The sequence below is a fragment of the Amycolatopsis sp. NPDC114478 genome, from assembly GCF_055633805.1.
This window is the reverse complement of record NZ_JBVKDO010000034.1, coordinates 1-85,419: the sequence shown is the minus strand read 5'-3', so window position 1 is coordinate 85,419 and position 85,419 is coordinate 1. Positions and strand designations below refer to the sequence as shown.

Annotated in this window: 73 protein-coding genes and 1 pseudogene; 43 read left to right on the top strand and 31 right to left on the bottom strand. The window is 71.5% G+C overall.

What is annotated here, in order from left to right:
- Positions 1–364 precede the first annotated feature (364 nt).
- From ACZ7OH_RS47970 to ACZ7OH_RS47960, 3 genes are all read left to right on the top strand, one after another.
- A complete protein-coding gene (locus ACZ7OH_RS47970; protein ID WP_470287050.1) occupies positions 365–1,162 on the top strand; it encodes an alpha/beta fold hydrolase in 798 nt (265 codons plus the stop codon).
- Positions 1,159–1,920, top strand: coding sequence for an SDR family oxidoreductase (locus ACZ7OH_RS47965; RefSeq protein WP_470287049.1), 762 nt, complete (start codon positions 1,159–1,161; stop codon positions 1,918–1,920). Before ACZ7OH_RS47970 ends, ACZ7OH_RS47965 begins: the two co-directional genes overlap by 4 nt.
- Positions 1,921–1,993: 73 nt before the next feature.
- Positions 1,994–2,770 carry a heparin lyase I family protein gene (locus tag ACZ7OH_RS47960; RefSeq protein WP_470287048.1) on the top strand — a complete coding sequence of 259 codons (777 nt, stop codon included), beginning with the start codon at positions 1,994–1,996 and terminating at the stop codon, positions 2,768–2,770.
- Here ACZ7OH_RS47960 and ACZ7OH_RS47955 read toward each other — a convergent pair.
- Entirely contained in the window at positions 2,749–4,320 is a 1,572-nt protein-coding gene (locus ACZ7OH_RS47955; protein WP_470287047.1) for an IS1634 family transposase, read from the bottom strand. The genes ACZ7OH_RS47960 and ACZ7OH_RS47955 overlap by 22 nt on opposite strands.
- Before the next feature lie 144 nt (positions 4,321–4,464).
- Between ACZ7OH_RS47955 and ACZ7OH_RS47950 the strand changes: the two genes are divergently transcribed.
- From ACZ7OH_RS47950 to ACZ7OH_RS47935, 4 genes are all read left to right on the top strand, one after another.
- Positions 4,465–7,062, top strand: a complete 2,598-nt coding sequence (locus ACZ7OH_RS47950; protein ID WP_470287046.1) for a bifunctional FO biosynthesis protein CofGH — start codon at positions 4,465–4,467, stop codon at positions 7,060–7,062.
- Positions 7,063–7,209: 147 nt separating this feature from the next.
- Entirely contained in the window at positions 7,210–8,067 is an 858-nt protein-coding gene (locus ACZ7OH_RS47945; RefSeq protein WP_470287045.1) for a HalD/BesD family halogenase, read from the top strand.
- A gap of 16 nt (positions 8,068–8,083) precedes the next feature.
- Positions 8,084–8,908: a class I SAM-dependent methyltransferase gene (locus ACZ7OH_RS47940; protein ID WP_470287044.1), complete on the top strand. Its 825-nt coding sequence runs from the start codon at positions 8,084–8,086 to the stop codon at positions 8,906–8,908.
- The gene (locus ACZ7OH_RS47935) at positions 8,905–10,647 is read left to right on the top strand and encodes a choline/carnitine O-acyltransferase (protein WP_470287043.1); all 1,743 of its coding nucleotides are present in this window, start codon (positions 8,905–8,907) and stop codon (positions 10,645–10,647) included. The genes ACZ7OH_RS47940 and ACZ7OH_RS47935 overlap by 4 nt, the downstream gene beginning before the upstream one ends.
- On the opposite strand, the gene ACZ7OH_RS47930 is transcribed toward ACZ7OH_RS47935, so the two are convergent.
- Positions 10,633–11,547, bottom strand: a complete 915-nt coding sequence (locus ACZ7OH_RS47930) for an alpha/beta hydrolase fold domain-containing protein (protein WP_470287042.1) — start codon at positions 11,545–11,547, stop codon at positions 10,633–10,635. The two genes, ACZ7OH_RS47935 and ACZ7OH_RS47930, sit on opposite strands and share 15 nt — an antisense overlap.
- On the bottom strand, positions 11,544–12,326 hold the full coding sequence (locus ACZ7OH_RS47925) for a class I SAM-dependent methyltransferase (protein ID WP_436388448.1): 783 nt from the start codon (positions 12,324–12,326) through the stop codon (positions 11,544–11,546). Before ACZ7OH_RS47925 ends, ACZ7OH_RS47930 begins: the two co-directional genes overlap by 4 nt.
- Positions 12,327–12,524: 198 nt before the next feature.
- On the opposite strand from ACZ7OH_RS47925, the gene ACZ7OH_RS47920 reads away from it, so the two are divergent.
- From ACZ7OH_RS47920 to ACZ7OH_RS47885, 8 genes are all read left to right on the top strand, one after another.
- Positions 12,525–14,777: a galactose-binding domain-containing protein gene (locus tag ACZ7OH_RS47920; RefSeq protein ID WP_470287041.1), complete on the top strand. Its 2,253-nt coding sequence runs from the start codon at positions 12,525–12,527 to the stop codon at positions 14,775–14,777.
- Between the two features lie 6 nt (positions 14,778–14,783).
- The gene (locus ACZ7OH_RS47915; protein WP_470287040.1) at positions 14,784–16,964 is read left to right on the top strand and encodes a discoidin domain-containing protein; all 2,181 of its coding nucleotides are present in this window, start codon (positions 14,784–14,786) and stop codon (positions 16,962–16,964) included.
- Positions 16,965–17,050: 86 nt separating this feature from the next.
- Positions 17,051–18,058: a LacI family DNA-binding transcriptional regulator gene (locus ACZ7OH_RS47910; protein ID WP_086856081.1), complete on the top strand. Its 1,008-nt coding sequence runs from the start codon at positions 17,051–17,053 to the stop codon at positions 18,056–18,058.
- A gap of 238 nt (positions 18,059–18,296) precedes the next feature.
- A complete protein-coding gene (locus ACZ7OH_RS47905) occupies positions 18,297–19,673 on the top strand; it encodes an ABC transporter substrate-binding protein (RefSeq protein ID WP_470287039.1) in 1,377 nt (458 codons plus the stop codon).
- Positions 19,651–20,625 carry a carbohydrate ABC transporter permease gene (locus ACZ7OH_RS47900; protein ID WP_470287038.1) on the top strand — a complete coding sequence of 325 codons (975 nt, stop codon included), beginning with the start codon at positions 19,651–19,653 and terminating at the stop codon, positions 20,623–20,625. The genes ACZ7OH_RS47905 and ACZ7OH_RS47900 overlap by 23 nt, the downstream gene beginning before the upstream one ends.
- Entirely contained in the window at positions 20,622–21,491 is an 870-nt protein-coding gene (locus tag ACZ7OH_RS47895; RefSeq protein WP_400907868.1) for a carbohydrate ABC transporter permease, read from the top strand. The genes ACZ7OH_RS47900 and ACZ7OH_RS47895 overlap by 4 nt, the downstream gene beginning before the upstream one ends.
- Positions 21,492–21,522: 31 nt before the next feature.
- Positions 21,523–23,100: a glycoside hydrolase family 13 protein gene (locus ACZ7OH_RS47890; protein WP_470287037.1), complete on the top strand. Its 1,578-nt coding sequence runs from the start codon at positions 21,523–21,525 to the stop codon at positions 23,098–23,100.
- Positions 23,101–23,203: 103 nt separating this feature from the next.
- Positions 23,204–23,689 carry a GNAT family N-acetyltransferase gene (locus tag ACZ7OH_RS47885; protein ID WP_470287036.1) on the top strand — a complete coding sequence of 162 codons (486 nt, stop codon included), beginning with the start codon at positions 23,204–23,206 and terminating at the stop codon, positions 23,687–23,689.
- Here ACZ7OH_RS47885 and ACZ7OH_RS47880 read toward each other — a convergent pair.
- Positions 23,679–25,013, bottom strand: a complete 1,335-nt coding sequence (locus ACZ7OH_RS47880) for an LVIVD repeat-containing protein (RefSeq protein ID WP_470287035.1) — start codon at positions 25,011–25,013, stop codon at positions 23,679–23,681. The two genes, ACZ7OH_RS47885 and ACZ7OH_RS47880, sit on opposite strands and share 11 nt — an antisense overlap.
- 94 nt (positions 25,014–25,107) lie before the next feature.
- Between ACZ7OH_RS47880 and ACZ7OH_RS47875 the strand changes: the two genes are divergently transcribed.
- Both ACZ7OH_RS47875 and ACZ7OH_RS47870 read left to right on the top strand, forming a co-directional pair.
- The gene (locus ACZ7OH_RS47875; RefSeq protein WP_470287034.1) at positions 25,108–26,550 is read left to right on the top strand and encodes a peptide ABC transporter substrate-binding protein; all 1,443 of its coding nucleotides are present in this window, start codon (positions 25,108–25,110) and stop codon (positions 26,548–26,550) included.
- A gap of 61 nt (positions 26,551–26,611) precedes the next feature.
- Positions 26,612–26,794, top strand: coding sequence for a hypothetical protein (locus ACZ7OH_RS47870; RefSeq protein WP_470287033.1), 183 nt, complete (start codon positions 26,612–26,614; stop codon positions 26,792–26,794).
- Here ACZ7OH_RS47870 and ACZ7OH_RS47865 read toward each other — a convergent pair.
- A complete protein-coding gene (locus tag ACZ7OH_RS47865) occupies positions 26,791–29,994 on the bottom strand; it encodes an arabinosyltransferase domain-containing protein (protein WP_470287032.1) in 3,204 nt (1,067 codons plus the stop codon). The genes ACZ7OH_RS47870 and ACZ7OH_RS47865 overlap by 4 nt on opposite strands.
- Before the next feature lie 222 nt (positions 29,995–30,216).
- The gene (locus ACZ7OH_RS47860) at positions 30,217–30,951 is read right to left on the bottom strand and encodes an SDR family oxidoreductase (RefSeq protein ID WP_470287031.1); all 735 of its coding nucleotides are present in this window, start codon (positions 30,949–30,951) and stop codon (positions 30,217–30,219) included.
- Between the two features lie 21 nt (positions 30,952–30,972).
- On the opposite strand from ACZ7OH_RS47860, the gene ACZ7OH_RS47855 reads away from it, so the two are divergent.
- On the top strand, positions 30,973–31,605 hold the full coding sequence (locus ACZ7OH_RS47855; protein WP_470287030.1) for a class I SAM-dependent methyltransferase: 633 nt from the start codon (positions 30,973–30,975) through the stop codon (positions 31,603–31,605).
- A 43-nt stretch (positions 31,606–31,648) separates the two neighbouring features.
- Here ACZ7OH_RS47855 and ACZ7OH_RS47850 read toward each other — a convergent pair whose 3' ends face one another.
- The 5 genes and pseudogenes from ACZ7OH_RS47850 to ACZ7OH_RS47830 all read right to left on the bottom strand — a co-directional run bounded on the left by ACZ7OH_RS47850 (position 31,649) and on the right by ACZ7OH_RS47830 (position 36,992).
- Positions 31,649–33,541, bottom strand: a complete 1,893-nt coding sequence (locus ACZ7OH_RS47850; protein ID WP_470287029.1) for a S8 family serine peptidase — start codon at positions 33,539–33,541, stop codon at positions 31,649–31,651.
- A gap of 162 nt (positions 33,542–33,703) precedes the next feature.
- Positions 33,704–34,124, bottom strand: a pseudogene (locus ACZ7OH_RS47845) (nucleotidyltransferase family protein).
- 198 nt (positions 34,125–34,322) lie between these two features.
- Entirely contained in the window at positions 34,323–35,714 is a 1,392-nt protein-coding gene (lpdA, locus tag ACZ7OH_RS47840) for a dihydrolipoyl dehydrogenase (RefSeq protein ID WP_470287028.1), read from the bottom strand.
- Positions 35,715–35,762: 48 nt separating this feature from the next.
- Positions 35,763–36,524, bottom strand: a complete 762-nt coding sequence (locus ACZ7OH_RS47835) for a lysophospholipid acyltransferase family protein (protein WP_470287027.1) — start codon at positions 36,522–36,524, stop codon at positions 35,763–35,765.
- Positions 36,525–36,587: 63 nt separating this feature from the next.
- Positions 36,588–36,992 carry a nitroreductase family deazaflavin-dependent oxidoreductase gene (locus ACZ7OH_RS47830; protein ID WP_470287026.1) on the bottom strand — a complete coding sequence of 135 codons (405 nt, stop codon included), beginning with the start codon at positions 36,990–36,992 and terminating at the stop codon, positions 36,588–36,590.
- A gap of 217 nt (positions 36,993–37,209) precedes the next feature.
- Here ACZ7OH_RS47830 and ACZ7OH_RS47825 point away from each other — a divergent pair, with 217 nt between their 5' ends.
- The 10 genes from ACZ7OH_RS47825 (at position 37,210) to ACZ7OH_RS47780 (ending at position 47,895) form a co-directional block, all read left to right on the top strand.
- Entirely contained in the window at positions 37,210–38,250 is a 1,041-nt protein-coding gene (locus ACZ7OH_RS47825) for a LacI family DNA-binding transcriptional regulator (protein ID WP_470287025.1), read from the top strand.
- An 83-nt stretch (positions 38,251–38,333) separates the two neighbouring features.
- A complete protein-coding gene (locus ACZ7OH_RS47820) occupies positions 38,334–39,467 on the top strand; it encodes a DUF993 family protein (protein ID WP_470287024.1) in 1,134 nt (377 codons plus the stop codon).
- Positions 39,467–40,279 (top strand): sugar phosphate isomerase/epimerase family protein, encoded by an 813-nt coding sequence (locus tag ACZ7OH_RS47815; RefSeq protein WP_470287023.1) that lies wholly within the window; start codon positions 39,467–39,469, stop codon positions 40,277–40,279. The genes ACZ7OH_RS47820 and ACZ7OH_RS47815 overlap by 1 nt, the downstream gene beginning before the upstream one ends.
- Positions 40,280–40,522: 243 nt before the next feature.
- Positions 40,523–41,185, top strand: a complete 663-nt coding sequence (locus tag ACZ7OH_RS47810; protein ID WP_470287022.1) for an IclR family transcriptional regulator — start codon at positions 40,523–40,525, stop codon at positions 41,183–41,185.
- A 46-nt stretch (positions 41,186–41,231) separates the two neighbouring features.
- Positions 41,232–41,942 (top strand): response regulator transcription factor, encoded by a 711-nt coding sequence (locus tag ACZ7OH_RS47805; protein ID WP_400907916.1) that lies wholly within the window; start codon positions 41,232–41,234, stop codon positions 41,940–41,942.
- A 2-nt stretch (positions 41,943–41,944) separates the two neighbouring features.
- Positions 41,945–43,243 (top strand): sensor histidine kinase, encoded by a 1,299-nt coding sequence (locus tag ACZ7OH_RS47800; protein WP_470287021.1) that lies wholly within the window; start codon positions 41,945–41,947, stop codon positions 43,241–43,243.
- A gap of 95 nt (positions 43,244–43,338) precedes the next feature.
- Positions 43,339–44,730 (top strand): amino acid permease, encoded by a 1,392-nt coding sequence (locus ACZ7OH_RS47795; RefSeq protein WP_470287020.1) that lies wholly within the window; start codon positions 43,339–43,341, stop codon positions 44,728–44,730.
- Positions 44,727–45,482: a carbon-nitrogen hydrolase family protein gene (locus tag ACZ7OH_RS47790; protein WP_470287019.1), complete on the top strand. Its 756-nt coding sequence runs from the start codon at positions 44,727–44,729 to the stop codon at positions 45,480–45,482. The genes ACZ7OH_RS47795 and ACZ7OH_RS47790 overlap by 4 nt, the downstream gene beginning before the upstream one ends.
- Positions 45,479–47,170, top strand: a complete 1,692-nt coding sequence (locus ACZ7OH_RS47785; protein ID WP_470287018.1) for a flavin monoamine oxidase family protein — start codon at positions 45,479–45,481, stop codon at positions 47,168–47,170. The genes ACZ7OH_RS47790 and ACZ7OH_RS47785 overlap by 4 nt, the downstream gene beginning before the upstream one ends.
- Positions 47,171–47,250: 80 nt before the next feature.
- Positions 47,251–47,895, top strand: a complete 645-nt coding sequence (locus ACZ7OH_RS47780) for a TetR/AcrR family transcriptional regulator (protein WP_470287017.1) — start codon at positions 47,251–47,253, stop codon at positions 47,893–47,895.
- A gap of 97 nt (positions 47,896–47,992) precedes the next feature.
- Here ACZ7OH_RS47780 and ACZ7OH_RS47775 read toward each other — a convergent pair whose 3' ends face one another.
- Positions 47,993–48,727: a TetR/AcrR family transcriptional regulator gene (locus ACZ7OH_RS47775; RefSeq protein ID WP_470287016.1), complete on the bottom strand. Its 735-nt coding sequence runs from the start codon at positions 48,725–48,727 to the stop codon at positions 47,993–47,995.
- 67 nt (positions 48,728–48,794) lie between these two features.
- On the opposite strand from ACZ7OH_RS47775, the gene ACZ7OH_RS47770 reads away from it, so the two are divergent.
- Entirely contained in the window at positions 48,795–49,661 is an 867-nt protein-coding gene (locus ACZ7OH_RS47770) for an alpha/beta fold hydrolase (RefSeq protein WP_470287015.1), read from the top strand.
- A 34-nt stretch (positions 49,662–49,695) separates the two neighbouring features.
- Positions 49,696–50,130 (top strand): hypothetical protein, encoded by a 435-nt coding sequence (locus tag ACZ7OH_RS47765; protein WP_470287014.1) that lies wholly within the window; start codon positions 49,696–49,698, stop codon positions 50,128–50,130.
- A gap of 269 nt (positions 50,131–50,399) precedes the next feature.
- On the opposite strand, the gene ACZ7OH_RS47760 is transcribed toward ACZ7OH_RS47765, so the two are convergent.
- Positions 50,400–51,641 carry a PucR family transcriptional regulator gene (locus tag ACZ7OH_RS47760; protein ID WP_470287013.1) on the bottom strand — a complete coding sequence of 414 codons (1,242 nt, stop codon included), beginning with the start codon at positions 51,639–51,641 and terminating at the stop codon, positions 50,400–50,402.
- A gap of 111 nt (positions 51,642–51,752) precedes the next feature.
- Here ACZ7OH_RS47760 and ACZ7OH_RS47755 point away from each other — a divergent pair, with 111 nt between their 5' ends.
- Complete coding sequence (locus ACZ7OH_RS47755) at positions 51,753–52,592, top strand: SGNH/GDSL hydrolase family protein (RefSeq protein WP_470287051.1); 840 nt, start codon at positions 51,753–51,755, stop codon at positions 52,590–52,592.
- Here the strand turns inward: ACZ7OH_RS47755 and ACZ7OH_RS47750 are convergent.
- The 5 genes from ACZ7OH_RS47750 to ACZ7OH_RS47730 are packed head-to-tail and all read right to left on the bottom strand — an operon-like array spanning position 52,582 to position 58,435.
- Complete coding sequence (locus ACZ7OH_RS47750) at positions 52,582–53,100, bottom strand: pyridoxamine 5'-phosphate oxidase family protein (RefSeq protein WP_400907941.1); 519 nt, start codon at positions 53,098–53,100, stop codon at positions 52,582–52,584. The genes ACZ7OH_RS47755 and ACZ7OH_RS47750 overlap by 11 nt on opposite strands.
- A gap of 2 nt (positions 53,101–53,102) precedes the next feature.
- A complete protein-coding gene (locus tag ACZ7OH_RS47745) occupies positions 53,103–54,086 on the bottom strand; it encodes an LLM class F420-dependent oxidoreductase (protein WP_470287012.1) in 984 nt (327 codons plus the stop codon).
- Positions 54,083–55,270 carry an acetyl-CoA acetyltransferase gene (locus ACZ7OH_RS47740; protein WP_470287011.1) on the bottom strand — a complete coding sequence of 396 codons (1,188 nt, stop codon included), beginning with the start codon at positions 55,268–55,270 and terminating at the stop codon, positions 54,083–54,085. Before ACZ7OH_RS47740 ends, ACZ7OH_RS47745 begins: the two co-directional genes overlap by 4 nt.
- A gap of 4 nt (positions 55,271–55,274) precedes the next feature.
- A complete protein-coding gene (locus ACZ7OH_RS47735) occupies positions 55,275–56,966 on the bottom strand; it encodes a class I adenylate-forming enzyme family protein (RefSeq protein WP_470287010.1) in 1,692 nt (563 codons plus the stop codon).
- The gene (locus ACZ7OH_RS47730) at positions 56,963–58,435 is read right to left on the bottom strand and encodes a carotenoid oxygenase family protein (protein WP_470287009.1); all 1,473 of its coding nucleotides are present in this window, start codon (positions 58,433–58,435) and stop codon (positions 56,963–56,965) included. Before ACZ7OH_RS47730 ends, ACZ7OH_RS47735 begins: the two co-directional genes overlap by 4 nt.
- Positions 58,436–58,572: 137 nt before the next feature.
- On the opposite strand from ACZ7OH_RS47730, the gene ACZ7OH_RS47725 reads away from it, so the two are divergent.
- Together ACZ7OH_RS47725 and ACZ7OH_RS47720 are read left to right on the top strand one after the other, a co-directional pair.
- Positions 58,573–59,529 (top strand): winged helix-turn-helix transcriptional regulator, encoded by a 957-nt coding sequence (locus tag ACZ7OH_RS47725; protein WP_400907951.1) that lies wholly within the window; start codon positions 58,573–58,575, stop codon positions 59,527–59,529.
- 71 nt (positions 59,530–59,600) lie between these two features.
- The gene (locus tag ACZ7OH_RS47720; RefSeq protein ID WP_086858770.1) at positions 59,601–59,786 is read left to right on the top strand and encodes a DUF5302 domain-containing protein; all 186 of its coding nucleotides are present in this window, start codon (positions 59,601–59,603) and stop codon (positions 59,784–59,786) included.
- A 48-nt stretch (positions 59,787–59,834) separates the two neighbouring features.
- On the opposite strand, the gene ACZ7OH_RS47715 is transcribed toward ACZ7OH_RS47720, so the two are convergent.
- A complete protein-coding gene (locus tag ACZ7OH_RS47715) occupies positions 59,835–60,761 on the bottom strand; it encodes an MBL fold metallo-hydrolase (RefSeq protein ID WP_470287008.1) in 927 nt (308 codons plus the stop codon).
- A gap of 84 nt (positions 60,762–60,845) precedes the next feature.
- On the opposite strand from ACZ7OH_RS47715, the gene ACZ7OH_RS47710 reads away from it, so the two are divergent.
- The gene (locus tag ACZ7OH_RS47710) at positions 60,846–61,790 is read left to right on the top strand and encodes a LysR substrate-binding domain-containing protein (RefSeq protein ID WP_470287007.1); all 945 of its coding nucleotides are present in this window, start codon (positions 60,846–60,848) and stop codon (positions 61,788–61,790) included.
- Here ACZ7OH_RS47710 and ACZ7OH_RS47705 read toward each other — a convergent pair.
- The 5 genes from ACZ7OH_RS47705 to ACZ7OH_RS47685 form a co-directional block, all read right to left on the bottom strand.
- Positions 61,775–62,578, bottom strand: coding sequence for a serine hydrolase (locus tag ACZ7OH_RS47705; RefSeq protein ID WP_470287006.1), 804 nt, complete (start codon positions 62,576–62,578; stop codon positions 61,775–61,777). The genes ACZ7OH_RS47710 and ACZ7OH_RS47705 overlap by 16 nt on opposite strands.
- On the bottom strand, positions 62,575–63,648 hold the full coding sequence (locus tag ACZ7OH_RS47700) for a Glu/Leu/Phe/Val dehydrogenase dimerization domain-containing protein (RefSeq protein WP_470287005.1): 1,074 nt from the start codon (positions 63,646–63,648) through the stop codon (positions 62,575–62,577). The genes ACZ7OH_RS47705 and ACZ7OH_RS47700 overlap by 4 nt, the downstream gene beginning before the upstream one ends.
- 158 nt (positions 63,649–63,806) lie before the next feature.
- A complete protein-coding gene (locus tag ACZ7OH_RS47695) occupies positions 63,807–65,000 on the bottom strand; it encodes a kynureninase (protein WP_470287004.1) in 1,194 nt (397 codons plus the stop codon).
- Positions 64,997–65,791 carry a tryptophan 2,3-dioxygenase gene (locus ACZ7OH_RS47690; RefSeq protein WP_470287003.1) on the bottom strand — a complete coding sequence of 265 codons (795 nt, stop codon included), beginning with the start codon at positions 65,789–65,791 and terminating at the stop codon, positions 64,997–64,999. The genes ACZ7OH_RS47695 and ACZ7OH_RS47690 overlap by 4 nt, the downstream gene beginning before the upstream one ends.
- Positions 65,788–66,603 (bottom strand): PaaX family transcriptional regulator, encoded by an 816-nt coding sequence (locus ACZ7OH_RS47685; protein WP_470287002.1) that lies wholly within the window; start codon positions 66,601–66,603, stop codon positions 65,788–65,790. Before ACZ7OH_RS47685 ends, ACZ7OH_RS47690 begins: the two co-directional genes overlap by 4 nt.
- A gap of 47 nt (positions 66,604–66,650) precedes the next feature.
- Between ACZ7OH_RS47685 and ACZ7OH_RS47680 the strand changes: the two genes are divergently transcribed.
- The 4 genes from ACZ7OH_RS47680 to ACZ7OH_RS47665 are packed head-to-tail and all read left to right on the top strand — an operon-like array spanning position 66,651 to position 70,420.
- The gene (locus ACZ7OH_RS47680) at positions 66,651–67,403 is read left to right on the top strand and encodes a creatininase family protein (RefSeq protein WP_470287001.1); all 753 of its coding nucleotides are present in this window, start codon (positions 66,651–66,653) and stop codon (positions 67,401–67,403) included.
- Complete coding sequence (locus ACZ7OH_RS47675) at positions 67,396–68,907, top strand: benzoate-CoA ligase family protein (RefSeq protein ID WP_470287000.1); 1,512 nt, start codon at positions 67,396–67,398, stop codon at positions 68,905–68,907. Before ACZ7OH_RS47680 ends, ACZ7OH_RS47675 begins: the two co-directional genes overlap by 8 nt.
- Positions 68,904–69,596 (top strand): SDR family NAD(P)-dependent oxidoreductase, encoded by a 693-nt coding sequence (locus ACZ7OH_RS47670; protein ID WP_470286999.1) that lies wholly within the window; start codon positions 68,904–68,906, stop codon positions 69,594–69,596. Before ACZ7OH_RS47675 ends, ACZ7OH_RS47670 begins: the two co-directional genes overlap by 4 nt.
- Entirely contained in the window at positions 69,593–70,420 is an 828-nt protein-coding gene (locus ACZ7OH_RS47665) for an enoyl-CoA hydratase family protein (protein ID WP_400907982.1), read from the top strand. Before ACZ7OH_RS47670 ends, ACZ7OH_RS47665 begins: the two co-directional genes overlap by 4 nt.
- Here the strand turns inward: ACZ7OH_RS47665 and ACZ7OH_RS47660 are convergent.
- From ACZ7OH_RS47660 to ACZ7OH_RS47645, 4 genes are read right to left on the bottom strand one after another with little or no spacing between them, the layout of a single operon-like run.
- Positions 70,417–71,328: an SMP-30/gluconolactonase/LRE family protein gene (locus ACZ7OH_RS47660; RefSeq protein WP_470286998.1), complete on the bottom strand. Its 912-nt coding sequence runs from the start codon at positions 71,326–71,328 to the stop codon at positions 70,417–70,419. The two genes, ACZ7OH_RS47665 and ACZ7OH_RS47660, sit on opposite strands and share 4 nt — an antisense overlap.
- A gap of 10 nt (positions 71,329–71,338) precedes the next feature.
- Positions 71,339–71,995: a histidine phosphatase family protein gene (locus tag ACZ7OH_RS47655; RefSeq protein ID WP_470286997.1), complete on the bottom strand. Its 657-nt coding sequence runs from the start codon at positions 71,993–71,995 to the stop codon at positions 71,339–71,341.
- The gene (locus ACZ7OH_RS47650; protein ID WP_470286996.1) at positions 71,996–73,051 is read right to left on the bottom strand and encodes a phosphotransferase family protein; all 1,056 of its coding nucleotides are present in this window, start codon (positions 73,049–73,051) and stop codon (positions 71,996–71,998) included. It lies immediately after the preceding gene.
- Positions 73,048–73,800, bottom strand: coding sequence for an SDR family oxidoreductase (locus ACZ7OH_RS47645; protein ID WP_470286995.1), 753 nt, complete (start codon positions 73,798–73,800; stop codon positions 73,048–73,050). Before ACZ7OH_RS47645 ends, ACZ7OH_RS47650 begins: the two co-directional genes overlap by 4 nt.
- A 367-nt stretch (positions 73,801–74,167) precedes the next feature.
- On the opposite strand from ACZ7OH_RS47645, the gene ACZ7OH_RS47640 reads away from it, so the two are divergent.
- Complete coding sequence (locus tag ACZ7OH_RS47640) at positions 74,168–75,088, top strand: hypothetical protein (RefSeq protein WP_470286994.1); 921 nt, start codon at positions 74,168–74,170, stop codon at positions 75,086–75,088.
- A gap of 162 nt (positions 75,089–75,250) precedes the next feature.
- Complete coding sequence (locus ACZ7OH_RS47635) at positions 75,251–75,505, top strand: hypothetical protein (RefSeq protein WP_470286993.1); 255 nt, start codon at positions 75,251–75,253, stop codon at positions 75,503–75,505.
- Between the two features lie 119 nt (positions 75,506–75,624).
- On the opposite strand, the gene ACZ7OH_RS47630 is transcribed toward ACZ7OH_RS47635, so the two are convergent.
- A complete protein-coding gene (locus ACZ7OH_RS47630) occupies positions 75,625–78,585 on the bottom strand; it encodes a helix-turn-helix transcriptional regulator (RefSeq protein ID WP_470286992.1) in 2,961 nt (986 codons plus the stop codon).
- 75 nt (positions 78,586–78,660) lie between these two features.
- On the opposite strand from ACZ7OH_RS47630, the gene ACZ7OH_RS47625 reads away from it, so the two are divergent.
- Positions 78,661–78,951 carry a nuclear transport factor 2 family protein gene (locus ACZ7OH_RS47625; protein WP_470286991.1) on the top strand — a complete coding sequence of 97 codons (291 nt, stop codon included), beginning with the start codon at positions 78,661–78,663 and terminating at the stop codon, positions 78,949–78,951.
- Here the strand turns inward: ACZ7OH_RS47625 and ACZ7OH_RS47620 are convergent.
- The gene (locus ACZ7OH_RS47620) at positions 78,946–80,580 is read right to left on the bottom strand and encodes an acyl-CoA synthetase (protein ID WP_470286990.1); all 1,635 of its coding nucleotides are present in this window, start codon (positions 80,578–80,580) and stop codon (positions 78,946–78,948) included. The two genes, ACZ7OH_RS47625 and ACZ7OH_RS47620, sit on opposite strands and share 6 nt — an antisense overlap.
- A 153-nt stretch (positions 80,581–80,733) precedes the next feature.
- On the opposite strand from ACZ7OH_RS47620, the gene ACZ7OH_RS47615 reads away from it, so the two are divergent.
- On the top strand, positions 80,734–82,422 hold the full coding sequence (locus tag ACZ7OH_RS47615; RefSeq protein ID WP_470286989.1) for a bifunctional 3'-5' exonuclease/DNA polymerase: 1,689 nt from the start codon (positions 80,734–80,736) through the stop codon (positions 82,420–82,422).
- 284 nt (positions 82,423–82,706) lie between these two features.
- Here the strand turns inward: ACZ7OH_RS47615 and ACZ7OH_RS47610 are convergent, their stop codons facing one another.
- Positions 82,707–84,467: a sialidase family protein gene (locus tag ACZ7OH_RS47610; protein WP_470286988.1), complete on the bottom strand. Its 1,761-nt coding sequence runs from the start codon at positions 84,465–84,467 to the stop codon at positions 82,707–82,709.
- A gap of 115 nt (positions 84,468–84,582) precedes the next feature.
- Between ACZ7OH_RS47610 and ACZ7OH_RS47605 the strand changes: the two genes are divergently transcribed.
- On the top strand, positions 84,583–85,332 hold the full coding sequence (locus tag ACZ7OH_RS47605; protein WP_470286987.1) for a maleylpyruvate isomerase family mycothiol-dependent enzyme: 750 nt from the start codon (positions 84,583–84,585) through the stop codon (positions 85,330–85,332).
- Positions 85,333–85,419: the final 87 nt, after the last annotated feature.

The following is an 85,419-nucleotide window of genomic DNA, read 5'->3' as shown; positions in this document are numbered from 1 at the left end:
GTTCACTAGCACACTGTTGAGTTCTCAAGCAACACACCCCGAGTCGCGCCGCCGTCAAGCGGCCTTACTCGAAGCGAGTTATTTCTAGCAGTTTTGGTGGGCCACCCACTCAATCGCTTCTGCGAGAGCTTGGTTCGTGTCCCTGCCGCTCGGTTTCCCTGGCGACTTGGAGAACTTTACATGCCCCGAAAGGGCCCGAAACAGGGGGGTCCCCAAACAAGATCAGCGCAGGTCAGACCCCACGACGAAGCCCGTCTGCGGCCCAGTCTGCACCCCCCGGCCCGGGAGCGCCAGCGAAAGAACATTGCTCCGACTACATTGCGCCGTATTGCTCCGCGCCAGTGCCCCGCTTAACGTCGGCCGCATGCACCTCGCCCACGACGACCTCGGCCCGCGGAACGGGCAGCCGGTCCTGCTGGTCCACGGCCATCCCTTCGACCGCTCCATGTGGCGTCCCCAGGCCGACTACCTGGCCGAGCGCGGCTACCGGGCGGTGACACCCGACCTCCGCGGCTACGGCGACTCGAACACCGAGGACACCGAGGACGCCAAGACCGGCCTCGACGTCTTCGCGAAGGACCTCATAGAGCTGGCCGACCACCTGGGGCTGGCGAGCTTCGTCCTCGGCGGCCTCTCCATGGGCGGCCAGATCGTCATGCAGCTGGCGAAAGACCACCCGGAACGGGTGCAGGCCCTCCTCCTGGCCGACACCTTCCCCGGCCTCGACACGCCGGAGGCGAAGCAAGCCCGCTACGACACCGCCGCGAGGATCACCGAGGAGGGCATGGAGACGTACGCCGACGAGCTCCTCCCCAAGATGATCTCGAAGCAGACCCGCGCGAGCAGGCCCGACGTCGAAGCCCACGTCCGGCGCATGATGCGCAACGCGCCGAAAGACGGAGCGGCGGCCGCGTTGCGGGGACGCGCCGAGCGCCCCGACTACACGCCCACCCTCAAGCACATCGACGTCCCGACCCTGGTCGTCGTCGGCAGCGAGGACGAGTTCACGCCGGTCGCCGACGCCGAGCTCATCCACCGGGAAGTGGCGACTTCGACCCTGGTGGTGATCGAGGGCGCGGGCCACCTGCCTAACCTGGAGCGCGAGACCGAGTTCGACGACGCCCTCAGTGCGTTCCTGACCGGAATAAGGTTCACCCCATGACTCAGCAGACCGTGTTCGTGACCGGCGCCAGCGCCGGCTTCGGCGACGCCATCGCGCGCCGGTTCGTCGCCGAGGGCGCCCGCGTGATCGCCGTCGCCCGCAGTGAGGACAAGCTCGAGAAGCTGGCCGGCGAGCTCGGCGACGCCGTCCTCCCGGTCACGCTCGACGTCAGCGACCCCGAAGCGGTCAAGACCACCGTCGAAAACCTCCCCGAGGACTGGCGGGAGGTCGACGTCCTGGTCAACAACGCCGGCCTGGCCAAGGGTCTCGAGCCCGCGCACAAGGCCGAGCTCGACGACTGGGACCAGATGATCGCGACCAACGTCCGCGGCCTCGTCCACGTCACGCGCGCCCTGCTGCCCGGCATGGTCGAGCGCGGCCGCGGCCACGTGATCAACATCGGCTCGATCGCCGGCACCTACCCCTACCCCGGCGGCAACGTCTACGGCGCGACCAAGGCGTTCGTCCACCAGTTCAGCCTCAACCTGCGCAGCGACCTGCACGGCACCGGCGTCCGGGTGACGAACGTCGAGCCCGGCATGGTCGGCGGCACGGACTTCTCGAAGGTCCGCTTCGACGGCGACGCCGCCAAGGCCGACAAGGTCTACGAGGGCACGACCCCGCTGACCGCGGACGACGTCGCCGAGTCCGTCCACTGGGCGGCGAGCCGGCCGAAGCACGTGAACATCAACGTCATCGAGCTGATGCCGGTCGTGCAAAGTTTTTCCCCGTTGCAGATCTTCCGCGACAACTCTTGACCACCCGCGCCGGGACCGGCAGCATCGGGTCACCGCCGTCGTTCGAAAGCACGTCCGAACTTCGGAGGTACCCATGGATTCCCTGTCCCGGCGCACGGTTCTCGCCGGCCTCGGCGCCCTCGCCGCCGTCCCGCTCATCGGCACCACCGCCACCGCGGCCCCGGAAAGCGTCCTCTGGGACGGCGACCCGGCGCGCGGCACCGCGGTGTTCGACGGGATCGAGCAGGAGCCCGGCAGCATCACGGTCGTCAACGACGCGACGTACGGCAAGTGCTTCCGGTACGAGACCTGGGACAACGCCGACGGCACCAAGGAACGCTGCGAGAGCCGCGGCCTCCGGCTGCCGGACGGCAGCGTCTACCGGCCCGGCGCCGGCACGCTCGGCCAGGTCCAGTACCTCGGCTGGCGGGCGAACTGGAACGTGAACCCCAAAGCCGGCAAGTGGATCGCGGTCTACCAGTTCCACATCTCCGGGGAAAGCAGCTCGCAAGCCCAGTCCGGGCCGTTCGTGCTGCGCACGCTCGGCGACGGCAAGCTGTACTTCCAGCTGACCGGGCCGAGCGGCGCGAACCAGCACATCTGGTCGGCCACGTTCCCGGTGAACACCTGGAGCAGGTTCGCCATCGGCTACAAGATGTCGAGGGGCACCGACGGCTGGTGCGAGTTCTACTACAACGGCAAGCAGCAGACGTTCTCGAACGGCCAGACCCGCTACCCGGGCCCGACGCTGTGGGGCGACCACGTCAACCACAAGTGGGGCGTCTACCGCTCCGGCGGCAACAGCGGCCACGCGACGGCCCTGCTCAACCACGCGAAACTCGGCAGCACCTACGCCGACGTCGCCGTCTGACCCAGTCCGAAGAGTTCGAGGAGCGCCTGCTGCTCCGGGTCCAGCTCGGTCAGCAGGCGCTTCGTCCGCGGGCGCCCGCCGGTGGACGGGTAGCGCAGCACCAGCTCGCCGATGCCCGCCAGCTGGTCGAGCAGTTCCCGGACGGACAGGTTCATCCCCGCCCGGTCGGCCTCGCGCCGCATCAGGTGGGTGACGGTCGCGGCGAGCACCGAGACCAGGCCGTGCGCGCCGATCCGCTGCCGCGTCCACTCCCAGCGCGGGGTCGGCCCGGTGACGGCGGGGCCGGTGAGCCAGCGGAACGTCGATTCCAGGTGGGTGCGCGCGCGGTAGGCCGTGACGACGTCGCCGATCGGCCAGTCCCGGTCCGTGACCAGCACCTGCTTGCCGAAGAACTCCTCGTCCAGCCGGGCCAGGGCGGCAGAATCGATCCGCCGTTCCAGCCGGATCTCCCCCGGCCGGCTGCCGCTCAGCACCGCGGTGAGCACGCGCTCGATGCGCCGGCCGCGCGTCACCCGGCCCAGCTCGGCGTGCACCTGGGCGCGGTCGCCGCGGTGGGTGCCCGCGGCGAGGGCCTCGGCCAGGCCGTCCAGCTCGCGGGTCGCGGTGGCGAGCTCGTCGGCGAACGCGCGGGACTGCGCCGCGTGCAGCGTCGCCGAGTGCGTCAGGATCACCCGCCGCCGGACGCCGTCGACCACCGCGTGCGTGTCCAGCGCCGTCAGGCCGGCGAACCGCTCAGGGTCGACGCGCTTGCGGGCCGACGCGGGCTGGGTCAGCAGCTCGGGGTGGTCGGTCAGCGGCAGCGACCCGACGAACCCGCTGCGTGAGCCGAGGTCCAGCTGGGCCGCCTGGCCGGAGTGGAAGACGAGTGTCGCCGGCCCCAGCCCCGCCATGAGCGAAGCGAACGTCGGTGCCGTGCCGTCATCGCGCCGGTACAGCCGCGACGCCAGCGGGATGGCGCCGTCGCGCGTCACCCGCAGGCCGGCTCCGGCGAGGACGCCCTGGCACGCCGAGGGCAGCGTGCAGTCCGCCGGGGCGAACGCGGCGAACTGGGGGACGTCGACGGCGAGCGCCGCGTGGTCGTCGAGCGTCTCGAGCACCGCGGCGGCGACGGTGTCCTCGATGCCCGTGATGCGTTCCGGCGTAAGGCGTTCCAGCGCTTTCCAGATACCGTCCACTGTGGACAGGCGCGGCCGGACGAGGTCGGCGGCCGGCCCGGAAGCCCACCACTCGGCCAGCGACGTGCCGGGCGCCGTCGCCCGGTGCAGCACCGCGACCGCGAGGGTCAGCCCCAGCGACGGCTTGGCGCGCACGACGTCGTCGACGCGGCGGACGAAGTCCAAGCGCGAGAGCGTCGACCACACCGCGGCGACGTCGCCGAAGGCCCGGTACGACGTCGACGCGGGCTCGCCGCCCGGGACGGCGCGGGCGATCTCCTCGGCCGTCCCGAGGTAACGCTGGGTGACCACCCGGGGCTTGCCGTCGACCCGGCCGGACTCCGCCAGGTAGTAGTACGTCCGTCCGCCGATCTTCTTCCCGACCACCGATGCCACCCTTTAGGTAATACACGTCGAGCAGCTGATCGACAACCACGGCACCGCGGTGACCTGCGACGACGATCACGTCCGGGTGGAACCGCAGCCGGGTGCGCAACACGCACTGGCTGGTCGCGTGAGGACGGTCCTAGCGTGGTTGGAATGGGACCCGAACCCGACGCCACCGCCCCGACCGCCTCCGCGATGCGCCGCGCGCTCGCCCGGGCGCGTGACGGGAAGACACTGGACGTCACCGAAGCGGCCGTCCTGCTGCACGCCCGCGGCGACGACCTCACCACGCTCTCCGAGTACGCCTCCCGCATCCGCGACGCCGGCCTGGCCGAGGCCGGACGCGCCGGGATCATCACCTACAGCCGCAAGGTGTTCATCCCGTTGACCCGGCTGTGCCGCGACCGCTGCGGCTACTGCACGTTCGTCACCGTGCCGGGCCGGCTCGAATCGCCGTTCCTGTCCCCGGACGAGGTCCTCGACATCGCCCGCAAGGGTGCCGAGATGGGCTGCAAGGAGGCCCTCTTCACCCTCGGCGACCGGCCCGAGGACCGCTGGAAGGCCGCCCGCGACTGGTTGGACGCCCACGGCTACGACGACACGCTCTCCTACGTCCGCGCGATGGCCATTCGCGTGCTCGAGGAGACCGGCCTGCTGCCGCACCTCAACCCGGGCGTGCTGACCTGGCAGGACTTCCAGCGGCTCAAGCCGGTCGCGCCGTCGATGGGCATGATGCTGGAGACCACCGCGACCCGCCTGTGGAGCGAGAAGGGCGGCCCGCACTACGGGTCACCCGACAAGGACCCGGCCGTGCGGCTCCGCGTGCTCGAAGACGCCGGACGCAGCTCGGTCCCGTTCACCACCGGTGTCCTCATCGGCATCGGTGAGACGTTCGAGGAGCGCGCGGACGCGCTGTTCGAGATCCGCAAGATCGCCAAGACCTACGGCGGCATCCAGGAAGTCATCGTGCAGAACTTCCGGGCCAAGCCGGACACGAAGATGCGCGCGACCCCGGACGCCGACCTCGAAGAGCTGGCCGCGAACATCGCCGTCGCGCGGCTGGTGCTCGGCCCGAAGATGCGCATCCAGGCGCCGCCGAACCTCATCGGCAGCCAGTACGACCTGATGATCCGCGCGGGCATCGACGACTGGGGCGGCGTCTCGCCGCTGACTCCGGACCACGTCAACCCGGAACGCGCGTGGCCGCAGATCGACGAGCTCGCCCGCCGCACCGAGAAGGCCGGCTTCGAGCTCAAGGAACGGCTCACCATCTACCCGGAGTACGTCAAGGCCGGCGAGCCGTGGCTGGACCCGCGGATCACGCGGCACGTCGCGGCGCTCGTCGACTACGACACCGGGATGGCCCGCGAAGACGCGATGCCGGTCGGCATCCCGTGGCAGGAGCCGGACGGCGGTTGGCAGGAGTCCGGCCGCACCGACCTGCACACCGAGATCGACACCAGCGGCCGCACCGAGGACCGGCGAAGCGACTTCGACTCCGTGTACGGCGACTGGAAGGAGATCGGCGACCGGATCAAGACCGGGCCGCAGAAGTTCGACACGGACATCCTGGAAGCGTTGCGCAGCGCGGAAAAGGACCCGGCCGGGCTGTCCGACGACGCCGCGCTGGCGTTGCTCCACGCCGACGGTAAGGAGCTGGACGCGTTCACGCGGCTCGCCGATGATCTGCGCCGCGAGACCGTCGGTGACGACATCACGTTCGTCGTCACGCGGAACATCAACTTCACCAACGTCTGCTACACGGGTTGCCGCTTCTGCGCCTTCGCCCAGCGTCGCACCGACGCCGACGCGTACACGCTCTCGCTGGAGCAGGTCGGCGACCGCGTCGACGAGGCGTGGGCCGCGGGCGCGACCGAGATCTGCATGCAGGGCGGCATCCACCCGGACCTGCCGGGCACTGCGTACTTCGACCTCGCGGCCGAGGTCAAGCGCCGGCAGCCGGAGATCCACCTGCACTCCTACAGCCCGATGGAGGTCGTGAACGGCGCTTCGCGGACCAACCTGTCCCTTCGCGACTGGCTCATCAAAGCCAAGGAAGCCGGCGTCGACTCGCTGCCCGGCACGGCGGCGGAGATCCTCGACGACGACGTCCGCTGGGTGCTCACCAAGGGCAAGCTGCCGACGTCGGAGTGGATCAAGGTCGTGACGACCGCGCACGAGGTCGGGCTGCCGACGACGTCGACGATGATGTACGGCCACGTCGACACGCCGGCGCACTGGGTCGCGCACCTGAAGCTGCTCGCGCGGCTGCAGCGCGAGGGCCTGGAGAAGCACGGGCGACGCGGGTTCAGCGAGTTCGTGCTGCTGCCGTTCATCCACCAGAGCTCCCCGATCTACCTCGCCGGGCTGGCCCGCGCGGGAGCGACCGTGCGCGAGAACCGGGCGGTGCACGCGCTGTCCCGGCTGCTGCTGCACGGCATGATCGACAACATCCAGAGCTCCTGGGTGAAGCTCGGCGTGGAAGGCAGCCGCGCGGTGCTGCAGGGCGGCGTCAACGACATCGGCGGGACGCTGATGGAGGAGACGATCAGCCGGATGGCGGGCGCGTCCAACGGGTCGTACAAGACGATCAGCGACATGCGCGAGATGGTCGAACCGCTGGGCCGCCCGCTGGTTCAGCGCACCACGGGGTACGGCCGGCCGTCGGCCGAGCGCGTCGCCGCCGCGGAGGCGTCGGACGGCGTCGCGACGGCGGTGCGCAAGCCGCTGCTTCCTTTGTTGACGCCGTGAGGTGGGGCGGGCGCCTTCCGGGGCGCCCGCTCAATCCGGGACGCGGCGATCGGCCGCTGACGACCCTGTGTCACCGCTCACAAACCGACGGTTGGCCAGCGGGGGTCTGTGCTACCTCTGTTTCTTCCGATGCCGGAAGGGACCTCGATGAGCACCTCCGTAGCGCCGCTGGAAATGGTCGATACCGACCGCTACCCGCTCACCGATCCGGACAGTCCCGCGTGGCGCGAGACCGTCGGGCGCACCCGGGCCGACCTGGCCGACGTCGGGTGCAGCGTGCTCGCCGACTTCATCCGGCCCGGGCTGCAGGAAGCGCTCCGCGCGGAATGCGCCGCGCTCGAGCCGCACGCCTACACGAAGATCGAGAAGGTCAACGCCTACAACACGGCGATCGGCGAGCCGCTGCCCGAGGACCACCCGGGCCGCACGATCATGGAGCGCGGCAACGCCTTCGTCGCGCGGGACCGCATCCCCGCGTCGTCGATCATCGCGCGGCTCTACACCAGCCCGTTGTTCCAGCGGTTCGTCGCCGACTGCTTCGGCCTGCCGGAGCTGCACGAGCTGGCCGACCCGCTGTCCGGGCTGACGCTCAACGTGATCGCGCCCGGCCGCGCGCACCCGTGGCACTTCGACACGAACTCCTACACCGTGAGCATGCTGACGCAGGCCGCCGAGGCCGGCGGGGCCTTCGAGTACTGCCCGGGCATCCGGTCCGCGGTGGACGAGAACTTCGCCGCCGTGCGGTCGGTGCTGACGGGCGACGGCACCCATCCGGTCCAGCGGCTCGGCCTCCGTCCGGGGGATCTACAGCTCTTTCAAGGGCGCTTCGCCTTGCACCGGGTCAGTACGGTGGAGGGTGCGATCGCGCGGCATTCCGCGATCTTCGCCTACAGCGAGCGCCCGGGGGTCGTCGGCAGCGCGGAGCGGACCAGGCAGCTTTTCGGCCGGGTCCTGCCGGTACACCTGGCCGAGCGCACCGACCGCGGCGACGAACTGCTCGACTAGATCAGGAGCCTGGCCCGTGCCTTTCGACTCGACCGGCAAGATCTCGTTCGACCACATCTACACCGCGCCCGACCCGCGGCCGTTCTTCGGCACGCTGCGCCGCGTCGGCTACGAAATCCCGCAGCTGGCGAAGCCGTACTTCGCCCGGCTGATCGGCGAACACCCCGCCGAGCGCCCGACTGTGCTCGACGTCGGCTGCTCGTACGGCGTCAACGCCGCGCTCCGGCGCTGCGACGCCACCATGGACGACCTCTACGCCCACTACACCGCCCCAGACGTGCGGGCGTTGAGCCACGCGGGGCTGATCGAGGCCGACCGGGCGCGCGTCGTCGACCCGGGCGGGGCGAAGTTCTACGGCTTGGACGCGTCGGCGCCGGCCCTCGAGTACGCGCTTTCCGCCGGGTTCCTCGACGAGGCGATCCACGCCGACTTCGAGCGCGACGACCCGGACAGCACCCAGCGCAAGCTCCTGGACGACGTCGACCTGGTGGTCTCGACCGGCTGCGTCGGCTACGTCACCGAGAAGACGATCTCCCGGATCGCGCGCGGCTCGCGGCCGTGGATGGCGCACTTCGTGCTGCGGATGTTCTCCTACGAGCCGGTCGCCGACAGCCTGGCCGGGCTGGGCTACGACACCGCGCCCGTGGAAGGTGTCTTCCGGCAGCGGCGGTTCGCCTCCGCCGAGGAGCAGACCCAGATCCTGGACACGCTCGAGGCCGCCGGGGTCGACCCGACGGGGCTCGAATCCGATGGCTGGCTCTACGCGCAGCTGTATGTTTCCCGTCCTGAGAGCGCGGCCGATCTGGCGGCCGTGCTGGGCAACTTCGACGAAGAAGGATGACCGTGAGCAGTCCGGAATGGTCCACCCGCACCTTCGGCAACGAGGACCGGCTCCCCCGCGTCCCCGTCCCCACGCTGGAGGACAGCGGCCGCCGCTTCCTCGAGTGGTGCGCCCCGCTGCTGACGCCGAAGGAGCTGGAGGAGACCGAAGCCGCCGTCGCGGAGTTCCTGGCGCCGGAAAGTCCCGCGCACGAGCTGCAGGCCGCGCTCGAGGAGTACGACCGCTCGCCCGGCGTGCGCAGCTGGCTCGACACGTTCTGGCCGTACCGCTACCTCGGCCGCCGCGACCGGATCGCGCTCAACGCCAACTTCTTCTTCCTGTTCCAGGACTCCCCGCTCGGCCAGGTCGAGCGCGCGGCCGAGCTGACCGCGTCCGCGGTGGACTACAAGCTGAAGCTCGACGACGAACTCGTGCCGCCGGTGCTCCTGCGCGGCACACCGCAGTCGATGGTGCAGCACAAGTACCTCTTCTCGGCCACGCGGATCCCGGGCGAGCTGCTGGACACCGCGCGCACGCGGTTTCCGTCGCCCGAGCGGCACATCGTCGTGTTCTCGAAGGGCACGCCGTTCCGGCTGGACGTCCTCGCCGAGGACGGGCGCCCGTATTCGCCGGCGCAGCTGGCCGACGGGCTGCGCGCGATCCTGAAGGACGACCACGTCACCGACGTTCCGGCCGGTCCTTTCACGACGAAAGCCCGCGCGGAGTGGGCGGCTTCGAGGGCCGCGCTCCTCGAAGCCGGCAACGCCGCCGCGCTGGAGACCATCGAGACCGCGCTGTTCTGCCTGTGCCTGGACGACTTCACGCCGGCGGACGCCCTGGAAGCGGGCGATCGGCTGCTGCACGGCGACAACCGCTGGTACGACAAGGCGGTGTCGCTGATCGTGTTCGAGGACGGCACCGCGGGGATCAACGTCGAGCACTGCGAACTCGACGGCACCACGATCCTCGGCTTCACGGACGCGTTGTTGAGCGGTTCGCGCGAGGAACGCGAGCCGGCTGACGGCGTCCCCGGCTACGAAGTCGTCGAGTTCACGCTGACCGACGCCCTCCGCGAAGACGCGCGCGCCGCCCGAGAAGCCTTCAAGGCCTACGCGGACGCGACGGCGACGCAGACCGTGTCGTTCGACGTCGGCGCCAACCGCGCGAAGGAGCTCGGGATGTCCCCGGACGCCTTCGCGCAGATGTCCTACCAGCTCGCGCATCGCCGCGCGAAGGGCCTGACCGGCGCCACGTACGAGTCGATCGCGACGCGGCAGTTCCAGAACGGCCGGACCGAAGCCATGCGGGTCGTGACGCCCGAGGTCGTGCGCTTCGCCGACGTCATGACCTCCGACGCCTCTCGCGAAGAAAAGCGTGCCGCGTTCCGTGCCGCGGCGGCGAAGCACGTTTCGCGGGCGAAGGAGTGTCAGGCCGGGGACGCGCCGGAGCAGCACCTGTGGGAGCTGCAGCTGATCGGGAAACGCCGCGGGAACGCCGCGGACCTGGCGCTGTACTCCTCGCCGGGCTGGCTGAAGTCGCGCGACGACTACCTGAGCACCAGCTCGGCGCCGTCGGTCAACATCCAGTACTTCGGGTTCGGCTCGACGAGCCCGCAGTGCATCGGCATCGCGTACGTCCTGCTGCCGGACCGCTGGAACATCTACCTCAGCACGCCGAAGCACGTGTCGGCCGAGATGTACCGCTTCGCCGACGAACTCGCCGTCGCGGTGCGGGAGCTGCAGGAGCTACTGGCCGAGTAGGCGGCGCAACCAGGTCAGCCGGGCGGCGCGCGCCGCCCGGCTGAGCCGCGCTTCCGGCGCCAGCGAGTCGAAGCCGTGGAAGCCGCCCGGCCACACGTGCAGTTCCGCCTCGCCGCCCGCCTGCCAGATCCGGCTCGCGTAGGCGACGACCTCGTCGCGGAACGTCTCGGCCGTGCCGACGTCCAGGAACGCCGGCGGCAGGCCCGAAAGATCCTCCGCGCGGGCCGCGGCCGCGTACGCCGGGACGTCGTCGAGGCCGCCCAGGTAGGCCGTCCAGCCGACGTTGTTGGCCGTGCGGTCCCACAGCCCGCGGCCGTCGAGGTCGACCGCCGACGGGGTGTCGTTGCGGTCGTCGAGCATCGGGCAGAGCAGTAGCTGCCCGGCGAGGGACGGCCCGCCGCGGTCGCGGGCCAGCAACGCGGTCGCCGCCGCGAGCCCGCCGCCGGCGCTGATCCCGCCGAGCACGAGCGGGCCGGCGAACCGCTCGGCCGTCCACCGCAGTCCCGCGTAGCAGTCCTCGACCGGCGCCGGGTACGGGTGCTCGGGCGCGAGCCGGTAGCCGGGCGAGACGATCGTCAGGTTCAGCTCGCCCGCCCACGCCAGCAGGTTCGGCACGTCGGCGCCGAGATGGCTGCCGACGATCGTGCCGCCGCCGTGCACGTAGTACAGGACGCCCGCGCTCGATTCCGGCGTCATGACCAGCAGCGGGACGTCGCCCGCGTATTCTTCGGCGACTTTGTATACGGGGTATGCGACGGCCAGTTCCTCGACGGTCCGGTGCTCGGCCGCGTTCAGCTCGCGCCGGCCGGGGATGTCGTCCAGGGAAGCCAGCGGCGGCCGGAGGGCGCGCAGCATCTCGACGACGGGTGCCAGCTCCGGGTCGAACGGCGGCGGCGTCACGAAGTCGGGTCCGAGACGACGAGGACCAGGGAGCCGTCGAACGTCTGCTGTTCGCGCAGCCGCCCGTAACGGCGGTCCCACGTGCCGTCGTCGAGGTCGTGCTGCAGCTCGGCGGCGAAGCGGTGGTGCACGCGGTCGTCGACGAAGCTCCACGCAGAGCACGACAGCCGCGCGCCCGGGTCGAGCAGGCGTTCCGGCCGGGCGTAGTAGGCCTCGTTGAAGCCGTCCGTGCAGTCGATCGGGATCGGCACGCCGACGATCGACGTGTGGCCGCCGAGCCCGTCGGCGATGTCGTCGACCGACGGGTAGCGCCGCGCTTCGGTTTCGATCACCTCGGGCGCGTAGTCGAGCAGCCAGAACCGCCGCAGCAGCGCGGGGTCGCAGGTCAGGATGGCGATCGGGCCGCGGGTGACCCGGCGCAGCTCCTTCAGCCCGGTCCACAGGTCGTTCCACTGGTGGACGCTGAACGTGCTCATCGCGCCCTCGAACGCCCGGTCCGGGAACGGGAGCTTCTCGGCCACCGCGTCGACCGCGGGCGGCAGATCCGCCGGGCGCTGCGCGCGCATCGACGCGGACGGCTCGACGGCGGTCACTTCGCGGTCTTCGGGTTCGTACGCACCGGCGCCCGCGCCGACGTTCAGCACGGTCCGCGCGTCGCCCAGCGCGTCGAGGATGTACTGGCCGATCCGGGGATCCGGCTTGCGGTAGTCGGTGTAGACCCCGCCGATCGCCCCGTAATCCGCGTCCCCCGCGCTGCCGTCCGCACGTCGCTGGCTCATGCCTGAAAACTATCAGCGCGCTCCGCCGTCGAGGGCGTTGCTCCGCGGGGCGCAACCGAACGTCGGGCATCCGGCGCAGTCGTCAATTCCTGTCGCAAACTTGCGTAAGTTCGTCCAACTATTGCGATTTCCTGTCCAGGATTCGTATGATCCGGATCACAGAGGTCCCCACCTGCTGCGGAAAGGCCAGTGCCGTCCATGTCTCCCAGCTCTGTGTTCAGCGCGCCCAAAATCCGTTTCGGAGCACTGGCCGCGGCCGTGCTCGCCGCCGCCGGGCTCACGATCGCCGCCGCCCCCACGGGGAATTCGGCCCTCGCGGCCGGCCGCGGTGCGAGCGTGCCCTTCGTCGAACAGGAAGCCGAAACCGCCGCGACGAACGGTTCCGTGATCGGCCCGAACCGCGCCGCGGGCACGCTCGCCGGCGAGGCGTCCGGCCGCAAAGCCGTGACGCTGTCCGGCCAGGGCCAGTACGTCGAGTTCACGCTCACGGCCCCGGCGAACTCGATCGACTTCCGCTACAGCGTCCCGGATTCCGTGAACGGGACGATCTCGCTGTACGTCGGCGGCGTCCACAACCGCGACATCCCGCTGACGTCGAAGTGGGCCTGGTACTACGGCTCGTACCCGTTCACCAACAACCCGGGTGACGGGCACGCGCACCACTTCTACGACGAGACCCGCGCGCTGCTCGGCACGTCGTACCCGGCGGGCACGAAGATCAAGCTGCAGGTCGACGCGGGCGACGTGACGCCGGCGACGATCGACCTCGCCGACTTCGAGCAGGTCGGCGCGGCGGCCACGCGCCCGGCGAACTCGGTGTCCGTCACCGACTACGGCGCGACCGCGAACGACACGACCGACGACGCTTCCGCGTTCGACTCGGCGGTCGCCGCGGCGCGCAGTCAGGGCAAGGAAGTCTGGATCCCGTCCGGGACCTTCACCCTCGGCCACCACATCACGGTCGACCAGGTGACGATCCGCGGCGCCGGACCCTGGTACTCGGTGCTCACCGGCCCGCGGGCCGGCATCTTCGGCAAGGGCGAGCCGGCGAGCTGCGGGACGTCGACGTACCCCGGCAACGCGGCCGTGCCCGGGACGAGCAGCGCGGTCAAGCTGTACGACTTCGCGATCATCGGCCAGGTCGACGCCCGCGTCGACTGCGACCAGTCCAACGCCATCGGCGGCGCGCTGGGCGGCGGCTCGGTCGTGCAGAACCTGTGGCTGCAGCACACGAAGGTCGGCCTGTGGCTCGACGGGCCGTTCGACGGCCTCACCGTGTCCGGCAACCGGATCCTCGACCAGACGGCCGACGGGCTGAACCTGCACCAGGGCATCAGCAACACCGTGGTGACGAACAACTTCCTGCGCAACACCGGTGACGACGGCCTGGCGATGTGGTCCGAGCACGACGCCGACCACAACAACACGTTCTCGTTCAACACCGTGCTGCTGCCGATCCTCGCCAACAACATCGCCGTCTACGGCGGGCACGACAACACCGTGTCCGACAACGTCGTCGCCGACAACCAGGACCAGGGCGGCGGCCTGCACATCGCGAACCGGTTCAGCGCGGTGCCGCTGTCGGGCACCACGACGGTCGCGCGCAACACCGCGATCCGCACCGGCGTGCTCGACTCGAACTGGCAGTTCGGCGTCGGCGCGCTGTGGTTCGACGGCCGCGACTCGGCGATCACCGGCCGCGTCGACGTCAGCGACCTCGACCTGCAGGACAACAACTACGAGGCCATCCAGTTCATCGACAGCGCCACCACGGACGTGCACTTCACGAACGTCCGGATCAGCGGCGCCGGCACGTTCGCCTGGCAGATCCAGGCCAAGCCGACGGGGTCGGTGCAGAACGTCGTCGCGACCGGCGTCGGCCGGGCGGGTGTCTACAACTGCATGGGGCCGGACGCGATGGCCGGCCTCGCCGACCAGGGCGGCAACTCCGGCTGGACGACGACGTACTGCGGCTCGTGGCCGTCGCCGGTGTACGGGTCGGACAACGGGGGCACCACGACCACCCCGCCGCCGACCACCACGACGACCACCCCGCCGACCGGGAACCTCGCGCTGCACAAGAACGTCAGCGCGTCGGGCTCGCAGGGCGGCTTCCCGCCGGGCAACGCGGTCGACGGGGACGCGAACTCGTACTGGGAGAGCGCGAACAACGCGTTCCCGCAGACGTTCAACGTCGACTTCGGCAGCACGGTGACCGTCTCGCGGCTGGTGCTGAAGCTGCCGCCGTCGTCGGCGTGGGGCACTCGCACCCAGACGATCTCGGTCGACGGCGTCAAAGCGGCCGCGGGCTACACGTTCGACCCGGCGACCGGCAACACCGCGACCATCACGTTCCCGGCGGCGTCGGTGCGCACCCTGCAGCTGACCTTCACCGGCAACACCGGCTGGCCCGCCGGGCAGCTGTCCGAACTCGAAGCCTATTCGTCCTGAGAGGTGATGACGATGTCCCGCATTCCCGCCTTGCTCGCCGTCGCGCTCGCCGCGTCCGGCCTGACGGTGCTGGCCTGCGGCACTCCGGCCGCAGCCGCGACCTGCCCGACCACGGCCTCCGGCGGCGCGAGCGTGCCGTTCCGGACCGTCGAAGCCGAGTGTTCCGCCACGAACGGCTCGCCGGTCGGCCCGGACTACACGCAAGGCAGCATCGCCTCGGAAGCGTCCGGGCGGCAGGCCGTGAAGATCACCACCGGCCAGTACGTCGAGTTCACGCTGCCCGCCGCGGCGAACTCGATCAACGTCCACTACAACCTGCCCGACGGCTCCTCCGGGCGGCTTTCGGTGTCCGTCAACGGGTCCACGCTCGCCCTGCCCGTGACCTCGCGCTACACCTATGTGGACACCGGCTTCATCACGGGCTCGAAGACGCACCACTTCTTCGACGACGCGCGCCTGCTGCTCGGGCAGAACCTGGCGGCGGGCGCGAAGGTCCGGGTGCAGGCGAACTCCGGTGACGTCGGCCAGGCGACCATCGACCTCGCCGACTTCGAGCAGGTCGGCGGCGCGGGTGCGCAACCGGCCAACTCCCTGTCGGTGACCGACTACGGCGCCACCCCGAACGACTCTTCGGACGACTCGCAGGCGTTCCGGAACGCGCTGTCGGCGGCGCGCTCGCAGGGTCGCGAGGTCTGGGTGCCGTCCGGGCGGTTCGAAATCGGGTCGGCACTGCAGATCGACCAGACGACGATCCGCGGCGCGGGTCAGTGGTACACCGTGCTGCACGGCAACAACATCTTCAACAACGGCAGCGCGTCCGGGAACATCAAGCTGTACGACTTCGCGGTGTTCGGCGACGTCACCGAGCGGAACGACGGCAGCCCGGACAACGCGTTCCACGGCGTGCTGGGCAGCGGCTCGGTCGTGTCGGGTCTCTGGATCCAGGACACGAAGTGCGGCCTGTGGCTGATGAACGGCGCGTCGTCGAACCTCACCATCGAGAACAACCGCATCCTCGACACCCAGGCCGACGGCGTGAACTTCGACGGCGCCGTCACGAACTCGACGTTGCGCAACAACTACCTGCGCAACAACGGTGACGACGGGCTCGCGCTGTGGTCCAACGGCCAGGCCGACTCGGGCAACTCGCTCGTCGACAACACCGTCGTGCAGCCGAACCTGGCCAACGGCATCGCGCTGTACGGCGGGTCGAACAACACCGTGAGCGGCAACCTCGTCCAGGACACCAACGCCCTCGGCGGCGGCTACCTCGTCGCGAACCGGTTCAACTCGGTGCCGTTGTCGGGCACGGTCACACTGTCGAACAACACGGCGCTGCGGGCCGGCGCGCTCGACCCGAACTGGCAGTTCGGCGTCGGCGCGCTGTGGTTCGACGCGCGGGACCAGGCGATCACCGGCGTCACGATCCGCGTCACCGGGTTCACCGCGATCCAGAGCCCGTACGAGGCGATCCAGTTCATCGACGGCAACGGCGCGGGCAAGCAGATCCAGGGCATCACCCTCGACGGCGTCTCGGTGCAGGGCGTCGGGACGTTCGTGGCGCAGTCGCAGACGCAGGGGTCGGTGTCGATCAGCAACCTGACGGCGTCCGGCGTCGGCGTGACCGGGACGTACAACTGCCCGTACCCGACGTCGATCCCGAAGATGACGTTCAGCGGGTCCGGCAACAGCGGCTGGACCGGGACCTGGAGCGACTGCTCGACGTGGCCGGCGCCGAACTCGGGCCCGCCGCAGCCGCCGACGTCCGGCAGCAACCTCGCGCGCGGCAAGGCGATCAGCGCGTCGGCGTCGCAGGGCGGCTTCCCGCCGTCGAACGCGAACGACGGCAACGCCGACACGTACTGGGAGAGCGCGAACAACGCGTTCCCGCAGACGCTGACGGTGGACCTGGGCGCGCCGGCGTCGATCAACAAGGTGACGCTGCGCCTGCCGCCGTCCTCGGCGTGGGGCGCGCGGACGCAGACGGTGACGATCTCCGGCAGCACGGACGGCGGGACGTACACGACGCTGGTGGGTTCGCGCGGCTACGCGTTCGACCCGGCTTCCGGCAACACGGCGTCGGCGTCTTTCACGGCGACGTCGCAGCGTTTCGTCCGGCTGACGTTCACCGGCAACACCGGCTGGCCCGCGGGTCAGGTGTCCGAGTTCGAAGTGGCGGCTTCGTAGCTCGGCTTTCGCCAAGCCCGTACCGGTCTACTGGACCGGTACGGGCTTGTCATACTTTTGCGCCCGGTTGCTGTAAAGTTTCACTCATGACGCGTCGTCTTGCCGAAGTCGCCCGCCAGGTCGGGGTCAGTGAAGCCACGGTCAGCCGGGTGCTCAACGGCCGGTCCGGGGTGTCGGCCAGCACCCGGGCCGCCGTGCTCACCGCGCTGGACGTGATGGGCTACGAGCGCCCCACCCAGCTGCGCGGCGAGCGGGCCCGGCTGGTCGGGCTGGTGCTGCCGGAGCTGCAGAACCCCATCTTCCCCGCGCTGGCCGAGATCATGGGCAACGCGCTCGCGCAGCAGGGGTTCACGCCCGTGCTGTGCACGCGGACGGCGGGCGGGGTGTCCGAGGCGGAGTACGTCGAGCTGCTCCTGCAGCAGCAGGTGTCGGGCGTGGTCTTCGCCGGCGGGCTGTACGCGCAGGCGGACGCGGTCCACTCGCACTACCACCACCTCGTAGAGCGGCGGCTGCCGACGGTCCTGATCAACGCGGCGGTCGAGCACCTGGGCCTGCCGCAGGTGTCGTGCGACGACGCGGTGGCCGTCGAGCAGGTCGTCGGGCACTTGAGCTCCTTGGGGCACGAGAAGATCGGGCTGGTGCTCGGGCCGTCGGACCACGTGCCGTCGCAGCGCAAGCTGGCGGCGTTCCAGGCGTACGCGGCGAAGCTGGGGTTGCCGGTCCTGGACGAGCTGGTCGAGCACGGGATGTTCTCGATCGAGGGCGGCCACGCGGCGGCGGCCCGGCTGTACCCCCGCGGCGCGACGGCGGTGCTCTGCGCGAGCGACCTGCTGGCGCTGGGAGCGGTCCGCGCGGCGCGGCGGCAGGGGCTGTCGGTGCCGGAGGACATCTCGGTGGTCGGCTACGACGACTCGGCGCTGATGAACTGCACGGACCCGCCCCTGACGACAACCCGGCAGCCGATCGAGGCCATGGGGCGGGCCGTGGTGGAGCTGCTGGTGAAGCGGATCAACGGCGGTGAAGTGGCGGCGGAGGAGCTGCTGTTCGCGCCGGAGCTGGTGGTTCGGGGGTCCACCGCCCGCCGCACCGCCTGACCGCAGGCCCCGAGGGCGCGACGACTCCGGTCGGCGCGCCCTTTTTCGTGCCCGCGGGACGCCCGGGGTGAGCGACGGGTTCGAAACCCGTCGCTCATCTTGCACTGGCGCTCGCCAGCCGTCCGCAGCCTGTTCGTAACTTGCAACTTCTCGTCGTCTTATTGCGTCGATCTGCTCTCACACTTTAGAGTGACCGCAATCACGTGACAGCCGTCGCGACCCCGAAAAGAGGCTTGAGATGAGCAGTCCCTGGTCCCGATCCGTGTCCCGCCGCACGTTGTGCCTGCTCGCCGCCGGTGGCCTGGCCCTGGGCCTGGCCGCCTGCGGTGACGGTGACACCGCCGCCCAGACCGGCGGCAAGGTGAAGATCACGGTCACCGGCCAGCCGCCGACCAGCCAGCCGTTCGAGCGCGGCGTGTTCGACGCCGACGTCAAGGAGTTCGAGGCTTCCCACCCGAACATCCAGATCGAGCCCCACGAGGGGTTCATGGACCCGAAGACGTTCTCCGCGAAGCTCGCGGGCGGGCAGCTCGAGGACGTCTACTACGTCTACTTCACCGACCCGGCGCAGATCATCGCGCGGCACCAAGCCGCCGACATCACGGAAGCCGCGAAGAGCGTTCCGCACGTCAACGACATCAAGCCGGAACTGCTGGACAACTTCCGCGACGCGAACGGCAAGCTCTACGGCCTGCCGACGATGAACTACACGATGGGCCTGCTCTACAGCCGCCCGCTGTTCCAGAAGGCCGGGCTCGACCCCGACAAGCCGCCGGCGACCTGGGACGAGGTCCGCGCCGACGCGCAGAAGATCGCCGCGCTCGGCAACGGCGTCGTCGGGTACGCCGACTACAGCAAGAACAACCAGGGCGGCTGGCACATGACCGGCTGGATGTACTCGATGGGCGGCGACATCGCCCGCAAAGACGGCGACAAGTGGGTCGCCGACTTCGACAACGAGAAGGGCAAGCAAGCCCTGCAGTACCTGCACGACATGCGCTGGACCGACAACTCGATGGGCGCCAAGCAGCTTCTCGAAGCCACCGACGTGCAGCGCATGATGGGCGCCGGCCAGCTCGGCATGTACATGGCCGCCCCGGACAACGTTCCCGTGCTGGTCAAGCAGTTCAACGGCAAGTACGAGGACTACGGCGTCGCCGGCATGCCCGGCGGCCAGGGCACGCTGCTCGGCGGCGAGGGCTACATGATCAACCCGAAGGCCTCGCCGGAGAAGGTCAAGGCCGGCCTCGAGTGGATCCAGTGGAAGTACCTCAACCCGGACCGCTTCGAGAAGCACATCCAGCAGTACGTGGACGGCAAGCAGCCGGTCGGCCTGCCCGCCGAGCCGACCCCGGACGTCTGGACGGGCTCGGTCCGCGAGCAGCAGCTGGCCCTGAAGGCCAAGTACGCCAACGTTCCCGCGAAGAACTACCAGTCCTACGTGGACACGACCAGCAAGATCAAGGGCAGCATCGAACCGCCCAACGCGCAGCAGATCTACGCCGCGCTCGACAGCGTGATGCAGGCCGTGCTGACCGACCAGAACGCGAACCTCGACCAGCAGCTGTCGTCCGCGTCGTCGAAGGTCAACAGTGTCCTCGCCCAGGTCAAGTAGCCTGCTCGCCTGGCCCGCGACGTCTTCGTCGCGGGCCAGGCGGCCGGTCGCCTCCCCGGAAGAACGCCGCCGGACCCGGCTCAAGCGCAAGGTCAAGGAGAACCTCACCGCGTACGGCCTGCTCTGCGCCGCGCTCGTGGTGTTCGCCCTGTTCTCGTGGTACCCGATCATCCGCGGCGTGCTGCTGAGCTTCCAGCAGGTCGACTTCGTCAACGCGCCGACGTGGGTCGGCTTCGACAACTTCAAGCGGCTCTTCGCGGACCCGCTGTTCGGCGTCGCCTGGCGCAACACGCTGCTGTTCACCGGGCTCGCGCTGGTCTTCGGGTTCGCCGTCCCGTTCCTCACCGCGGTGCTGCTCAACGAGATCCGGCACGCGAAGGCGTTCTTCCGGCTGGCCGTCTACCTGCCGGTGATGCTGCCGCCGGTCGTGACGGCGCTGATGTGGAAGTGGTTCTACGACCCGGGTCCCGGCCTGTTCAACTCCGCGCTCGGCGCGGTCGGCCTGCCCGGCGGCCAGTGGCTGGACTCGAGCAGCACCGCGATGCTGTCGCTGGTCTTCGTCTCGACGTGGGCCAACATGGGCAGCACCACGCTGATCTACCTGGCCGCGCTCGGCACGATCCCCGGCGAGCTCTACGAAGCCGCGGAGCTGGACGGCGCCGGGCTGTGGAAGCGCCTGCGGCACGTCACGTTCCCGCAGACGCGGTTCGTCCTGCTGGTGCTGCTCCTGCTGCAGATCGTCGCGACCATGCAGGTGTTCACCGAGCCGTACGTGATGACCGGCGGCGGCCCGGACGACTCGACGGTCACCGTGCTCCTGCTGCTCTACCGCTACGCCTTCGTCTACAACGACTTCGGGTCGGCGAGCGCGATGAGCCTGCTGCTGTTCGTGGCGCTCGGCGTGTTCTCGGCGTGGTACGTCCGGCTGACGCGGAAGGCGGACCAGTCATGAGGACCCTCGTTTCGCCCAGCGCGTTGCGCAGCCCGCGCGGCAAGGTCGTCTACGGCGTCGTCTTCGCGTGCACGCTCGCGATCTTCATCCTGGCCTTCATGTTCCCGCTCTACTGGGCGGTCACCGGCGCGCTGAAGTCACCGCAGGAACTGGCCGCGACGCCGGCGACGCTCGTCCCGCACGAGTGGCACCCGGAAACCTTCGGCGACGCGTGGAGCCAGCTGAACCTCGGCAAGTACTTCCTCAACACGCTCGTCGTCGCGGGCGGCGCGTGGCTGGCGCAGCTGGCCATCGACGTCCCGGCCGCGTTCGCGCTGTCGAAGCTGCGGCCCAAGTTCGGCAACGTCGTGCTCGGGCTGATGCTGGCCACGCTCATGCTGCCGGCCACGGCCCTGCTGGTGCCGACGTACGTGACGGTGACGGACCTGCCGCTGGTGCACCTCAACCTGATCAACTCGCCGACCGCCGTCTGGCTGCCGGCGGCGGCGAACGCGTTCAACATCTACCTGCTGAAGCGGTTCTTCGACCAGATCCCGGACGAGCTCATCGAAGCGGCGCGCATCGACGGCGCCGGGCCGGTGCGCACGCTCTGGCGGATCATCCTGCCGATCTCGCGGCCGATCCTGGCCGTGGTGTCGATCCTCGCGGTGGTCACCGCGTGGAAGGACTTCATCTGGCCGCTGCTGGTGTTCCCGGACACCGAAAAGCAGACGCTCTCGGTGATGCTGCAGCGGGTGGCGATCGACATGCCGCTCAACGTGCTCGTCGCCGGCATGGTGCTGGCCAGCCTGCCGATGGTGGCGCTGTTCCTGGCGTTCCAGCGGCAGATCCTCGCCGGGCTGACCGCCGGCAGCATCAAGGGCTGAGGCCTTCCCAACAAACAGGAGGGGCACTTTCGTGACCGACAAGACCGGCTGGTGGCGGAGCGCGGCGATCTACCAGGTCTACATCCGCAGCTTCGCGGACGGCAACGGCGACGGCGTCGGCGACCTCGCCGGCGTCCGCGCCCGGCTGGACCACCTGGCCGACCTGGGGATCGACGCGATCTGGTTCACCCCGTGGTACCCGTCCCCGATGGACGACGGCGGCTACGACGTCGCCGACTTCCGCGACATCGAACCGCTCTTCGGCACGCTCGCCGAAGCCGAGGAGCTGATCGCCGAGGCCCACGCCCGGAACATCCGGGTGATCATCGACATCGTGCCCAACCACTGCTCCGACGAGCACCGCTGGTTCCAGGCCGCGCTGGCCGCGGGCCCGGGATCGCCCGAGCGGCAACGGTTCTGGTTCCGGCCCGGCCGCGGCCCGGACGGCAGCGAGCCGCCGAACAACTGGAAGTCGCGCTTCGGCGGGTCCGCGTGGACGCGCGTACCGGACGGCGAGTGGTACCTGCACCTCTACAGTTCTCGCCAGCCCGACTTCAACTGGGACAACCCCGAAATCCGCACGGAGTTCGAGGACGTGCTGCGGTTCTGGTTCGACCGCGGGGTCGACGGCTTCCGCATCGACGTCGCCGACGGCCTGGTCAAGGACCCGGCCCTGCCGGACGTCGAGGAGGGCGACGAGACGCCGTTCTCCGACCAGGAGGGCCTGCACGAGATCTACCGCTCGTGGCGCAAGATCGTCGACAGCTACCCGGGCGAGCGCGTGCTGGTCGGCGAGATGTGGCTGGCGGACATGTCCCGGGCGGCGCGCTACCTGCGCCGCGACGAGCTGCACTCGGCGTTCAACTTCGACTTCCTGGTCTGCCCGTGGGACGCGGCGCGCTTCCGCGACGTCATCGACCGGACACTGCGGGCGCACGACGAGGTCGGCGCGCCGGCGGCGTGGGTGCTGTCGAACCACGACGTCACGAGGCACGTGACGCGGTACGGCCGGCAAGGCGACACGGGGTTCTCGTTCGCGAACCGGCTGCACGAGCTGCCGGTGGACCTCTCGCTCGGTACCCAGCGGGCGCGGGCGGCGGCGCTGCTGACGCTGGCGCTGCCCGGCGGCCTGTACGTCTACCAGGGCGAAGAGCTGGGGCTGTGGGAGATCCTGGACATCGCCGACGAGCTGAGGCAGGACCCGGTGTGGTCCCGCACGAACGGCGCCGACCCGGGCCGCGACGGCTGCCGCGTCCCGATCCCCTGGTCGGGCGACGAGCCCCCGTTCGGCTTCGGCTCCGGCGGCGCGTGGCTGCCGCAGCCGGCGGAGTGGAAGGCGTACACGGCCGCGGCCGAAGCGGCGGATCCGGACTCGATGCTGTCCCTGTATCGAGCGGGCCTGCGGCTCCGGCGCGACCTCCCGGCGGGCGCGCTGGAGTGGCTGTCGCTCGGCGAGGGCGTGCTGGCGTTCCGGATCGGGACGGAGTTCACGTTCGCGCTGAACTTCTCGGCCGCGCCGGTGCCCCTCCCCGCGGGTGAGGTCGTCCTGGCCAGCGGCCCGGTGACGGAGTCCCTGCCGACCGACACGGCGGTCTGGCTGCGCGGCTGAAAGACGCACCGGAGGCCGTCGCCGGGTCAACCCGGCGGCGGCCTCCGGTGGATCAGCCGGAAATCGCTTTGCGCCTCCCGCCGCGATTCGCGATGGTCGGGTGGTGCCCGAACCCCGCTTGGCCGTCCCCGGTGCGCGCTGTCACGCGTCGTTCCTCGACGCCCTGCGCGAGTACCACGACGAGGGTCTGCACACCGACCTAAGGCCGGAGGTCCTGGCCGACCCGGCGGAGTTCCGGCGCTGGGCAACGGAAGTCGTCGCGCCGGCGCGACGCGAGTACTGGTGGGTCGCCGGCGCGCACTTCCTCGGCCGCGCCCGGCTCAACCTGCGGCTCACCGAAGAGCTGACCGAGTTCGGCGGCCACATCGGCTACGACATCCGCCCCACGGCCCGCGGCCGCGGGCACGCCACCGCGCTGTTGCGGGCCGTCCTGGGCGCAGCGCGCGGCGCGGGCATCGAGCGCGCCCTGCTGACCTGTGCCCCGGACAACCACGCCTCCCGCCGCGTGATCGAGCGCAACGGCGGTGCCTTCGCCGACGTCAGCTCGGCCGGGCGCCTGCGCTTCTGGTGCCCGACTCCTACTTCGTGAGCTGCAGGATGTCGATGCCCCGCGCGTTGTCGGCCACGTAGACGTACTTCCCGTGCCAGTAAGCCGCCCACGCGCTCGCGTCACCCGGGCGGTAGTACGCGATCTGACGCGGGTTCGTCGGGTCGCTCACGTCCAGGAACCGCGTGCCCTGCGAGTAGAACGACTGCACCAGGATCTTGCCCCGGACGTCGAAGTAGTGCGCCGAACAGTCGTCCGAGGCCGGGTCGCTGCCCGCCTGGCCGTTGACGCTCCACGTGCCCACGCTCTGCAACCGGAACGGCTGCGAAGGCGTCGAACGCCACCCCTCGCCGTCGTACGAACCCGCCAGCGACGAGATCGTCAGGACGCCGTCGCCCGCGCAGCCGTCGACGAAGTTCTCCTCCGTCGCGTAGATCAGGTCCTGGCCGCGCCACGCGCCGTCGCCGATGCGGTGGCCCGCCGGGTGGAAGCTGTTGTGCATGAAGCGCGAGGGCGCCGCCGTCTCGGCGATGCCGCCACCGGCGTACGGGATCGGCTCGTGCGCCGTCGCGCGGCGGATCTTCCCCGCGACCGGATCGCGGTGGACGCCGGACGTCCAGTAGCCGCGCACGCCGCCGCGGCCGGACACCCAGGCCACGCCGTCGTCGTCCACCTGGACGTCGTGGACGTAGTCGGTCTTGCCGTCGTTGCGGGCCAGCTCGATGGGCTGCGGGTTCACCTTCGGGTGCCGCGGGTCGCGCACGTCGGTGACCCAGATCGGGCGCCCGCCCCAGTCGGCGGGCTGGTCGTCGGCCTTCGCCGGGCCACCCGTCCACAGGTAGCGGCAGCCGTCGACGCAGCTGGTCGTGTGGCCGGCCGGGACCTTCGTGTAGCTGAGGATCGCCGGGGCCTCGGGCTTCGAGACGTCGACGACGTAGATGCCGGACTCGCCGGTGTGCGTCGTGCCGCCGAACGCGCGCGGGTCGCGGGAGAGGAACACCAGCTTGCGGTTCTGGTCGACCTCGGTGTCCTCGGTCTCCCACAGCCCCGGCAGGCTGACCTGCCCGACCAGCCTCGGCGCGGCCGGGTTCTTCGTCAGGTCGTAGACCTTGAGCCCGAACTCGCCGGACACGACCATGACGTCGCGGCGGCCGTAGTCGAGGAAGTTGACCGAGATGGCGCCGACGGCGTCCGGCACGCTGCCGACGGCCTTGACGTTCTTGATCGCCCCCGGGTCGCCCAGGGTGCGCGCGGCCGGGACCGCGGGTTTGTCGTCCTCGCCGCAGGCGGCGGCCGGCAGCCCGGTCGCGACCAGCGTGGCGCTGACGGTGACGGCGGCGAAGCACGACCGGAGCCAGGTGCGCACGAAACCTCCCAGAACGCGTGTCCAGCGAACGGTACGACGGAGATCAACCGGACACAACCACCTTTGGTTGCCTCCTGACTGGTAGGACTGGCCCATGCGCCTGTTCGCCCTGCTCGCCGTCGTGGCCCTCGCCGTCACGGGCTGTTCCGGCTCCGATCCGGCCCGGCCCGGTGTCCTGTCCGTCGGCCTCCGGGAGCCCGCGACGCTCCTGCCCGCCGACGTCACCGACCAGGCGGGCCGGCTGGTGACCGGCGCGCTGTGGACGCCGCTGGCCGACTACGACGCGGCGACCGGGAAGGTCACACCGCGCGCGGCCGAGTCGGTCGAGAGCACCGACCGGGTGCACTGGACGGTCAAGCTGCGGCCGGCGAAGTTCCACGACGGCACCCCGGTCACCGCGCAGTCCTATGTAGACACTTGGCGAGCGGTCGCCGCTTCGCAGTGGGCGTCGGCATCGGTGTTCACGAAGTTGTTGCGCGCACGGGAGATCACGGCGTCCACTTCGGACACGATCACGCTCGTCCTGGACCGGCCGTCGGGCCAGGTGCCCGCACTGCTGTCGGCGCCGGGCCTGGTACCACTGCCCGCGTCGGTGCTCGCGTCCCGCGACTGGGCCGGCTTCGCGAAAGCGCCGATCGGCAACGGCCCGTACCGGCTCGACGGCCCGTGGCGCCCCGGCTCGGGCGGCACGCTGAAGCGCGTCGGTTCCGGGAAGGCCGAGGAGATCGACCTGCTCGTCGGCGATCCGGCGGCCCAGTACGACGCGGTCAAGGCGGGCACGCTCGACCTCGCGACCGAGGTCCCGGGCCAGAAGCACGACGCGATGCACGCCGACTTCGGCGACGACCACCACGCGACCTGGGCACTGCCGCGAGCCGGCTACCTGGCGTTCCCGGTGGCGAACCCCCGTTTCGCCGACGCAACGGTCCGTCACGGCTTCGCGTTCGGCATCGACCGCGCGGCCCTCGAAGCGGGTCCGCTCGCGCACCAGGCCGACCCGGCCAAGGCACTGCTGCCCCCGGCGGACGCGCCCGGCGAGCGATCGGGCACGTGCCGCCCGTGCAGCTTCGACGCGGCGGCCGGGAAGGCGTTGCTGAAGCAAGCTTCCTTCCCGGGCGGCGCGACTGTCTACTTCAGACCCGACACCGAGGAGTGGACCCGCGCACTCGTGGTCGGGCTGCACAAGTCCCTGGACGTATCGGTGACGGCCCAGCCCGCCCCCGGCGCGGCGGACGGACCGTCCACACTGGACGTATCCCTGGCCACGGCGAGCCCGTACGAGCTGCTGTCCCTGCTGGCTTCGACGTCCGACTACACCGACGAGGTGTTCCGCCAGAACCTTTCGCTGGCCGACGCGGCGGCCACGCCGGAGGAGGCGGGCGAGCTGTACCGGCTGGCGGAGAACCAGCTGCTGCGCGACCTCCCGGTGGCCCCGCTGTGGTCGGGCCACGGCCACGCGGTGTGGTCGTCGCGGGCCCACGACGTCACGACGACGCCGTTCACCGGCCCGGTGCTCGTGGGGATCGGGGTCTCGTGACCTGGGACCCCGCGCCGCTGCCGGAGGTGGATCGCGCGGCGGCCACGCGATCGAGCCGGCGGTGGGACACGCGTTCCGGCCGCACGCCGACATCGACGACGTGTGGTGCCGCCCGTCGGCGCCGTGGCGGATCCAGGTGACGCTCGACGAGTCCGAAGGGAACGAGTGGGTTTCCCGTCGCAAGGCCGCCGGCACCGGCCCCAAGGACGAACAGGACTTCGCCGCCGGGCTCGGAGGTCGCTAGCGCGTGGCCGTGGTCCCGTTCGGCTGCATGGGTCCCGGCCCTGGTGACCACCAGCCCCAGACGGTCTCCTCGCCGTGCACGACGTGGGGTGGCTGCCCGGTGGCGTACGGCTGGACGCGCATCAGCTGGCCCCACGGCTGCCCCGGCGCCCCCTCCAGGTAACTCGGCACTTCGGGCTGGTCGGCCACCTCTTCGAGCCAGCCGAGCGGGCCGCCGTGGGCGCTGCTCGCCCAGTTCGCCTCCGACTGGAGGGTGCCGGCGGTGATCCGGTACACAGGTACCTCGGAGATCCCGTCGTGCGACGCCACGGGGTTCATGCGCGGGTACACGAAGGCCGCCGGCCAGTCGAGGTAAACCGGTGCGGCTCCGACCCGCTGGGTCAGCGTCGTGAACGTCGGAATGCGCGGCGCCGTCACGGCGACCCAGCCGTCCGGGGTGACGTCGTCGTCCTTCGCGACCACGCGGACCAGCGTGACGTCCTTCGGCAGGTCACCGATCCCGATCCGCTCGTCGGCCCACTTGCCGGTGCTCGACGGGTCACCGCTCGATTCGGTGTCCGACCCCGGGGCGTGCACCTGGTCCGACTTGACGACCTCGACCCCCGCCGAGGTCCGCGTGCCGAACTCGAACCAGACGCTCTCCGCCTTGCCGGCCTTGGCCGCCACCGCGACCGCGAGCTGCGCGTCCGCCCGGTTGCCCGGCAGCTGGTACCAGGACGTGCGCAGGCGGCCGGTCCGCTCCTCGGCGCCGTAGCTGCTCCACATCGGCAGGGTGCTCGTGCTCAGCCCGTTCGGCGGGTTGTCCAGCGGGTCGTCGCCGGACTTCGCCCCCGTGTGGAACCCGGCGGAAGTCGTGTCGTTGTCCTGGTCGGCCGGCGGCAGCCCCGGCTTGGCCGGCCGCTGCCCGGCCGGCGCGGTCCGCGCCGAAACCGGCTTGAGCACGCTCGAGGCCGGGTCCTTCTCGACCATGACGTGGTCGGAAAGGTTGCCGCTGCTGGTGAACAGGTGCGCCACGTTCGCGGCGCCGAGGCTGTAGCTGTGCCACTGCTTCTGGATCGCCTTGCCCATGCCGGCGAATTCGAACGCCACGACCACGCCGCACACCACGACGAGCGAGAGCGAACCGAGCTTCAGCGCGCGCAGCCGTCGTTCCCGCGTCGGCGGTGGCAGCGGCCCCGGCCGCTGCGCCCGCACGTTCTCCACGAACGCGATCACCGCGGCGACCGCCGCCGCGAGCAGCAGCAGGGTCGACAGGTGGTAGCCGTGCAGCGACGGCGCCTTGTCGAACCACGGCACACCGATGCTCGAGACGAACCAGTACGCGTTCGGCCCGGTCACCGCGAGCGCGGCCACCACCAGCAGCCCGGCCGTGAACGCGGCCCGGTTGCGCTTCGACCGCAGCACCGCCGAGCTCGTGGCGAGCGCGGTGAGCGCGGCCATCGCCGAACCGACCGCCGCGAACGCGCCGAAGTGGTGCGTCCACTTGGTCGGGGTCAGCGCCAGCAGGAGGAAGAACAACGCGGTGGTACCGATCAACCGCCGGGCCGGGCCGAGCGCGGCGCCCTGGATCCGGCCGCGCCGCAGCAGCACGACCAGGCAGGTGCCGGTGCACAGGATGAGCAGCAGCACCGGGAACCGCCGCGTCAGCGAGCCGTCGGCGTTGTCGGAGAACAGCAGCTGGTACCGCGAAAGCTCGTTGTACCAGGGTTCGCTCGGGCCGACCGTGCCGCGCAACCGGGTCGCCTCCGCCACGGTGGCGAACGTCTGGTCGACGAACACGACGACGAGCACGATGAGCCCGGCCGCCGCGATCGGCGCGAGGACCGCCGTCCAGCCCGCTTCCCGCACCCGGGCGCGCAGCAGGTGGACCAGCGGGCGCGCGGCCACCAGGAAGGGCGCCACGGCGATCAGGGCGGTCGGGGTCGCGGCGAGGGCGAACGCGGCGGCCACCAGGCCGAGGCACAGCGGCAGCAAGCGCCGCGTGACGAGCGCCCGTTCGACCGCGCACAGCGCGAGCAGCGAGCCCAGCGCGGCCCACGGCTCGGGGCGCACCCCGTTGTTGAACGGCAGCCACCAGACGAGGAACACCATCGCCGCGGCCCAGCTCGCCGCCGGGCTCTGGCGGACCTGGTTGCCCAGCCGCGGGATGACCTCGCGGCTGATCAGCAGCCAGCAGATCACGCCGATGAGGAACGACGGCAGCCGGATCCACGGCGGCACCGTGGAGACCGTCGCCATCAGCTCGTAGATGTGGTCGTTCCAGCCGAACGGCGCCTCGGCGACCCCGAACCACCGGTGGTAGTTGGTCAGGTAGCCGACCTGCGACGCCACTCTGGCCATGGTCAGGATGTAGCCGTCGTCGGAGGTCCCCGGCCCGATGAAGACCCAGGCGCCGAGCACTCCGACGACCGTGAAGTCCCGTTTGGTGAGCTTCCACCAGCCGACCGGCGCCCAGCGGGGCGCCCGCCGCGCGCCGCCGCGGTCGAGCCGGTTCACCGCGATCAGGCAGCCGATCAGCGCGAGCACGCTGACGATGCCGACCCCGCTCTTCAACGCGGTAGGCGCGGACTGGTAGCGGGTGTCCGGGGTGATCGACACGCGCAGCCCGGCGATCGGATCGCTCGCCGCCGTGATGTCGGTGTAGATCCCGACGACCCGCGGGCGCACGTCGCCGCCCGCGTCGTACACGGGCGTGCCGCCGACGGTCAGCGTGGTGTGCGTCGCCGACGAGGAGAACCGGACGTCGCACCCGGTCGCGGGCAGCGGCTGGCTGGCGACCTGCTGGCCGCGGCCGAACGCGGTCAGCACCCCGTGCTCGACCCGCAGGAACATCCCGGCACCGTTCCCGGTGCGCGCGCCCGGAACGGTGGAGAACAGGGTGGCGCCGCCCGGCTTGCGCGCGTCGACCGCCCGGATCGTCGGGCACGGCAGGTCGGCGCGCATGTCCTGCGCCCAGTAGGCCGTGAGCGGGGCGTTCACCGAGCGGGTGTCGGTGCCGGTGGGCCAGGTGATCTCGGCGGTGTCCTGCACCACCGGGAGCAAGGGGGAGGCGAGCGCGCAGCCCGCGGCGAGAATTCCCAGCACGATCACCAGCCGGCGCCACCACCGGGTATTCGTCCGGTTCGCGGCGCCGGTGCCGGGTCGCCCTGAATGGGGCACCTCGGCGGAGATGAACGTGGATATTCCGCCGACCGTCTGCATCGGGCGGACGGTATCACGCTGTTCGAGGGTGGATCGGAACCCCTCCGAACCGATCCCGATCGACTGGCGCCGCGCGAGCGGCACTGCGGTTTCCCTTGCTGCGCCTTACAATTGCGGGCCGCACCGCTCGCCGGTGAATTCGGTGCGAACATCCGGCGACCGTGCCGGAGGATTGTGAACGGCGCGTTTCGGAATATCCGTACAAGCGGGAATTCGGGCGCGCTAACCGCGTCCGATGAACGGCATCGTGGTCGCGGTGATGGTGAGGAACTGCACATTGGCGTCCAGCGGTAACCCCGCCATATACCGCACGGCATCCGCGACGTGCTCGACGTCGAACGTCGGCTCCGCCACGACCCGGCCGTCCGCCTGGGGGATGCCCGCCGCCATCCGCTCGGTCATCTCCGTGGCGGCGTTGCCGATGTCGATCTGGCCGCACGCGACGTTCCACGCGCGGCCGTCCAGGGAAATCGAGCGGGTGAGGCCGGTCACAGCGTGCTTCGTCGCCGTGTAGGCGACGCTCGCGGGGCGCGGGACGTGCGCGGAGATGGATCCGTTGTTGACGATCCGCCCGCCGCGCGGGTCCTGGTCGCGCATGAGCCGGACCGCCTGCCGCGCGCAGAGGAACATCCCGGTGAGGTTGACGTCGACGGTCCGCTTCCAGTCCCCGACGGACAGATCCGCGACGGTCCCGGCGGCCCCGATGCCGGCGTTGTTGAAGAGCAGGTCGAGCCGCCCCCACTGCTTGCGCACCGCGGCGAACAAGGCGACAACCGAGTCCTCGTCGGCAACGTCGGTGGGCACGACGAGAGCGCCGTCGAAGCCGGCCGCGGTTTCCTCGAGAGCGGAAGCGCGCCGCCCGGCCAGGGCGACGGACCAGCCGTCGGTCAGCAGGGCGCGGGCCACCGCCCGCCCGATCCCCGACCCGGCTCCGGTGACCACCGCTGTCTTCGCCACTTCGCCTCCTAGACTGCGTCCATGGGACTTCGCGAGAGTTTCCGAGCCGGGCTCGCCCGGCAACTCGGCCACCCTAGTGGCCTGCGGGGCCGGATCGTCGGCGCGATGCTCAACCGCCGGAACCGGGCGGCGGTGGTGAAGGCGGTCGCGGCGCTCGAGCTGACCGGCGGCGAAACGGCGGTCGACATCGGATTCGGCGGCGGGCTCGGCCTCACCCTCCTGCTCGGCGAAGCCCGGGCCGTGCATGGCGTGGACGTCTCGGCGACGATGCTCGACCGGGCGCGGACGGCGTTCCGCGAGGAGATCGCGGCCGGGCGGCTGGTGCTCAGCGAGGGGTCGATGACGGCGCTGCCGCTGGACGCCGGTTCGGCCGACGCGATCGTCTCGACGAACACGATCTACTTCGTCGACGACATCGGGCTCGCGTTCGCCGAAGTCGCCCGGGTGCTCAAGCCAGGTGGCCGGTTCGTCCTGGGCATCGGCGACCCGGAGCTGATGAGCCGGTCCCGGATGCTCACGGACAACGGCTTCCGCATCAGACCGGTGGCCGAGATCGAATCCGCCCTGGACGCGGCCGGACTGGCCGTACGCGGCCACGAGCGGTTCGCGCACAGCGGGCTCGGCTTCCACCTGCTGGTCAGCACGCAGAAATAAAGAGGGCCCGGCGAAAACGCCGGGCCCTCTTCCGCGTAAAACGCTACTTCGGCTGGACACCCAGCGCGGCCAGGGCCGGGCCGGCCATGATCACGCCGTTGCCGGTCACCGTGTCGAACCCGGGCGTGCCCAGGTCGATCGCCGAGGACACCAGCGCCGACCGGATCTCGGCCGGCGTCGCCGTCGGCTTGCCCGACAGCAGCAGGGCCGCGATCGCCGCCGCGTGGGGGGCCGCCGCCGACGTGCCGAAGAACGGCTGGAAGCCCGTCACCGACGTCGACACGCCGTCCGCCGCGGTGATATCCGGCTTGCTGCGGGTCGTGCCGCCCGTCGAGGACACGTTGCCCGGCGTGATCGCCGTGCCGTCCGCGTTGTAGAACAGGTGACGCTTGCCGTCGGAGGAGAAGCGCTCCCACTTGCTCGACGCGCTGAACAGGCCGGGGTACGGGCCGGCCGGGTTGGCCGGGTCACCGGTCTCCAGCGGGCGGGAGAACGCGCCCGCCGCCGGGGCCGCCGCCACGCTGAACGCGTTCGCCGCCGCCGAGTGCCCGTTCGTGACACCGTTGGTGCTGAACGCCTTGAGCGAGCCCGATGCCACGAACCGGCCGCGGATGACGTTCAGCGCGATGAACCGGTCGGCGCCGCTGTACTTGACCACCGCGACCTTGTAGCCGGAGCCGGTGCTGGGCACGTTCGCGATCTCGTACGGGTTCTGCGTGCCGGTCTGGCTGTTCTCGCTCGACGCCACGACGCTGCCCGAGGAGTTCAGGATGAACAGGTCGTAGTCGTTGGCGGACTTGCCCCACGGGTCGGACCAGAACAGCGTCACGGGCTTGCCGAGCGAGCCCGCCGACAGCGCGTCGAAGTTCTGCGTCGTGCTGCTGGGGTCGAAGTCGTGCGGGGTGCCGGTGACGCCGCTGATCTTCGACGAGGACGCGCGGAAGTCGCCCTCGTAGTAGCCGCTGGTGCCGTCGGTCGCGTTGCCCGAGTTGCCGGCCGAGGAGAAGTACAGGACGCCGGCCGCGGTGACGTCGTTGACCGCCTGCGCGACCTGCGTGTCCTGGAACGGCGACTCGTCGAAGTAGGCGACGTCGTCGACGATGATCGTGCAGTGCCCGGTGGTCCGCAGCGCGCGGATGTTCGCGGCGAAGCTGGCCTCGCTGGTGAAAGCGGTGGCAAAGCCGAGGGCGGCGTTCGGCGCGAGGTCGTGGATGATCTCCAGCATCGCGGTGCCCTCGTCGCCGCTGCCCTTCTGGCCGGACAGGACGTCCACAGTGGGCAGTTCGCCGGCGCTCTGCGACTTCGCGAGCGAGTCGACGCCGTCGGAGAGGACGCAGACCTTCACGCCGGATCCACTGACGCCGTAGGTGGCGCGGGCGGTGTCGGCACCGTGGGCCTTGTCGCCTTCGGACACCTGGGTCGCGGCAGCGGCCTGCACGGCGGCATCCCGGTTGCCCGGCTCCCTCCAGGTGGTCGCCTGCGAAGCGGGCCGGACCTCGGCGACATCGGCGCGCCCGGCAATGGCATCGACGGCGGCCAGCGGCAGGTCGGCGCGGACGGCGCCACCCGCGGCATAGCGGACAGAGCCACCGGCGGCCTTGACGGCGTCCGCGACGGCCTGGTCACGGCTGGCGGCGATGTCGACCGAGATTGTGCCGGCGGTGCTGACCCCGACGCCGGAGCGGTAGTCGGGCAGCTTCGCGGCGAGGGACCGGTCGGCCCGCAACCGCTTCTCGACGACGAGCTGGCTCGATTGCTTGCGCTCGGCAGGGGTCAAGCTCTTCTTGATGCTTTGCAGAGCGTTGATGCCCGCCTCGGTCCGCGCGGCGGCGGCGTCCACGGTGGACGGCTGAGCCGCGGAAACCCCCGTGGTCAGCAGCAAGGCGCCAACCGTCAGCGGAACCGCGTGCGCGGCGACCCGGCTGAATCTCACCATCGATTTCTCCCTGAAGGCACTCGGCCGTATGACACCCAACCGGGTGTAATGGGGAGAATCTAAGGAGTGACCGCCCGGTGGTCCACCGACCAAAGTCGGGAACGTACCGGCGCCCACATGCTGGAACGATCAGGCAAACATGAGAACGATTCCACTCGCCGGTCACCAGCTGGGCGAAGCCAGGACGGTGAGCTCGGGCCAGCGTTCCTTCCACCGGGCGGCTTTGCGTTCGAAGACTTCCCGAGGCGCGAGCACGGGATTGGGCCGGACGACCAGGCCGAAGAGATCGTCAAGGCCGTGCGGAGCGTAGAAGTGCCACGAGCCGTCGAGCTCAACCCGAACACCCACGCACGAGCAGACGGCCGGGAAGGAGTCGATCGCCGCCTCGCAGCTGGCAAAGGGCGGCCAGGGAACACCGAACTTGGCTGGATACCAGAGATGCACGCGAGCCTCGTTGCGCACCTGAGTCGTCGATGCCATCAGCGGCACCCCGCCCGGTAAGAACATTCCAGACGGTCTGAACAACACAGCCGGCGGTCAGATACCAGCAAGGAAGAGCGAGATCACGAGCAACAGAGAGCACATCGACAAGCAGATCGTTGCGCAGGAGAAGACCCCGAAGCCGATCGAGGTCTGCCAGGGCAACCACAAGCCCACACCTCCCCGGCCCCGATACGAAGCCGCAGTACACGGCCGGCGAGCCGGGTCAAGGCACGCTTTCCCGCCTTGACCCAACTCGCCGGCCGTAGTGACAATCAGGCATCGGGGCGAAGCACGGAAGTCACATATTGATCATGTGCCCGGCAAGCCCATGAACAGCTTCCTTGACAGCCTCACCCAAAGTCGGATGAGCATGAACGTTCCGAGAAACCTCGTGAACGGTCAAATCCCACTGCTGAGCCAAAGTCAGCTCCGGCAGCAGCTCGGTGACATCAGGCCCGATGAGATGCCCACCGATCAGTTCCCCATACTTGGCGTCACTGATCAGCTTGACGAACCCACCAGCATCCCCCAGCCCCTGAGCCTTCCCATTGGCGGTGAAGGGGAACTTGGCGACGCGAACGTCAAACCCCTTCTCCCGAGCCTGCTCCTCAGTCCACCCGAAACTGGCGATCTGCGGCTGACAGTAAGTAGCCCGCGGAATCATCGGAAAGTCGAGCTCCATCGTCTCGACACCGGCGATGGTCTCCGCGGCGACAACACCCATCGACTCGGAAGCGTGCGCCAGCATCAGCTTCGCGGTCACATCACCGATGGCGAAGATGTGCGGAACGTTGGTGCGCCCCCGCCCATCGATGGCGATGGCACCACGATCGGTAAGAGCAACCCCGGTCTTGTCGAGCCCATACCCCTCGACCCGGGGCTGGAACCCGATGGCCTGAAGAACCTTGTCGGCGGAGAGAACCTGCTGCCCCTCCTTCTCCGACGACACAGTCACCTGCACCGAAGAACCGGAGTCATCGATCGACTCGACCCGAGTCGAGGTGAGCACCTTGATCCCGAGCTTCCGATACCGCCGAGCAAGCTCAGCCGAAACCTCGGCATCCTCCAGCGGCACCATCCGATCGAGAAACTCGACGATGGTGACGTCGACACCGTAGTTGCGCAGTACGTAAGCGAACTCGACCCCGATGGCGCCGGCACCGGCGATCACGATGCTCGAAGGCAGCTCACTGGACAGGATCTGCTCTTCGTAAGTAACCACGCGCGAACTGAGCGAAGTCCCCGGAAGCAACCGGGTGGTAGCCCCGGTGGCGATGATGCAGTGGTCGAAGGTGATCTGCGAGCCGTTGACCTCGAGGGTGTGGTCGTCGACGAACGTCCCGTGCCCGTCGAACTCGGTGATCTTGTTCTTCTTCATCAAGAAGTGCACGCCCTTGACGCGCCCGTCGGCGACCTTCCGGCTCCGCTCGTAGGCGGCCGTGTAGTCCACCCGGATCGGACTGTCGGAAGAGATCCCGAACGCCGACGCCTCCTGGGTCACGATGTGCGCGAGCTCGGCGTTGCGCAGCAGCGCCTTGGACGGGATGCACCCGACGTTCAGGCACACCCCACCCCAGTACTTCTCCTCGACCACGGCGGCGCTCAGCCCCAGCTGGGACGCGCGGATCGCCGCGACGTAGCCGCCCACCCCGGCCCCCAGCACGACGACATCAAAGTGTTGTGCACTCATGAGCCGAAACTACCCCCATCGAGACGCCCGGGCGGGGTGACGCGGACCTCACGCGGCGACGGGCCGCTCCTCGCCGCGGATCGTCTCCAGCAGCGACGTCACCGCACCCATGATCCGGGCCGTCGCCTCCTCCAGCACCTCGCGGGTGAGCGGGCGGTCGCGCAGGTCCGACAGGTCGACCGGCGGCCCGGCCACGAGCTCGACGGTCTTGCGCGGGAAGCCGCGCGGGAACCACGCCGTCGACGGCAGCAGGCGGTGGGTGCCCCAGTTGGCCACCGGGATCACCGGCGCGCCGGTTTCGAGCGCGGCGCGCACGATGCCCGTCTTGCCGCGCATCGGCCAGCCGTCCGGGTCCGTCGAGAACGTGCCCTCCGGGAAGACGGCGACGCATTCACCGGCCCGCACGGACGACACCAGGTCGCGGTAGGCCTCGGCGGCCGTCGCCGCGCCGCGGTACACCGGGATGTGCCGACCCGAGCGCATCACGCGCCCGACCACCGGCAGGTTCCACAAGGACGCCTTCGCCAGGTACCGCGGCACGCGGCCGGCGGCGAGGCAGAACGCCGTGAGCGTCGTCGGGTCGGCGAACGACAGGTGGTTCGACGCCACCAGCACGCCGCCGGTCTTCGGGATGTGGTGCGAGCCCCGCACCCGGAAGCGGGTCGTCTGGACGAGGAACTGCCAGACGACCTCGATCGCGAAGCTGTACCAGGCGCCCCGGCCGGCGCGGGCGAAGCGCCGGCCGTAGGCGATCATCTGGCGTCGGGTGAGCAGCTCACCTTCGGTGTCCAGGGCGGTCCAGCGGTCCATGGCTGTCATTCGTAGCCGACGGACGGCCGGATCGGCCCCCGCGCCCGCGGAACGCGGCGCAGATCACAGTCGCTCGAGCACCACGACCGGGATCTCGCGGTCGGTCTTCTTGGCGTACTCGTTGTAGTCCGGCCAGACGGCGGCGAGCTTTTCCCACAGCTTCGCGCGCTCTTCGCCCTCGGCCGTGCGGGCACGGGCCTTGAACTTGTCGGCCTTGACCTGCACGCCGACCTCGGGGGTCTCGAGGAGGTTGTAGTACCAGCCGGGGTGGTTCGGCGCGCCGCCCTTGGACGCCACGATCACCGGGTTGCCGTCGACTTCCTGGTAGATCAGGGCGAACTTGCGCTCCTGCCCGGTCTTGCGGCCCTTGGTGGTCAGCACGAGCGCCGGGACGCCGTCCCTCCAGTCGTGGCCGACCTCGCCATCGGTCTCCTCGTAGCGGCGGACGTGCTCGTCACCGAACAGCATGCGTGGTTCCTTTCGCGGTCATCAGTGCAGTGGCATACAAACCACTTGAAGGTTCTCCTTGTTTTCAACACACCCGAGGCCCCCGATCTTCCCGCGCATTTCACTCGAACGGGTCAGGTCCCCCGGCCAGCGGCTTCTCCCGGCCCACCCCCCTCCCAGTAGATTGCACCGACCGAGCACGCCGAGACACTCGAGACCGATCTTGGAGGAGCCAGCCATGAAGGCCCGGCCGCACGTGACACTGGAAGACGTGGCACGCAGCGCGAACGTCTCGCTCGCGACGGCGTCGCGGGTGCTCAACGGCACCGCGTCCGTCCGCGCCGACCTGAGGGAGCGCGTTTCCGCCGCCGCGGCCGAGCTGGCCTACGCCCCCAACGCGCACGCGCAGGCGCTCGCCGGGGGCACCCACCGCACGGTCGGCGTGATCTGCCACGACGTCAGCGACCCGTACTTCGCCGCGATCGCCGGCGGGGTGATGCGGGTGGCCACCGACAACGGGCTGCTCGTGATGCTGGCCGGCACCTTCCGCGACCCGGACCGCGAAGTCGCCTACGTCTCGACGCTGCGCGCGCAGCGGGCCGCGGCGATCCTGCTGATCGGTTCGGCGTTCGAGGACCGCGCGTGGGAACGCGCGATGGCCGCCGAGCTCGAGCCCTACCGCCGCGGCGGCGGTCAGGTCGCGGCGGTCAGCCGCCACCGCGGGCTCAAGATCGACACCGTGCAGCCGGACAACAAGGGCGGCGCCGCGGCGCTGGCGAAGGCACTGGTCGGGCTCGGCCACAAGCGGTTCGCCGTGCTGGCCGGACCGCGGAAGCTGAGCACCGTCATCGACCGGCTGGCCGGGTTCACCGACGCGCTCGCCGAACACGGCATCACGCTGCACGAAGACGACGTCGTCGAAGCCGCCTTCACCCGCGACGGCGGCTACGAGGCGACCAAGCGGCTGCTCGCCGGCCGCAAGCGCAAGCTGCCGACCTGCGTCTTCGCCGTCACCGACGTGATGGCGATCGGCGCGATGACGGCGTTGCGCGAGGAAGGCCTGTCCGTTCCCGGGGACATCTCGGTCGCCGGCTTCGACGACATCCCGGTCGTCCGCGACCTCGCCCCGGCGCTGACCACGGTCCGGCTGCCGCTGGAAGAGCTCGGCGAACGGGCGATGGACCTGGCGATCAACGGGGCCGGCGGCACCCGGCCGCGGACCGTCCGGCTGTCGGGCGAAGTCGTCCTGCGGGACAGCACCGCGCGCCCCAAACGCTGACCCGGTCGGGCCTTGTCGTGCTCCGGCACAGGCCCTACCGTGGAATCGAGAAAGCGCTTTCTGACTCTCGCGGAGGTCATCCGATGCTCGTGCTCCCGGTTCCCGGCGGCGGGCTCGTGAACTGGTCGCCGGCCGGCCCGCCGCGGCCCGCGCCGCCGGGCACCCCGCCGTCGTCGCGGATCGCCTACGCCGCCGTGCACGTCGTCGCGGACGCGCTCGCCGACGAACCCGGCGCGATCGACTGGGACACCACGCTGGCCTTCCGCGAGCACGTCTGGGCGTGCGGGCTCGGCGTCGCGGAGGCGATGGACACCGCGCAGCGCGGCATGGGTCTCGACTGGGCGGCCACCCAAGAGCTCGTGACGCGCACCGGCGCGCTCGCCGGGGGCCGCCGGTGGTGCGCCGGCGTCGGCACCGACCAGCTGCCCGCGGGGCCGGCCACCCCGGCGTCCATTGTGGACGCCTGGCGCGCGCAGCTGGACCTGGTCGGCGGCGCGGGCGCGGTCCCGGTCGTCATGGCGAGCCGGGCGCTCGCCGCGGCGGCCAAGGGCCCCGACGACTACCACGCGGCCTACGGGAAGCTGCTGTCCGAGGCGAGCGGGCCGGTCCTCCTGCACTGGCTGGGCGAGCAGTTCGACCCGGCGCTGGCCGGCTACTGGGGCCACCACGACGTTCGCGCGGCCGCCCGGGAGCTCGCCGCGCTCTGCGCCGAGCACGCGGGAACGATCGCCGGGGTGAAGGTCTCGGTGCTGGACGCCGAGGTCGAGACCGAGTTCCGGCGCGCGCTGCCCGCCGGCGTCGCCTGCTACACCGGCGACGACTTCCACTACCCGCGGCTCATCGCGGGTGACGAGCAGGGCCACAGCGAGGCCCTGCTCGGCATCTTCGACCCGATCGCCCCGGTGGCCGCGGCCGCGCTGGCCCGTCTGGACGACGGCGACCGCGCCGGGTTCGCGGCCCTGCTCGACCCGACCGTGCCGCTGGCGCGCGAGATCTTCCGCGCCCCGACCCGGCACTACAAAACCGGCGTCGTCTTCCTCGCCTGGTTGAACGGTCATCAAGAACACTTCCGGATGCTCGCCGGGAGCGAGTCGGCGCGCACGATCACGCACCTGGCCACGCTGCTGCGGCTGGCCGACGAGGCGGGTGTGCTCGCCGACCCCGACCTGGCCGTCGCGCGGATGCGGCCGTTGCTGCGGGTGGCGGGGGTGGCGTGATGGACCCGCGGTTCAGCCTCAACCAGATCACCACGAAGGCCTGGTCGCTACCGGAGGCGGTGGCGGGCTGCGCCGCGGCCGGCGTCGGCTGGATCGGGCTGTGGCGGGACAAGGTCGCGGAAACCGGCGTCGACGCGGCCGCGCGGCTGCTGGCGGAGCATGGGGTGCGGGTTTCGTCGTTGTGCCGCGGCGGGTTCTTCACCGGCGTGACGCCGGAAGGGTCCCCTGTGGACGGTGTGGCGCAGACGCGCGAGGCGATCGACGAGGCGGCCGCGCTGGGCGCCGGGGTGCTCGTGCTCGTCGTCGGCGGGATTGCGGGCAACGACCTCGCCGCGTCCCGGCAACGGGTCGCGGACGCCGTGGGCGAGCTGGCGCCGTACGCGGGTGAACGCGGTGTCCGGCTCGGCTTGGAACCGCTGCACCCGATGCAGTGCGCGGACCGGTCCGTGCTGTCCACTGTGGACCAGGCGCTGGCGATCGCGGCCGAGCACCCGGCCGGGCAGGTGGGGGTGATCGTCGACGAGTTCCACGTCTGGTGGGACCCGCGGATCGAGTCGTCGATCGCGGCGGCCGCCGGCCGGATCGCCGGGTTCCACGTGTGCGACGTGCTGGTGCCGCTGCCGGACCCGCTGCTGGGGCGAGCACTGCCGGGCGACGGCCCCATCGACCACCGCCACCTGCGCGCGGCGGTCGAGGCGGCGGGGTATGCGGGCCCGATCGAGGTCGAGGTCTTCAACGCGGACTTGTGGGCCCGGCCGGGCGCGGAGGTGCTCGCCGAGACCGTTGCGGCGTTCGAGCGACACGTGGCCTGACCACGTCAGCACCCTCCGACAGGACGCCAAGGGCTGCCGGCCGATCGCCCACCGCCACCTCGCGCGGCGGTCGCGACCGCGGGATACACCGGCCCGATCGAGGTGGAGGTCTTCAACGCCGACCTGTGGGCCCGGCCGGGCGCGGAGGTGCTCGCCGAGACCGTTGCGGCGTTCGAGCGACACGTGGCCTGACCCGGTCCGCCTGGCGGTACGCTGGAACCACCAGGCGGACGGGGTCGCTCGATGAAACCAGACGACGACGGGTCTGTCCGCAGCGTGCTCCGCGCGTTCGACCTGCTCGCCCTCTTCACCGAACACCGCCGGATCTGGGCGGTCAAGGACCTCACCGCCGCCAGCGGCCTGGCGAAGACCACCGTGCTGCGGCTGGTCGCCACCTGTGAGCAGCGCGGCCTGCTCTGGACCCGGCCGGACGGGCGGATCACCGTCGGGCCCGGGATGCTCCGGTGGGCGCAGCTGGCGAACACCGCGTGGCAGCTGCCCGAGCCCGTCCGCCAGGTGCTGCGCGAGCTGGCGCGGGAGTGCCGCGAGACGGCCGGCCTCTACGTCCGCAGCACCGGCGTGCTGGTCTGCGTGGCCCAGCAGGAAGGCCCGCTGGCCATCCGGCACGTCGGGCGCGTCGGCGACGAGCTGCCGCTCGGGTTCGGGGCCGCCGGGCGGGTGCTCGACGGTGCCGCAGGAGCCGCGGTCAGCCACGGCGAGCCGGAAGCCGGCGCGTCCAGCGTCGCCGCGCCCGTGCACGACGGCGACGGGCGCGTCTTGGCGGCGCTCGCGATCACGGGACCGAGCAGCCGGTTCGGACCCGCCGAAGTCGCTGCGTTTACCGAAGCCGTCGCCGGTGCCGCACTGCGGATATCGCAGATCGGCCTCGGGACGCGGGCGGAATAGGCCACAGTCATCGGGGATCCGGTGGGTCGTTGGTTAGGCTCCCCGCATGCCGAACCTGCTGGTGGTGGAAGACGACGCGGCGATCGGCAGCGTGCTCGAATCGACTCTGCGACTGCACGGTTACCAGGTGTGCTGGCGCCGCGACGGCCGCACGGCCCTGCAGGCCGCCGAGGCCGGCGAATTCGACCTGGTGCTGCTCGACCTCGGCCTGCCCGACCTCGACGGCGTCGAGGTCTGCCGCCGCCTGCGGACCGCGTTGCCGGCCACCGTGCTGGTCATCCTCACCGCCCGGCAGGAGGAGATGGACGTCGTCGTCGGCCTCGACGCCGGTGCCGACGACTACCTCACCAAGCCGATCCGGCTGGGCGAGCTGCTGGCCCGGGTGCGCGCGCACCTGCGCCGCGGCGCGCCGGCCGGCGCCCGGCCACCGGTGACCGTCGGCGGCCTCACCGTCGACATCGCGGGCCGCCGCGCCACCGTGGGCGGCCAGGAGGTCGTGCTGCGGGCGAAGGAGTTCGACCTGCTGGCGCGGCTGGCCGAGCAGCCCGGCGTCGCCGTCAGCCGCGAGACGCTGATGTCCGAGGTCTGGGACGCGCACTGGTACGGCTCCACGAAGACCCTGGACGTGCACATCGCGGCGGTGCGCCGCAAGCTCGCGTCGGCGGCCGGACCCGGGGTCGAGGTGCCCCGGATCGCCACCTTGCGGGGCCACGGGTACCGGCTGGAAGACCCGGCCCGGACCGTCGCCGAAGGGTAGCCGTGCGCCGCCGGATCATCTCCCTGACCATGCTGGCCGCGCTGGTCGCGATCGTGCTGTTCGCGCTGCCGCTGGGCATCGCGGTGATGCAGTACTACCGCGACGACACCAAGGGGGACCTGGAGCGGGCCGCGGACACCGTCGCGCTCGCCGTGTCGGGCGACCTGACCGCCGGCCGGACACCGATCCTGCCGCCGCGCGACCGGGCGGACGACGAGGTCGGCGGCGTGGTCGGGATCTACGGCCCGGACGCCCGGCTGATCGCCGGGAACGGCCCCGCCGTCGGCGGCTCGGTCGAGCGGCAGGCGGCGAGTGCGACCGTGGACGTCGTCCTCGGCCGTGAAGACGACGAAGTGGTGCTGGCGGTGCCGGTGATCAGCGGCACCCGGGTGACCGGCGTGGTCCGCGCGGCGCTGCCGATGGCGGAGCTGCGGATGCGGGTCGCGCTGACCTGGCTCGGCATGGCCGGGCTCGCGGTCGCGGCGATCGGGGTGAGCTGGCTGCTGGCCCGGCGGTTCACGACCCGGCTGGTCCGGCCGCTGGAGGAGCTGGCCGCCGCGGCCGGGCGCCTCGGCGACGGCGACTTCACCGCCCGCGGCCCCCGGGCCGGGATCGCCGAGATCGACCGGGTCGGCGAGTCGCTGGACGCCACCGCGGTGCGCATCGGCGAGACCCTCGAGCGCGAGCGCGCGTTCTCCGCGGAGGCGTCCCACCAGCTGCGGAACCCGCTGACCGGGCTGCGCCTGCAGCTCGAAGCCGCGTTGGAGACGCCGGCCGCGGACCCGTACGCGGCGATCCGCGCCGGGATCGCGTCCGCCGACCGGCTGGAACGCACCATCGAGGATCTCCTGGCGCTGGGCCGGGAGCGCCGGGCGCCGCAGGCCGAGCTCGACCTCGACGCCCTCCTGGAGGAGATCCGGCAGGCGGGCGAGGCGGTGCTCGGCCCGCAGGGACGCGCGCTGCGGATCACCCGCGAGGACCCGCCGACGGCGCGGGTGGCGGCCGCGGCGGTCCGCCAGGTCCTCGGGGTGCTGCTGGACAACGCGGCGACACACGGCCGCGGCACGGTGACGGTGCTGGCCCGCGACGCGGGCGACGCGCTGGCCATCGACGTCGCGGACGAAGGCCCCGACCTCGGCGAAACCGACCCGTTCGCGACGGCGCCGTCCGGTCACGGCATCGGGCTGCGGCTGGCCCGCAGCCTCGCGGAGGCCGAGGGCGGCCGGCTGCGGCTGAGCCGGCCGGACCCGCCGACGTTCACGGTGCTGCTCCCGGCCGGTCAGCGGAACGATTCGCCATGATTCGTGCGCGTTGTGCAATGAATCACTTGTGATTCATCTGTACGCGCAATGTTCCCCTGTTTTGCGTGCCAGGAACGGCAGATACCGTCGTCGGCATGAATCTGCGGGCCGCGACGGTGCGGCGGAAACCGGTCGCCGATCTGGTCGCCGAAAGTGATCATGGCGCGTTGAAGCGGTCGCTCGGGCTCGGGCAGCTCACGACGCTGAGCATCGGCGCGACGCTGGGCAGCGGGATCTTCGTCGTGCTCGGCGAAGCCGTCCCGGTGGCCGGGCCGGCGGTGGTGCTGTCGTTCGTGCTCGCCGGCATCACCGCGCTGTTCTCCGCGCTCTCCTACGCCGAGCTCGCCGGCATGATCCCGCTGTCCGGTTCGTCCTACTCCTACGCGTACGCGACGCTCGGCGAACTGGTCGCCTGGGTCTGCGGCTGGTGCCTGGTGCTCGAATACGGCGTCTCGGTCGCCTCGGTCGCCGTCGGGTGGGGGCAGTACCTCAACGAGCTGCTGCGGCTGGCCTTCGGCTTCGCCATCCCGGACGCGCTGAGCCAGCCGCCGGGGTCGGGCGGGATCGTCAACGTGCCCGCGATCGTCGTCGTGGTGCTGGCGATGTTCCTGCTGCTGTCCGGCGCCAAGGAGAGCGCGCGGACCAACGCCGTCATGGTCGCGGTCAAGATCGGCACGCTGGTGCTGTTCTGCGCGATCGCGTTCACCGCCGTGCAGGCGAAGAACTTCACCCCGTTCCTGCCGCTCGGCCTGGCCGGGATGAGCGCCGGTGGTGCGAAACTCTTCTTCTCCTACATCGGGTTCGACGCCGCGTCGACCGCGGGCGAGGAGGCGAAGAACCCGCAGCGCGACCTGCCGCGGGCGATCCTGCTCTCGCTCGGCATCGTCACCGTGCTCTACTGCCTGGTCGCCGTGGCCGCCGTCGGCGCCCTGCCGTGGCAGCAGTTCGACGGCCAGGAAGCCGCGCTGTCGCACGTGCTGAGCGTCGTGTCGGGAGACCCCTTCTGGGCCGGGCTGCTCGCCGTCGGCGCGATCGTGGCGATCTCCAGCGTCGTGCTGACCGTCCTCTACGGACAGACGCGCATCCTGTTCGCGATGTCCCGCGACGGCCTGGTGCCGAAGTCGCTGTCCAAAGTGGACGCCAAGTCCGGCTCGCCGCGGATCAACACGCTGGTCGTCTCGGCCTTCGTCGCCGCCCTGGCCGCGTTCATCCCGCTCGGCAAGCTCGCCGACGCCACCAGCATCGGGACGCTGTTCGCGTTCCTGCTCGTCAACATCGCCGTCCTGCTGCTGCGCCGGCGCCAGCCCGACCGGCCGCGCTCGTTCCGCGTGCCGTTCTCGCCGGTGACGCCGATCCTCGGCGTGCTCTGCTGCGGCTACATGATGTTCAGCCTCGACGGCGCCACCTGGGTCGTCTTCGGCGGCTGGATGGCCCTGGGCCTGCTGATCTACTTCGGGTACGGGATCCGGCGGTCGAGGCTGGCATGAGGGTCGCGATCCACCAGGGCCCGGTCGACGCGCTGCCGGACGCGGTCCGCGCGGCCGGCGCCGACCTCGTCGTCACGGCCGAGATGAGCACCACCGGCTACCACATCGGCGCGCGGACGCACGAACTCGCCGAGCCCGCCGACGGACCGACGGCGGCGAAGATGTCCGCCCTGGCGCGGGAAACCGGCACCGCGCTGGTGTACGGCTACCCGGAGTCCGACGGCGGGACCGTCCACAACAGCGTCCAGCTCGTCGACGCGTCCGGCCGGCGGCGGGCCAACTACCGCAAGACACACCTGTTCGGCGACCTCGACAAGGCGTGGTTCACCGCCGGCGACGAGCCGGTCGTGCAGGCCGACGTCGCCGGCGTCCGGGTCGGGCTGCTGATCTGCTACGACGTCGAGTTCCCCGAACTGGTCCGCGCGCACGCGCTGGCCGGAACCGAACTGCTGGTCGTGCCGACCGCGCTCATGAGCCCCTACGAGCTGGTCGCGGACACGCTGGTGCCGGCGCGGGCCTACGAGAGCCAGCTGTTCGTTGCCTACGCCAACCGTTGTGACGTCGAACAGGAGCTGACCTACTGCGGCCGCTCCTGCGTCGTCGCCCCGACCGGCGAAGTGCTGACCCGCGCCGGGGCGGGTCCCGCGCTGATCACCGCTGAAGTCACCCGCGACGCGCTCACCGCGTCGCGGCTGGAGAACACCCACCTGGCCGACCGGCGGCCCGAACTGTACCGAGGAACCACCGCATGACCTCCGCTTTGCCGACCGCGATCCACCACGACCAGCCGGCGGACCGCCCGATCACGATGTTCGGCCCCGACTTCCCATTCGCCTACGACGACTACCTCGCCCACCCCGCCGGGCTCGGTGCGATCCCGGCCCACCGGCACGGCACCGAGGTCGCGGTGATCGGCGGCGGCCTGTCCGGCGTCGTCACCGCGTACGAGCTGATGAAACTGGGCTTGCGGCCGGTGGTCTACGAAATCGCCGAACTCGGCGGCCGGCTGCGCACCGTGCGGTTCCCCGGCTGCCCGGACGACGTCGTCGCCGAGATGGGCGCGATGCGCTTCCCGCCCGCGTCGACCGCGCTGTTCCACTACATCGACAAGGTCGGCCTCGAAACGACGCCGTTCCCCAACCCGCTGGCGCCGGGGACGCCGAGCACGGTCGTCGACCTCAAAGGACAGAGCCACTACGCGCGCACCCCCGAGGACCTGCCCGCGGTCTTCCGCGACGTCGCCGCGGCGTGGGACCGGACGCTGGCCGAGCACGCGTCGTTCGCCGAGATGCAGACGGCGATCCGCGACCGCGACGCGAAGACGATCAAGCGGCTGTGGAACGAGCTCGTCCCGCGGCTGGACCACCAGACGTTCTACGGCTTCCTCTGCGACTCCCCCGCGTTCGCCTCCTTCCGCCACCGCGAGATCTTCGGCCAGGTCGGCTTCGGTACCGGTGGCTGGGACACCGACTTCCCCAACTCCATCCTGGAAATCCTGCGCGTCGTCTACACCGGCGCCGACGACGAGCACCGCAGCATCGTCGGCGGCAGCAGGCAGCTCCCGTTGCGGCTGTGGGAGCACGCGCCCGCGGAGACCGCTTTCTGGCCCGCCGGAACGTCGTTGGCGTCCTTGCACGAGGGCGGCCCGCGCCCCGGCGTGACGAGACTGCACCGGACCGCGCCGAACAACATCACGGTGACCGACTCCGCCGGCCACATCCGGACGTTCCCGGCGGCGGTGTTCACGGCGCAGAGCTGGATGCTGCTGTCCAAGATCGAGTGCGACGAGGCCCTGTTCCCGATCGACCACTGGACGGCGATCGAGCGCACGCACTACATGGAGTCGTCGAAGGTGTTCGTGCCGGTGGACCGGCCGTTCTGGCTCGACCCCGATCCGGCGACCGGCCGTGACACGATGAGCATGACGCTCACCGACCGCATGCCCCGGGGGACGTACCTGCTGGGCTCCGACCCGGACTCGCCCGCGGTGATCTGCCTGTCCTACACGTGGGCCGACGACTCGCTGAAGTGGCTGCCGCTTCCGGTCGGTGAGCGCGTCGAGGTGATGTTGCAGTCGTTGCGCGAGATCTACTCGGGTGTGGACGTCCGACGGCACATCATCGGCGACCCGGTGACGGTGTCGTGGGAAGCGGAGCCGCACTTCATGGGCGCGTTCAAGGCGAACCTGCCGGGGCACTACCGCTACCAGCACCGGCTGTTCACGCACTTCATGCAGGACTCGCTGCCGGCGCGGTACCGGGGGCTGTTCCTGGCGGGCGACGACGTGTCGTGGACGGCGGGCTGGGCGGAGGGCGCGGTCCAGACGGCGCTCAACGCGGTTTGGGGCGTGCTGCACCACTTCGGCGGGGGAACCGATCCGGTGAACCCGGGGCCCGGGGACCTCTTCGAGGACCTCGCTCCGATCACTCTCCCGGACTGAGCGTGCCCCGATCGGGGATCGGCGTCCGACATCGTGCCCACTGCCCTGCCCCACCCCACCTCGCGTGCGACGATGGGACCATGAACACCGAGCCGGCGCCGAGATGGCGAAGACTGGAACCGGACGAACGGAAGGAACAGATCTACGCTTGCGCGGCGCGGCTGTTCGGTGACCGCCCCTACTCCGAAGTGTCCACTTCGGACATCGCCGCGGCGGCCGGGGTCGCGCGGGGGTTGATCAACCACTACTTCGGCACGAAACGCGAGCTGTACCTGGAAATCATCCGCCGCGCGCTAACCGTGCCGCGGCTGGCCGTGGAGATCCTGCCCGACGGGCCGCTCGAGCTGCGCGCCGACGTCGCCATCGAGTGGTTCCTCGACATGGTCACCAGCCAGGAGCGGATGTGGCTCGCCGCCATCGCCCCGGAAGGCATCGGGCGCGACCTCGAAGTCGAGCGCATCCTCGAAGAAGCCGACCGGGAATCCGCCGACCGCGTGCTCGAAGCCGTCGGGCTTTCCAGCGCGAGCGAGCACGGCCCCGAGCTCAACGCGCTCGTGCGCGCGTTCGGCGGAATGGTGAAGTCCGCCGGCCGGGAATGGCTCGTGCGCGGATCCCTGACCCGCGCCCAGGTGCACCTGCTGCTGTCCAAGTCGCTCGTCACGCTCGTCGGCGAGATCTTCCCGGCGATCCAGGCGGAACCGGCGCACCCGAACGGTCCGGAGTAGACCGAAGCCCCCGGCGCCACGAGGGGGAGGAGGGCGCCAGGGGCTCCGGGTCAGCGGGCGAACCGCCGACGCACGTCCACGGTACGCCGGGCCGCTGTCAAGTCGCTGTCAACCCCGATCCGCCCAGTTCGCCGAGTCGGCAGGCCAGCCCGTCGAGGCACCGGCCGACCGCGTAGTCGTACAGCTGTGCGTAGTAGCCCGCCGCGAGGTCGGGGTCGCCCATCAGGTCGTGCATCGCCGCGCCGAGCTCGGCCATGCCCGGCAGGTCGGCCCGTTCGCGGTAGGTGGCGTACTCCTCGGTGTTGTCGATCCGCAGCGCGAGCGCGCCGTCGCGGTCGTCCTCCATCGCGACGAACTGGCACGCCGTCATCAGCAGCAGGTTGTACGCCAGCACGCTTTCGCGGCCGAAGCCCGCCTGCAGCAGCACGCCGACGCCGGCGTCGATGCTGCGCGTGGCCGCTTGGACGGACGGGCCGAACAACGCGAGCCGCCGCGCGCAGCCGGGGTACGTGCGCAGCACTGCGCGCAGCGAGGCCAGCAGTTCGGTGAACCAGTCCTGCCACGGCAGGTCCCCGCCGGGCAGCTCCAGCAGGCCGACCACCCGGTCGACGACGGCGTTGACCACCGCGTCCCGATCACCGACGTGGTGGTAAATCACCGCCGGGTAGGCCTCGACGGCGCGCGCGAGCTCCCGCAGCGTCCAGTTGTCGAGGCCGCGTTCGGCGGTCAGGGTCGTCGCGGCGTCGATGATCCGGTCGGCCGTGAGCGCCGGCAGTCCCGCCGCGGCGCGCGACCGCGGACGCTGGCCCGTGCCCGAGGATGAGGTCGGCATGGGGGGTAACGGTAACCGCACGAGTGGGACCCGTGCCAGCGCCGCGGGGGTACGGCAGGATCGGGGTATGGCACGCGCACAGGCCAACGGTCTCGAGCTCGAATACGACACCTTCGGCGATCCGGACAATCCGCCGCTGGTGCTGGTGATGGGCCTCGGCGCCCAGATGATCACCTGGGAGGACGGCTTCTGCGAGCTGCTCGCCGGGCGCGGGTTCTTCGTGGTCCGCTACGACAACCGGGACGTCGGGCTCTCGACGTGGCTCGACCACCTGCCCGCGCCGGACCTGGCCGCGCTGGCCGCCGGCGACCTGGCGACGGCGCCGTACCTGCTCTCGGACCTGGCCGACGACGCCGTCGGGCTGTTCGACGCCCTCGGCATCGCCCGCGCGCACGTCGTCGGCGCGTCGATGGGCGGGATGATCGTGCAGCAGCTGGCCATCGACCACCCGGACCGGCTGTTGTCGGTCACGTCGATCATGTCGACGACCGGCGACCCCGCGGTCGGGCAGGCCGAGCCGTGGGCGCTGGGGCTGCTGGCGCGCCCGCCGGCGTCGACGCGCGAGCAGGCGCTCGCCGACAGCGTCGAGGGCTACCGGAAGCTCGGCTCCCCCGGCTACCCGGACGACGAGGCGTTCCTGCTGGCCAAGGCGACGCTGCACTACGACCGCGCCCGCCACCCGGTGGGCACGCTGCGCCACGCGGCGGCGGTGGTGGCCTCCGGCGACCGCACCTCCCGGCTGCGCGACGTCCGGCTGCCGGCCCTGGTGATCCACGGCGACGCCGACCCGCTGATCGACGTGAGCGGCGGCAAGGCGACGGCGGAGGCGATCCCGGATGCGGAGCTGCTGGTGGTCCCGGGGATGGGGCACAACCTGCCGCCCGCGGTGTGGCCGGTGCTGGTCGAGGCGATCGGGCGCGTGACGGGTCAATAGCGCGTCAAGATCCGGGGGTCCGGGCGTAGGGAATGTGTCCTGGATCATGCTCGCCGGCCGGGCCGGGGCTTTGCTGGACGGCATGAGTGGTGGCTTCGGGTTCCCGTTCGGCTGTGTGGCGGCGGTGGTCGCGGTGGTGCTGGCGGACGTCGCCGGGGCGACGCGGAATCCGTGGTACGCGCTGGTCACGCTCGGGCTGGTGGTGCTCCTGACCGGCTTCTGGAGCTCGGTCACCGCCGCGATCGGGGTCGCGGTGGTGGCGTGGGCACTGGACTCGGGGTTCGTCCTCGGCCGGGCCGGGGAGCTGCGGTTCGACGCGGCTTCGGCGCTGGCGGCGGGTGTCCTCGCGGCGGCTGTGGTGGCCGGGGTGGCCGCGCACACCGCGCGGCGCCCGGCCCGGGTCCGGATCCCGGCTCCTCGCCGCGCTGCCGCGGTCGACGCGCCGCGAACGGTCAGCCCGGTGAACTGAGGGGTGCCTGGGCGGGATCGGGAGGCTTGCCGCGAACGGTGAGCCGGTGAACTGAAGGGTTTCCTCACCGCGATCGCGAGGCTCACCGCAAACGGTCAGCCCGGCGAACGGAAGGGATTCCTCACCGCGATCGCGAGGCTCGCCGAGGCCGGTGCACGCCGACCACTCGCGCGAGTGACTCGGCGGGCCGGCAAGCGGCACGTCCGCTCCCGCCGGAACACCGCGATGACCTGCGCGAGCCCGCCCCCACCCCAAGCGCCCCACCCCGGTCACCCGCGCCGCGGCTCCGAAGCGCGCCGGGCCGCCAGTGCCGCGATGATCCGCGGCAGACCCGCCGGGTGCAGCGGATCGATGCCGGTCAGCTCCCGCACCCTCCGCAACCGGTAGTCGACCGTGTTGGGGTGGACGTGCAGGCGGGTCGCCGTGCGGCGGCGGTTCGTGTCCAGCTCCAGGTAGGCCGCGAGCGTCTCGAGCAGCTCCGGGTGCGCGTCCAGCGGCGCGAGCACCGCCGCGAGCCGGTCGCGGGCCGCGCCCGGGCGGGTCAGCTGGTACTCCACCAGGACGTCGTCCAGCCGGTACAGCCCCGGCGGGCGCCCGAACCAGCGCAGCACCTCCAGGACCTCCCCCGTCCGCCCGGCCACGTCGCGGACCTCGGACGGCGCCGCCGTCTCGGCCGCGGCCAGCACGTCGACGCCCGCCGCGCGCCCGGCGGTGTCCAGCAGGGAACGCCACTCCGCCACGTCGGCGAGCCGGCCGGCCAGCGGCAGCAGCACCAGCCCGCCCGGCCCGTCCAGCGAAGCCAGGACGCCCTCGCCGCAGGACTGTTCGAACGCGGCCAGGAACCGCCGCAGCTTCCGGCGGACCGCGATCCCGGCGTCGACGCCCGGCGACGCCTCGTCCGCGTGCGGCCCCAGCTCGACGCTCAGCACCAGGTACCGCGCGGGCAGCGTGAGACCGGCGCTGCGGGCGACGCCGTCGACCGGGCCGCCCTCGGCCAGCACCGAAAGCAGCGTCCGGCGCGCGGTGTGCTCCTGCCCGACCTTCGTGCGCAGCTCCTCCAGGTAGCCCCGCGTGACGGCGCCGGTGATGGTGCCGACGAACGCGAGCACCCGGTCGGCGACGTCGAGCAGGTCGGCGACGTCCGCGCGGCCCGCGTCCGCCGACCCGACGGCGAAGATCTCCCGCGCGCCGACGTGGTACGCGGTCAGCACGGCCTCCAGCGGAAAGCCCTCTTCCGCCCGGCGCACCGCGGACGCGCCGATCTGCCGCAGCTCGGCGTCGTTGAGCTGCCGGTCCTCGCGCAGGCTCCGGGCGAACGCGCGCACCGCCTGCCGGGTGATCCGCGCGATGTCGCCGGCCAGCTCCTCGACCGGCAGCCGCCGGTAGTCGGCGACCTGCTCCTGGATGCGCGTCAGCACCCGCGCGATCAGCTCCGGCTCATCGCGGGTCAGCCGCTCGTGGACGCGCTGGCCGCCGAGGATCAGGTCGCCGCCGGCTTTGTGCTCCGTCACAACCGATCCCCTCGTTCTCTGCCCGGATTCCCAGTCAATCCGGCCACCCTCGGTGCCGATGGTGTCACGGAAGCCAACCATCAGCACTACGTCAAGGAGGACGGCGTGCGAGTGAGGACAACGGCGTTCATCACGATCCTGGTCGCGGCGCTGGCGACGACCGCGGGGACGGCGGCCGCGGCCACCGGCGGGTACGTCGCCCTGGGGGACTCGGCGGCGGCCGGTCCGCTGATCCTGCCCCCGGACCTCTCGTCCCCGGGCTGCCTGCGGTCGCTCGCGAACTACCCGCACGTCGCCGCGCAGCGGCTGGGCGTCCCGCTGAAGGACGTCACGTGCTCCGGCGCGACGACCGCGGACATGTACGCACCGCAGTCGACGGAAACCGGCGCGGTCCCGCCGCAGCTGGACGCGCTGAGCGCGAGCACGAAGACCGTCACGGTGACCATCGGCGGCAACGACGTCGGCCTGGTCGGTGCCGCCACCAGCTGCATCAACCTCTTGCCGGGCATCAACCCGGACTGCGTCGACCGCTACACCGCCGGCGGCCACGACCAGCTGGCCGAGAAGATCGCCGCGTTCGAGCCGACGTGGGGCGCGCTGCTGGACGCGATCCACGCGAAGGCGCCGAACGCCGGCGTCTTCGTCGCCGGGTACGGCACCTACCTGCCGCACAACGGGTGCTGGCCGGTCGCGCCGCTGACCCCGCGCGACGCCAACTACATCCAGGGCAGCATCGATAAGACGAACGCAGCCCTGGCCCGGCAGGCGGCCGCGCACAACGCGCGGTACGTCGACGTCCGGACGGCGTCGATCGGGCACGACGTGTGCAAGCTGCCCGGCGTCAAGTGGTTCGAGAGCGTGATCCCGACGGCGGTCGCGGCCCCGCTGCACCCCAACGCCACCGGCATGCGGCACATCGGCGCGGTCGTGGCCGCGGCGGTCAGCGGGTGAAGTCCCAGCGGGACGCGCCGTGGGGCTCGGCGCCCGCGACGCCGATCGCCCGGCTCGGCGCCAGCCGGTACAGGAACCACGGCGCGGGTCCCGCGCTCGGCGCCATGAACGGCGCGTTGAAGCCGCCTTCGTACACCGTCGCGGGCCAGCCGCCCTCGCGGTAGACAGCCGCCACCCGCTCGAGGGTGGCGGGATCGGAAATCCGCTCGGCCTCGCCCTCCAGGGTGAGGTCGAGCCCCTTCAAGCGCACCGAGACGCTGCACGCGGGGTTCGCCGCCAGGTTGCGGGCCCGGCGCGTGCCGTCCCCGCTGACGAAGTAGAGGGCGTCGTCGACCCAGATCGCGCCGACGCCGGCGGCGTGCGGCCGCCCGTCGGGGCGGACGGTCCCGACGAAGAACGTCAGGTTTTCGTGCGGGGTCTGGGTCGCGAGGAGGTCGCGCGCCCGGCTCCACGGCAGCTCCGGGCGCCCGTTCTGGTCGAGGTTCTTGGTCTTCGTCGGCTCAGTCATGCCTACGCGTCGAACGAGCCGGCCGCGGATCGACACGCGGCGAGGGTTTTCGCGCCACCGGGATCGTCGTCGCCGGTCGCGGGCACGATCGCCAGCTCGTCGACCCCGGCTTCCGCGTACTCCCGCGCCTTCGCTGCGATGTCTTCGCGGGACCCGACGAGACCGACCGCGGCGATGGCTTCCACCGGCACGGCCGCCAGCAGCTCGCGCGGGTGCGGGCGGGTGCGCGCGAAGTCCACCAGCTCGCCGAAGCCCGCCGCGCGGAACATCTCGCCGTACCCCGGCGCCGCCAGGTACCCGACCACCCCGCGCCGCAGCTGCTCGATCTCCGCGGGGCCCGGGTCCACCGCGCCGACCACCCACGCGGCGACCGGCGGAGGCGCGACCTCCGCCCGCGCGGCCGCGTCCCGCAGTCCCCGCACCAACGAAGCCGCGGCGGCCGGACTGACCAGGTTGACCACCATCCGGTCGGCGTGCCGCGCGGCGACGCCGAGGGCCCGCGGGCCGAACGCGGCGATCGTCAGCGGCGACTTCGGCGCCGCCAGCCGCAGCCGGTACCCCCGCGAGCCGACCACCGAACCGTCCACAGTGGACTTCTCGCCGGCCAGCAGCTGCCGCACGGCGATCGCCGACTCCTCCAGCGCCGTCGCGGCACGAGCCCGGGACCGGCCGTGCCACCCGCGCACCACGACGTCGCTGGACGTGCCCAGCGCGACGCCGGTGGTCCGGCCGGTCAGGGCCGCGACCGACGCGACGCCCATCGCGATCGTCGCCGGGTCCCGCACGGTCACCGCCAGCGGCCCGAACGTCAGCGAAATCCTGGACGTCGCCGCGCCGATCGCGGTCCCCAGGGCGAACGCGTCCCAGGTCGCCATCTCGCCGATCCACAGTTCCGGGTACCCGGCGGCCTCCGCGGCCCGCGCGGTTTCGAGGGCCTCCTCCGGCGGGCGGTCCTGCCAGAGCCCCAGCGACACCGAAAGCCTCATGCGGTGACCACCATTGTGACGACCGTGGTGAACGAGCCGCCGACGTTGAGCGTCAACGCCGTCCGCGCGCCCTCGACCTGCGTTTCTCCAGCCGTCCCGGTCACCTGCCGGGCGGCGTCGCGCAGCATCCGGACGCCGGTCGCGCCGACCGGGTGGCCGAGCCCGAGCAGGCCGCCGCCGGGGTTGACGCCGGCCGCGTCGAGCCCGCCGCCGGCGATGAACTCGCCCCCGCCGCCAGGCGGCGCGGCGCCGAGGTGCTCCAGCGCGACGAGCCCGGTGATCGTGAAGCAGTCGTGCAGCTCGACGACGTCGAGCGCGTCCGGCCCGGGCACACCGGCGCGGTCGTAGGCGTCGACGACCGCGCCGCGCAGGTGCGGGAACAGGTACTCGCCGTCCGCGGCCAGCTTCTCGGCCAGGCCGATGTGGGAGGTGCGGTGCCCGAAGCCCGCGATGCGCGGGAAGCCGCCGCCGAGGCGTTCGGCGAACGCCGGCGAAGCCAGCAGGACCGCGGCGGCGCCGTCGGTGATCCGGCCGCAGTCCTGCTTGCGCAGGCGCCCTTCGATCAGCGGGTTCAGCTCGTCGTCGGTTCCGAAGGCGCCGTCCGGGAAGCGCCAGTCACGGGCCTGGGCGAGCGGGTTCCGGGCCGCGCGGTCGAAAGCGTGCGCGGCGAACTGCCCGAGGTGCTCGGGATCGAGGCCGTACCGCTCGTCGTACGCGGAAGCGACGTCGGCGAAGAGCGCGGGCCACGGGAACTTCGCGCCGACGGCCTCGTGGCCGGCCCACGCGGCGGACCCGAGGTGCTCGGCCGCGCGCTGCCCGTCGACGTTGCGCATCAGTTCGACGCCGACGACCAGCGCCAGGTCGTAGCGGCCCGCCTCGATGTCGGCGCACGCGGCGAGGACGGCGGTGCTGCCGGACGCGCACGCGGCTTCGTGCCGGGTCGACGGGACGCCGTCCAGCTCGGGCACGGCGGCCACCAGCAGCCCGCCGAGCTGGGCCTGGCCGGTGAACAGTTCCGCGGCGAGGTTCCCGACGTGCGCGACTCCGACGTCCTCGGCGCTGACTCCGGCGTCCGCGAGGGCGGCGGGCACGACCTCGGCGAACAGCTCGAGGATCCCGCGCCCCTCCTTCGCGTAGTTGCGCGCGAAGTCGGTCTGCGCCCCGCCCAGCACGAACACCGTCATGGCCTCACTCCAGACTTTCCCGCAGCTGCCGCTTCAGGATCTTCCCCACCGGGTTGCGGGGCAAGGCGTCGGCGTACTCGAGCCGTTCCGGCAGCTTGAACGCGGCCACCTTCTTCTCGCGCAGGTACGCGACCAGCTCGTCGAGCGACGGCTTGCGCGCGCCGGGCACGACGACCGCGCAGACCCGCTCCCCCATGACGTCGTCCGGGACGCCGATGACGCCGACGTCGGCGACGTCCGGGTGCCCGGCCAGCAGGCCCTCGACCTCGGCCGGCGAGATGTTCATGCCGCCGCGGATGACCAGGTCCTTCATCCGGTCCACGTACTTCAGGAGCTCCCCGCGGTCGCCGGCGACCTCGAAGACGTCGCCGGTGCCGAAGTGCCCGTCCTCGTCGAACGACGCGGTGTCCAGGGGCTCGCCCAGCCGCGTGAGGTAGCCGGCGAACACCGTCGGCCCGGCGATGTGCAGCTCGCCGGGCCGCCCGGGTTCGGTCACGTGCTCGCCGGTGACCGGGTCGTGCAGCCGCACCGACGTCCAGCCGGCCACCGGGGTCGACCAGGTGACGTCGGAGGCGTAGTTCGGGAAGAAGCTCGCGCGCTGGTCCGGGTCCGGGATGTCGGCCGGGCCGGACAGCAGCGCGGTGCCCTCGTTGGAGCCGAAGAAGTTGATGATGTCGATGCCGTACCGCTCGGCCCAGGTGCGCACGAGCCACGGCGACAGCGGCGCCGAGCCCGACCCGATCTTGCGCAGCGCCGAGATGTCCACTCCGGACAGGATCTTTTCGTTGTGCAGCAACATGGTCAGCAACGCCGGTGGCGCGAGCGTGTACGTCACGCGTTCGGCGGCGAGCTGGCCGAGGAACACCGGCAGGTCGAACGGGTGGTGCGGGACGAACACGGCGCCGGTCAGCAGCCACGGCAGGAACATCCCGCCGATGCCGGCCATGTTCGTCATCGGGAACGGCGACAGCAGGACGTCGTCGCGGGTCATTCCCGCGGCTTGGACGCAGCCGCGCGCGGTCGCGAGCCAGTCGCCGTGGCAGCGCGGGACCGCCTTCGGTTCGGCTTCGGTGCCGGACGTCCAGCAGATCGTGACGCAGTCGTTCACGTCGGCTTCGGTCAGGTGGGAGTCCAAAGTGGATCGCTCCGCTTCGGACAGCGGGTCTTCGGGCCAGGCCAGGGCGCCGGCCGGTTCGTCGTCCCCCCGGGCGACGACGAACCGGACCGACGGCGCCGCAGCGCCGATTAGCCCAAGGGCCGCCCCGGCGAGCTCGTGCTCGCCGTATCTGGATGCGGTCACCACTCCCACGGCCCCGGTGCGCCGGCACATCGGGCCGAGTTCGTGTTCCCGGTAGGACACCGGGAACGGGGTGACGATCGCGCCGATCCGCACGATCGCGAGGAACGCCTGGACCAGGGCCGAGCAGTTCGGCAGCTGCACGGCCACGACGTCGCCTGCTCGCACCCCTCTGGCGAGCAGGAACGCGGCCAGGACGTCGACGCGTTCGTCGAGCCGGTTCCAGGTCCACCGCACCGGGTCGCGTCCGACCAGTGCGGCGGTGTTCGGTGGATCGACCAGCGCGAGACCCTCCGGGTCGGCACTGACCCGCTCCTTCACGAGCCGGTCGATCGTCTCCGCACTCCACCATCCCCGCGCCCGGAAGTCCCGGGCGCGACCCTCTCGATGGCATCTCATGAACGGAGGTTTTCCAGCTGGTCCGCCCGGACCCAGGTCGCGTGAAAACCGAGCGGGACACGCTGGGGAAGCAGGACCCTGGCCACGGGTCCGGCAGCGAGATCGGCGGCGTCGAAGATGTCCAGTTCCGAGCGTCCCTCACGCTCGTCCTGCACGAACGTCACCAGATAACCGTCCGCCGAATCGGCGGCTGCTCCGTCGCGGGGTGCGAACGGGGCCTCACTGCCCCACCGGCCGGGACCGAACCGGTATTCGGTCTTGGAGCCGGCAAGATTGTCGTAGCGCACGAGCCCGTCGAACTTCAGCGTCGACTCGGGCGAGATGTGCACCGCGTAGGAGTACCGGTTCGTCCGGCCGACGGCTCGGGAGTCGACGGTCGGGAACTCGGTGTTGGCGTCGTCGAGCGGGGCCTCGCGGCACGCGCCGGTCCGCAGATTGAAGCGGTAGCGGTGCAGCTGGGCGTCGAGGCGCAGGTAGGAGAGCATCTTCGCGAGCGGCGTGTGCGCGTCGGCCCGCGGGGCGGGCTTCCGCACGCGGCAGACGTCGAGGACGACCTCTTCGCCCTGCTCCCAGGCGTTGACGACGTGGTAGATGTAGCACGGGCTCGCTTCGAACCACCGGATCTGGCTACCGTCTCCGTAGCGTGGCATGACGCCGAAACGGCTCGGCAGCGAGCGGTCGAAGTGCAGCTTGTGGCGGCCCAGCTTCGCGGCTTCGGCGTCCTGGACCAGCGGCAGGTCCATCAGCACCGCGTGGTGCTCGGTGATGGCCATGTCGTGCGGCAGGCGCGGGCCCGGCAGCTCGATCTCGGTCGTCTTGACGACGCGGCCGTCCGCGCTGATCACGCCGTAGCGCAGGTAGGGCGGGCGCGGGCCGTAGTCGAACCAGAACAGCTCGCCGGTGCCCTCGTCCACCTTGGGGTGGGCCATCATGTCGCCGACCAGCGTGCCGAGGAAGTTTTCGGCGCCGAGCGTCTCCAGCGAGAGCGGGTCGATGCCGTACGGCGAGCCGCACAGGTACCAGGTAGCGAGGACCCGGCCGCGGTGGAAGATGACGTCGGTGTTGGCGTTGTCCTTGAGGCCCAGGCCGTGGCTGTTGCCGAAGGGATTGCCCGCCGGGTTCTCCATGACGCCGGTCCAGAGGCCCTTGCCGGCCGCGGACTCGGCCTCGAAGGCCTTCGTGCGGACCCAGCGGTTGCGGTAGCGCGCCTTGCCGTTCTCCAGGTGGACGGCGTGGATCATGCCGTCGCCGTCGAACCAGTGGTAGCGGCCTTCCGGGGCGAACCGCGGGTTGGGGCCGTTGCGCAGGTAGACGCCGTTGAGGTCTTTCGGGATCTCGCCGATGACCTGCAGGTCTTCGGCGTCGATCTCGGTGCCGACCGGGGCGTAGACGCCGAGCAGGTAGGGGTTTTCCTCGCCGGTGTCCGCCGTCCGGGCCACCATCAGCGGCTGTTCGGAGGTGCTGGTCATCGGGCTGCTCCCTGACTCTCGGGCTCACCGCGCTGGCTGATGGGGATGAGACTATGATTTGTGTACCCAGCTGTCAATAGGCTTCTTTTGGTGTAGTTAGGTGCTACTCTGAGGCCGCTAGTAACAAGGGGGATGGTTTGGTCGAGGCGACTGCACAGCGCGTCCGGCCGGCGGGGGATCCGCTCCGCCGGGCGCTCGAGCTGGTCGGCGACCAGTGGACTTTGCTGATCTTGCAGAGCCTGTTCCTGCGCTTCCGGCGGTACGAAGAGCTGCGGCTGCGGCTGGGCATCTCGCCGACGGCGTTGTCCGGGCGCCTGCGGGACATGGTGGACGCGGGCATGCTCACGCGCGTGCCGTACCGCGACGCGCGCCGCACGCGGCACGAGTACCGGCTCACCGAGCGCGGCCTGGAGCTGTGGCCGCTGCTGATTTCGATCTGGGCGTGGGAACGCGAGTGGGTCGAAGGCCGCCGCGAGGTGCTGCCGACGCTGATCCACCTCGACTGCGAGCTGGCTACATCAGCGCCCCTCGGCTGCGGGGCGTGCGGGCGCCGCGTCGACGCGCGCGACGTGCGGGCGTCGCGGCTGGACAGCACCGGTGTCGCGGCCGCGACGGCGTCCAAGCGCTTCCGGCGCAAGGACGCGGAGTCCCTGGCCGGCGACCCGATGATGTTCTTCCCCGACACGATGGAGCTGCTGGGCGACCGCTGGTCCACGGGCCTGCTGGTGTCGGCGCTGCTCGGCTGCCGGCACTTCTCGGAGTTCGAGCGCGAGCTGGGGATCGGGCCGAGCGTGCTGTCGGCGCGGCTGAGCAAGCTGGTCGAGGTGGGCGTGCTGCGGACGGGCACGGCGGCGACGCGGACGGACGCGCGCGACTACCGGATGACGGCGAAGGGGCTGGCGTTCTTCCCGGCGCTGGCGTTCATCGCGGAGTGGTCGCGCGGGTTCGAGGTGACGGGCCAGGAGCCGGACATCACGTTGCACCACGTCGAGTGCGGCAACCGGCTGCGGCCGATCCTGCTGTGCGACCACTGCGGCCGCCCCCTGACGCGCAAGTCGGTGCAGTTCGGCGGAGTTCCGTCCCCGAAACGCTGAAATCGACTCGCCAAGCGGGTGCGCGGCTGCCAGGCTGGAGTGGTCACACGTCGTCGTTTTCGGAGGTAGTCATGAGTGAACCGACCCCGTCGCCCAGCGGCGAGGAGGACGACGTCAAGCGCAAGTTCCGCGAGGCACTCGAGCGCAAGCAGGCGCACGCCCGGTCGGGGGCGTCACACGAGAACGGCGGCGGCAAGAACCAGCACGCCCACGGCCCCGCGGCCAACAAGCGGACGTTCCGCCGCAAGAGCGGCTGAGTGTTCTTCGAAGGCCCCCACCTCGATCGGTGGGGGCCTTCGGCGCGTCTACGGGGTGAACTCCCCCAGGTGGTCCAGGACCACGAACTCACTCGCCGGGCTCGCCGCCGCCACCGCCTTGCGCAGCACTTCCAGGCCCCCGTTGGGGTTGTGCGCCTGCCCGAGCGGAAAGTCGAAGTCGTCCCAGTGCGTCGCCGCCACGTACCTCGGGTGGCCGAGGGCCGACAGCAGCCGCGGGACGTAGCCGGTCACCTTCGAGCCGCCCACCGGCAGCAGCACCACGTCCGGGCGCAGCCCCGCCAGCTCGGACTCCACGTAGTTCGAGCCGCCGAAGTTCAGCACGCTCGCCCCGCCGCCCGTGACCGCGTAGGCCAGCGTGCCGCCCTCGACCAGGTCCGAAATGACCCGCGGGCGATCCCGGCGGGACAGCGGCCGCGTCCCCGGGAACGGCACCTGAGCCCGCGCCCCGACCGCCGAGTGCAGCGACCGCAGCACCCGGATCGAGTAACCGTCGAACGTCAGATCTTCGCCGCCGGTCGCGAGGGACAGCTGATCCTCCGGAGCACCCAGGGCCGCCATGAGACTCAAATGAGTCTCGGTCCCCAGCACCGTCGCACCGGTGCGTTTCGCCAGGTAGGGGACGTCGGTCAGGTGGTCGTAGTGGCCGTGCGTCACCAGGATGTGGTCCGCGCGCAGGAAGCCGCGGTCCAGGTAGCCGTCGATCAACGCGCGGTTCACCGACAGCGGCGTGCGGGGGTCCGCGCCGGCCGCGGTGTACGTCCCCGTCTTGAAGCGGGTCGGCCACGGGTCGATCAGCACCGTCTTCGTCCCGATGCGGATCTCCCAGCCGTTGTTCCCCCACCACCGCAGCGTCATCCCCGACGTGCCCGGGGCGGCGGCCGCCGCCGGGCCGCCCGCCAGGATCGCCGCCGCCGCGGCGCCCGCGCCGAACAGTCCTCGTCTGCTGACATCCATGCCGGACACCAGACCACGAACCCGGCGGCGCTGTCCAAGATCGAGACGTCGGCATGTCGATATGCGGGCGAGTATCGTCGCAGCGTGGACCACCTCCGTTCGCTGCGGTACTTCCTCGTCGTCGCCGACGAACTGCACTTCGGGCGCGCCGCCGACCGGCTCGGGATCGCGCAGCCGCCGTTGAGCCAGCGCGTGAAGCGGCTCGAAGCCGAGCTGGGCGCGAAGCTGTTCGACCGCGGCCGGCGCGTCACGCTCACCGAAGCCGGCGAAGTGCTGCGCGCGGAGGCGCGCGACCTCCTGAGCCGCTGGGACCGCATGACGACGCTCGTCGCGAAGGCCGGCCGCGGCGAGCTGGACGCCCTGCGCGCGGGCGTGCCGCCGGAGCTGCCCGGCGCGGTCCTCGCCGCGATCCTGACGAAGTTCGCCGTCGAGTGCCCCGACGTCCGGCTCGATCTGCAGGAGCTGACCACGGCCGAGCAGACGCGCCTGCTCGCCGACAGGTCGCTGGACGCGGGACTCTTGCAGCTGCCGGTGGACATCGTCGGGCTGGAGCTCGGCCCCGCGATCGACACGCCGCTGGGCGTGGTGCTCCCCCGCGACTCGCCGCTCGCGCGCCGGTCGGAGCTGGCGCTCGCCGACCTGGCCGGCGAGGGGCTGGTGCACGCACCGCGCGCGGCCGCGCCGGGCAGCTACGACGCCCTGCTGCGCACGTGCTGGGACCACGGTTTCCGCCCGGCGGCGGTCCGGCACGCCCGCAACCCGGAGTTCGCGCTGGGCCTGGTGCTGGCCGGCCACGGCGTGACGTTCGAGCCCGGCCCACGCAAGGAACCACGCGTGGTGTGGCGGCCGTTGACCGGTGAAGTGCTGCGATCACGGATGGCTTTCGCGTGGCCCCCGGCGAGCCCGCACCCGCAGGCCGCGAAGCTGGCGGAGATCGCGGCGGGTGTCCTCGAGGACGACGGGGTGTCGCGGATCGTGCCGGAGCCGCCGAGCGCCCGCCCGTGGGACGTCTTCTACGACCGCAGCTGATCCACCGCCATGTGGGCCGCAACCCCGATCGCGCGGTCGATGTCCGGTCTTCGCAGCGTTTCCGCCCCTCCCGCCGTGAACACCGCCACCGCGTACGCCTCTCCGGCCGGGTACGTCACCACGCCGATCTCGTTGCGGATCCCCGGCATCGTCCCCGTCTTGGCCGCCACCGTCACCGTCGGCGGGAACCCCGCCGTCAGGCGGTGCCAGCTCACCTGGGCCGACATCCACCCCAGCACCTGGGCACCCGGACCCCGGTCGCCCCACATCGCCGCCAGCAACGACGTCATCTCGCGGGGCGTGGTCGAAGACGTCCGAAGTGGATCCAACGCCCGCAACGGCACCCCGGCGGAAGTGTCCTCCATGATCGTCCGCAGCAGCTCGCGCGGAGGGCCGATGACCGACGTCCGCGACAGACCCAGTTCCACCAGTAGAGACCGCACGTTTTCCACGCCGACCCGGTCGAACAGCAGATCCGCGGCCGTGTTGTCCGACACCGTCAGCGCCAGCAGCGCCGCGTCCCGCAGGCTGTACGACACGTCGTCCGCGAACCCCGCCGAACCGGTGCCGCCCAGGCGGTCCGCCGCCGTCGCGCGGACGCGGTCCGCCGGGTCCAGCAGCCCCGCCGCGACCTGGCGGGCGAACTCGTACGCCAGCGGCACCTTCACCACCGACGCCAGCACCACCGGCTCGTCCGGGTCGAGGCCAACAGAGGAAGAAGAACCGAGCCGGTGGGCGTGCAGGAACCCCCGCACGCCCACCGCCTCGAACACCGCGGCAAGACTCACACGGTCATGATGGACCGCAGCCGCCCGACCTCCGCCATGCGGCGCTCCGCCAGCCGGTCGGCCGCCGTCGCCGGGGGGACGCCGTCGGTGTCCGCCAGCGCGAACACCGCCTTCGTCGTGTCGTAGATCGCCGTCGTCTTGCGCTTGGCGCGCTCGAAGTTGAAGCCGTGGCGCTCGTCGTCGACCTGAATCACGCCGCCGGCGTTGACCAGGTAGTCCGGGGCGTACAGGACGCCGCGGTCGGCGAGCTGCTTGTCGATCCCCGGGTGCGCGAGCTGGTTGTTCGCCGCGCCGCAGACGATCTTCGCGCCGAGCACCGGCACCGTCGCGTCGTTCAGGACGCCGCCCAGCGCGCACGGCGCGAAGACGTCCAGCTCGGTGCGCAGCAGAGTGTCCACATCGGACACCACTTGCACGTCCGGATAGATCGAGCGGGTGCGCTCGATGGCGGGCGCGTAGACGTCGGTGATCGTCACCTGCGCGCCGGCGTCCACGAGGTGCCCGACGAGGATGTGCCCGACCTTGCCGACGCCGGCCACGCCGACGCGCTTGCCCGCGAGGTCCGGGCTGCCCCAGAGGTGCTCGGCCGAGGCGCGCATGCCCTGGAAGACGCCGAACGCGGTGAGCACGGACGAGTCGCCGGCCCCGCCGTCTTCGGGCGAGCGGCCGGTGACGTACCGGGATTCGCGGGCCACGACGTCCATGTCCTGCACGTACGTGCCGACGTCGCACGCCGTGATGTAACGGCCGCCCAAGGACTGCACGAAGCGCCCGTACGCGCGCAGCAGCGCTTCGGACTTGAGCGTCTTCGGGTCGCCGATGATGACGGCCTTGCCGCCGCCGAGGTCGAGCCCGGCCAGCGCGTTCTTGTACGCCATGCCCTTGGACAGCGCGAGCACGTCGTCGAGCGCGTCCGCTTCGGTGGCGTAGGGGTGGAAGCGCGTCCCGCCCAAGGCGGGCCCGAGCGCGGTGGAGTAGATGCCGATGATGGCCTTGAGGCCACTGGCCTGGTCGTGGCAGTACACGACCTGTTCGTGCCCGGCGCCCCGGGCGAACACTCCTTCGGTCACGGTGGTGACTCCTTTGTCATCCGCGCCCGGTTCGTGGCCGGGACGCGCTTCACGGGTTGGCGGGAGCCCGGCGGAGGTCGTCCGCTCGGGTGCCCGGGACCAACCTAGATCCCCGGTGATCGCGAGACCAGTGGAAGTCCCGCGATACGGACCGGTAATCAGCCCTGGATCACCTTGCCGAGGGTGCGCATCGCCGTCTCGAGCTGGACGTCCGACAGGTACGGCGCCGGACCGAAGCGCAGGTACGGCCCCCGGCTGTCGGTGCGGACGCCCTCCGCGGCCAGCGCCGCCTGCAACCCGGACGCGTCGGCGCAGCGCAGCGAAAGGAACCCGCCGAGGCGCTCCAGCTCCACCGAACGGTCGCGCGTGACGACGTCCGCAGGCAGCCCGAGCGAGTCGAACACCGACGCGAGCAGGCCCACCTGGTGCTGCGAAACCTCGCGCAGGAACTCCGGGGTGAGGCCCTGCTCGGCGAAGAACCGCTGGACCCGGACGCCGCGGTAGTGGCTGGCCGGGTCGTAGGTCGCGCCGGCAAACCGGTCGCCGCCGGTGGCGTACGCGACCTGGCCCGGGTTGCATTCGTCGGCGAGCGCGCCGAACTCGGCGTACCAGCCGGTGATCACCGGCCGCAGCTCCTGGGCGTGCGCGGGCAGCCGCAGGAAGCAGTTGCCCTCGCCGAGCTGCAGGTACTTGTAGCCGCCGCCGAGCACCCAGGCGTTGGTGAGCCCGAGGTCGTGCAGCGCGAACGGCACGACGCCGAGCGCGTGGTAGGCGTCGACGACGAGCTCGATCGACCGGCCGCGGCACGAGTCGGCGAGGTGCGCCAGCCCGGGGACCAGCCTCGACGTCTCGAACAGCACCGCCGACACGAGCACGGCGGCGGTGTCGTCGTTCACCTCGGCCGCGACGCGCTCGGCGAGCGTGGTCACCGGGTCGAGCGGCACCCGCACGACCTCGACGCCCTCCTCCTCTAGGCGGGCGAGCTGACGGCGCAGCGTGTGGAACTCGCCGTCGGTGGTGACCAGCCGCGGTCTTCGCGGCAGCTCCATCGCCGACAGGAACCGCAGCACGAGGTCGTGCGTGCTCGCGCCCAGCGCGTACTCGCCGTGCGGGTCGCCGAGCAGCAGGCGGAAGCCCGCGCGCAGCTCGTCGGCCTTCGCGAACGCGCGCCCCCACTTCTCGTCGACGTCGCGGGCGGCGTCCGCGAAGGACTCCCGGAGGCCCTCCTCGGCGACGTCCGGCCACGCCTGGTGCGAGTGCCCGGAGAGCAGCAGGCGCTCGGCGACGCCGAAGCGGGAGTAGTGCGGGGCGAGCGCGTTGTCGTCAGCGCGCAAGTCGTCCAAAGTGGTCACAGTCGGCTCCGTACGGCCCAGAGATCCGGGAACATCGGCTGGAAGAGCGTGGTACGCAGGTAGGTCGCGCCGGATGATCCTCCCGTCCCGGTCTTGTCGCCGATGGTGCGTTCGACCATCTTCACGTGCCGGTAGCGCCACTCCTGCATCCCTTCGTCGAGATCCACCAGACATTCCGCGACGACCGACGGTCCGCCGTCGTCGCTGTACACGTCCAGCAATATCGCCTGCAGGGCCGGGGACGGCTCCACCGGGAGAGTGACGTCTCGGTCACACTCGACGGAATAACCAGAAGCCTTGAGGTACGCGAGAAAAGAGTCGAACAAGGACGGTCGCGCCATCGCGTCGGCAATGCGTTTCCGCTGCTCCCCGCCTTCGGGGTAGTGCGCGAACACGCGCTCGTCGCGGCGCCCGAGCACGGCTTCCAGCTCGCGGAACTGGGCCGACTGGAAGCCGGACGAGGCGTCCAAACGGGTGCGGAAGCTCGTGAACTGGCTGGGGGTCATGGTTTCCAGGACGTCGATCTGCGCGACGGCGACCTTGAGGATCGTCAGGATCCGCCGCAGGACGCGGATCGAGTGCGCGGTGTTGCCCGCGACGAGGTTCTTCTGGAGGAACTCGGCCTCGTGCAGGATCTGCTTGAACCACAGCTCGTACACCTGGTGGATCACGATGAACAGCAGCTCGTCGTGCTCGTCCGAACGCGTCCGCTGCGCGTTCAGCACCTCGTCCAGGGCCAGGTACGCGGTGTAGCTCAAGGCTTCTTGCGTGGCTTGGCTGGTTTCGGTCATCCCTTGGTCACCTCGTCGAAATGGCGCTGAGCGGCCGGAGCCAGCGCGGTGTACAGATCGTGGAACAGCTCGACCGCGGCCGCTCGCCGATCCGGTGCGGGCACCAGGTCGGCGGGCAGTTCCGGGTCGAGCGACGGGAACGCCCGGAAGGTGTGCACCAGGCGCGCGTGCACCTCGAACGCTTCGGCGTCCGGGGTCTCCTTCCCCGCGTACCCGCCGAACTGGGCGACGAACGCCGTGTAGCGCGCGGCGAGGTCGTCGAGGTCCCAGGCCCGGCCGGCGAAGCGGCGGACGTCCAGCGCGGCCGACGGGCGGCCGAGCAGCAGGCCGGCGTGCTCGGTGACGTCCAGCTCGCCGAGCAAGGCGACGACCTCGGCCTCGCGGTCGTGCGGGGCGATCCAGGTGCCGTCCTGATACGGCCCGAAGCCGAGGAACCGCAGCCGCCGGACCAGGCGTTCCCGGGCCTGGCGACGGCTTTCGGGGATGCTCTGCCAGAGCACCGTCCACTCGCCCGCGACGCGCTCGCGGCGGCCGAGGGAGAAGATCCGGTGGTCGCCGTCGGCGAGCAGGGCGATGGTGCGGCGGGTCAGCGAGTAGTGCACGGTGCGGCCCTCGCGGTGGCGCTGGAGCAGGCCGCGGCGCACCAGCCGGGTCAGCGCGATGCGGGCCGCACCGTCGGAGAAGCCCAGCTCGGCGAGCACCGCGACCAGGCCGCCCGACCACACCCGCCGGGTCTCGCGCGGGTGCACGTAGCTGCCCAGCAACGTCACGACCAGCTCCTGGGGGCTGGTGTCGAAGGCATCTCCGGGCATGCGGCAACTCTATACACCCCAGGCCGCTGCGGTGTAGCTTGATTTGCGTGACGTACTTCGCGGACCTCAGCTCACGGCGGGTCGCGGACGTGGTGAACGGCCCGCGCGTGCCGGTGCTGCTGCTCCCGCTGGGCGCGGTCGAGCCGCACGGGCCGCACGCGCCGCTGGGCACCGACCCGCTGATCTCGCGCGGGATGTGCGAGCGGGCGGCCGACCGGCTGGCCGCCGACGACGACGTCCACGTCCTCGTCTTGCCGGAGGTGCCCTACGGCGTGACGCGGTTTGCGGCCGGGTTCGCCGGCGGCGTCCACATCGGCGAGGAGACGCTGCACTCGCTGCTCGTCGACATCGGGTCGGCGCTGATCGGCCAGCGGTTCCGGCGGATCCTGCTGGTCAACAACCACTTCGAGCCCGCGCACCTGGTCACGCTGCGGCGCGCGGTGGAGACGCTCAACTTCGCCTACGACGGCCGCGTCGCGCTGCTCGACCTCGTCCGGCGGCGCCACGCGGAACGGCTGACCGAGGAGTTCCGGTCCGGCGAGTGCCACGCGGGGCGGTACGAGACGTCGCTCGTGCTCGCCGACCGGCCCGAGCTGGTCGACCAGCCGCTGATGCGGACGCTTCCGCACGTGCCCGTCAGCCTGGCTTCGGCTCCTGAGGACGGCGGCTTCCTCGCGATGGGCATGTCCGACGCGTACTGCGGGACGCCCGCCGAGGCGACCGCGGCCGAAGGTGAACAGACTTTCTCGACGTTGACCGACCTGCTGGTGGAAGCGATCCGGGAGCTGGCCCGTGAGTGAGCCGTTCAACCTCGCCACGCACTTCCTCGACCGGCACGTGGCTTCCGGCCGCGGCTCGCGAGTCGCACTGTTCGTCGGGGACCGCACAGTCAGCTACCTGGAGCTGGCGCGGCTGGCCAACCGCGTCGGCAACGTCCTTCGCGACGCCGGTGTCCGAAAAGGACAGCGCGTGCTGCTGGCGTTGAGCGACGGCGACGAGTTCGTCGCGACCTGGTACGGCGCGCAGAAGATCGGCGCGGTGACCGCCGAGGTCTACCCGTTCCTGCAGCCCAAGGACTACGAGTACTACCTCGGCTACACCGAGGCCGTCGCGGTGATCGCCGACGCCGTCACGCTGCCCGCGCTGCGCACGGCCGGCGCCAAGGGGCTTTTGGTCACCGGCGTTCCCGAAGACGAGCTGCTGCCGGGCGAGCGTCCGTTCCGGTCCCTGGTGGACGCGGCACCGGACACCCTCGAAGCCGCTCCGACCACTGTGGACGACGTCGGGATCTGGAAGTTCACCACCGGCAGCACCGGCGCGCCCAAGGCGTGCGTGCACACCCTGCGCAGCCCGATCGAGAGCTTCGAGCGGTACGCCGTGCAGGTGCTGGGACTGCGGGAGGACGACCGCGTGCTCGCCGTGCCCAAGCTGTTCTTCGGCTACGCGCGCGATCTGGTCGTGCTGTTCCCGTTCGGCGTCGGCGCGGCCGGGATCGCGTTCCCCGAGCGCAGCACGGCGGACCTGATGTTCGAGCTGATCGCGAAGCACCGGCCGACGGTGCTGGTCAACGTGCCGACCATGATGAGCGCGATGGTCGCGCACCCGGCCGCGGCCGAGCAGGACCTGAGCTGCCTGCGGATGACGACGTCGGCCGGCGAGGCACTGCCGTCGGAGCTGCACCGCAAGTGGGACGCGGCCTTCGGGGTGCCGGTGGTGGACGGGATCGGCTCGTCGGAGGCGTACCACATCTACCTGTCGAACCGGCCGGGTGCGGCGCGGATCGGGACGCTCGGCACGCCCGTTCCCGGGTACACCGCCGAGGTCGTCGACGAGCTGGGGAACCCGTTGCCGGACGGGGAAATCGGGCCACTGCGCGTCACCGGGCCGACGATCGCCCTGGAGTACTACGGCGATGCCGCGAAGTCGGCGGGGACGTTCGACGGCGACACGCTGACGTCGAGCGACCTGTTCAGCCGGTCCGACGGGTTCTTCCGCCACCACGGGCGCGCCGACGCGCTGCTCAAGGTCGGCGGGGTGTTCGTGGCGCCCGGCGAAATCGAGGACTGCCTGCTCGGCCACCCCGCGGTGGTGGACTGCGCGGTCGTCGGCCAGGAGGTCGACGGCCTGGTCGTGCCGCGCGCGTACGTCGTGGTGCGCGCCCCGGTGACCGCGGACGAGCTGAAGGACCACGCGAAAGCCCACCTGGCCAAGCACAAGTACCCCCGTGAAGTGGTGTTCATGACCGAACTTCCCCGGACCGCCAACGGAAAGCTCGACCGGCGCGCGCTGGCGGGCCGGCCGTGAGCCGGCTGGTCGTCGTCACCGGCGGCACCCGCGGGATCGGCGCGGCGATCGCGGCCCGGTTCGCCGAAGCGGGCGACAAGGTGCTCGCGCCCGGCCGCGCCGAATGCGACGTCACGGACGAGGACGCCGTAGCCGCGTACTTCGCCGCTGCCGGGCCGGTGGACGTGCTGGTGAACAACGCCGGAATCTCGTCGAGCGCACCGCTTTCGAAGACGTCGCTCGACGACTGGCGGTCGCAGATCGAGGTCAACGCGACGGGTGCATTCCTGTGCACGCGGGCGGTCCTGCCGGGGATGCGTTCCCGGGACAGCGGCCGGATCGTGACGGTGGCGTCGACGGCGTCGCACGTCGGCTACCGCTACACGGCCGCGTACACGGCGTCGAAGCACGCGGCGGCCGGGTTGATGCGGGCGGTCGCGGCGGAGCTGGCGGGTACCGGCGTCACGGCGAACGCGGTCTGCCCGGCATTCGTCCGCACCGACATGACGGCTTCCTCGGTGGCGCGGATCCAGGAGCGCACGGGCCGGTCTGTCGATGACGCCGAGTCGGCGCTGGCGGCGGCGTCCCCGCTCGGCCGGCTGCTGGAACCTTCGGAGGTGGCGTTCGCCGTCTCCTTCCTGGCGGCGCCCGAAGCCGCCGCGATCAACGGCCAGACCCTCGTACTCGATGGCGGAGGAATCCAGTCATGAGCCCGTTCCGCGCGACCGCACCGCTGACGAAGGAGTGGGAGCACTTCGAGTTCACGGTGGACGACGGCGTCGCCACGGTGACGTTCACCCGGCCGGACAAGCTGAACGCGCTGACGTTCGACGTCTACGCCGACCTGCGGGACCTGGTGCTGGAGCTGCCGCAGCACGAGGACGTGCGCGTGCTGGTGATCACCGGGCAGGGCCGCGGGTTCTGCTCGGGCGGCGACGTCGAGGAGATCATCGGCGAGCTGCAGAAGTTCGAGACGGCGCGGCTGCTGGAGTTCACGCGCATGACGGGCGCGGTGGTCAAGGCGCTGCGCGAGTGTCCGCTGCCGGTGATCGCGGCGGTCAACGGCGTGGCGGCGGGCGCGGGTTCGGTGATCGCGCTGGCGAGCGACTTCCGGCTGCTGGCGGAGTCGGCGAAGTTCGCGTTCCTGTTCACGAAGGTGGGCTTGGCGGGGGCAGACATGGGGTCGGCTTATCTCCTGCCTCGCCTGGTAGGGCTCGGCCGGGCGACGGAACTGCTGATGCTGGGCGACAAGCTGCCCGCCGCACGCGCTTTCGAGATCGGCTTGGCCTCCCAGGTGGTTCCGGACGCCGACCTCCCCGCGACGGCGTCGGCGCTGGCCCGCCGCTTGGCCGACGGGCCGGCCCTGGCGTATTCGACGACGAAGGTGCTGCTGACCCGCGAGCTGGACATGGACCTGGGCAGCGCGATCGAGCTGGAGGCGATGACCCAGGCGCTGCTGATGACGGCGAAGGACCACAAGGAGTTCTACGCGGCGTGGACCGCGGGCCGCGAACCCCGCTGGACCGGCCGCTAGAGCCGGGTGACCGCGATCGCGTCCTCCTCCAGCGAGCCGAAGTACAGCTGGCCCTGCCACTCCCGCACGCCCACCAGCATGTGGAACCCGGCGATCTCGCCGCGCAGTTCTCGTTCCACCTTGCCGTCCGGTGCCACGCCCAAGACGCCGACCTCCCGACCGGGGCTCGGCTGTAGCCACGTCGGCAACGCGCGGACCCCCGCACGCAAGAACGACGGCAGGCGGCGGACCACGTCCAACGCCGCCACTCGCGGCGATGCCTGCGTGATCCAGATCAGCCCGTCCGTGCCGGTCGAGATGTTGTCCGGGAAACCCCACAGGTTCTCGACCAGCGCGTCCACGTGACCGTCCGACAGCCGGACGCGGGACACGCTGAACGCGCCCGTCTCCGCCACCGCCACGAACGACTCGTCCGGGGTCAGCGCCACGCCGTTGGCGAACTGGAGGCCGTCGAGGACCAGGTCGATCGCGCCGTCCGGGGACCTGCGCAGCAAGCGGCCGCCGCCGGTCTGCTCGATCAGGTCGTCGCGCCAGTTGTCGATGCCGAAGCGGCGCGAGGAGTCCGTGAAGTAGATCGTCCCGTCGGACGCCACCGCCGCGTTGTTGCAGAACACGAAGTCCAGCCCCAACGCGGAAGTGGCCAAGGTCTTCACCGCGCCACCGGCCAGCGGCACCACGAGCAGGCCCACCCGCGCGTCGCAGATCAGCAGCTCGTCGTCGCCGTACAGCTCCAGCCCCAGCGGCCGGCCGCCCGTGTCGGCGACGACGTCGATGTGCCGTCCGTCGGGCGACAGGCGCAGGATCCGCCCGTCGTCGACGCCCGCGTAGATCCGGCCCTCGCCGTCGACCACGACGTCCTCCGGGCCGTGCCCGTTCACCGGGATGACCGTGACCTCGCCGAACCGCATCGGGCGCCTCCTACCGGTAGGTGAGCAACTGGGCCGCTTCGGCCTCGAAGTGCGGGTGCTCGTTGAACGACAGCATCGTGACGCCGCCGCGGCCGGACACCAGCTTCGTGATCCCGCCGTTGACCGTGACGCGGTTGAGCTTGAGCAGCCCCACTTCGGGCGTGCCTATCAGCAGCCCGCAGAGCGTGGCGATCACCCCGCCGGAGGTGAACACGAGCGCGTGCTCGCCCTTGCCCAACGACGCCACCAGGTCCGCCAAGGCGGACCGGCAGCGGCCGAGGAACGCCGGCCACGGCTCGGCGCACGGCCCGTCGGCGCCGGCCGTGGTCCACGCCGTCAACGCCGCGTCCAGAACCCCTTGGTACGCCCGGGAATCCTCCTGCGGCGCACCACCGGCGTGGTGCCGGGCGATGTCGACGTGGTCGTACTCGTTCCAGCGCGGGTCCTCGACGACCGGGACGTCGGTCCCGAGCACCTTCAGCGCCGTCGCCGCGGTGTCCCGCTGGCGCGCGAGCGTGCCGGACCGGATCTGACTGAAGGAGACGTTGCGCCGCAGGAGCTCCGCACCGACCACAGTGGACTGTTCGAAGCCGCGCGGCGACAGCGCGTCGTAGTCGGACGCGCCGAAGGACGCCTGTCCGTGCCGGACCAGGTAGATCGCGCCCACTCAGACACTTCCCTTCGCGATGATCTCGCGGCACCGCCAGTCGAGGTACCCGACGAACTGCCAGAAGTCCTTGAACGCCGGGTTGCGGGTCGCGCCGTCGTGGTAGCGGCGGTACAGCTGCTGCAGCACCGCCGCGAGCCGGAACAGGCCGTAGACCTCGTAGAACCGCCAGTCCCCGACGGCGAGCCCGGTCTTCTCCGCGTACCGCGCGACGAACTCCGCGCGCGTGAACATCCCCGGCAGGTGCGTCGGCTGGCGGCGGCTGGCCTTCATGACGTCGTCGTCGCCGGCCTCGACCCAGTAGGCGAGCATGCTGCCCAGCTCCATCAGCGGGTCGCCGAGCGTGGCCATCTCCCAGTCGAGGACGCCGGTGATGTTCAGCGTCGACGGGCCGTCCAGCACGAGGTTGTCGAGGCGGTAGTCGTTGTGGATCAGGCAGATCTTGACCTCTTCGGGCTGGTTCGCCGCCAGCCAGGCGCGGACCTCGGCGAAGTCGCCGACGTTGTCCGTGCGCGCCGCGACGTACCGGTCCGACCAGCCGCGGATCTGCCGCTCGACGTACCCGGCGCCCTTGCCGAGGTCGGCCAGCCCGGCCGCCTCGACGTCGACGGCGTGCAGGTCCACCAGCCGGTCGACGACCTTGCCGGACAGCTCGCGGGCCTGCTCCGGGCTCAGCTCGAGACCGGCCGGCAACTCGCCGCGCAGGATCAGGCCGTCCAGCTTCTCCATGACGTAGAAGTCGCCGCCGAGCACGCTCTCGTCGTCCCCGAAGGCCAGCATCCGCGGCACGTACGGGAACACCGGCTTCAGCGCGTGCTGCACGCGGTATTCGCGCCGCATGTCGTGCGCCGAGGCCGCCTTGTGCCCGGCCGGCGGGCGGCGCAGGATCAGCTCGCGGTCGGGGTAGGTGAGCAGGTACGTCAGGTTCGACGCGCCACCCGGGAACTGACGCACGTGCGGTGGCTCGGCGCCGAGGCCTTCGACGCGCGTGGCCAGCCAGGCGTGCACCGCGGCGGCGTCGAAGGCGTCCTCTTCGCGCACCTCGATGGTGGTCATGCGAACCTCCGCAGGATCGAAGCCGGCACGACGCGCATGGCGACGCTCAGCGGCACCCACGGCCACGCCGGGACGTAGGCGCGCGCCCGCTCGGCCTCGACCGCTTTGGCCAGCGCCCGCGCGCCGCTCTCGGCCTTGGCCAGCAACGGGTTCTTGCCGATCCGGTCGTTCATCTCCGACTCGATGTAGCCCGGCCGGATGTCGGTGACGGTGATGCCCTTGCGCTTGAGCTCCAAGCGGGTGCCGTCGACGAACGCCGAGATGCCGGCCTTCGAGGCGGCGTACGCGGTGAGGTTGCCCGGGAGGCCGCGGATCGCGCTGAACGAGGAGACGACGGCGAGGTGCCCGGCGCCCTGCGCGCGGAAGATCCCGGCGGCGGCCTCGATCTGGGCGGCGGCCGCGACGAAGTTGACCTCGAGGGTCTGCCGGTTGGCGTCGAACCGGCCCTTGCCGACCGGCTGCCCCTTGCCGAGCCCGGCGTTCACGATCACCCGGTCGAGGGACCCCAGCTCGGCCCGGAACTCCTCGAAGACGGTGAAGACGCTGTCGTGGTCGGTGACGTCGAGCTTGCGCGTGACGACCTTGATCCCGGGGTGCGCGGCGGTCAGCTCGCCGGCCAGCTTTTCGAGCCGGTCGGTGCGGCGCGCGCAGAGGGCGAGGTTGCGCCCTCTGGCGGCGAACTGGCGGGCCATGCCTTCGCCCAACCCGCTGCTCGCGCCGGTGATCAGGATGTTCTTCCGGACCGTCATGCCGGGGATGCTACCCGGAAGTAATAAGACCGGTGGCCCGGCGCTGGGGGCGTCGCCGGGCCACCGGTCATCGCGCGGCCACCCCGGCCGGTCGCACAACGCGGCCGGGTGAGCCGGAGCCGTTCGTCCACGGCTGCGGCCCGCACGCGGATGGGCCGTGAGGGGGAGGCGGAGCCACCGGCGCGGGCAAGTCATACAAGCGCGTCCGCCCAGGCCGGGGCAATGGTTCACAGTTGCCAGTACTAGCCCGTTCGCCCGAGTGGCGGCGCGTTCCGGGCCACCGGCTGCCCGGCGAAGGGGGTGGCGCGTCCTGCTAACGTGCACCGTGTCGGGGATCGTCGGGGGGACGTTACGGGGCGGGTCGGCCATGGCGGGCAGCACGGCGGGCGGTCAGCAGGGTGAGCGCACCGCGTTCGCCACCCACCTGCGCGCGGCCATCGCGACCAGCGGGCTCTCGCTCGACCGGATCCAGGCGCGGCTGCGCGCCCGCGGAGTCGTCGTCAGCGTCACCGCCCTCAGCTACTGGCAGTCCGGCAAGCGCCAGCCCGAGCGGCAGAGCTCGCTGTCGGCCGTCCGCACGCTGGAAGAAATCCTCGACGTCCCCGCCGGGTCGCTGCTCGGGCTGCTGCCCCCGCCGCGGCCCCGGGGCGGGGCGGGGAAGCGCCACGCGGGCGGCGAGCCCCTGACGTTCCCCCGCGAGGTCCTGCAGCCGCTGCTGGACAAGGTCGGCGCGCCGGACGCGCTGGAGCGCCAGCACCCGCTGAAGCTGGTGGGGCTGCACGACCTGTGCGAGATCGCCGCGGACGGCGGCCAGCGGGCGGTCACCGCGCGGGCGGTGTTCCAGGCGGCCGCGGACGGCCAGGACCGCTGGCTGCTGGTGTACACCCAGGACGACCCGGCGGCGGGCCCGCCGGACCTGCACGCGGTGCGCAACTGCCGGATCGGCCGCGCCGAGGTCGACGTCGCGCACGGGCTCCTCGTCGCGGAGCTGGTGTTCGACCGGCCGATCGACCGGGGCGAGACGCACTTGATCGAGTACACGCTGACCAACGGCGGGCCGCCGTACCCGGAGTGCCGCAACACGTACTACCGCGAGTTCCGCCGCCCGGTGCGCGAGTACCTGCTGGAGGTCCGGTTCGCCCCGGGCACGGCCCCGGACCGCTGCTGGCAGTACGCCCGCAACGGAACAACGGCCACCCGCCGCCCCCTGAAACTCGACGGCGGCGACGGGCTGCACGCGGTGGCGCTGGACTTCGGACCGGGCGTCTTCGGCATCGACTGGGACTGACCCGGCTCAGCTCCCCTTGACCTTTCGGCGAGCTCGTCGCGGTACTCCCGCACCGCCTGGAACTCCGGTTCCTCGCCGGTCGCCCGCTCTAACGCGCCTTCAAAGATCTTCAGCCCCTGGCCTTCGTCGCCGCGCGCGTCAGCCTGCCTCGCGGCGTTCTCCATGGCTTTGGCGAGCTTGGTCCGCGCCTCGGGTTCCTTGGCGGCCTGGTGGATCCGGATCCAGTTGCCACCCGGATCGACGACGGTGAACCCGGTGTACCGGTCGTTGCGCAGCCGCGGCCGGGTCATGCGCGGGATGCCGGAGACGAGCAGTTTTCCGTGCACGGACCGCATCCCCGCCGCGAACGCCTCGAACAGCTCGCCGGTGTCGGCCACGATGACCGGGCACGTGCTGTACGACTGTGCCGGGTCGTAGTCGTCCATTCCGAAGAAGTGCAGGTTGAGGTCTTCCCGCTGCACAGCGACGTGTGGGTTCGGCCGCGTCTGCCGATAGGTGCCCGAAGCCAATCCCGGACCTGCCGAAACGACACCGAGCTATTTGCTCGTGCGAACGCCTCGGCTCCCGGTGCTGTCGTGGGCGGCCGCCACGGTCGCCAGTTCCGTGCGGTTCGCGATACCCAGCTTCGCGTACACGTGCGCCAGATGCGTCTTCACCGTCCCGCGGCTCATGAACAGCTTCGCGCCGATCTCCGGGTTGGTGCTGCCCTCGGCCGCGAGCTTGACGACCTCCAGCTCCGTCGGCGTCAAGCTGCCCCAGCCGCTCGACGGGCGGCCGCGCGCGCCTCGCGTGCGGCGGACGAACGCCACCACGTCGTCGAGGCTCATCGGCTTTTCCTCGGTCGTCAGCGCGAGCTCGGGCTGTTCGGCCGGCCGGCGGGGGAAGCCCAGCTCCGCGCGCGCCCGGGTGGCCGAGACGAACACCCTCGCGGCGTCGGCCGGGCGGCCGGTGCGGGCGAGGAGCGTCGCCAGGGCGTCCAGGCTGTCCAGGACGCCCAGGCGGAGGCCGTGGTCGAGCCGCAGCGTCAGCGCCTCGTGGTGCAGCTCGGCGGCCCGCTCCGGCTCGGCCAGGTACCCCTGCTGGTCCAGCGCGTCGGCCAGCGCCGACCGCAGCCCCCACCGCCGGGTCAGCTCGACGGCGGTGGTCAGCACCTCCTCGGCTTCCGATGTCCGGCCCAGCGCGCGCAGCACGGCCCCGCGTTCGGCGAGCCCCTGCGACGCCATGTACGTCCCGGGTATGGCCTCGCGGGCGAACCACCGCTCGGCCTCCTCGAACGAGCCGCGACGCCGGTGCAGCTCGCCCATCACCCCGGCCATGCCGGGCACGAAGACGTCCCCCGCGGTCTCGACGAGCCGCAGGAACGGCTCCATCACGCGGAACCCCGCGTCGACCTCGCCGGCCAGGCAGTGCACCAGCGCCAGCCGGCACAACGTCGTGTTGACGCGGTGGAAGTCCCCGAGCGGCGCGGCGACCTCGACGGCGCGCTCGGCCAGCTCCCGCGCCCGCGGCAGATCCGCCGACGCGAGCGCGATCGCGGACTGGGTACTGAGGACGGTCGACGCAAGCCCCCGGTCGCCCCGGCGAAGCAGCCCTTCGGCCGCTTCGGCGAGCAACGGCTCGGCTTCGCCGTGGCGGTCCCGCGCGTGGAGGATGATTCCGCGCAGCATCAACGCGCTGTCGCGGGCGAACCCGTCGGTCCCCGCGGCCTTTTCGGCTTCGAGAGCGACGTCCCAAGCGGCGTCGAAGTCCGTGTACAGGTGCCCGAGGGCGGTCAGCGTCAGGCATCGCGCGCGCAGGCTCGCTTCGCCGAGTTCGGTGGCGATCTCCAAGCCCAGCCGCGCGGCTTCGAGGTCGAACGGCGCCGTCGTGTCCGCGACCAGGCCCATCCCGGTGAGCAGCCGCGCCTGCAGCGTCGACCGCTCGTCCGGGCACCGGGCGACCGCGCGCTTCAGGTACGCGAGCCCCTCATGACCGCGCCCCCGCAGGTTCCACAGCCACGCGACGGCGGCGGCGAGCCGGCGGCCGCGCGTGGGATCTTCCTGTGCCAGCCCCCATTCCAGGGCCGCGCGCAGGTTGTCGCGCTCGGGTTCCATCCGCGTGCGCCAGGCGTCCTTGTCGCGGTCGAGGTCGGGTTCGGCGGCCTCGGCGAGCGCGAGGAAGTGGTCGAGGTGGCGGTCGCGGACGGCGTCGGTCTCCCCCGCCTCGGCCAGCCGGGCCGCCGCGTACTCGCGGATGGTCTCCAGCATGCGGTAGCGGCCGTTCTCGGCCAGTACCAAGGACTTGTCGACGAGCCGGCCAAGCGCGGCCGGGCCGCCCGCCGCGTCCAACGTGAACCCGCCGGCGAAGACGGCGAGCCGGCGGAACACCGCGCGGTCTTCGTCGTCGAGCTGGTCGTGGCTCCACGCGATCGACGCCGCGAGCGTCTGCTGCCGTGCCGGCACCCCGCGCGGCCCGCGGGTCAGGAGGGCGAACCGGTCGTCGAGACCGGCGTCGATCTGGTGCGGGGTAAGGGTTCCGAGCCACGCGGCGGCGAGCTCGACGGCCAGGGGGATGCCGTCGAGCCGGGTGCACACCGACCGGACGGCGGCCGCGCTGGAAGTGTCCACAGTGAACAGTGGCCGGACCGCGCCGGCCCGTTCGGCGAACAACGCGACGGCCTCCTCGACCGCGAGCGGCGGCACCCGCCAGACCGTCTCCCCCGGCACGCCGACGGGTTCGCGGCTGGTTGCCAGCAGCGCGACCTCGGGACAGGACCGGAGCAGTTCGACGGCGAGGCCGGCGACGCCGTCGAGCACCTGTTCGCAGTTGTCGAGGCAGAGCAGGACGCGCCGGTCGCGCAGGTGGGTCACCACCGACCGGACGGCGCCCACGTGCGGCTCGACGGGCACCCCGAGGGTCGCGGCGACCAGCTCGGCGACTTCGGCGGCCTCGGTGTCGAGTTCGACCCACCACACGCCGTCGGGCCATCGCCCGGCCCCGGCGGCGGCGACCTGCGCCGCCAGCCGGGTCTTGCCGCTGCCACCGGTCCCGGCCAGCGTGACGAGCTGTCCCCCGGCGAGCCGCCGCTCGAGTTCGGCGGTTTCGGTTCCGCGGCCGACGAAGCCGGTCAGCTGCACGGGGAGGTTGTTCGGGGTCGTGTCGAGCGAGCGCAGGGGGCCGGGGCGCCCGCCGAGCTGGAAGATCCGTTCGGGCCGGGTGAGATCGGGCAGCCGGTGGACGCCGAGGTCGTGCAGCGGCCGACCCGGCAGTTCGGCGGCGGTGCGCGCGGAGACGAGCGTGCGGCCGTCGGCCAGCTCGCGCAGGTGCCGGCAGCGCCGGACGGCGGGACCGGTGGGGGTGCCGTCGTCGCGGAGCAGCACGTCGCCGGTGTGGAGAGCGGCGGGTCCGCCGGTCAAGGTCGCGAGCGCCTCTTCGGGCGTCGCGAAAACCGCCGGAGGTTCGTCGCCGGCGCACAGGATCGTGACCGTGCCCGCGGGCACCAGGTTCGTCTCGCTCATCGCCCGGCCAGTCTGCCAGCGAATCTCGGCCAGGTGGCAGATGTCCGCGCGCCCGCCGCCTGCGAGTTTCGATCCGTGAACACGTTCGAAGACCTGCTGGCCCGCTGGCGTGACGCCGAAACCCGCGGCGACGGCGCTGCGTCGTTGTTGGCCGCCGACTTCCGCGGCGACGGCCCCGACGGCCTGGTGCTCGACCGCGACCACTGGCCCGGCCGGGCGCCGACGGCGGCGTTCCGGTGGACCCGGCTGGAGGTGACCGCCGCCGTCGGTGTCGCGACCGGGCGGCGCGACGGTGCCGCCTGCACCGTCGTCGCGGCGCGCCGGGACGGGTGCTGGCTGATCGTCAACGTCCAGAGGGGATCATGACAGCTTGTTCCGCAGCACCTTCCCGGTCGCGTTGCGGGGCAGCTCGTCCAGGAATTCGACGTCGCGCGGCACCTTGTACCGCGCCAGGTTCGCCTTCACGTACTCGCGGACGCCGTCGACGTCGAGCTTCGAGTCCTCCGTGCGCACGATGAACGCCTTGAGCCGCTGGCCGAACTCCGGGTCCTCGATGCCGATCACCGCCGCCTCCAGCACGTCCTCGCGCTCGACCAGCAGGTTCTCCACCTCGATCGGGAACACGTTCTCGCCGCCGGAGACGATCATCTCGTCGTCGCGGCCGTCGATGAAGAGGAGGCCGTCGTCGTCGAAGTGGCCGACGTCGCCGCTGGAGAGCAGGCCGTCGATGATCTCCTTGTGGCGGCCGTCGGTGTAGCCGCCGAAGCTGAGGCCGCTGCCGACGAACACCCGGCCGGTGACGTGGGGCTCGGTGATCTTCCGGCCCTTTCCGTCGTAGAGCGCCACCTTGCAGCCGACCGGCGCGCGGCCGACCGTGCCCGGGGCCTTCGCCCAGTCCTCCGGCGTCGCGACCGTCGCCACGGCAACCTCGGTCGAGCCGTAGAGGTTGTGCACGACCGGGCCGAACGCCTCGTTCGCGCGGTTGCCGAGGTCCGGCGACAGCGCCGAGCCCGCGACGAAGATGATCCGCAGCGACGACGTGTCGTACTTCTCCCGGACGTCCTTCGGCAGGTCGACGATCCGCTGCAACATGGTCGGCACCAGCACGAGCGCGGTGCACTTGTGCTCGGCGACGCCGCGCAGCGCCTCCTCCGGCGTGAACTTGCGGCGCATCACGACCTTCGAGCCGAGCGCGAAGGAGAGGATGAACTGCGAGAGGCCGGTGCCGTGGAACAGCGGCGCGCCCATGTAGGTGGCCTCGTTCGAGCGCAGCGGGATCCGGTCGAGGAACTGCGCCGACGCCAGCGCCGACGTGTGCGGCCGCGGCGCGCCCTTCGGCGTGCCGGTGGTGCCGCTGGTGAGCAGCACGAACCCGCCCGGTTTGGCCGGCGCGGGCCACGGCCGGTCGTCGGTGCTCGCGATGATCTCCGACAGCACCGGGGTGTCCCGGTCGGTGAGGTCGGTGTCCGGGTCGACCCAGGCCAGGTAGCGGTCGACGCCCTCCGGGATGGCGTCGAGCAGGCCGGTGAACTCCTGGTCGTACACCAGCGCGGTGACGCCCTCGCGCTTGGCGACGTCGGCCAGCTGCGGTTTGGCGAACCCGGTGTTCATCAGCAGCAGGCGGACGCCGAGCTTGCCCGACGCGGCCATCGTGATCACCAGGCCGCGGTGGTCGCGGCAGAGCGCGGCGACGACCTGGCCGGGCTGGATCCCGCGCTCGGACCAGGCCCGGGCCAGGGCGTTCGACTGGTCGTCGAGCTGCTTGTAGGTCAGCGGGCCGAGCTCGTCGACGATGCCGACGGCCGTCGGGTCGCGGCGCGCGGAGATGTGGTTCGCGCCGGCGAACGGGCCGAACTTCCGGAGCGCGACCAGTGAGCGGACCCCCTCGTCGAGCCGGGGGAAGGGTACGAGTCCCGCCCGCCGCATCACGTCGACGCTGCGGGCCGTCTCGGCCACCTTGTCCGCCACCTGCGTGGCGAGCTCGACCAGGCTCATCCAAGCACCTCCATTGCTGCGGGAAGAGTGCCCACGCCGACGGCGGGCGTACCGGCGGTATGGGGGCTACTGGAGAGTAAACCAACCGCGCCGCGAGTGCACCAGCCATGCGCGTGGTCCGGTTTTGTCGGTGGTGACCGTCATGATGTCTTCGTGCAGGTGATCGCCGGGCGGGAGGAGGACGGGAGCTTCACCGTGCAGTCGGCGTCGTCGACGGCGAAAGGCCTGGACGAGGCCGGTTTCGTGGCGGTGGCGCGGGAGCTCGAGACGTCGGTGCGGCCGCGCTGGGTGTTCCCGTCGGTGGAGGGCGTGTACCCGGTGCTCGTGGCGGCCGGGCTGCAGGTCGAACGCTGCTACGACCTCGCGCTGGCGGAGGGGCTGCTGCTGGCGTACGAGGGCGCCGACGGGCAGTCGCGGAGCCTGCGCGCGGCCTGGGCCAGGGCGAACGGTGAGGAACCGCCGCCCGATTCGGCGGCGGTGGAGCTGGCGCAGCCGACGTTGTTCGACACGCGGGTGCCGACGCTGCCCGACGGCGTGACGGTCGTCACGGCGGTCCGGCGCGTGCTCGCGGAGCAGGAGCGGCGGGTGGCCGCGGGCGAGCACCCGGACCGGCTGCGGCTGCTGCTCGCCGCGGAGTCGGCGAGCGCGCTGGCCGCGGCGGAGATGTCGGCCGACGGCCTGCCGTGGCGCGCCGACCTGCACGAGGAGCTGCTGGCGTCCCGGCTGGGCCCGCGGGTCCGGCCCGGCGAGCGGCCCAAGGTGCTGGTCGAGCTGGCGGCGAAGATCAGCGAGGCGTTCGGCGGGCGGCCGGTCAACCCGGATTCGCCGCCGAGCGTGGTCCGGGCGCTGGCCCGGGCCGGCATCGAGGTCCCCGCGGCGCGGAAGTACCTGCTGAAGGGGATCGACCACCCCGCGGTCGGGCCGCTGCTGGAGTACAAGGAGCTGTCGCGGCTGTACGCGGCGAACGGCTGGGCGTGGCTCGACGAGTGGGTCAGCGACGGCCGGTTCCGCCCGCACTACGTCGTCGGCGGGGTGGTGTCCGGGCGCTGGGCCAGCCGCGGCGGCGGGGCGCTGCAGATCCCGAAGGTGCTGCGCACGTGCGTCCGCGCGGACCCGGGCTGGAAGCTGGTGGTGGCCGACGCGGCCCAGCTGGAGCCCCGGGTGCTGACGGCGCTGTCGGGCGACCGGCGGCTGGCCGACGTCGCGGCGGCGACGGACCTGTACGCGCGCCTCGGCGAGGCGTTGTTCTCGGGCGCCCGCTGGGTCCCGGCCGCCGACGACGACCGCGACGACCGGGCGCGCGCGAAGATCGCGATGCTGTCGGCGATGTACGGCGGGACGTCCGGCGAAGCGGGACCGCTGCTGGGGCTGCTGCGCCAGCGGTTCCCGGACGCGGTGTCCTATGTGGAGCGTGCGGCCCAGGCGGGCGAGCGCGGCGAACGGGTCCGCTCCCGGCTAGGCCGCACGTCACCGGCACCATCGGCGGCGTGGCGGGCGCTGACCGGCGGTCTGGCGTCGGACGAGGCGGGCGAGCTGAAGGCCCGCCGGGCATCGAGGGGCTGGGGCCGGTTCACACGCAACTTCGTCGTCCAGGCGAGCGCGGCCGACATGACGGCGGTGATGCTCGCAACGCTGCGCCGCCGCTTGCCCCCGCCGGCCCACTTGGTGTTCTTCCAGCACGACGAGGTCATCGTCCACACCCCGGCGGAGCTGGCATCCGAGGTGTCGGAGGCGATCACGGAATCGGTGACGGAGGCGGCGAGGATGCTGTTCGGCCCGGCCTGCCCGGTGCGGTTCCCGATGCAGGTCGCGGTGGCGGACACTTACGCCGACGCGAAGTGAGCCGTGCCGGTCAGTGACCACCTGGACGACCACCCCTTCGGCGCGGCCGGGATCGCTGCCCGTGTGCCGAATCGCCGGCCGTGGGAAAGCGAATCAACCGACCAGCGCCTTCGCACACCGAAGGTTGCCGACTGGAGAAAATCGGGGCGCCGGGCGTGCAGAGCGTCCACCGGCAATCCGCGACCTTCCCCGCCTTCACGGGAATGGTCTCCGCGCGTGCGGTCAGCTACGCGGACGCGAAGTGAGCCGTGCCGGGCGGCGTACTGCCCGGCAGGCTCCACCCGCTACGGGAACATCGGCAGCGTCTGCGTTCCGACGTCCTGGTTCGGCAGGGTGCGGCCCGGGTTGCCGCGGAAGTCGGTCCAGCACGGGTGCAGGCGGAAGTCCGCGCCCACCGCCGCTGCCGTGTAGTCGCCGATGAACACCCCCTGCAGCTCCTTGCCTGTCACCGCTCCCGTTCCGACGAACTGGACCTGCGGGTTCGCCGTCTGCGTCGTGATGCGGCGGAGCGGGGACAAGTCGTCGCCCCAGCCGGTCGCGTACGCGTAGTCGAGCCCGATTCCGTGCGGGTCGTACGCGCGCGTGTAGAACGTCACCGCCACCCGGCCGGCCAGGGCCGCGACCGCCGGGAACACCTCGTCCGCGCCCGTGCCGATCTTCACCGGCTTCGACCAGCCGTGCCGGCCGTCGGATCCGCTCAGGAACGCGTCGCCGTTCGTCTTGACCGACTTACCGTCGCTGTAGGTGCCGTTGCGGTCGTCGGCCCAGGTCACCCACAGGTGGTCGGTCACCCGGTCGTAGGTCAGCTGCGGGAAGCTGTTGACCCGGAAGTTCTCGCCGGTCAGCGCGTTGTTGGCGACGTCTTCGTTCACCGGGAAGTCGAAGTCGAGACCGACCTCGGCGTGCCGGAACGTGCGGCCGCCGTCGCGCGAGGTCGCCACGACGACCGCGTCGTGGTCGGTGGGCTGGTCGCACGCGGCCGTCGCGCACACCGACGTCTCGTAGGCGACCTGGAGCGTCCCGTCGCGGGTGACCACCGGGTTCGAGCCGCTGCCGAACGGCGTGATCCCGCCGTGGAACCCGGTCAGCGACGGCGAAATCCGGCTCATCGGCGACCACGTCCGCCCGAAGTCGCGGGACTTCGACAGCACGATCGGTGACTCGACGAACGCGCCGGACGCGTCGTAGGTGAACTGCGTCCAGGTGACGTAGACGTCGCCGGTGACCGGGTCGGCGGCGATCCACTCCTTGTCGTTGAAGATGTTCGTCGGGGTCGGCGTGCCGGCCGGCGTGACGCCGTCGAGGTGCAGGATCGCCGGGTCGCCGAAGCTGCGGCCGCCGTCGTGGGACACCGACACGGCGATGCCGCTGGCGAGCTGCTGGGTGTCCGGCACCGCGGCGCGGCTGAACACGAGCGTCGCGTAGTAGACGGTGCCGTGCGGTCCGAACGCGATGGCCGGGTCACCCGCGGCGTCCATGTAGGACAGTGGCGCGGTCGCACCCGTCGGGAAGTCGAGGTGCGGCAGCTGGACGTTCGCCCAGGTGCGCCCGCCGTCGAACGACGTGTAGGCGAAGCCGCCGGAGTCGTTGCGGGACTCGCGTGTGTTGTAAAGCCGGTAGTCGTTCGCGCCGGCGACGATGTTGCGCGGGTTCTCCGGGTTGACCGCGATCGTCGTCTCGTTCTGGGCGGTGCTGCAGCCGGTCTGGCTGCCGGTCGGCACGATGGTGTCGCCGTCGATGACGTCGTTGTTCGGCGCGAGCGGCCGGTAGGGGTTCGGCTTCCCGATGTAGGTCTGGCAGAGCGCGGACAGCGCGGGATTGTCGCTGTCCTGCTCTTCCCCTTCGGCGAACTGCTCCTTGAGCAGCGGGTTCGGCACGTCGTGGTGCGCCTCGGCGATCTTGTGCTTGCTGTGCGCGGCTTCGCCGGGCAGCGGCGGCCCGCCGGCGGCGTGCGCGGCGGGCGCGAGCACGACGGCGAGCGGCAACACGAGCGCGGTGAGTGTGGCGAAGATTCTTCGCTTGGCGGACGAAACACCCAAGGACATCGGAAGGTCCTTTCCCAGGAGGTCTTCAGCCGTCCCACCCTTGACGCCCGGGTGGGCACGGTCAACCGACGGAAGTGCGAATCCGGACATCCGGCTTCTTCGGTAGCCTGGGCCGGTGATCGACTACGGCCTCGACCTGTCCACGGTGGAGCGCGACCGCGCGCTGCCCGACCTGGTGGCCGAAGGGGACGAGCTCGACGCCCTCGTCGCGGCGGAGCCTGACTGGACCCGCCCGACCCCGGCCGCGGGGTGGACGATCGCCCACCAGATCGCGCACCTCGCCGCGGCCGACGCGAACGTGCTCGTCGCCGTCCGGACCCCGGCGGCCTTCGACGCCGAGCCGGCGGACGCCGACCTCGTAGCCGCGGCGGGAGCGGCACTCCCGCGCGCGGAACTGCTGGAACGCTGGCGCACCGGCCGCGCCGAGGTGGCGGCCGCGCTGCGTGACCTGCCGCTGGACCGGCCGTTCCCGTGGCACGGCTCGGAGGTGACCGCGACGCTGATGGTCCCGCTCCGGCTGACGGAGACGTGGGCGCAAGGGCAGGACATCTACGACGCACTCGGCGCGACGCACCGGCCGACCGGCCGCCTCCGGCACGTGGCTTCGCTCGGGGTGGAAGGGCGAACGCTGTCGTTCTACGCGGCCCAGCTGCCGATTCCCCAGGAGCCGTTCCGCGTCGAACTCACCGACCCCGACGGCGAAACCTGGACATGGGGCCCGGACGATGCCGCGCAACGCATCCGCGGCAGGGCGTTCGACTTCTGCCTCCGTGTCACCCAGCGCCGTCCCCTGGCGGAAACCGGCCTCACGGCCGTGGGCGCAGACGCGGGGAAGTGGCTGGAGATCGCGCGCGTCTTCCTCTAAGGGATGTCTCGTAACTCGTGTTGTGGTTGGTGGGGCTGGTGTTGCCGGTCAGTTGGCGAGGAGGATGTTGTGCAGGTGCGCGATGCC

Bases quoted from the DNA above. Each gene is read 5' to 3' on its own strand.
- ACZ7OH_RS47895 (WP_400907868.1), top strand. From the start codon at position 20,622: ATGAGGACCCTCGTTTCGCCCAGCGCGTTGCGCAGCCCGCGCGGCAAG.
- ACZ7OH_RS47620 (WP_470286990.1), bottom strand. From the start codon at position 80,580: ATGAGCCTGGTCGAGCTCGCCACGCAGGTGGCGGACAAGGTGGCCGAG.
- ACZ7OH_RS47640 (WP_470286994.1), top strand. From the start codon at position 74,168: ATGGCGGGCAGCACGGCGGGCGGTCAGCAGGGTGAGCGCACCGCGTTC.
- ACZ7OH_RS47790 (WP_470287019.1), top strand. From the start codon at position 44,727: ATGAGGGTCGCGATCCACCAGGGCCCGGTCGACGCGCTGCCGGACGCG.
- ACZ7OH_RS47925 (WP_436388448.1), bottom strand. From the start codon at position 12,326: ATGAGCCAGCGACGTGCGGACGGCAGCGCGGGGGACGCGGATTACGGG.
- ACZ7OH_RS47835 (WP_470287027.1), bottom strand. From the start codon at position 36,524: ATGGACCGCTGGACCGCCCTGGACACCGAAGGTGAGCTGCTCACCCGA.
- ACZ7OH_RS47645 (WP_470286995.1), bottom strand. From the start codon at position 73,800: ATGACGGTCCGGAAGAACATCCTGATCACCGGCGCGAGCAGCGGGTTG.
- ACZ7OH_RS47920 (WP_470287041.1), top strand. From the start codon at position 12,525: ATGTCTCCCAGCTCTGTGTTCAGCGCGCCCAAAATCCGTTTCGGAGCA.
- ACZ7OH_RS47785 (WP_470287018.1), top strand. From the start codon at position 45,479: ATGACCTCCGCTTTGCCGACCGCGATCCACCACGACCAGCCGGCGGAC.
- ACZ7OH_RS47855 (WP_470287030.1), top strand. From the start codon at position 30,973: ATGGGACTTCGCGAGAGTTTCCGAGCCGGGCTCGCCCGGCAACTCGGC.
- ACZ7OH_RS47685 (WP_470287002.1), bottom strand. From the start codon at position 66,603: ATGCCCGGAGATGCCTTCGACACCAGCCCCCAGGAGCTGGTCGTGACG.
- ACZ7OH_RS47965 (WP_470287049.1), top strand. From the start codon at position 1,159: ATGACTCAGCAGACCGTGTTCGTGACCGGCGCCAGCGCCGGCTTCGGC.
- ACZ7OH_RS47750 (WP_400907941.1), bottom strand. From the start codon at position 53,100: ATGACTGAGCCGACGAAGACCAAGAACCTCGACCAGAACGGGCGCCCG.
- ACZ7OH_RS47945 (WP_470287045.1), top strand. From the start codon at position 7,210: ATGAGCACCTCCGTAGCGCCGCTGGAAATGGTCGATACCGACCGCTAC.
- ACZ7OH_RS47875 (WP_470287034.1), top strand. From the start codon at position 25,108: ATGCGCCTGTTCGCCCTGCTCGCCGTCGTGGCCCTCGCCGTCACGGGC.
- ACZ7OH_RS47740 (WP_470287011.1), bottom strand. From the start codon at position 55,270: ATGACGGTGTTCGTGCTGGGCGGGGCGCAGACCGACTTCGCGCGCAAC.
- ACZ7OH_RS47720 (WP_086858770.1), top strand. From the start codon at position 59,601: ATGAGTGAACCGACCCCGTCGCCCAGCGGCGAGGAGGACGACGTCAAG.
- ACZ7OH_RS47745 (WP_470287012.1), bottom strand. From the start codon at position 54,086: ATGAGGCTTTCGGTGTCGCTGGGGCTCTGGCAGGACCGCCCGCCGGAG.
- lpdA (WP_470287028.1), bottom strand. From the start codon at position 35,714: ATGAGTGCACAACACTTTGATGTCGTCGTGCTGGGGGCCGGGGTGGGC.
- ACZ7OH_RS47630 (WP_470286992.1), bottom strand. From the start codon at position 78,585: ATGAGCGAGACGAACCTGGTGCCCGCGGGCACGGTCACGATCCTGTGC.
- ACZ7OH_RS47805 (WP_400907916.1), top strand. From the start codon at position 41,232: ATGCCGAACCTGCTGGTGGTGGAAGACGACGCGGCGATCGGCAGCGTG.
- ACZ7OH_RS47665 (WP_400907982.1), top strand. From the start codon at position 69,593: ATGAGCCCGTTCCGCGCGACCGCACCGCTGACGAAGGAGTGGGAGCAC.
- ACZ7OH_RS47770 (WP_470287015.1), top strand. From the start codon at position 48,795: ATGGCACGCGCACAGGCCAACGGTCTCGAGCTCGAATACGACACCTTC.
- ACZ7OH_RS47715 (WP_470287008.1), bottom strand. From the start codon at position 60,761: ATGGATGTCAGCAGACGAGGACTGTTCGGCGCGGGCGCCGCGGCGGCG.
- ACZ7OH_RS47865 (WP_470287032.1), bottom strand. From the start codon at position 29,994: ATGCAGACGGTCGGCGGAATATCCACGTTCATCTCCGCCGAGGTGCCC.
- ACZ7OH_RS47905 (WP_470287039.1), top strand. From the start codon at position 18,297: ATGAGCAGTCCCTGGTCCCGATCCGTGTCCCGCCGCACGTTGTGCCTG.
- ACZ7OH_RS47935 (WP_470287043.1), top strand. From the start codon at position 8,905: ATGACCGTGAGCAGTCCGGAATGGTCCACCCGCACCTTCGGCAACGAG.
- ACZ7OH_RS47780 (WP_470287017.1), top strand. From the start codon at position 47,251: ATGAACACCGAGCCGGCGCCGAGATGGCGAAGACTGGAACCGGACGAA.
- ACZ7OH_RS47660 (WP_470286998.1), bottom strand. From the start codon at position 71,328: ATGCGGTTCGGCGAGGTCACGGTCATCCCGGTGAACGGGCACGGCCCG.
- ACZ7OH_RS47735 (WP_470287010.1), bottom strand. From the start codon at position 56,966: ATGAGATGCCATCGAGAGGGTCGCGCCCGGGACTTCCGGGCGCGGGGA.
- ACZ7OH_RS47960 (WP_470287048.1), top strand. From the start codon at position 1,994: ATGGATTCCCTGTCCCGGCGCACGGTTCTCGCCGGCCTCGGCGCCCTC.
- ACZ7OH_RS47650 (WP_470286996.1), bottom strand. From the start codon at position 73,051: ATGACCACCATCGAGGTGCGCGAAGAGGACGCCTTCGACGCCGCCGCG.
- ACZ7OH_RS47850 (WP_470287029.1), bottom strand. From the start codon at position 33,541: ATGGTGAGATTCAGCCGGGTCGCCGCGCACGCGGTTCCGCTGACGGTT.
- ACZ7OH_RS47815 (WP_470287023.1), top strand. From the start codon at position 39,467: ATGGACCCGCGGTTCAGCCTCAACCAGATCACCACGAAGGCCTGGTCG.
- ACZ7OH_RS47830 (WP_470287026.1), bottom strand. From the start codon at position 36,992: ATGCTGTTCGGTGACGAGCACGTCCGCCGCTACGAGGAGACCGATGGC.
- ACZ7OH_RS47910 (WP_086856081.1), top strand. From the start codon at position 17,051: ATGACGCGTCGTCTTGCCGAAGTCGCCCGCCAGGTCGGGGTCAGTGAA.
- ACZ7OH_RS47730 (WP_470287009.1), bottom strand. From the start codon at position 58,435: ATGACCAGCACCTCCGAACAGCCGCTGATGGTGGCCCGGACGGCGGAC.
- ACZ7OH_RS47775 (WP_470287016.1), bottom strand. From the start codon at position 48,727: ATGCCGACCTCATCCTCGGGCACGGGCCAGCGTCCGCGGTCGCGCGCC.
- ACZ7OH_RS47950 (WP_470287046.1), top strand. From the start codon at position 4,465: ATGGGACCCGAACCCGACGCCACCGCCCCGACCGCCTCCGCGATGCGC.
- ACZ7OH_RS47690 (WP_470287003.1), bottom strand. From the start codon at position 65,791: ATGACCGAAACCAGCCAAGCCACGCAAGAAGCCTTGAGCTACACCGCG.
- ACZ7OH_RS47635 (WP_470286993.1), top strand. From the start codon at position 75,251: ATGGCTTTGGCGAGCTTGGTCCGCGCCTCGGGTTCCTTGGCGGCCTGG.
- ACZ7OH_RS47810 (WP_470287022.1), top strand. From the start codon at position 40,523: ATGAAACCAGACGACGACGGGTCTGTCCGCAGCGTGCTCCGCGCGTTC.
- ACZ7OH_RS47825 (WP_470287025.1), top strand. From the start codon at position 37,210: ATGAAGGCCCGGCCGCACGTGACACTGGAAGACGTGGCACGCAGCGCG.
- ACZ7OH_RS47610 (WP_470286988.1), bottom strand. From the start codon at position 84,467: ATGTCCTTGGGTGTTTCGTCCGCCAAGCGAAGAATCTTCGCCACACTC.
- ACZ7OH_RS47970 (WP_470287050.1), top strand. From the start codon at position 365: ATGCACCTCGCCCACGACGACCTCGGCCCGCGGAACGGGCAGCCGGTC.
- ACZ7OH_RS47795 (WP_470287020.1), top strand. From the start codon at position 43,339: ATGAATCTGCGGGCCGCGACGGTGCGGCGGAAACCGGTCGCCGATCTG.
- ACZ7OH_RS47915 (WP_470287040.1), top strand. From the start codon at position 14,784: ATGACGATGTCCCGCATTCCCGCCTTGCTCGCCGTCGCGCTCGCCGCG.
- ACZ7OH_RS47820 (WP_470287024.1), top strand. From the start codon at position 38,334: ATGCTCGTGCTCCCGGTTCCCGGCGGCGGGCTCGTGAACTGGTCGCCG.